Here is a 95315-nt window from a genome sequence, read left to right as displayed (position 1 = left end):
CGAAATAAGCGCCTATTGTAGCCGGACGGGCCGGACTTATCCACATGCCGATGCGCTGAGGCCCCAAGCAAATCAAGACCTTAATAAAAGCAGGCAGGCCGACGGACGGTCGTCCTGGACTTTGTGGATAACCCTTGCTTTGAAGGGGGTACATCCCTGCGCACAGCCGTGTGGAAAAAACCGCTGTGGATAACCATCTCGTTCATCCCCAGGCTTCGCTCAGGAAGGAAACAGCCTCGACACCGGTTCTCGACAACCTTTTGCCTGCCGGAGAAACACGCAATTGCTGGGCTTCATCGAGTTATGCACAGAAAAGCGCCGTCCCAAGAGCATTAACCGTTTCTATCCTTTAAAAGAAAAATGACTTCCTTGTATCTATCTATTACGTCATCGCTGGTTGGAAATTGACCTGCCCGTTCGATTTCACTAGAATCGCCGGTCTCTTTAAACGGGGTCACTGCGACCTCAAGTCGTCAACCCAGGTACCGAATCATGAAACGTACTTTCCAACCCAGCACCCTCAAGCGCGCTCGCGTCCACGGTTTCCGCGCCCGTATGGCCACCAAGAACGGCCGTCAGGTTCTGTCGCGTCGTCGCGCCAAAGGCCGTAAGCGTCTGACCGTCTGATTTATCCGGTACGGGTGGTGAGTCGGGACTTCGACCGGGACAAGCGTCTACTGACAGCCCGGCAATTCAGCGCAGTCTTCGACTCTCCGACCGGCAAGGTCCCCGGCAAGCACGTCCTGCTGCTGGCGCGCGAGAACGGTCTCGATCACCCCCGCCTGGGCCTGGTGATCGGCAAGAAGAACGTCAAGCTCGCCGTCCAGCGCAATCGCCTCAAACGCCTGATCCGCGAATCGTTCCGCCATAACCAGGAAACCCTGGCTGGCTGGGATATCGTGGTGATCGCGCGCAAAGGCCTGGGCGAACTGGAAAATCCGGAGCTGCACCAGCAGTTCGGCAAGCTCTGGAAACGCCTGTTGCGCAATCGACCTCGCACGGAAAGCCCTGCTGACGCCCCTGGCGTGGCCGACGGTACTCATGCATAGGTCGATGCCCGCGCATCCCGATCCCTGTAGTGTCATCCCCCCTTCGATGACCCGGCACCGTCGTTCCCAGCCAAGTTGTACTTCCCTAGCGTACGAGGCTATCGCGCAGCATGGCCCGCGACGCAATGGTCGCCCGAGTGCGGTTTCCTCCACTCGGCTCCATCACTGGCAATCCCGTAGCCGCGATCTGCTACTGTCAGTTTCCTTCAAGCACCGCCCTTTCTCGATGGCCGAGTAACCATGGACATTCAACGCTCGATTCTCATCGTCGCCCTTGCAGTCGTGTCCTACCTGCTGGTTCTCCAGTGGAACAAGGATTACGGTCAGCCTGAGCTGCCCGCCGCCAGCGCTTCGATGAACACCACGCAAGGCCTGCCGGACACTCCGTCCGCCTCGGGCACCAGCAGTGACGTTCCCACTGCCCAGAGCAGCGCGGCCGGCAGCGAAGCCGCCGACAAGCCGGTTGCGGTCAGCGACAAGCTGATCCAGGTGAAGACCGACGTCCTCGACCTGGCCATCGATCCCCGTGGCGGCGATATCGTCCAGCTCGGCCTGTTGCAGTATCCGCGCCGCCTGGACCGTCCGGACGTGCCGTTCCCGCTCTTCGACAACGGTCGCGAACGTACCTACCTGGCGCAGAGCGGTCTCACCGGTGCCGACGGCCCGGACGCCAGCAGCGCCGGCCGCCCACTGTTCCGCAGTGCGCAGAGCAGCTACCAGTTGGCCGACGGCCAGAACGAACTGGTCGTGGACCTGAGCTTCAGCCACGACGGTGTCAACTACATCAAGCGCTTCACCTTCCACCGTGGCCTGAAAGCCGATTGCTCGGACAAGGAAAAGGCCCAGAAGAAGATCGAGTGCATCAATGAAAACGCCTATCAGGTCGGCGTCAGCTACCTGATCGACAACCAGAGCGGCAAGACCTGGAGCGGCAACCTGTTCGCCCAGCTCAAGCGCGACGGCAGCGCCGACCCGTCCTCGACCACCGCCACCGGGGTGTCCACCTACCTCGGCGCCGCGGTCTGGACCCCGGATTCGCCGTACAAGAAGATTTCCACCAAGGACATGGACAAGGAACAGTTCAAGGAGTCCGTGCAGGGTGGCTGGGTCGCCTGGCTGCAACACTACTTCGTGACCGCCTGGGTTCCGACCAAGGGCGAGCAGCACCAGGTCATGACCCGCAAGGACGGCCAGGGCAACTACATCGTCGGTTTCACCGGCCCGACCCTGAGCGTTCCGGCGGGTAGCAAGGTGGAAACCGACCTGACCCTGTATGCCGGCCCGAAACTCCAGAAGCACCTGAAGGAACTCTCCCCGGGCCTGGAACTGACCGTCGACTACGGTTTCCTCTGGTTCATCGCCCAGCCGATCTTCTGGCTGCTGCAACATATCCACAGCCTGATCGGCAACTGGGGCTGGTCGATCATCGCCCTGACCGTCCTGATCAAGCTGGCCTTCTTCCCGTTGTCCGCCGCCAGCTACCGTTCGATGGCGCGCATGCGCGCGGTGTCGCCGAAGATGCAGGCGATCAAGGAACAGCACGGCGACGATCGGCAGAAGATGTCCCAGGCGATGATGGAGCTGTACAAGAAGGAGAAGATCAATCCGCTGGGCGGCTGCCTGCCGATCCTGGTCCAGATGCCGGTCTTCCTCTCCCTCTACTGGGTACTCCTGGAAAGCGTGGAAATGCGCCAGGCGCCGTGGCTCGGCTGGATCACCGACCTGTCGGTGAAGGATCCGTTCTTCATCCTGCCGATCGTCATGGGCGGCACCATGCTGATCCAGCAGATGCTCAACCCGACCCCGCCGGACCCGATGCAGGCCAAGGTGATGAAACTGATGCCGATCATCTTCACCTTCTTCTTCCTCTGGTTCCCAGCCGGTCTGGTGCTGTACTGGGTAGTCAACAACTGCCTGTCGATCGCACAGCAGTGGTACATTACCCGCAAGATCGAGGCAGCCGCGAAGACCGCCTGACGTCTATCGCGAAAACTGTCCACAACAAGACGCCCCCTCGAGGGGCGTCTTGCTATCCGGAGATATCCACATGCAAGCCGCCACCGAAACCATCGTCGCGATCGCTACCGCCCAGGGCCGCGGCGGCGTGGGAATCGTCCGCGTCTCCGGACCTCTCGCCGGACAGATGGCCGTGGCCGTGAGCGGACGCCAGCTGAAAGCCCGGCATGCGCATTACGGACCGTTCCTCGATGCCGGTGGGCAGGTGATCGACGAAGGCCTGTCACTGTATTTCCCCGGCCCGAACTCGTTCACCGGCGAAGACGTACTCGAACTGCAGGGGCACGGCGGCCCCGTGGTACTCGACCTGCTGGTGCAGCGTTGTCTGGAACTGGGCGCCCGCCAGGCGCGACCGGGCGAGTTCAGCGAGCGCGCGTTCCTCAACGACAAGCTCGACCTGGCCCAGGCCGAAGCCATCGCCGATCTGATCGAGGCCAGCTCGGAGCAGGCCGCGCGCAATGCATTACGTTCCCTGCAAGGCGAATTCTCACGCCGGGTACATGCATTGACCGAGCAACTGATTTCCCTGCGCATCTATGTCGAAGCCGCCATCGACTTCCCCGAGGAAGAAATCGACTTCCTCGCCGATGGCCATGTACTGGGGCTTCTGGAAAAAGTACGCACAGAATTATCCACAGTGCAGCGCGAAGCTTCCCAAGGCGCCCTGCTGCGCGACGGCATGACCGTGGTCATCGCCGGACGACCGAATGCCGGCAAGTCCAGCCTGCTGAATGCCCTGGCCGGTCGCGAGGCGGCCATCGTCACGGACATAGCCGGCACCACCCGCGATGTACTGCGCGAACATATCCACATCGATGGCATGCCCCTGCATGTGGTGGACACCGCAGGCCTGCGGGATACCGAGGACCATGTGGAAAAGATCGGCGTGGAACGTGCGCTGAAAGCCATCGGCGAAGCCGATCGCGTGCTGCTGGTGGTGGACGCCACCGCCCCGGAAGCAGCGGACCCGTTTTCCCTATGGCCGGAGTTTCTCGACCAGCGACCGGAACCGGGCAAGGTCACCCTGATCCGCAACAAGGCGGATTTGTCCACAGAGTCCATTGGCCTCGAGGAAAGCGCGGACGGCCACGTCACGATCACCCTCTCGGCGCGCACCGGCGCCGGCCTGGAGCTGCTGCGCGAACACCTGAAGGCCTGCATGGGCTTCGAACAGACCGCGGAAAGCGGTTTCAGCGCCCGCCGGCGCCACTTGGAAGCGCTACGCCTGGCAGGGCAGGCGCTGGAGCATGGCCACAGCCAACTTATCCACAATGGCGCCGGCGAACTGCTGGCCGAGGATCTGCGCCAGGCCCAGCAGCACCTGGGCGAAATCACCGGCGCATTCACCCCCGACGACCTGCTGGGTCGCATCTTCTCGAGTTTCTGCATCGGCAAGTAATGGGGCTCGGCCCACGCCGAGTTGTGGATAACCAGGGCAAGGTTCGCTCCGGTTCTGCGTACTTTCCTTTCACTGTGCCCTTGCCGCCGGCACTCAACCACGCAGGCATGGATTGCCGGCGCGCCGCTTCGTCCCCGAGAAAACCATCTGCGCCGATGTCGGTCTGCATGGGATGGATATCCACCTGGGAGAGGTTTATGCACAGGCACCGCGCTCCGATCCGGCGTCCGCGAAGGCGCTGCGCTGTGGTCAATCTCTATCTGCTCGCCCCTCTCGAACGGCGTATCTATCCCGTTGTCTCGCCTGGCGCTATCGCCACGCGCCGGGACGTTCCGTGCACGCAAGTCAACCCGGTAAGCGGTTTATCCACAAGCCTGGAAGAGATTCTGCGAAAAGAGCTGTTGCAGACCCTGGACTCCGTCGATACCGGCCAGGCGGGGCCCTCGCCTTCGGCTCCCAAGGCGTCCCACGGCGAGCACTCGGACACTACAGCATGGAGATCGTAGCCAACCTGGCGGTGTGGCTCGGCGGCGAATGCCAGGCCGGACAGATGATCAGTTACGACCGCACTAGCGGGCTCAGTGCTCGGCTACCGCTGCGCAAACCCGCTAACGAGGGCTCCGAGCGGGATTTCCAGGTCTCCGCCAAGCGCCGCTTCGAGCGCCTGTCGTCATCTATCGATACGCTGGAAAGCGGCAACGACTGAGCCTTTCCCACGCCTTTCCATCTCCTTCTTCCTACCTGGCTGCGGTCCTGCCGCGGCCCGGATACGCTCGCCTGAAACCTGTGGAAAACCCCAGGGACAGGAGGGTAGATAAACCCGCCGAAGCTCTGTGCATAACTCCACATGTTGATAACGAGCCATTCCATCCACAGCTAAAAAACGCTTATCAACAGGGCCCAGATAGGGTTTGGGACAGCCTTATCATTCGCTACAGGCTATGTCTTTACTGGGCTCGAAGTACTTATCAACAGAAAAGCCGCTGCTAAGTAATAAACACAAGTTCTAAAAAGATATAAACATTCCTTTCCTTTTATTTTTTGTAAGCCCGCCGAGCCGTTTTGCTCCCTCGATCTGGATTGGCTATTTTTTGTCCAGGAGTCTTCATTCAGGTTCGCTAAATCCTTATACTGTCCGGCTTTCCTGAATTCCTGCTTCTGAACAGGCCGAGGTGCGTGGTGGATTTCCCTACCCGTTTTGACGTAATCGTGATCGGCGGTGGCCATGCAGGCACCGAAGCCGCACTCGCGGCTGCGCGCATGGGTGTGAAAACCCTGCTGTTGACCCACAATGTGGAAACCCTGGGGCAGATGAGCTGCAACCCCGCCATCGGCGGCATCGGCAAGAGCCATCTGGTCAAGGAAATCGACGCCCTTGGCGGCGCCATGGCCGAAGCCACCGACAAGGGCGGTATCCAGTTCCGCATCCTTAACAGCCGCAAGGGGCCGGCAGTGCGCGCCACTCGTGCACAAGCCGATCGCGTGCTCTATAAGGCCGCTATCCGCCATACACTGGAAAACCAGCCGAACCTGTGGATATTCCAGCAGGCCTGCGACGACCTGATCGTCGAGCAGGATCAGGTCCGCGGCGTAGTGACCCAGATGGGACTGCGCTTCCATGCCGACAACGTGGTCCTGACTACCGGCACCTTCCTCGGCGGACTTATCCACATCGGCCTGGAGAACTACTCCGGCGGACGCGCCGGCGACCCGCCGTCCATCGCACTGGCGCGTCGTCTGCGTGAATTGCCGCTGCGGGTCGGCCGGCTGAAGACCGGTACGCCGCCGCGGATCGACGGGCGCAGTGTGGACTTCTCGGTGATGACCGAGCAGCCGGGCGACACGCCGATCCCGGTGATGTCCTTCCTCGGTTCGAAGGAACAGCATCCCGAGCAGGTCAGTTGCTGGATCACCCATACCAACGCCCGGACCCACGAGATCATCGCCGCCAATCTCGATCGTTCGCCGATGTATTCCGGTGTGATCGAAGGCATCGGCCCGCGCTACTGCCCTTCGATCGAAGACAAGATCCATCGCTTCGCCGACAAGGAAAGCCACCAGGTCTTCCTCGAGCCGGAAGGCCTGACGACCCACGAGCTGTATCCCAACGGCATTTCCACGTCCCTGCCGTTCGACGTGCAACTGCAGATCGTGCGTTCCATCCGTGGCATGGAAAACGCCCACATCGTGCGGCCGGGCTATGCGATCGAGTACGACTTCTTCGATCCTCGCGATCTCAGGTACAGCCTGGAGACCAAGGTCATCGGCGGCCTGTTCTTCGCCGGCCAGATCAACGGCACCACCGGCTACGAGGAAGCTGGCGCCCAGGGCCTGCTGGCCGGCGCCAATGCTGCGTTGCGTTCGCAAGGCAAGGACAGCTGGTGCCCGCGCCGCGACGAGGCCTACATCGGCGTGCTGGTGGACGACCTGATCACGCTCGGCACCCAGGAGCCGTACCGCATGTTCACCTCGCGGGCGGAATACCGCCTGATCCTCCGCGAGGACAACGCCGACCTGCGTCTCACCGAGAAGGGACGCGAGCTGGGCCTTGTCGACGATCGGCGCTGGGCTGCCTTCGAAGCCAAGCGCGAAGGTATCGAACGCGAGGAACAGCGGCTGAAGAGCACCTGGGTGCGGCCGAATACCCCGCAGGGCGACGCCATCGCCGAGCGCTTCGGTACGCCGCTGACCCATGAATACAACCTGCTCAACCTGCTGAGCCGCCCCGAGATCGATTACGCCGGCCTGGTGGAGATCACCGGCGACGCTGTGGATAACCCCCAGGTGGCCGAGCAGGTGGAGATTCGCACCAAGTACGCCGGCTACATCGACCGCCAGCAGGAGGAAATCGCCCGGCTGCGCGCCAGCGAAGATACCCGCCTGCCTGTGGATATCGATTACCTGGGGATTTCCGGCCTGTCGAAGGAAATCCAGAACAAGCTGAACCAGGCCCGTCCGGAAACCCTCGGACAGGCTTCGCGAATCCCCGGCGTCACGCCGGCTGCGATTTCGCTGTTGTTGATCCACCTGAAGAAGCGTGCCTCTGGCCGCCAACTGGAGCAGAGCGCTTGATGTCTGCGGTAACCCAACACCACGCCGACGAACTCGCGCGCGGTGCTGACGAGCTAGGCGTCGCCCTCGACGCCGACAAGCAACGCCAGCTGCTGGCCTACTTGGCCCTGCTGATCAAATGGAACAAGGCCTACAACCTGACCGCCGTACGCGACCCGGACGAGATGGTTTCGCGCCACCTGCTCGACAGCCTGAGCATCGTGCCTTACGCCGAGGCTGGGGATAACTGGCTGGATGTCGGCAGCGGCGGCGGCATGCCCGGCGTGCCGCTGGCCATCCTGTTCCCGGAAAAGCGCCTGACCCTGCTCGACAGCAACGGCAAGAAAACCCGCTTCCTGACCCAGGTGAAGCTCGAGCTGAAGCTGGCCAACCTCGAAGTCGTGCACAGCCGGGTGGAAGCCTTCCGTCCCGAGAGCCCCTTCGATGGCATCGTTTCCCGCGCTTTCAGCAGCCTGGAGGACTTCGCCAACTGGACCCGCCACCTCGGTGGCCAGGAAACCCGCTGGCTGGCGATGAAGGGCGTGCATCCGAACGAAGAGCTGGCGGCACTCCCGGAGGATTTCCGGGTCGAAGCCGAGCACGCGCTGGCGGTACCCGGTTGCCAAGGTCAGCGGCATCTGCTGATACTGCGGCGCACAGCATGAGGGGGAACAGGGATAACCATGGCTAAGGTATTCGCGATCGCCAACCAGAAAGGCGGTGTCGGCAAGACCACGACCTGTATCAACCTCGCGGCCTCCCTCGTGGCGACCAAGCGCCGCGTCCTCCTGCTGGACCTGGATCCCCAGGGCAACGCCACCACCGGCAGCGGCATCGACAAGCACAACCTGGAGCACTCCATCTACGACGTGCTCACCGGCGAGTGCAACCTCGCCGAGGCCATGCAGTTCTCCGAACACGGCGGCTACCAGTTGTTGCCGGCCAACCGCGACCTGACCGCCGCGGAAGTGGTGCTGCTGGAAATGGACATGAAGGAAAATCGCCTGCGCAACGCGCTGGCGCCGATCCGCGAGAACTACGACTACATCCTCATCGACTGCCCGCCGTCGCTGTCGATGCTCACCGTCAACGCGCTGACCGCCGCCGACGGCGTGATCATCCCCATGCAGTGCGAGTACTACGCGCTGGAGGGGCTGACCGACCTGATGAACAGCATCCAGCGCATCGGCCAGTTGCTCAACCCGACGCTGAAGATCGAGGGCCTGTTGCGGACCATGTACGATCCGCGCATCAGCCTGACCAACGATGTCTCCGCGCAGTTGCAGGAGCATTTCGGCGACACCCTCTACAGCACCGTCATCCCGCGTAACGTGCGCCTCGCCGAAGCCCCCAGCTTCGGCATGCCGGCGCTGGTTTACGACAAGCAATCCCGCGGCGCCATCGCCTACCTGGCGCTGGCCGGCGAGCTGGTCCGCCGCCAGCGCGCCAAAGGCCGCGCCGCAACCGCATAAGGAACCCGCATGGCAGCCAAGAAACGTGGACTGGGACGCGGGCTCGATGCCCTGCTGGGCGGCTCGAGTCCCGCCAAACTGCAGGAAGAAGCCGTACAGGCCGACCGCCGCGAGCTGCAGCAGATCCCCCTCGACCTGATGCAGCGCGGCAAGTACCAGCCGCGTCGCGACATGGACCCTCAGGCGCTGGAGGAACTGGCGCAGTCGATCAAGGCCCAGGGCGTGATGCAGCCCATCGTGGTGCGGCCGATCGCCAATGGCCGCTACGAGATCATCGCCGGCGAGCGGCGCTGGCGGGCCAGCCAGCAGGCCGGACTGGAAAAGATCCCGGCGCTGGTGCGCGACGTGCCGGACGAAGCGGCCATCGCCATGGCGCTGATCGAGAACATCCAGCGCGAGGACCTCAACCCGATCGAGGAAGCCGCTGCCCTGCAGCGCTTGCAGCAGGAGTTCCAGCTGACCCAGCAGCAGGTCGCGGAAGCGGTCGGCAAGTCGCGCGCGACCATTACCAACCTGCTGCGCCTGATCGGCCTGCCGGAAGAGATCAAGACCCTGCTTTCCCATGGCGACCTGGAGATGGGCCACGCCCGTGCGCTCCTCGGTCTGCCGGCAGAACGGCAGGTGGAAGGGGCGCGACATGTTGTCGCACATGGGCTGACCGTACGTCAGACCGAAGCCCTGGTTCGGCAGTGGACGCATGCCCCGGGCAAGCCTGCGGGACCGGTCAAGAGCGACCCGGACATCGCCCGCCTGGAACAGCGCCTGGCCGAGCGCCTGGGCGCTTCGGTGCAGATCCGGCATGGTCAGAAGGGCAAGGGACAGTTGGTCATCCGCTACAGCTCCCTGGATGAACTGCAGGGCGTTCTCGCCCACATCCGTTGACACACTTTGGGTTGTAGCGGGTAGTCGGAAATCACTACCAGCCAGTTGAACAGGGGGGACTCCCCCCCTATACTCTGCGCGCTATTTTGTGGGCACTTTTTATGCCAAGTCGTTGATTTGGCAGTGCCGACACCAGAAGACTGAGAGCGCGATGGAGTCCCGCATGCCAAGTCGCCTGCCGGCATTCAGATTGCTGCTCGTCCAACTGGTAGTAGTGCTTGTTGCTGCGATCTCCCTGTGGATTTCTTGGGGACCGGTAGCCGGATATTCCGGACTGCTGGGAGGGATGATCGCCTGGTTGCCGAATTGTTATTTCGCCTACAAGGCGTTCCGTTTCAGCGGAGCGCGGGCTGCCCGGGAAATCGTTCGCTCTTTCTATGCGGGCGAAGCCGGGAAACTGATTCTGACGGCGGTGCTCTTCGCACTGACGTTCGCAGGCGTGAAGCCACTGATGGCGCCGGCTCTGTTCGGTGTCTATCTGCTGACCCTGATGGTCAGCTGGTGCGCACCCCTGCTGATGGGAAAAACATTTACAAGACCTTAGAGCGATTGAGGCAAACATGGCAGCAGAAACCGCTTCGGGTTACATCCAGCACCACTTGCAGAACCTGACCTTCGGGCGTCTGCCTAATGGTGATTGGGGGTTCGCCCACACCGCCGAGCAAGCCAAGGAAATGGGCTTCTGGGCATTCCACGTAGACACCCTGGGCTGGTCGGTACTGCTCGGCGTGGTGTTCCTGTTCATCTTCCGCCTGGCGGCCAAGAAGGCCACCAGCGGCCAGCCGGGTGGACTGCAGAACTTCGTCGAGGTGATGGTCGAGTTCGTCGACACCAGCGTCAAGGACACCTTCCACGGGCGTAACCCGTTGATCGCGCCCCTGGCCCTGACCGTGTTCGTCTGGATCTTCCTGCTCAACCTGATCGACCTGGTACCGGTGGACTACCTGCCGATGCTGGCCGCGAAGATCACCGGCGACGAGCACCTGTTCTTCCGCGCGGTGGCCACCACCGACCCGAACGCCACCCTCGGCCTGTCGATCTCGGTGTTCGCCCTGATCGTCTTTTACAGCATCAAGGTCAAGGGCATCGGCGGCTTCCTCGGTGAACTGACCCTGCACCCCTTCAGCAGCAAGAACATCGTCGTTCAGATCCTGCTGATTCCGGTGAACTTCCTGCTCGAGTTCGTGACCCTGATCGCCAAGCCGGTTTCGCTGGCGCTGCGTCTGTTCGGCAACATGTATGCCGGCGAACTGATCTTCATTCTGATCGCCGTCATGTTCGGTAGCGGAATGTTCCTGCTGAGTGCCCTGGGCGTAGCCCTGAACTGGGCGTGGGCTGTGTTCCACATCCTGATCATCACCCTGCAGGCCTTCATCTTCATGATGCTGACCATCGTCTACCTGTCGATGGCGCACGAAGACAACCATTAATCGATTCGCTTCAACCTTTAACCAACACGACAAAAAGTCGGGAGGAAAAATGGAAACTGTAGTTGGACTGACTGCTATCGCCGTTGCTCTGCTGATTGGCCTGGGTGCCCTGGGTACCGCCATCGGTTTCGGTCTGCTGGGTGGCAAGTTCCTGGAAGGCGCAGCTCGTCAGCCTGAAATGGTTCCGATGCTGCAGGTGAAAATGTTCATCGTCGCCGGCCTGCTGGACGCCGTGACCATGATCGGTGTGGGTATCGCCCTGTTCTTCACCTTCGCGAATCCCTTCGTTGGTCAAATCGCCGGCTAATCACTCGAATCATTCGATTTGAGTGTTTGACGGACAACGAACGAGCGAGGTGTTGGCGTGAACATTAATGCAACCCTGATTGGCCAGTCCGTTGCGTTCTTCATCTTTGTGCTGTTCTGCATGAAGTTCGTGTGGCCTCCGGTCATCGCGGCTCTGCAAGAGCGTCAGAAGAAGATCGCTGACGGCCTGGACGCTGCCAACCGCGCGGCTCGTGATCTGGAGCTGGCTCATGAGAAAGCGGGCCAGCAACTGCGCGAAGCCAAGGCTCAGGCAGCCGAAATCGTCGAACAGGCGAAGAAACGCGCTAACCAGATCGTCGATGAAGCCCGCGACCAGGCCCGTACCGAAGGCGAACGCCTGAAGGCCCAGGCCCAAGCGGAAATCGAACAGGAACTGAACAGCGTCAAGGACGCCCTGCGTGCCCAAGTGGGTGCCCTGGCCGTCACCGGCGCAGAGAAGATCCTGGGTGCTTCGATCGACGCAAACGCGCACGAGCAGCTGGTTTCCAAACTGGCAGCCGAGATCTAAGCGAGGGCGCTATGGCAGAACTGACCACGTTGGCTCGTCCCTACGCAAAGGCGGCTTTCGAGTACGCCCAGGCTCATCAGCAACTGGCCGATTGGTCGGCTGCGCTGGGTGTGCTGGCCGCAGTGTCGCAGGACGACACCGTGCGCCAGCTGCTCAAAGAGCCTCAGCTGACCTCTTCGGCCAAGGCCCAGAGCCTGATCGATGTGTGCGGCGACAAGCTGAATGCACCAGCCCAGAACTTCGTCCGGACTGTGGCTGAGAACAAGCGGCTCGAACTGCTGCCGACCATCGCTGAGATGTACGAGCAGTTGAAGGCCGAGCAGGAAAAGTCGGTCGAGGTAGAAGTCACCAGTGCCTTCACCTTGAGCAAAGAACAGCAGGACAAACTCGCCAAGGCTCTCAGCGCCCGGCTCAGTCGCGAAGTGCGGCTACATGCGTCGGAAGACGCGAGCCTGATCGGCGGCGTGATCATTCGCGCCGGTGACTTGGTAATCGATGGCTCGGTGCGCGGCAAGCTCGCGAAACTGGCCGAAGCGTTGAAATCTTGAGTTTGAAGGGGCAGCGGCATGCAGCAACTCAATCCTTCCGAAATTAGTGAAATCATCAAGGGGCGCATCGAGAAACTCGACGTCGCCTCCCAAGCACGAAACGAAGGCACCATCGTCAGCGTGTCCGACGGTATCGTGCGCATCTACGGTCTGGCCGACGTCATGTACGGCGAGATGATCGAGTTCCCGGGCGGCGTCTACGGTATGGCGCTGAACCTGGAGCAGGATTCCGTGGGTGCCGTGGTCCTGGGTGAATACCAGGGCCTCGCCGAAGGCATGAACGCCAAGTGCACCGGGCGCATCCTGGAGGTTCCGGTCGGTCCGGAACTGCTGGGTCGCGTAGTCGACGCACTGGGCAATCCGATCGACGGCAAGGGTCCGATCGACGCCAAGGCCACCGACGCGGTCGAGAAGGTCGCTCCGGGCGTGATCTGGCGTAAGTCGGTAGACCAGCCGGTACAGACCGGCTACAAGTCGGTCGACGCCATGATCCCGGTAGGCCGTGGCCAGCGCGAGCTGATCATCGGCGACCGCCAGATCGGCAAGACCGCCCTCGCGGTCGACGCCATCATCAACCAGAAAGACAGCGGTATTAAGTGCGTCTACGTGGCCATCGGCCAGAAGCAGTCCACTATCGCCAACGTCGTACGCAAGCTGGAAGAGAACGGTGCCCTGGCCAACACCATCGTGGTCGCCGCCAGCGCTTCCGAGTCCGCCGCCCTGCAATACCTGGCGCCGTACTCCGGTTGCACCATGGGCGAATACTTCCGCGATCGCGGTGAAGACGCCCTGATCGTCTACGACGACCTGTCCAAGCAGGCCGTGGCTTATCGCCAGATCTCCCTGCTGCTGCGCCGTCCGCCGGGCCGCGAAGCCTACCCGGGCGACGTGTTCTATCTCCACAGCCGTCTGCTGGAGCGCGCTTCCCGCGTTTCCGAAGAGTATGTCGAGAAGTTCACCAACGGTGCCGTGACCGGCAAGACCGGCTCGCTGACCGCGCTGCCGATCATCGAGACCCAGGCCGGCGACGTTTCCGCGTTCGTTCCGACCAACGTGATCTCGATCACCGACGGCCAGATCTTCCTGGAATCCGCCATGTTCAACTCGGGTATCCGTCCGGCCGTCAACGCCGGTATCTCGGTATCCCGCGTAGGTGGCGCGGCCCAGACCAAGATCATCAAGAAGCTGTCCGGCGGCATCCGTACCGCTCTGGCCCAGTACCGTGAACTGGCGGCCTTCGCCCAGTTCGCCTCGGACCTGGACGAAGCGACCCGCAAGCAGCTGGAGCATGGTCAGCGCGTTACCGAGCTGATGAAGCAGAAGCAGTACGCGCCGATGTCGATCGCCGAGATGTCGCTGTCCCTGTATGCCGCCGAGCGTGGCTTCCTGCAGGACGTCGAAATCGCCAAGGTCGGTAGCTTCGAGCAGGCGTTGATCTCCTACTTCCAGCGCGAGCATGCCGCTCTGCTGGCGAAGATCAACGAGAAAGGTGACTTCAACGACGAAATCGACGCGGGCATCAAGGCCGGCATCGAGAAGTTCAAGGCCACCCAAACCTGGTAAGCCGCAGCGGGAGCCGCGAGGCTCCCGCCTGCTAACCCGATAGGTGTCAAATGGCAGGCGCAAAAGAGATTCGCAGCAAGATTGCGAGCATCAAAAGCACGCAAAAGATCACCAATGCCATGGAAAAAGTGGCGGTGAGCAAGATGCGCAAGGCACAAATGCGCATGGCGGCCGGCCGTCCCTACGCGGAGCGTATTCGCCAGGTGATCGGCCATCTGGCCAACGCCAACCCGGAATACCGTCACCCGTTCATGGTCGAGCGTGAAGTCAAGCGCGTCGGCTACATCGTGGTGAGCAGTGACCGTGGTCTGTGCGGCGGTCTGAACATCAACCTGTTCAAGTCCCTCGTCAAGGACATGAGCGGCTACCGCGAGCAAGGGGCGGAAATCGACCTTTGCGTGATCGGTAGCAAGGGCGCTTCGTTCTTCCGCAGTTTCGGCGGCAACGTCGTGGCAGCTATCAGCCACCTCGGCGAAGAGCCTTCGATCAACGACCTGATCGGCAGTGTCAAGGTGATGCTCGACGCATACCTCGAAGGCCGTATCGATCGCCTGTTCGTGGTCTCCAACAAGTTCGTCAACACCATGACCCAGAAGCCGACCGTGGAACAGCTGATTCCGCTGGTGGCCGATGACGATCAGGAGCTGAAGCACCACTGGGACTATCTCTACGAACCCGACGCCAAGTCGCTCCTCGACGGGCTGCTGGTGCGTTACGTGGAATCCCAGGTGTACCAGGCCGTGGTTGAGAACAACGCCTGTGAGCAGGCGGCCCGGATGATTGCAATGAAGAACGCTACCGACAACGCCGGCGAGCTGATCAGCGATTTGCAGCTGATCTACAACAAGGCGCGTCAGGCGGCGATCACCCAGGAAATCTCGGAAATCGTCGGCGGCGCTGCCGCGGTGTAAGAACAGGTTCAAAATTCAGAGGAACCAGACATGAGTAGCGGACGTATCGTTCAAATCATCGGCGCCGTGATCGACGTGGAATTCCCGCGCGATGCCGTGCCGAGCATCTATGAAGCCCTGAAGGTTCAGGGCGTTGAAACCACCCTGGAAGTCCAGCAGCAGCTGGGCGACGGCGTGGTTCGTTCCATTGCGATGGGTTCCACCGAAGGCCTCAAGCGTGGCCTGAACGTGGACAGCACTGGTGCTGCCATCTCCGTGCCGGTCGGTAAAGCGACCCTGGGCCGGATCATGGACGTACTGGGCAACCCGATCGACGAAGCCGGTCCCATCGGCGAAGAAGAGCGCTGGGGCATCCACCGCGAAGCTCCGTCCTATGCCGACCAGGCTGGCGGCAACGAGCTGCTGGAAACCGGCATCAAGGTGATCGACCTGGTCTGCCCGTTCGCCAAGGGCGGCAAGGTAGGCCTGTTCGGCGGCGCCGGCGTGGGCAAGACCGTCAACATGATGGAACTGATCCGTAACATCGCCATCGAGCACAGCGGTTATTCCGTGTTCGCGGGTGTGGGCGAGCGTACTCGTGAGGGTAACGACTTCTACCACGAGATGAAGGACTCCAACGTACTGGACAAGGTAGCCCTGGTATACGGCCAGATGAACGAGCCGCCGGGCAACCGTCTGCGCGTCGCACTGACCGGCCTGACCATGGCCGAGAAGTTCCGTGACGAAGGCCGTGACGTTCTGTTGTTCATCGACAACATCTACCGTTACACCCTCGCCGGTACCGAAGTATCCGCACTGCTGGGCCGTATGCCGTCCGCGGTGGGCTATCAGCCGACCCTGGCCGAAGAGATGGGCGTTCTGCAGGAGCGCATCACCTCCACCAAGAAAGGCTCGATCACCTCGATCCAGGCCGTATACGTTCCCGCGGACGACCTCACCGACCCGTCCCCGGCGACCACCTTCGCCCACCTGGACGCGACCGTCGTACTGTCCCGTGACATCGCCTCGCTGGGTATCTACCCCGCGGTCGACCCGCTGGACTCCACCTCTCGCCAGCTCGATCCGCTGGTGATCGGCCAGGATCACTACGACACCGCTCGCGGCGTCCAGTATGTTCTGCAGCGCTACAAGGAGCTGAAGGACATCATCGCGATCCTGGGCATGGACGAACTGTCCGAAGCCGACAAGCTGCTGGTGGCGCGCGCTCGTAAGATCCAGCGCTTCCTGTCCCAGCCGTTCTTCGTAGCGGAAGTCTTCACCGGTTCGCCGGGCAAGTACGTTTCCCTGAAGGACACCATCGCTGGCTTCAAGGGCATTCTCAACGGCGACTACGATCACCTGCCGGAGCAGGCGTTCTACATGGTCGGCGGTATCGAAGAAGCGGTCGAGAAAGCCAAAAAACTGTAATCCTGTGCGCCCGGCGACGGGCGCTCATGTGAGGCAAGCGTATGGCCATAACAGTCCATTGCGACATCGTCAGCGCCGAGGCGGAGATCTTCTCCGGCCTGGTCGAGATGGTTATCGCGCACGGCGCTCTGGGTGACCTGGGTATCGCCCCGGGCCACGCGCCGCTGATCACCGACCTGAAACCGGGCCCCATCCGCCTGGTCAAGCAGGGCGGCGAGCAGGAGGTGTACTACATCTCCGGCGGTTTCCTCGAAGTCCAGCCGAACATGGTCAAGGTCCTCGCCGACACCGTGGTTCGTGCCGGCGACCTCGACGAAGCGGCCGCCCAGGAAGCCCTGAAGGCTGCCGAAAAGGCGCTGCAGGGCAAGGGCGCCGAGTTCGACTACAGCGCCGCTGCCGCGCGTCTGGCCGAAGCCGCAGCCCAGCTGCGCACCGTCCAGCAACTGCGCAAGAAGTTCGGCGGCTGATTTCCAGCCGGTACTTCTAGCGGTGTCAGGGAAAAGGGTAGCCTGTGGGCTACCCTTTTTTCGTTTTGCATCTTCACTCACAGGTTTTGCCTGTGACCACCAGGAACGGTAGTCCAGTCCATGTCCCTTGAAATCGTGATTCTCGCCGCCGGCCAGGGCACCCGCATGCGTTCGGCCCTGCCCAAGGTCCTCCATCCCATTGCCGGCAAGCCGATGCTCGGCCACGTCATCGACTGCGCGCGCCAGTTGCAGCCGGAACGGATCCACGTGGTGATCGGCCACGGCGCGGATCTGGTGCGTGAGCGGATGGCCGCCGACGACCTGAATTTCGTGCTCCAGGCCGAACAGCTCGGTACGGGCCATGCGGTGGCCCAGGCCCTACCGTTCCTCAGTGCAGACCAGGTGCTGATCCTCTACGGCGACGTGCCGCTGATCCAGCTGGACACCTTGCAGCGCCTGCTGGCGCAAGTCACCCCGGACCAGTTGTCGTTGCTCACCGTCGACATGCTCGACCCCACCGGCTACGGCCGCATCGTCCGTGACGACCAGGGCGCGGTGCAGGCCATCGTCGAGCACAAGGACGCGACCCCGGCGCAGCGCCAGATCGGCGAGATCAACACCGGCATCCTCGCGGTGCCGGGCAAGCGCCTTGCCGACTGGCTCGGCCGCCTGTCCAACGACAACGCCCAGGGCGAGTACTACCTGACCGACGTGATCGCCATGGCGGTCGGCGACGGCCTGGTGGTGGCCAGCGCCCAACCGCTGGACGCGATGGAAGTGCAGGGCGTCAATGACCGCATGCAACAGGCCCAGCTGGAGCGTCACTACCAGCGCCTGCGCGCAGAGGAGCTGATGCGCCAGGGCGTGACCCTGCTCGATCCGCAGCGCCTGGATGTCCGTGGCGAAATCTCGGTCGGCCGCGACGTGCTGATCGACGTCAATGTGGTGCTGGAAGGCCGCGTGGTGATCGAGGACGACGTGCGCATCGGACCGAACTGCGTGATTCGCGACAGCGTCCTGCGGCGTGGCGCGGTGATCAAGGCCAACAGCCACCTGGAAGGCGCGGAGCTGGGCGAGGGTAGCGATGCCGGTCCGTTCGCCCGCCTGCGTCCGGGCAGCGTGCTCGGCGCTCGGGCCCATGTCGGCAACTTCGTCGAACTGAAGAATGCCCGCCTGGGCGAGGGCAGCAAGGCCGGCCACCTGAGCTACCTGGGCGATGCCGAGTTGGGCGCCAACTGCAACATCGGCGCCGGCACCATCACCTGCAACTACGATGGCGCGAACAAGTTCCGCACCGAGCTGGGCGACGATGTGTTCATCGGCTCGAACAACTCGCTGGTGGCGCCGCTGAAGATCGGCGATGGCGCGACGACCGCGGCCGGCTCCACCATCACCCATGAGGTTCCGGCGAAGAACCTGGCCTTCGGCCGCGCCCGGCAGAAGAACCTGGAAAACTGGAAGCGCCCGGAAAAAATCAAGAAGTAACGGAGCGGCACGGATGCCGAAGCCTGCGAAACGGATCGTGCTGGGGCTGCTCATAGCCTGGGCGGTGCTGCCCGAATGGCCGCGGATACCCGTCGAAGGCGCCAGTGCCCGCGACTGGAATCCGCGAACCTTCTGGTTCGAGCCCTGGGGGCGCTCCGGAGTGCACAAGGGCATCGACATCTTCGCCCGCAGCGGCACCCCCGTACGCTCCGCCAGCTACGGCCTGGTGCTCTATCGCGGGGAGATCGCCCTCGGCGGCAAGGTCGTCCTGGTGCTGGCGCCCAAGTGGCGCCTGCATTACTACGCCCATCTCGATAGCCTCGACGCCTATCCGGGCCAGCCGGTCCTTGCCGGTTCCCGCCTGGGTACGGTCGGCACCACCGGCAACGCGCGCGGCAAGCCGGCCCACCTGCACTACGCGATCATCACCTTGCTGCCCTATCCCTGGCTGGCCGACGACAGCACCCAGGGTTGGAAGAAGATGTTCTACCTCGATCCCGATACGGTGCTGCCGAGCCGATGAAAAGTCATTGACGGGAAGCGCCGGATAAGTTTTGATTCGCACACTTTTCTTTCGAAACGAAACTTAAGTGATCTCGAAACGTAATACGCCGCAACGTCGCCATGCCATCCTCGCGCTGCTTTCCGAGCAGGGCGAGGTCAGCGTGGACGCACTCGCCAAGCGCTTTTCCACCTCGGAAGTGACCATCCGCAAGGACCTCGCCGCCATGGAAAGCCACGGCCTGCTGTTGCGTCGCTACGGCGGTGCGGTGCCGATGCCGCAGGAACTGATCGGTGAAGCTGCGCAGCCCGTCTCGCCCTACAAGCAGGCTATCGGTCGCGCCGCCGCGGCGCGCATCCGCGAGCATGCGCGGATCATCATCGACAGTGGCAGCACCACCGCGGCGATGATCCCCGAACTCGGGCACAAGCCGGGCCTGGTGGTGATGACCAACTCGCTGAACGTGGTCAACGCCCTGCGCGAACTGGAGCACGAGCCGGTGCTGCTGATGACCGGGGGGACCTGGGATCCGCATTCCGAGTCGTTCCAGGGGCAGGTTGCCGAGCAGGTGCTGCGTTCCTATGACTTCGACCAACTATTCATCGGTGCCGACGGCATCGATCTCGAACGCGGGACGACCACGTTCAACGAATTGCTGGGCCTGAGCCGGGTGATGGCCGAGGTCGCCCGCGAGGTGATCGTCATGGCCGAGGCCGACAAGGTCGGTCGGCGCATTCCCAACCAGGAATTGCCCTGGAGCAGCATCCATACCCTGATTACCGACGAGCGCCTGGAACCTTCCGCGCGCGAACAGATAACCGCCCGGGGCGTCACGCTGATCTGCGCCCCGGTCGAGGCCTGAAAGGAGAAAGACCCCATGTGTGGAATCGTAGGCGCGATCGCCGAGCGCAACATCACCCCCATCCTCATCGAAGGCCTCAAGCGCCTCGAGTATCGCGGCTACGACAGCGCCGGCGTGGCGGTCTTCGATAACGAAGGCAGGCTGCAGCGCTGCCGCCGGGTCGGCAAGGTCGCCAGCCTGGAGGAAGGCCTGGCCGGTACGCCGCTGCTCGGCCGCCTGGGCATCGCCCATACCCGCTGGGCGACCCACGGCGCGCCAACCGAAGGCAATGCCCACCCGCATTTCTCCAGCGACGAACTGGCGGTGGTGCACAACGGCATCATCGAGAACCACGAACCTCTCCGTGAGCGGCTCAAGGGCCTGGGCTACGTGTTCACCTCGCAAACCGACACCGAGGTCATCGTCCACCTGCTGCATCACAAGCTGCAGTCCATCGGCGACCTGACCCTGGCGCTGAAGGACGCGGTCAAGGAATTGCACGGGGCCTATGGCCTGGCAGTGATCAGCGCGGCGCAGCCGGACCGCATCGTCGCCGCCCGCAGCGGCAGCCCGCTGGTGATCGGCCTCGGGCTTGGCGAGAACTTCCTCGCTTCCGACCAACTGGCGCTGCGCCAGGTGACCGACCGCTTCATCTACCTGGAAGAAGGCGATATCGCCGAGATCCGTCGCGACAGCGTGCGCCTGTGGGATGTCCAGGGCAACGACGTGCAGCGCGAGACCGTGCAGTACCACGAAGGCGCCGAAGCCGCCGACAAGGGCGAGTACCGGCACTTCATGCTCAAGGAAATCCACGAGCAGCCCAGCGTCGTGCAGCGCACCCTGGAAGGCCGCCTCGGGCAGAACCAGGTAATGGTGGAAAGCTTCGGCCCGCAGGCGGCGGAGCTGTTCGCCAAGGTTCGCAACGTGCAGATCGTCGCCTGCGGCACCAGTTACCACGCCGGCATGGTCGCCCGTTACTGGCTGGAAAGCCTGACCGGGATTCCCTGCCAGGTGGAGGTCGCCAGCGAGTTCCGCTACCGCAAGGTCGCGGTGCAGCCGGATTGCCTGTTCGTCACCATCTCCCAGTCCGGTGAGACCGCCGACACCCTGGCTGCCCTGCGCAACGCCAAGGAGCTGGGCTTCCTCTCCAGCGTGGCGATCTGCAACGTTGCCACCAGTTCGCTGGTGCGCGAATCCGACCTGACCCTGCTGACCCAGGCCGGCCCGGAAATCGGCGTGGCCTCGACCAAGGCCTTCACCACCCAGTTGGTCGCCCTGCTGCTGCTGACCCTGGGCATCGGCCAGGTGCAGAAGCGCCTGGCCGATGGCGTCGAAGCCGAGCTGGTGGACGAACTGCGTCGCCTGCCGACCCGGCTGGGCGAGGCGCTGGCGATGAACCGGACGGTGGAGAAGGTTTCCGAGCTGTTCGCCGAGAAGCACCACACCCTGTTCCTCGGCCGTGGCGCGCAGTTCCCGGTGGCCCTGGAAGGCGCGCTGAAGCTCAAGGAAATTTCCTATATCCATGCCGAAGCCTACCCGGCCGGCGAACTCAAGCATGGCCCGCTGGCGCTGGTGGACAGCGACATGCCGGTGGTTACCGTGGCGCCGAACAACGAGCTGGTGGAGAAGCTCAAGTCGAACCTGCAGGAAGTCCGCGCCCGCGGCGGCGAACTGGTGGTGTTCGCCGACGAAGGCGCGGGCATCGAGGCTGGCGAGGGCACCCATGTGGTGGGCATGCCGCACATCGGCGACGTGCTCTCGCCGATCCTCTACACCATCCCGTTGCAATTGCTCTCGTACCATGTCGCCGTGCTCAAGGGCACCGACGTCGACCAGCCGCGCAACCTGGCCAAGTCGGTCACCGTCGAGTAACGCCGGCCGCGTGCCCGAGAAGCCGGGGCAGGCATGCGGCCCCGGCGCTCGCCGTCAATCGCGCAACGGCAGCGCCTCGTCGCTCCTGCGGCTGGCGAACCAGTCCAGCACGGTGAGCCAGGCGCCGATCCCCAGGCCGATGCCCAATACCCACAGGGTGGCGGGCGGCCCCTTCAGCTCCAGCAGTCGCACAGCCAGGGGCACGCTGGCGAGAATGGCGATGTTGTTGAACGTCTCGGCGAACGACAGCACCATGCCCTTGTCCGGCCCGGAGCGCGAGGCGAGTACCACCGTGCCCGCCGGCGCGCCCAGGCCCAGCGCGGCGCCCCAGGCGCCCAGGCAGCAGAGCGCCACGGGCAACGGTAGCGGCAGGAGCATGAAGGTCGACATCGATAGCACCAGGAGCGCCAGCACCAGCAGGAGCATGTCTTCGTCGCGCTTCAGATAACGTCGCAGGTAACCCGCGGCGAGGTTGCCCACGGCCAGGCCCACGCCGAAGGCGGCGATGCTGACGCCTATCTGCGCGGTGCTGAAGCCGTAGCGCTGGCGCAGCACCTCTCCCGAGAGAAGCAGGCCGGCGACCCCGGTGCCGTTCCAGGCACCCTTGGCGATCAGTGGCCTGAGGATGCTCCATTGCCTGCACCAGCCCAGCGCATGGCCCTCGGCGCGCGGTGCCACGGCTTGCACGGGAAGGCGCTGGCGCGCCATCAGGAAGACCAGCACGCAACCGCACGAGACCAACAGGAAGGGCGCCGCCCAGCCGAAGAAGTCCGAGAGGAGGCCGGCCAGTGCCGGGCCGGCGGCAATGCCGAGGGTCATGCCGAGCATCACCTGGCCCATGGCACCGGCCTGTCTTTGCGGGGCGACCACCTCCGCGACCAGGGCGAAGGTGGTCGGGATGATGATTGCCGAGGCGATGCCCCCGATCACCCGCAGGACGACGGCAATTTCCAGGGTCGGGGCGATGACGATGGCCAGAGTATCGACCGCGAAGAGGACCAGGGCGAGCAGCAGCAGCTTCCTGCGTTGCATGCGGTCGGAGAAGTAGCCCAGCAACGGCGCGGCGATCGCATAGGAGAACGCGTAGCTGGAGATCAGCCAAGCGGCGCCGCTGGTAGTGGTGTGGAACGCCTGCGCCAGCGGCCCGAGCATGGAGGACAGCATGAACTCGGTCACGCCGACGAAGAATACGGCCATCGACAGGGCCAGCAGGAACAGGCCGTCGAGCTTCTGTGAAGGCGGGGAAATTTTCTGGTTCATGATGTTCTCTTTGGCTGAATGAGCGGACGAACGCCAAGGGGGCGCCGGCTCGTGGAGCCGGCGCCAGGGTCAGGGATGAGTTGATCTGCCGAGGACTGGGGAAGGAAAGCCGACTTTGCGGCGGCTCTCCGGGGAATGCAGGTACTGCGGGGAGGAGGGTCAATATAGACCCTGGGTATTCTCTTGGTAAGTATTGTGCAGAATTTCGTTGAGGAACATTTCGAAATCTGCTTCCAGCACCAGGCCGTGGCCTGGAAGATAGCGAAACAGGCCAGGGCATGTCCGTGGGTCCAGGCTGCTATCCACGAACAGGGCATAGGAGAAGCGATCGGCTTGGCCTGGCAATTGTTCCTGCACTCGGTGAGCGACGGCGGCGACAGGAGTGGCCGAGTGACGGGTCAGTATCTCCATCGCGCAGCCGAAGTTGACGATGAATTCGCCGGGACGGGGCGAGACCGGCAGCCAGTCTCCCTCGCGAAGAACCTCAAGTCCAGGCTCCAGCGAGCGCAGGATGGTCACCCAACCCGAGTCCTTGTGCACATTCAGCCCGCGGGCCCGGACGTGGCTGCGGAAATGGTTAAAGGTCAGGTGATAGGTGCCTTGCATGGAGAGGCAGCGTCCCGTGGCCTCGTCCCACAGCTCTACCGGCAGGTCCAGTTCCGCGAGTACGGCCCGCAGCACCTCGAGACTGAAACTCCGCATCCGTTCGGCCTGCCGCAGCAAAGGGCCTGGGAACACTGTCTGCCAGAATCGGCTCTCGAGGAAGAACTGCTCGACCTGGTCGACGTCGCGGGAGAAATATCCTTCCCGGCGCGCCAGCCGATCTTCGGTCCACTGCGAGAAACCCTGGTAGGGCGCGCCGAGGCCCTCCTGGCGAGGCAGGTAGAAGTTGCGGGCGAAGGTATCGCCGGCTGCCAGGTCCAGGCTCGGTGACTTGACGAAGAAGAACCCGTCGGCGATGGCGCGGGCGAAGCCATCGCTGCTGTCGAAGCGTAGCTTTCCGTCGATCAGTTCGGCCGAAGCCAGAGCATAGGTGGCGTTTGGGTTCATCGTTTGTCATCCCCGGGACCGGTTGGGTGAACTCCTATGGCATGGGGTCAGAGGAGGATGTCGTCGTTGTAGGTCCGGCTGACCTCCTGTTCGGCGAATTCGAGGACCGTCTGTACCTTCTGGGCTCCGGCCGGACCGTATCGGTAGATGTCGCCGCCCAGATCGCTATCCAGGAAAACGACATAGGAGTAGCGTTCGTCCGGGCTCGCGCGCTCGGTGCGGGCTACCCCGTGGACATTAGCGTGGACCTTTCTCGACAGGTGTTCGGAAAGCACTTCCATGGAACTGCCGAAGTTGATGATGAGATGGCCAGGCAGTGGGTTGATCGAGCGGAGCTGGCCGTCGATATAGGCGATCAGTCCGGGTTCGGTGGAGCGCAGGACGGTGACCCAGCCCGAGTCTCGATGGAACTTGGAACCACGGATCGGCTTGCTGGCGCGGAAATGATTGAAGCCGAACATCTGGTGGCCCTGTCCTTCGGACAGGCCGCTGGTCAGGCGTGCCCATTCCGCGCGGGGGATGTCTAGCTCCGCGAGCACCGCGCGCAGGACGCCAATACCCAGCTCCGCCATTTGTACGCCCAGTGCAGCCACGGCCTCAGGTATAAGAGACCAGTTGCCTCGTTCGATGTAGACGTTCTCCCACTGATCGTGCTCCCTGTCGAAATAGCCTTGGTAGGCCCCTGGTATCTGGCATTCCTTGAACCCCGTATAGGTGGACAAGGCGCCCTCTGCTCGGGGAAGGAAGCAATTGCGGACGAATAGGTCGCCAGGGCAGAAGTCCATCCGAGCTGGAACTTCCAGCAGGAAGAAGCCGTGCCTGCGCGCCTGTTCGAAGCCGTCTGGATGATCGAAGACGAGTCTGCTTTCCAGCAGGCGCGATCGCGCCATCTCGATGGGTGGGTATTGGTGGACCTGGCTCTCCAGTGGCATTGCCGGAAGGTTGACCGGAGCGCGTAGCGTCGGAGAGCTGGCGGTTTTCGGTTTCGTGTTCACTGGCGCCTCCTGAAGGATGTATGGGCTCAGCGATGAGCCGTCTCCACCTTGGGATGGAATTCGTAACCCATTTCCGCGGCTTTGCGTTTCTGAAACTCGAGGAAGGATTGCACCGGCTTAACGGTCTCGCCGCTGATCTGGTACAGGTCCTGGTCCCAGCGCGGACCGATGTAGGAACCGAAGGTGAACCTGTCCGCTTTTCGCTCTTGCGGTTCCATTCTGCGGACGCGGTGATAGCTGGCCTGGACAGGGGTGGCGGACTTCTCGGTTAGGAGTTCGAAGGAGTGTCCAAGTACCAGGGTGAAATGGCCGGGCATGGGATCGAAAGGAATCCAGGAGCCATTTTCCAGCGACTCCAGCCCAGGCTCCGTGGTGTAGAGCAGGGTGGTAAAACCGCTGTCCTTGTGGGCGGTGAGACCCACCGGGTGGGCGCTGTCAGCGCGGAAATGATTGAAGATGCAGTACTGCAGCGCCTGGTTGGAAGACATGCCGCCGGCTATCAGGTCGAAATGTCTTTCCTCGATGCCGACCAGCGCGAACAGTTGCGAGAGAACACTGCGGTTCAGGTCGTTCATTGCCCAAAGCAGGTCGGCGGCGGGGGCGGGAAGATATTCCCGCCACAGGCCGCATTCGATCTGCAGCAGTTCGTCCTGGTCGGCACCTGTGCGGGAATAGCCCAGCAGGGACTTGCCGAGATCCTTGCGATGGAACCCCCGGAAGGCGTTGTCGGCGTCTACCTCGGGTTCCAGATAATAGCTCTGGGCCAGGGCGATGCCGGCCGAAAAGTCCCAGCCCCGTGGGTGCTCGAGGTGGAAGGCACCTAGCTTGCGCGCGCGACTGAAACCGTCTTCTTCCTTGAAGTGCAGCATGCCGTCGAGCATCCGGGCGGATGGAAGGATATTGCTCATCAAGCGTTCTCCATGACGTACAGGTTCACAGGGCGGCGGCCCTGGCAGTGAGGATGATGTTTCCCGAACGTCGGGGCCGCGGCATGGAACTGTGAGGTGCCAGCGTGGAGTCGGCTTCTGTCACGCAGACCTTGTAGAGGCGGTACAGCTCCGTCAGGATCAGCGCCTGTTCCCTGACGGAGAACAGGCGGCCTGGGCATTTGCGCGGGCTTCTATGGGTGTTGACCATGTTGAAGGAGTTGATTTCGTAGCGGTTCCTGGCCAGCAGCGACACGGCCTGGCCGTGGCTGGTCTGGTTGCGGATGAGCTGCCGGATGTTGTCCGTATCGAACCGCTCGGCGTGGGGGAACAGCGACGCGTCGCGATTGGCCCGCCGTCGATCGAGCCAGAGCATCGTATTGGCGGGAATCGTAACCTCGGTGCCGCGATGGCGGATGCGTATCGGCCGGTTGGTCCGGCGCCACAATGCAGTGGGGTTGCTGCCACCCAGGCGGATCGCTTCAAGCACCAGTAGGTAGGCCTCGTCCAGCGCTTGTTCCGGGTTGTCTACTACACCCAGCAGACGTTCTTTCTCGGCTGGATTGTCCTCCAGGTAGGTGAGCGTCCAGAGCAGACTGAGGGCCGTGGTGTCATAGGTCGCGACGATGATCGTACCCAGTTCCTTGAGTGATGCGGCATCCAGCGTTCGTATGGTTTCGCGTGTGAAGGGCCGGGAGAAGCAGTCGAACTGGGCGAGGATCATGTTCGTTGGAGGAGCCCGGACAATCGATTCGTAGTTCGAATCCAGCATGTCGCGCGTCATCTCGACGATCATGTCGGCGTTCTCGATCGATTCCGGATTCATCTTGCTGATGACCTCCGAGGCGATCTCGAAGAAGTCCCTGGCGATCACTCCGTATTCGGTGCTTTGCAGGTAGTGGGTCAGGGGCTTCTGATGAAAATCCAGGACGCCGGGCAACCCGCTGTCGATGCGCGCTACCATGTGCAGGCAGAAGTCCTGCAAGGGCAGCGAGCGACCTGCCACCTCTCGCAGGTAGTGTTGGGCCATTTCGCGTACATGCGGGTCCAGACTGGTAACGAACCGGTTGCTGCCGAGCACGCGTTCGACCACGGCGCGCTTGGCCTTGCGTCGCTCGTCCTGCGCGGGCAGGGAACCGAGGAAGGAACCGAAGAGCTCGGCGTTCGCATTGATCGAGGGCGCCAGATCCTCGTCGTCGACGAGGGGCGCGTTGGTCGTCTGGTAGAGCGCCAGGTCGTCTCCGAGCCAGAAGGTACAGAGTCCTTCGTTGTTCTCCGCCAGTTCCGCGATGCCGGAACGGGCGAAGTAGGTGGAGGCGTCCAGGCCCTGGCACACCGTGGCATGGTGGAAAGCCTCGGCGTGTCCGGTAGCCGGACAAGAGCCGGAATGATGGGCGATGAGGCCGGGGAAGGGAGCGCTATTCTCTTTGCTGTTCATGGGCGCAGGTACCGGTTTGCGTGGTCGTCGGCTGGGGCGGCGGCCCCAGGCCCTTCGGCGATGCCGAAATCGGTATAGCTGTCCTTCCAGGTCTGCTCGTTGAATTCGCGAAGGAAGGTCTCTACCGGAATGACCGGCTCGGCGCGCTGGCCGTCGGCGGTGAGGCTGTAGAGCGCGCCGGTCGCAGGTGGATTGAGGAATGCCGCGAAGGAGTAGCGATCGCCCCGCTCCACCGTCGATGAACTCTGTCGGACCTGGTGGAGAACCGCGGCGGCCGGGATTGGCAACCTGGCGGTGAGAAGTTCCAGGCTGCCCCCGAAATTGATCAGGAAATGCCCTTCCATGGGGGGGACCTCGACCCATCCTTCCTCGAGTCGCGCCTGCAGGCCTGGCTGGTCGCAGTACAAGACGGTGACGAAGCCGGTGTCCTTGTGCGCTGGAGCGCCCTGCATGTTGCGCTCGGGTCGGTAGTGGCTGACGGCGAACCAGGTGACGCCCTTCCCTTCGCTGGTCCCGCCGGTGACGTCGGGCCACAACCGTGGCGCTACGCCGAGGCTGCCGAGGATCTCACGCAGGATGAGCCGGGCGATCTCGTGCATCCGTTCGCACAGTCGGTTCACTTCGTCTGGAAACGACGCCTGGCGTTGTCTGGCGTCGGCAAGGATATGTTCGGTCTGGAAGTTCTCCCGGTCGAAATAGATGTCGGGAAGGTTCCTGAAACCCCGGTAACGGGCGTCTGCATGGGGCTCTTCCACGGCAGGTTGGTAGAACTCTTGGGCGAAGCGGATACCTGGTGCGAGATCCAGTTCTTCTGGAATACGCAGGGCGAAGAAGCCGTCGCGTAGCGCCCGCGCAAAGCCATCCGCCTGGTTGAAGACCAGGTGCCTGGAATCATCCAGATAGGCCTTGCAGGGATGGAACTGGGGAAGCCCGCTCATGGATTGTCCGTCTCCCTGATGACCGTACCCTGGTAGATCTCCTCGTCGTTCGCGTCGATGATGTCGCGCGAACTGCAGACTCTCCTGAGTCCCTCTCCCGTTGCATAGCTGTAGATGCCTGCCTCGGTGCCGGGAGTGCAGTGACTGGAGGTGAAATGAGCGAAGCTGCAGCGGTCGTGGGTCTGATGCCTGACCCTGTGCATGATGGCCCTGACGGGTGTGGAGGAGCCGCGAGTAAGCACTTCCATGGAGAGACCAAAGTTGACCACGAAATGATCGGGTGAGGGCTCCAGCGCCTCCCAGCGATCATTGCGGTTGACTTCCAGCCCCGGTTCGGTGGTGCGTAACAGCGTCAGGAACCCATCGTCCTTGTGGGAAGCCAGCCCGACACCCGCGAAGCGCGGGCGATAGTGATTGAAGGTTAAATGGTAGGAACCCTGGGCGTCCGAGGCACCGCCGGTAGCCAGGCTCCAGAATTCCGGATCGATGTCGGTGAGCGACAGGATGGCACGCAGCAACTGCCGACTGTAAGCGGTCAGCTGTTCGCCGGCCTGGAGGATTTCCTCTGGGTAGTGGGTTTTCCAGAAGCGTCGTTCCAGCAGGAATTGCTCAATCTGGTTGATTCGTTCGTGAAAACCCAGCAGGGGATCGTCGAAGGTTTCCGCTGTGAGTTCGCGAAATGCACCGTAGGGGGCGATGGCCGGGCCCTTGAAGAAATTGCTGGCGAACAGGTCGCAGTCGCGGACCTGGAAATCGTCCGGTATCCGCAACAGGAAAACGCCATCTCTCAACGCCGCCACGCGGGTTTGTTCGGAGGGGAAGACCAGATGCTCGTCCTCCAGATAGGCCTCTTGCAGTTTTGCCAGGGTATCTACAGGACGTTTATCGATTCTCTTCTCGTAGACATCCTGGTAGATCGAACCTCGGTTCAATTGCCAGGCCACCGGCTTGGGAGAGGAACTCATTCCTATCTCCTTTTCAATTGCAGGGAAACCACGGTAAGTTTCTGCAATTCATCGAGCATTCCTGGAAAGTCACCCGCTGCTATTTCTGCCAACGTACTGAAAGCACCGGGATAGGCCATGACTTTGAAGCCTTTTCTTACTAGGCAGGCGAATACGGAAAACTCTTCGAGAAAATATCGCGAGGAAAAGTCGAGGCGATGCCTCTGCTGTTCTTCACTCAACTTCTCCCAATTATGCCGGTGGTAGTTTCTTCCAAACTTTTCCACCGAATCTCGGAATCCAGAGTGCTCCAGGAAATAGTTACGCAAACTTGAATAGAAGTCCTTGCATTCTGTACTGGCCTGGATCTCCGAACAGGTTATGTACTGGAAGTCCGTGGCGTGTCGGTAGGCATCGACGATGAGCCGGCTTTCCTCCATGAACGCGTCGCCCAGTCTGACGGCCTCGCGGCGGGCATCTTCCTCGGGCATGTCCCGCGTGGACTGCAAGGTAATCCGGTGAATATGGTCGCCTATCAAAATACTGCATTTCTCAAAGCGCCGAGCCGCCCACTCGACCATGGAGTGGAAGCGGTTGGGAGTGAAATTTCTATTTTCCAGGCTGACGCCCAGAAAGCACTTTGGCTCGTCCTCAAAACTGTTACGCCTGGTGTGTGGTGAAACGAAAGCGATCTTCGCTTTATACCGCTCACCCGCTAGAAGGCTTCGTGTGCTGAAATCTTCCGCTATCAGGTTCATTGGCTAATTCCAGAAATAATGAATTGTTCGAATTATTTGCGTAAATTGGTTTTCGCAACTTCTGGGCGTTGTGAGGGTAAGCGCTGTAGAATATCGAACAACTATTAATTTTAATGGGCGGAGAAGAAATCCAGATTTCCGGATATTGCCGGAAGCCCTATAGGGCAAATAGCCACCAATAGCCCTAAGTCCAAGCCAGACCGAGAATTTTCTTTTTCGCTGACTGCCGCTTCGAGATGACCGAAGAGGTTTCCGGCAGACCAGATTCCTCTTGCCGGTTCCGACCAAACGTCGATCTGGTTTTGGCCATCGGTTGATGGCGAAAGGCTATTTTTCTGCGGGCATCGGCTTTTTCGCAGGCGATGGTTTCAGGCCAGCCAGCTTTCTTCGGCTCCGAAGGGGGAGCGCTACCAGCAGTCCCGTTTCAAGTGGGTTACGGTGCCTTGAGGCGAACCGGTCAGCGGAACGGTTTCCAGAAGCGCTCCAGCGCCGCCGCCAGCAGTTCCGTATCGCCGCGCGAGTCGCCCCAGGCGCGCAGGGAGTATTGGGTCAGCGGACCGTAGTGCCGCTCCAGGCGGCAGACTTTCTCGTCGCGCCGGCAGTTGCGGCCGACGATCCTGCCGGTCAGTACGCCGTCTACCACTTCCAGCTCGGTGGCGATCAGGTGCACGCCGAGCTTCTCGGCGAACGGCCTGAGTAGCAGCGAAGGGGAGGCGGAACAGATGGTCACGGTGCTGCCGCTGCTGACCTGGTCGGCCACCGCGGTCAATGCGTGGGGACGCATCAGTGTTTCCCAGAAGCGGTTCTGGTAGGCCAGCGCCCGCTCTTCCAGCACATGTACGGGCACATCGGTGAGGAAGGTGGCGATCAGGCGCGCCTTCAGGTCGTCGCGGTCGATACGCCGGCAGAGATAGGCCAGGCTGGGTCCTGCCATGCGCAGCATGCGGCGGACGAACACCCGGTTGCCGAAGGCGAAACGCAGGAAGGGCACGAAGCTGTCTCGGTATGTCAGGGTACCGTCGAAGTCGAACACGGAGAGAAAGCGTACTTCGCGTGTTTCGAGGGATACGGTCTCGTTCATCGGCATTCCTTATGTCGCTTCCGCTTCCTTTGACAGGGTGTATGCGTCATTCCGTTATTGCAGCAAGGGAAAGTTTGTATATCAGAACTGTCAACTATCCATGGGCAGACTGGCTGCTAACCTGAATCGGAGTGCTCAGGGGTTTTGCATCGATAGATAGGAGGCTAAGTAGTCGATAGCAAAACTCTATCAGGTACTGGACTATAGTGTTCCCGTCTTGTGACCAGGAGGTTTGGCATGATTGCACAGCTCCCCTCTGAGTTGCTGTCCCTGCAACTGCCGTTGCGGATCCGCATCGGCGATGCTCAGGCGTTCGATCTGGGGCCGGATCCACAGGTAACCATGGTCATTCGCGACCCCTCGCTGCTAACCGAGATCACCCATCCCAGCCTCGATGCGCTGGGCAAGGCCTACGTCGAGAAGCGTCTCGACATCGAAGGACCGATCAGCCAGGTCATCGGTATCGGCGATGCCCTCAGCGAAGCGCTCGGCGAACCCGATGGCGGCGCGCCGCCGGTTCGCGAAAGCCATGACAAGGACACCGACGCCGAAGCCATCCATTACCACTACGACCTGTCCAACGACTTCTACCAGCTCTGGCTGGATCCGGAAATGGTCTATTCCTGCGCTTATTTCGAGACCGGCAAGGAAGACCTCGCCACCGCGCAACTGGCCAAGCTCCGTCACCTGTGCCGCAAGCTGCGTTTGCAGCCGGGCGAGAAGCTGCTCGATGTCGGTTGCGGTTGGGGGGGGCTGGCGCGCCTGGCCGCTCGCGAGTTCGGCGTCGAGGTCACCGGCATCACATTGAGCAAGGAGCAGCTGGCGCTCGGCCGGGAGCGAGTCAAGGCCGAAGGCCTGGAGGACCGAGTCACCCTCAAGCTGCTGGATTACCGCGACCTGCCGCGCGATGGCCGCTTCGACAAGGTGGTCAGCGTCGGCATGTTCGAGCACGTCGGGCACGCCAACCTGGGGCTGTACTTCCAGCAACTGTACGATGCGGTGCGTCCCGGCGGCCTGGTGATGAACCACGGCATCACCTCGCGCTACACCGACGGCCGCCCGGTTGGCAAGGGGGCCGGCGACTTCATCGATCGCTACGTGTTTCCCCACGGCGAGCTGCCGCACCTGTCGCTGGCGGTGGCGCGGATGAGCGAAGCCGGGCTGGAAGTAGTCGACGTGGAAAGCCTGCGTCTGCACTACGCCCGGACCCTGGATTTCTGGAGCGCCAACCTGGAAGCCAGGCTGAAGGAGGCGGCTCGCCTGGTGCCCGAGGAAACCCTGCGGATCTGGCGGCTGTACCTGGCCGGATGCGCCTACGGCTTCAAGCGCGGCTGGATCAACCTGCACCAGATCCTCGCCATTCGCCCCCACGAGGATGGCTCCCACGAGCTGCCCTGGTCGCGGCGCGACCTGTACGCCTGAACGCCGGCGACCGGCTCCCTTGCGGAGCCGGTCGCGCAATCGGTCCTTGCTGATTGTCCTGCGTGGCGGGGCGGTCTAGTCTGCACGAAGTCCTGCGCGGTCGAAGGAAGCCGGGACGCTTCCGCGACAGCGCGACAACAACGATAAGAACAGGAGACTTCCCATGTCGCTGAGCAGACGCTTCGGTCTTTTCACGCTTGCCGCAACGGTGACCTTCAGTACCGCGGTCTTTGCCGCGCCGACCTTCATCAATATCCTCACCGGCGGCACCAGCGGGGTCTATTACCCCATAGGGGTCGGCCTCTCGCAGATCTACGGGCACGATATCCAGGGCGCGAAAACCTCGGTGCAGGCCACCAAGGCTTCGGTCGAGAACCTCAACCTGTTGCAGGCCGGGCGTGGAGAACTGGCGCTGGCGCTGGGCGACTCGGTCGCCGACGCCTGGAACGGGGTCGCCGACGCCGGCTTCAAGGCGCCGTTGAAGAAGCTGCGGGCTATCGGCAATACCTATCCGAACTATATCCAGGTAGTGGCCAGCCAAGCCTCGGGCATCAAGACCCTGGCCGACCTGAAAGGCAAGCGCATTTCGGTGGGCGCGCCCAAGAGCGGTACCGAGCTGAACGCCCGGGCGATCTTCAAGGCCGCCGGCCTGAGCTACGAGGACATGGGCAAGGTGGAGTACCTGCCCTACGCCGAGTCGGTGGAGCTGATCAAGAACCGCCAGCTCGACGCTACGCTGCAATCCTCCGGCCTGGGCATGGCGGCCATCCGCGACCTGGCCTCGACCATGCCGATCACCTTCGTCGCGATCCCGGCGGACGTGGTGGCGAAGATCGACAGCCCGGCCTATCACGCCGCGAGCATTCCCGCCGGCACCTACGACGGCCAGGAGCAGGACGTGCCGACGGTGGCGATCGACAATATCCTGGTCAGCCACTCCGGGGTCAGCGACGAGCTGGCCTACCAGATGACCAAGCTGATGTTCGACAACCTGCCGCGCCTGGTCACCGCCCATGCTGCCGCCAAGGACATCGCCCTGGACAAGGCGGCGAAGAACCTGCCGATTCCGCTGCATCCCGGCGCCGAGCGCTTCTACAAGGAGAAGGGCGTACTGCCCGAGTGAGGCCCGTTTCTCCGTAGCCCCGGTCCGTGCGGCGGACCGGGTTCCCCGCGTTTCCGGCTGTAGGGAGTCGATGCATGAGCGATCATCAGAACGGGCTGCATCTTGAGGCGGAAAACTGGCCGCGCGCGTTGTTCGCCGTGGCCCTGGCCTTTTCCGTGTTCCAGGTCGTCACCGCGGCCTTTCCCCTGATTTCCACCCAGGTCCTGCGGGCAATGCACGTCGGACTGCTGTTGCTGGTGGTGTACATCAGCTATCCCGCCTTCGGCATAGGTCGCCCCTGGCAGCCGCTGGCCTGGTTGCTGGGCATGGCCGGCCTGGGCACGGCGGTCTACCAGTGGGTTTTCGAGGGCGACCTGATCCAGCGCTCCGGAGAGCTGACCCAGGCCGACATGGTCGTCGGCGTGGTGCTGATCGTTCTGGTCTTCGAGGCGGCGCGACGGGTGATGGGCATCGCCTTGCCGATCATCTGCGCGCTGTTTCTTGCCTATGGCCTGTTCGGCGAACACCTGCCGGGCGACCTGGCCCACCGCGGCTACGGCTTCGACCAGATCGTCAACCAGCTGTCGTTCGGTACCGAAGGTCTCTACGGCACGCCGACCTACGTATCGGCCACCTACATCTATCTGTTCATCCTGTTCGGCGCCTTCCTCGAGCAGGCCGGCATGATCCGCCTGTTCACCGATTTCGCCATGGGCCTGTTCGGTCACCGGGTCGGCGGGCCGGCCAAGGTCTCGGTATTCTCCTCGGCGCTGATGGGCACCATCACCGGCTCCGGCGTGGCCAACGTGGTCACCACCGGACAGTTCACCATCCCGCTGATGAAGCGTTTCGGCTACAAGCCGGCGTTCGCCGGCGGCGTCGAGGCGACCGCGAGCATGGGCAGCCAACTGATGCCGCCGGTGATGGGGGCGGTGGCGTTCATCATGGCCGAGACCATCAACGTCCCCTACGTGGAGATCGCCAAGGCGGCGCTGATCCCGGCCCTGCTGTATTTCGGCTCGGTGTACTGGATGGTCCACCTCGAGGCCCGCCGGGCCGATCTAAAGGGCCTGCCGCGCGATCAGTGTCCGAGCGCCTGGGGTGCCGTCCGCGAGCGCTGGTTCCTGCTGATTCCGTTGCTGGTGCTGATCGCGCTGCTGTTCTCCGGGCGCACGCCGCTGTTCTCCGGAACCATCGGCCTGGCGCTGACCGCCATCGTCATCCTCGGTTCGGCGATCATCCTGCGGGTGTCCTCGCTCGGCCTGCGCATCGCCTTCTGGGTGGCGCTGGGGCTGCTCTGCGCGGGGTTCTTCCGCCTCGGCATCGGGGTGATCTTCGTCGTGATCGCGGCCCTGGCCCTGGCCTGCTGGTTCGTCCGTGGCGGCCGGGAAACCCTGCGCATCTGCGTCCGCGCCCTCGCCGAAGGTGCGCGACATGCGATCCCGGTGGGCATCGCCTGCACCCTGGTGGGAGTCATCATCGGGGTGATTTCGCTGACCGGCATCGCCACCACCTTCGCCAGCTACGTGCTCGACCTGGGACGGGAGAACCTGCTGCTGTCGCTGGTCCTGACCATGGTCACCTGCCTGGTCCTGGGAATGGGCATCCCGACCATCCCCAACTACATCATCACCAGCTCCATCGCCGCGCCGGCGCTGCTGGAACTGGGGGTGCCGCTGATCGTCTCGCACATGTTCGTCTTCTACTTCGGCATCCTCGCCGACCTCACCCCTCCGGTGGCGCTGGCCTGTTTCGCGGCCGCGCCGATCGCCAAGGAAAGGGGATTGAAGATCAGCTTCTGGGCGGTGCGCATCGCCCTGGCGGGTTTCGTGGTGCCGTTCATGGCGGTGTATTCCCCGGCGCTGATGCTGCAGGAAGGCGGTTGGGGGGCGACGCTCTATGTCACCTGCAAGGCGGTGCTGGCCATCGGCCTGTGGGGCATGGCTTCCATCGGCTACCTGCAGGGGCCGCTGGCCTGGTGGGAGCGCCTGGTGGCGTTCGCCGCCGGGGCCAGCCTGGTCCTGGCCTTGCCGATCAGCGACGAGCTGGGCTTCGTCCTCGGCGCGCTGGTGATCGGCTGGCACCTCTGGCGCCAGCGTGCGCGCGAGGCGGTGGCGTGATCGCGCTGTGTCTGGGCATGGCCGGCAGCGTCTGGGCGACGCTGCCGCTGCAGTCGTTCACCCTGGCCTGGCAACACACGGTCGAGAAGGTGCTCTGGGAAGAAGACTATCGCCTGAGTGAGCGCGGCCTGCTGCTGGAAGAGGCCCGGGTGCGGGGCAGCGGGGCGGGGATGGAGATTCCCGAGGGCGCCGTGCTGCGTGACGGCGCCTGGCATTACCACCGTGGGGTGCCGCCGTTGCAACCGTTGCGGCTGGGGCGCACACCGGAGGCCGGCGACTACCGGATCTGCCGTCAGGGGCGCTGCGATGCGCTGGCGCGCTGGATCGGTCCGCCGGACCGTGAGCGCCCGGCGGTCGAACTCTGGGCGTGTCCGATACGGGACCCGAGCGACTGAACGTCCTGTGGATAACCCTGAGACGCCAGTCCACATCCATAAAAACGACGAAGCCGGAGCTGCTTCCGGTCATAAGGAAAACGTCCATGCGTAGCTGTATATCAGTCTTCCGGCCGGCCCTGCTGGCACTGTTCGTCTCGGCAAGCGGCTCGGCCGGCGCCGACGCGGCTGTGGAAAACCCGCGGATCGGCCGTGCCGCCGATCTCTATGAACTGATCCCGGAATACCAGCCGGACACCTACCGGAACATGGACAAGGTCTATCCGACCCGGGTTATCCACAAGGGGACCAAGGTCCGTCCGCTGCCGGCGGGTGTGGCCATCGCGCCGCGCTACCGGATCGGCGGCGAGGAATACGGCGTCGACGATTTCATGCGGCGCAACCGCGTTGGCGGGGTGCTGGTCCTCAAGGATGGCAAGGTCGCCCTGGAGCGCTACGGCCTGGGCAACGACGAACGCACGCGCTGGACCTCGTTCTCGGTGGTCAAGTCGATCTCCTCGACCCTGGTGGGCGCCGCCGTGCAGCAGGGCCTGCTGGCTCTCGACCAGCCTGTGGACAAGTACCTGCCGAGCCTGGCCGGCTCCGCCTACCAGGGGGTGACGGTGGAGCAGGTCCTGCAGATGAGTTCCGGGGTCCGCTGGAACGAGACCTATCGCGATCCGAAGTCCGACCGCCGGCAGATGTTCGACGCCCAGCTCGCCGAACGTCCCGGTGGCATCCTGCGGCTGCTGGCGAGCCTGCCGCGGCAGTACCCGAGCGGTACCCACTTCACCTACAGCACCGGCGAGTCGCACCTGCAGAGCGAGCTGCTGCACGCGGCGACCCGCATTCCGGTGAGCGACTACCTGTCCGAGCGGATCTGGGCGCGAATGGGCATGGAGAGCGACGGCTTCTGGCAACTGGAATCGCCGGCCGGGCAAGAGATCGGCAGCAGCGGCTTGAGCGCGACCCTGCGCGACTATGGCCGCTTCGGCCAGTTCGTCCTCGAGGACGGGGTGATCGATGGCGAACGTATCCTCCCCGAAGGTTGGGTCGATCGTGCCAGTCGCGTCGAGGCTACTTCCCACCTGGCCCCGGGCAAGCTCTACGATGGCGAATACGCGCTCGGCTACGGCTACCAGTGGTGGACCTTCCCGGTGGGCGCCAAGGCCCTGCCCGAGCATGACGGCGGGGCCTTCGAAGCCCAGGGCATCTTCGGCCAGTACCTCTACATCAACCGCAAGGAGAAGATCGTGGCGGTGGTCTGGAGCGCCTGGCCGAAGCCGGAGATGGACGATCGCGAGGAGGAGACCTATGCCTTCCTTGGCGCGGCGGTGAAAGCCCTGCGCTAGGGCCGTGGGCTAACGGATATCCACAGCAGGCTGTGGACAAGACTTCAGCGGGAAAACCGCAGGGGCAGTCCCTGGCAATCGTCGGACAGGCGTCCCGCGTGCCAGGCGAGTTGCCCGGAGACGATGGTGGTATCGATCCGATGGTGGAATGCCCGGTGGCGGAACGGCGTCCAGTTGCAGCGCGACAGCAGCGGCATGGCGCTGGCCAGCGCCGGGTGCTCCAGTTCGCTGACCAGCACCAGGTCGGCCCAGTAACCTTCGCGGAGGAAACCGCGATCGGCGATGGCGAACAGTTCGGCGACCCGGTGGCTGGTCTTCGCCACCAGGGTGGCCAGCGACAGCCAGCCTTCGCGGACCAGCTCCAGGAGTGCCGGCAACGCATGCTGGACCAGTGGCAGGCCGGCCGGCGCCTGTGGATAAGCCTGCTGCTTCTCGGCCCAGGCGTGCGGCGCGTGGTCGGTGCCGATCACGTCCAGGCGGTTGCCGGCCAGCGCCCTGCGCAGGGCGTCGCGGTCCTCGCGGCTCTTGATCGCCGGGTTGCACTTGAGCAGATGGCCGAGGCGGGCGTAGTCGCTGTCGTCGAACAGCAGATGGTGGACGCAGACTTCCGCGGTGATGCGTTTCTGGCACAGCGGCTTGTCCTCGAACAGGGCCAGTTCACGCGCTGTGGATAAGTGCAGGACATGCAGCAGCGTGCCATGTCGTTGCGCCAGTTCCACCGCCAGGGCGGTGGAACGGTAGCAAGCCTCGGCGTCGCGAATGCGCGGGTGGGCGGCTGCCGGAATACGTTCACCGAAGCGTTGTCGCCAGCGCGCCAGGTTGGCTTCGATCCGCGGCGTGTCTTCGCAATGGCTCAGCAGCAGGGTCGGAACGCTGGCGAACAGGCGCTCCAGGGTCGGCAGGTCGTCCACCAGCATGTCGCCGGTGGAGGCGCCCATGAACACCTTCACCGCGGCGACCTCGCGTGGATCGAGGGCGGCCACGGTGTCGAGGTTGTCGCGGCTGACGCCGAAGTGGAAACCGAAGTTGGCCACGCTATGGGCGGCGGCGAGGCGCTTCTTTTCCGCCAGCGCTTCGAGGCTCAGCGTCGCCGGGCGGGTATTGGGCATGTCCATGAAACTGGTGATGCCGCCCGCCACGGCGGCGCGGGATTCGCTGGCGATCGAGCCCTTCTGTGGATAACCCGGCTCGCGGAAGTGCACCTGGTCGTCGATCATTCCCGGCAGCAGGTAGCGTCCGGCGGCATCGATCTCCCGGCTGGCGCCGCAGTTTTCCAGGCAGCCGGCGATGCGTTCGATGCGACCGTGGCGGACCAGCAGATCGCCTTCGCGTACCTGCCCCTCGTTGACCATCCGGGCATTGCGGATCAGCAGGCTTTGCATGTTCAGAACTCGTTCTGCAGCGACTTGTAGCCGCGTACCAGGTCGACGTTGGTGCGCGCCACGTCTTCCGAGAACTCGCTGGCGGAAACGCTGACCCGCGGCATGCTCGCCAGGTCGGTGCGCGGACCGATGCGCTCGGTGGACGGTACGTAGAAACCCGCTGGCAGGTCGCAGCCGTCGACCACCGCGTTGTGGCGGACCACGCAGCCATCGCCGACCCGGCAGTTGAACAGCACGCTGTTGAAGCCGATGAAGACCCGGTCGCCGACTTCGCAAGGACCGTGGACGATGGAGCGGTGGGCGATGGAGCTGTGCTCGCCGATGGTCACCGCGGCACCCGACTTGGAATGGATCACCACGCCGTCCTGGATGTTCGAGTTGGCGCCGATCACGATCGGTTGCATGCCGCCGTCGGCGTCGACTTCGTCGGCACGGATCACTGCGTAGGGACCGACGAAGACGTTGGCCTGGATGATCACCTTGCCGCAGATGATCGCGGTCTTGTCCACATAGGCCGATTCGTCGATCACCGGCAGGTCGCCGGAGGGATTCTTGCGGATCATGCTGCACCTCGCTGCCAATGGCTTTCGGCGACGGCGTCATGGGCATGCAGGCTTTCCGCATGGACGACCCGTATGGAGAACCGGCTCGCCTGTGGATAACCCTGCAGGGCGCGGTGCAGCCGGCGCACCGCGTCCTCGCAGAACATCAGGTTCTGCCCGTTGGCGAGGGCGAAGGCCTGCTCGTCGGCGCGTTTCACCGCAGTCTGCACCGCGGTGCCGAGGGCGCTTTCGCCGAGATCCGCCAGCTCTTCCAGGGGCAGTCCGATGCAGTCTTCCGCCAGGCCGATGCGCAGGTGCGCGCTGCTGCGCTGGCTGTGCGGGGTGGCGACGATGCCGGCGCTGCTGCCGAGCCAGGCGAGCACGCTGGCATGATCGAGCGGCTGTCCGGCGAAGTCCTGGTCGAAGCGCTCCTGGATCAATTGCCGGGCCAGTGCCGCCGAACAGGGGCAGGTCGAGGAGTAGGTCAGCTCGAGATGGACTTCGGCCTGGAAGTCATCGCCTTCCAGGCGCGTGTCCAGCACCAGTGGATAACGTTTCCAGCCGCTCAGCGGGCTGACCAGCGCCGGACGCCGCAGCAGCGGCGCGAGGCGTAGGCGCAGGTAGGCGCGACGCGACAGGCCGGCGTGGCTGTCGAGGAAGCGTTGCAGGACGGCGCGCAGGCAGGAAAGGTCCAGCTCGCCCTGTTCCAGTTCGGCCAGCGCCAGGTAGAGGCGCGACATATGGATGCCGCGGGCCTGCGGGTCGTCCAGGCTGACACCGGCATCGGCTTCGGCGGCGACCCTCTGCCCGCCGATCTGCACGGGAAGGGCGATGCCCTGCATGCCGACCCAGTCCAGGGGAAGATCGGCGGTGGTGGTCTGGCGGGCGATATCGGGAAGCGTCAAGGCATTCATGGAGAACTCGAAGAAGGGTAGGCAAGGCCTGGAAATGGCTTGAATGTTATAATATAACGTATTAGCTAATGCCGACCCTTGCAATCGGGTATTTCGTCGATGAAGCGCCGTCGTCTCCTGCAAAGCCTGCTCGCCGGCCTGGCCCTCCAGCCGTTCCTGGCCGCCAGCGCCAATTTACGAATCCGCCAGGCCCGGGCCTGGAATTCCTCGGAAAGCTGGCGCCTGGTGCTGGAACTGGACGGCCCGCCGCGTTATCGAACCTTTTCCCTGCAGGCCCCCGAGCGGTTGATCCTCGACCTGCCCGACGCGCAATTGCTCGCAACGCTCTCCGAGCTACCGCTGGACGGCCCCGTGCGCGCCATACGCAGTGGCCAACTGGGTGGCGGCGGGACGCGCATCGTCCTCGATCTGCGCCAAGCGGTCAGGCCGCGCAGCTTCGCCCTGGAACCGCAGGCGGGAAAGGGCCATCGCCTGGTCCTGGACCTATATCCACAGGCGCTGGCGGCGCCCCCCGAGCCAATGCTGGCGCTGGCCCGCCCGCTACCCTCGACGGGCCGCGACATCCTCGTGGTGGTCGATGCCGGCCATGGCGGCAAGGACCCCGGCGCGGTCGGTAGCAAGGGCGAGCGCGAAAAGGACGTGGCGCTGGCCATCGCCCGCCTGCTGGCGCGGCGGATCGACCGTGAGAAAGGCTTCAAGGCGCGCCTGGTGCGCAACGGCGATGTGTTCGTCCCGCTGCGCAAGCGGCCGGAAGTGGCCCGGCGCTACAACGCCGACATGTTCGTTTCGGTGCACGCCGACGCGGCGCCGCGACTGACCGCCTCCGGCGCGTCGGTATATGCCCTCTCCGAGCATGGCGCCAGCTCGACCATGTCGCGCTGGATGGCCGAGCGCGAGAACGGCGCCGACCTGATCGGCAACAGCGGCAACCTGCCGCTACAGGGCCGCGACAAGGTACTCGCCGGGGTGATCCTCGACATGGCCCTGAGTTCGACCATCGCCAGCAGCCTGGACCTCGGCCACAGCGTTCTCGGCCAGTTGTCGGACGTCACCGCGCTGCACCAGAAGCGTGTCGAGCAGGCCGGCTTCGCCGTGCTCAAGTCGCCGGACATCCCTTCGATCCTGGTGGAGACCGGCTTCATCTCGAATCGCGGCGATTGTCGCCGGTTGATGGACGAACGCCATCGCCAGCGCCTGGCCGAGGCGATCTTCGCTGGCGTGCAGGGCTACTTCCGGCAACGCCCTCCCGCCGGCAGCTACCTGGCGGCGCTCAGCGCGCAGCCTCCCGGCTAGGGCCTTCGCTGCAGCCGCTGACCCGCCCGCAGGTCAGGCGTTGGCGCTGGCCCGATGAACTGCTCAGGCGGCTGATGCTGGTCCACCCGATGTTGCGGCTGAGGCCGACCCAGATTTCCCCATCGCTGGCGATGCCGCTGAAGAAGGTCAGGCGCCCGTAGCGCGTATTGGTCTGGGCCCAGCGTCGTCCGCTCGCCGCGTCGTAGCCGCGCAGCCAGGTGTCGTTGCCGCCGGTGGCGACGCTGTAGTGGTTGCCCAGCCGATCCATGCAGGCCAGAACGGTACGTAGGTAGGCGCATTCCGCCGGGCGGGTGCCGGGAAGAAAGCCCTGCGCCTGTGCCGCCGGAGCGAGCAGCAGGAGGGCCAGGCAGTAAAGGCGGAGGACGCGGCGCATCGGTGGATCCCGGGATGACGTGGGCCCAGGGTAGCCGGAAGGCGATTGGCGGGCCATCGATTGTGGTGTTAATTGTTATAGTATAACGTTTTAAATTTCCCAGGTTCAGCCCATGACCGAACAGGAACTGCTTGCCCAGCCCGACGCTGCCTACATGGACGAAGCCCAGCAGGACTTCTTCCGCGACCTGCTGCTGCGTCAGCGCCAGGAACTTCAGGCGCGCATCGAAGGCGAATTCGGCGAGTTGCGCGATCTCGAACGCCCCAGCGACGAGGCCGACCTGGCTTCCCGCGAGGAACAACGGCAATGGCAACTTCGCCTGCTGGAGCGGGAGAAGAAGCTGCTCGACAAGATCGACGAAGCGCTGGAGCGCCTGGCCCGCGGCGACTACGGCTGGTGCCAGGAAACCGGCGAGCCGATCGGCCTGCGCCGCCTGCTGTTGCGTCCCACCGCCACCCTCTGCATCGAGGCGAAAGAGCGCCAGGAGAAGCGCGAACGCCACGTGCGGCACAACTGAAGAGGTTACCAACCGTGAACCAACGCCTACCTGTCACCGTGCTGTCCGGCTTTCTCGGCGCCGGCAAGAGCACGCTGCTCAACCATGTGCTGAAGAACCGCGAGAACCGACGGGTTGCGGTGATCGTCAACGATATGAGCGAAATCAATATCGATGGCAGCGAGGTCCAGCGCGATGTCAGCCTGAACCGCGCTGAAGAACGCCTGGTGGAGATGAGCAACGGCTGTATCTGCTGCACCCTGCGCGAAGACCTGCTGGAAGAGGTCGGCCGTCTCGCCCGGGAAGGCCGCTTCGACTACCTGCTGATTGAGTCCACCGGGATTTCCGAACCGATGCCGGTGGCCGAGACCTTCACCTTCCGCGACGAGCTGGACCGCAGCCTGTCCGACGTGGCGCGACTGGATACCATGGTCACGGTGGTCGACGGGATGAATTTTCTCCGCGACTACCAGGAGGCCGCCAGCCTGGCCAGTCGTGGCGAAACCCTCGGTGAGGAGGATCAGCGCTCGATCACCGACCTGCTGATCGACCAGGTCGAATTCGCCGACGTGATCCTGGTCAGCAAGATCGACCTGATCTCCAGCGAGCAGCGCGAGGAACTGCTGGCGATCCTGCGCCAGCTCAATGCCGAGGCGGAGATCCTGCCGATGGTGATGGGTCAGGTGCCGCTGGCGAAGATCCTCGATACCGGTCGCTTCGATTTCGATCGCGCGGCGTCCGCGCCGGGCTGGCTGAAGGAACTGCGCGGCGAGCACCTGCCGGAAACCGAGGAATATGGCATCGCCTCCATGGCCTACCGGGCGCGCCGGCCGTTCCACCCCGCGCGCTTCCACGCCTTCCTGCACAATCCGCTGAAGCAGGGGCGGCTGCTGCGCTCCAAGGGCTTCTTCTGGCTCGCCAGCCGGCCCCGCGAGGCCGGCAGCTGGTCGCAGGCCGGCGGCCTGATGCGCTACGGCCTGGCGGGCCGCTGGTGGCGCTTCGTGCCGACCGGACAGTGGCCACAGGACGAAGAGGGCCTGCGGGCGATCATGCGGCACTGGGAGGAAGGCGTCGGCGACTGTCGCCAGGAGCTGGTTTTCATCGGTCAGAACCTGAACTTCGCGGCCCTGCGCGCAGCCCTGGACGCCTGCCTGCTGGATGACGCCGAGATGAACCTGGGCATCCCCGGCTGGCAGGGCCTGGACGACCCCTTCGAGGACTGGGGGCATGCCGCATGAGCGCACTGCCGCAGGAAAAACCGTTGCCGTGCCAGGCGTTCGATGACGACCCCCAGGTGCTGGCCGAGGTGCTTCGCGAGGGCGTCAACCTGGCGGTCTGGACACGCCGGTTGAGCCCGGCGCTGCGCGACTTCGCCGCCGCCCTGGTGCGCAACCGGCCGGGACTGGCGCTGAGCCAGACGCTGGAGATGGAAGAGGAACGGCTACCCGTCTTGGACGGCCTGCTCGACGCGCAGCAACTGCCGGGACAAACCGATTTCCTCGACGACCTGGGCTGGCTGGTCGAGGCCTTCTCCTGCCTGACCGGGGCGCGGCGTATCGGCCTGCGCCTGCGCGTTCTGGATAAACCGATGTGCCCGCGTTTCCACGTCGACCACGTGCCGCTGCGGCTGGTCACCACCTACCAGGGCGCCGCCAGCGAATGGCTGGACGAGTCCGGCCTGGACCGTCGGCTGCTTGGCGGAGCGCAGGCCGAAGTTGTCGACGAACAGCTTATCCACAGCTTGTCCACGGGCGACGTGGCGCTGCTCAAGGGCGAACGCTGGGAGGGTAACGAAGGTGCCGGGCTGGTGCATCGCTCGCCGCGAGCGGAGCCTGGGCTGGCGCGCCTGCTGTTGACCCTGGACTGGCTTGCCTGAGCCTGTGGACAAGTGTCTTTCGAGGAATAAAAAAAGGCCATCCGCAGATGGCCTATCACCAAAAAGTCGTCCTACCTTGGGGATGGGGACGAAGGGTGCTGAGGTACCCGACTCCCATTTAGCCCTGACGCTGTGACAGGCTGATGACGCGCTCAGGGCTTTTTCGCGGCGCTAGGCTCTTCCCAGCGACCTTGGCTCTGGCTGGCGCAGAACGGCTCCAGGTAGCGTGCGTCGGTCGCGATGCCGTAGTAGAAGATGTCCTGCCGATAGGGCGCGTTGGGTACCCTGGCGTCGCGGCAGACACCGAAGGCGCCCGTCGGACATTCCTCGGCGAACGTCACCTCGACCTTCTGGCCCTGCAGTTGTGGCTGGCAGAAGCCTTCGCGGAACAGCTTGGCCGGGATGCTGCGGTTCTGCTGGCAGACCTTCACGTCGAGATTCTTCGCCTGGCTATGGACGATGCAGGCTTCGGCCAGGGCCAGGCCCGGCAGGCAGGACAGGAAGAACAGGAACGGACGCATGCGAGGACTCCATTGCAGACGGGCGCGACTCTAGCACGGGGCCGGGCTCCCCGCAGGCAAGGACCGCATTGATCCACAGGCTTTCACATTCCGGTTGCGCAGATGCTTCGAGAGATACCCACACACCTGATCGGCGGCCCCCTGGGGGCCGGCAAGACCAGCCTGATCCGCTCGCTGCTGGCGCAGAAGCCGGCGGGCGAGCGCTGGGCGGTTCTGGTCAACGAGTTCGGCGAGATCGGCCTGGATGCCGCGCTGCTGGCCACGGACGTCGACGGCGTGGCCATCGGCGAGGTGGCGGGCGGGTGCCTCTGCTGCGTCAATGGCGTGCCGTTCCAGGTGGGGCTCGGTCGCTTGTTGCGTCGGGCACGGCCGGACCGGCTGTTCATCGAACCCTCCGGGTTGGGACATCCGCTGGCGCTGTGGAAACAGCTGCAGGCTCCTCCCTGGTCCGGCGTCCTGGCCCTGCAACCCCTGGTAGTGGTGCTGGATGCCGCGGCGCTGGCCTCCGGCCAACCGCTGCCGGAGGCACAGGAACAGGCGCTGGAAGCGGCCGGCATGTTGCTGCTGAACAAATCCGAAACGCTCGACGCGACGCAGCGCTGCGCTGTGCGCGCGCGCCTGCCGGTCCTGCCGTTGCGCTGGAGCGTGCGCGGTCACCTGGCATTGCGCGATCTGCCGACCAGCGTTGCCGGGGAAGGTAGCGCGACGACCTGGGCGGCCCTGCCGGAGGCGCCTGCTCAGTTGGGAACGGTGCTGCCTGCCGAGCGACCGCTGCGCGCCGTGCGCGAGCAGGACGGCCAGTTCGCCATCGGCTGGCGGCTGGCGCCGTCGGTGCGTTTCGATCGGGCCGCAGTGGACGCCTGGCTGAACCGTCTGTCCGGACTGCGGCGAGCCAAGGCGGTGCTGCATTGCGCGGACGGTTGGTATGCAGCGAATGCCGCGCCGTTTGTGGATAACTGGGGCAAGTCCTCGTGGCGGCGGGATAATCGGCTGGAACTGATCCTCGCCGCAGGCGCGGATGAAAAGGCGCTCGAAGAGGCGTTCCTGGCGTGTCGGATGGTCGCGGAATGATCCGCCAAGGTTGCCCTGAGGACGCGACTGAATGATAATAATTATCAGAAGACTCTACTTCCTTACCTTTCACTTCTCCGCAGGTCGCCCTCATGTCGCCACAGCCTTCACGGTCGCCTGACCGTTTTTCGCTGGCCGCGCTCGCCGAAGACCACCCCACCGCTCCCGCCCAGGGAGACGAAAGCGAGTCCCTGCCATGCGTGAATGCCCAGCGCGGAGAACCCAACCTGCGCGTGGTGGACTGCTCCGGCGCGCGCCGCGACGAGGAAGTGGCGGTCGAGGAAGTGCTGATCCCCTACGCCCATGGCAGCGATCCCGAAGACGTCCCCGGCGAGCCGCCCAAGTCGCGCTGGTGGTTGTCCTCCGGCGCGGCGGTGGCGATGCATGTGGCGATCATCGGTGCGCTGGTGTGGGTGATGCCGACCCCGGCCGAACTCAACCTTGGCCACGGCGAACTGCCGAAGACCATGCAGGTGAATTTCGTCCAGCTCGAGAAGAAGGCCGAGCCGACCCCGCAGCCGCCGGCTGCCGCGCCGGAGCCGACGCCGCCGAAGATCGAGGAACCCAAGCCGGAGCCGCCGAAGCCGAAGCCGGTGGAAAAACCCAAGCCCAAGCCGAAACCCAAGCCCAAACCGGTGGAAAACGCCATTCCCAAGGCCAAGCCGAAGCCGGAACCCAAACCCAAGCCGGAACCCGAGCCGAGCACAGAGGCATCCAGCCAGCCCAGCCCGTCCAGCGCCGCCCCGCCGCCGCCCGCACCTACCGTCGGGCAGAGCACGCCCGGCGCGCAGACCGCGCCCAGCGGCTCGCAAGGTCCGGCCGGCCTGCCCAGCGGCAGCCTCAACGACAGTGACATCAAGCCGTTGCGCATGGATCCTCCGGTCTATCCCCGAATGGCCCAGGCCCGGGGTATCGAAGGCCGGGTGAAGGTGCTGTTCACCATCACCAGCGATGGCCGCATTGACGACATCCAGGTGCTGGAGTCGGTGCCGTCGCGCATGTTCGACCGTGAAGTGCGCCAGGCCATGGCCAAGTGGCGTTTCGAGCCGCGTGTCAGTGGTGGCAAGATCGTCGCCCGCCAGGCGACCAAGATGTTCTTCTTCAAGATCGAGAAGCGCCGCTGAGGCGGTTTTCTGACAACGAAAAGAGCCGCGCCTTCGAGCGCGGTTTTTTTATTCCCGGTAGGTCTCGCAGACGGGGCTTCGCTGCCTGGGGACGGCAGGCCCCTTGCGCTGTTCCACCGTGGGAACGCGAGGAGATCGGCGTTTGCGCGCCAAGGTTCCAGCCCCGCCGGAATGACGAGCCGCAGGGCGAATAACCGCTTGCGGTTATCCGCCGTGGAACGCAGGGACACCGGATGATTACGCCGCCGGCGTTGCGCGCCCTAGGACTCCGGTCGGGATGCCGTGCCGTAGACCAACAGTCGGCGGGTGTGGGGGAGTCGGTTGCCGCGCCAAAAAGCAGGACGGCGACCCGAAGGTCGCCGTCCTGTGGATAAAAAGGCCCGGAGTGTGTCGGGGCCATGAGCACGAGGCTCAATCAATCGGTCGTGATCTTCGAGTGCTTCTGGGTGTCCTTCATGAACACATAGACCAGCAGCGAGCAGGCGATACAGGCGGTGACGTACCAGTAGAAGCCGCTCTCCAGGCCGACGCTCTTGAACCACAAGGCAACGTATTCGGCGGTGCCGCCGAAGATCGACACGGTCAGGGCATACGGCAGGCCGACGCCCAGGGCGCGGATCTCGGTGGGGAACAGTTCGGCCTTCACCACCGCGTTGATCGAGGTGTAGCCGCTGACGATCACCAGCGCCGCCATGATCAGGAAGAACGCTCCCCACCAGCTGTCGACGCTGTGCAGTGTGCTGAGGATCGGGTAGGTGAAGACGGTGCCGAGTACGCCGAAGGCGATCAGGATCGGCCGCCGACCGATCTTGTCGGAGAGGGCGCCGACGATGGGCTGCAGCAGCATGAAGAGGAACAGGGTGGCAGCCGAGATCATGGTCGAATCGGTCTTGCTCATGCCTACCGTGTTCACCAGGTACTTCTGCATGTAGGTGGTGTAGGTGTAGAAGGCCAGGGTGCCGCCCATGGTCAGGCCGACCACGGTCAGCACTTCCTTCGGGTGGCGCAGCAGGGTGCGCAGCAGGCTTTCCTTCGGCTCTTCCTTCTTCTTCGAGAAGGACTCGGTCTCTTCCATGCCGCGACGCAGGAACATCGCCACCACTGCGCACAGCGCGCCGATGAAGAAGGGTACGCGCCAGCCCCAGCTTTCCAGTTGTTCTACGGTCAGGGTCTGTTGCAGGACGATCAGCACCGCCAGGGCGATGAGCTGGCCGGAAATCAGGGTCACGTACTGGAAGCTGGAGAAGAACCCGCGCTGTTCCTTGTTCGCCATCTCGCTCAGGTAGGTGGCGGAGGTACCGTATTCGCCGCCGACCGACAGGCCCTGGAGCAGGCGCGCGACCACCAGCAGGATCGGCGCGGCGACGCCGATGGTTTCATAGCTGGGGGTCAGGGCGATGATCAGCGAGCCAAAGCACATCAGCAGCACCGAGGCCAGCAACGCCGCCTTGCGGCCCTTGCGGTCGGCATAGATACCCATCAGCCAGCCACCGATCGGGCGCATCAGGAAGCCCACAGCGAAGATAGCTGCGGTGTTCAGCAGTTGGGCGGTCATGTCGCCCTGGGGGAAGAATGCCTTTGCGAAGTACAGCGAGAAGGCGGCGTAGACGTACCAGTCGTACCACTCGACCAGGTTGCCGACGGAACCGCTGAAGATCGACTTGATGCGTTGCGAAGTGGTGCGGGGCTGGGCAGACGCGGAAATGGCGTTGGCGCTTTCCATCGTGTTTCCTCTTTTCGTTGTTGTCTTGGATGTGCTGATCAGGGCGCAGCACACCGGCACATCGCGAGGGCGACGTATTGGATGGCTCGATAGCAGGTGCCGTGCCAACGCGGGAAAGCCGCGTGGGGACTGGGTTGGAAGAGGAGCGGGGTGGTCTTGGCCGAGCGGGAGTCCGCCGACCGGGAGAGTGGATAAGCGGAAATCCGCCGATCCTTCAGGGCAAAGGGTCCGATAGCGACACCAGATGCAGGCGAGGGCGAATAACCGCAGCGTGGTTATCCGCCGATTCGACGGCAGGCCGGGATCGCTTGGCTCTCAGTGGCTGCCCTTTTCCTGGTCGAGGGTTTCCATCAGCGCGATCTGCATCCGCGAATGCACGCGGATCAGCCAGCGCCAGAGCACTGCGATCACCAGGCCGGCGACCAGCACCACTACGACCAGCAACTCGCCCGGCGGCAGGATGCTCGAGCTGAGCGCCGCCAGCAGCACCATCATGCCGGCCAGCGACAGCAGCGGGATGATCTCGGAGATCACCCGACGTACCCGCGCCGTATGGCGTCCGGCTTTCTCCGGCTTGACCCCGAGTTCGGCCAGCAGCATCGACAGGGCCTTGAGCTTGCGGTACGCGGCGATCAGGAAGGCCAGCGAGACCAGCAGCGCGCCGCCCCAGATCAATGCCTTGTGTAGCCCGTCGTAGGCGACCCACTGGCTCATCCAGGCGGAAAGCGTATCGGCGAAATAACCGCCGGCGAGGAAGATCGCGATCACCAGCGCCAGGTTCACCCCGACCTGCAGCAAGATGCGCCGGATCATCGCCGCCAGCACCGCACGGTCGCCCTGCGGCTGGATGCTGCGCAGCCAGTCGCCGTAGTGGCCGAAGATCCTCGCCATGCGCTGCGGCATGGCGTTGGCCAGGTGCTGCGAGAGCGGGTCGGCGGCGCGGATCAGGTACGGGGTGAGCAGGGTGGTGATGGCCGAGACCGCTACCGCCACCGGGTAGAGGAAGTCGCTGGTGACTTTCAGAGTCATGCCCAGGGCGGCGATGATGAAGGAGAACTCGCCGATCTGCGACAGGCCCATGCCGACCCGCAGCGAAGTGCGTCCGTCGTTGCCGGCGATGAACGCACCCATGCCGCAGGAGAACATCTTGCCGAGCACTACCGCGACGGTGATCAGGGCGATCGGCCAGGCGTACTCGACGAGGATCTTCGGGTCGATCAGCAGGCCGATGGCGACGAAGAAGATCGCACTGAACATGTCACGGACCGGCTCGATCAATCGTTCGATCTGCACCAACTGGCGCGACTCGGCCATGATCGCGCCGATCAGGAAGGCGCCGAGCACCATGCTGTATTCCAGCTTCACCACCAGCAGGCAGAAGCCGAAGCACAGGCCGAGCACGGTGACCAGCAGCATCTCGTTGCTCTCGAACTTCGCCACGTAGGCCAGCAGGCGTGGCACCAGGAGGATGCCGACGACCAGCGCGACGATCATGAACAGGCTGAGCTTGCCGACCGTGGAGAACACCTCGCCGGTTTCCACCGAACCGCTCACGGCGATTCCCGACAGCAGGGCGATGATGCCTATGCCGAGGATGTCCTCGACGATCAGCACGCCGAAGATCAGTTGGGCGAAGCGCTCGTTCTTCATCTTCAGGTCGCCGAGCGCCTTGACGATGATGGTGGTGGAGGATATCGCCAGGATCGCGCCGAGGAACAGCGAGTCCATGGTGCTCCACTCGAAGAAGCGACCGATCTCGAAGCCGATCCAGATCATCAGGACGATTTCCAGGAACGCCGCGATGAACGCCGTGGCGCCGACCTGGAAGAGCTTGCGCAGGCTGAACTCCAGGCCGAGGCAGAACATCAGGAAGATCACCCCGAGTTCGGCCAGGGTCTTGATCGTGTCTTCGTCGTGGATCAGTCCGAAGGGCGGGGTGTGCGGGCCGATGATGAAGCCGGCGACGATGTAGCCGAGGACCACCGGTTGGCGCAGGCGGTGGAAGAGGATAGTGACCACACCCGCCACCAGCATGATCACGGCGAGGTCCTGGATGAAATCGACGGCATGCATGGCGGCGGTCCTCGCTCGGGGAATGGGTCGGCAGACGCGGCGACCGGGCGGCCTCGCAGACCCGCAGACTAGCATCCGCAAGTGCTTGATCGGTGGGCTGAAAAAAACTGTAACAGACGTTTCGGCGAGGCTCTGCGTTGTGCTTCCCGGGTCGCCGGGCGGATCTTCGCGCGCCGATCCGCGTGCATGCCTGTCGTCCCCGGCAACGAAGGTGTACCCTGGCGCCGACCCGCGAGCCAGACGCGGCGGGCGAAAAAACGGCGGCCGGGGAGCAATAGCCCGAAACAAAATCCGGCTGGTCCTGTCGCCCGTACCGCCGCAACATGGCGCGCGTCGATTCCCCCAAGAGAGAAAGACTACAATGCAGCGTGTTCTCAGCATCGCCCTCGCCTTCTGCCTGGCGCTGACCGTCAGCCTGGATGCCAATGCCAAGCGCTTCGGCGGCGGCAAGAGCCTCGGCTCGGCACCCAGCCACCAGACCCGCCAGGCGCAGCCGGCCACTGCGCCGAACGCCACTGCTGCCGCCTCCAACGCCGCTCGTCCCGCCGCTGCCGCCAGCGGTGCTTCGCGCTGGCTCGGCCCGCTGGCCGGTATCGCCGCGGGCGGCCTGCTCGCTTCCATGTTCATGGGCGACGGCTTCGAGGGCATCCAGATGCTCGACATCCTGTTGATCGCCCTGGTGGCCTTCATCGCCTTCCGCTTCATCGCCGCTCGCCGGCGCCAGCAGAACCAGGGCCAGCCTGCAATGGCCGGGCACGCGCCGATGCAGCGCGAAATGCCGGCCCAGGCGCCGATCTTCGGTGGCGCCGCCGCTGCTGCCGCTGCGCCGAGCCCGGTGATCAACGCGCCGAGCTGGTTTAACGAGGAGCGCTTCGTCGGTGCCGCTCGCGAACACTTCATGTCCCTGCAGCAGCATTGGGATGCCAACGAGATGGACAAGATCGCCGAGTTCGTCACCCCGCAGATGTTGCAATGGCTGAAGCAGGAGCGCGCCGAGATCGGCGACGCCTACCAGTCCACCTACATCGACAACCTGGTCGTGCAACTGGACGGCGTCGACGACCAGGCCGACAAGACCATCGCCACCCTGACCTTCAGCGGTGTGTCGAAGACCTCGCGCTTCGACCAGGGCGAAGCCTTCAGCGAAAGCTGGCGGATGGAGCGCGCCCAGGGCGAGAACCAGCCATGGCTGGTGGCCGGTATCCGGCAGAACTGATCCCGAGTGGTTGCGGTCCCTTCGGGGGCCGCCGAAACCCCCGCTTCCGCCAGGGAACGGGGGTTTTTTCATCTCCGTTGGCGGGTTGACCGACCATTCGTCCGGCGCCATGGCCGAAGGCCAGCCGCGACACTTGTCTTGCGCTCGGTGCGGCTACTGTATAAAAAGCGCGCCACCCGTTGCGAGAGAGCCTGTCGTGGAAGACGTCATCGAAAAACTGCGTGAACTCAACGAACCGGTTCCGGTGCCCCTGGAACTGCCGGAAGAAGAACTGCTGGTGGAAATCGAGGAAGAGCTGCTGATCGGCATTCCCGCCGAGTTCCGCGAATTCCTCCTGCTGGTCAGCGATGTGGTCTACGGCCGCCTGGAGCCGGTGACCGTGACCGATCCGCACTCGCACACCTACCTGCCCGAAGTGGCGGCCACTGCCTGGGACCTGGGCGTTCCGCGCGAGCTGATCCCGCTTTGCGAGGACGACGGCAGCTACTACTGCGTGGCGGAGGACGGCGAGGTGGTGCTCTGGGCCGATGGCGACCTCACCGATGAAAGCTGGGATTCGGTGTGGGTCTGGGCTCGCGACGTCTGGCTGGAGAGCTGAGCCTGAACCGCCGCAAAGGCTCTGCAACGCGCCTTTGCCGCTGACTTCCCGACGTCGCGCGAGGCTGCCTGGAGGCCCTGCGCGTCGCCGTCGGCGCTTCGTCTCCGACAAAGCGCCGCTGCGCTAAGGAATTTCCCTCGATTGCGACGGTCACAAGGGCAATTCCGCACTTGTCGCTCCGGATGTAGGCAAGTGCGCTGCCCCGTGTGGAGATTCTATGAAGTTCAAAGCTCTGTTCGCTGCATTGCTGCTGACCAGCCTGGCGGGTTGCGCCAACCAGGCGGTGGTCACTTTGCAAGATGGCAGCGAGGTCCTGGTCAAGGATCAGTCGGATTACGACAAATACAATGACTACTACGAGTTCGAACAGCTGAATGGCGACACCATCCTGATCAAGAAGGACAATGTGCGCACCATTCGCCCGCAGTAGCGGCGCTTATCTCCCGTCAGGCGTGCTCGCCGGAACGGTGTCGCTTTCGTGGCCGGGCCTCCAGCTCCAGGAGGTTCAGCAGGTACTGGCCGAAGTAGGCCAGGTCCTGTTCGATCGCCGCGCGCGCGGCCGGGCCGTCGCCGCGGCGTAGCGCGTCCAGGGCGTCCTCGTGGAAATCGTTCAGACGTAGGGAGAGGTCGGCCTCGGTGAACAGCCGGTTGAAGAACGGCCCGACCTGTAGCCAGAGCGTCTCGATGAGACGCAGCAGCACCGGGTTGCCGCAGGCGCGGTAGAGCGTCAGGTGGAATTCGCTGTTGGCTTCCAGGTAGGCCTGTACCTCGCGTCGGCGCAAGGCGTCCTCCATTCGCCGCAGACAACCTTCGAGTCCTTCCAGTGCCTGCTCGTCCAGCCGGCCGCTGGCGCTTTCGGCCGCCAGCCCTTCGAGGGACAGGCGCACCTGGAGGATCTGCAGGAAACGCTCGCGGGTCATCAGCGGCACCCTGAGCGAGCGTTGTGCCTCGCCCTCCAGCGCCCCTTCCGCCACCAGCCGTTGCAGGGCGGCGCGAACCGGCATCGGGCTGGTGCCCCACTGGTTCGCCAGGTCGCGGATCTTCAGTCGCTCGCCGGGCTGGAAACGTCCGGCCAGCAAGTCTTCCCGCAGTCGTTGGTAGAGTCGTTCCTGGAGATTCTCGGCCATGGTCAGCTCCGGGTCGCCGGTGGCGCCGGAAGCTGGGAAAGCGTCAGGCTGCAGTTGCGCATGTTCAGCTCCGTTTGTTTTCGATCAGGCAGTTGCCGCCATCCACCACCAGCAGTTCGCCGTTGACGAAGCTGGCTTCGGGCGAGGCGAGGAAGGCCACCGCGGCGGCCACCTCTTCGGGCCGGCCGGCACGTCCGCTGGGGCTGGCCAGGGCGGCCTGGCGTTCTTCGGCGGTGCTCGAGCCGGTGGCGATCCAGCCCGGCGCGACGCTGTTCACCGTGATGCCGCTCTTCGCCACCTCCAGCGCCAGGCCCATGCTCCAGCCGACCAGACCGGCCTTGGCCGCGCTATACGCGGCTTCGCCCGGGTTGCTGCCGCGGGTTCCGGTGGTGGAGGCGACGTTGACGATCCGCCCGTAGCCGCGCTCGCGCATGCCCGGCAGCAGGCCGCGGGTGAGCAGGAAAGCGCTGGTCAGGTTGCGCGACAGGGACAGTTGCCAATCCCGCAGCGAGGTCGCTTCCACTGCGCTGAAGGGCTCCGCGCTGTCCAACTGGGCCATGCCGGCATTGTTCACCAGGATGTCGACCCGTCCCCACTGGGCTTCGGCCCAGTCCAGCAGGCCCTGCACCTGGGCTTCGTCGGTCAGGTCGGCGCTCGCGGCGCGCACGTCGTGACCACATGCGCTCAGTTCCTCCGCTCGTTGCCTAATCCGCTCGCTGCTGGCGGTGATCAGCAGGCGCACGCCTTCGCGGGCCAGCCGCCGGGCAATGGCGAAACCGATGCCGAGTTCGCTGCCGGCGCCGCTGATGAGCGCGACCTGGCCTGTCCACTTCGAAAAGTCATTCATTTTTGTGATCACAAAATTGACATGGAAAACAGATTATCAGTGCTTTCAAATACTGTATTGACTTTTTTGTGATCACAAATGAAAGTTGTGCGAAATAAAAAACGAGGTGTTCGAAATGACCGCCAGTGGCATCGCCGAAGCCGCCGTGGAAACCTTCATGGCCCGCGAGCAGCAACGTTTCCTTGCGCAGAATCCACAGTCCGTCGCGCTCGCCGAGCGAGCCCGGCGCGCCTTGTTCGACGGCGTACCGATGCACTGGATGAGCGATTGGTCAACACCCTGTCCGCTGTTCGTGGCGCGTGCCCACGGCGCGCGTTTCCATGATGTGGACGGCCACGCCTACGTGGACTTCTGCCTGGGCGATACCGGCAGCATGTTCGGCCATTCTCCGGCGCCGATCGCCCGGGCGCTCGCCGAGCAGGGCGCGAACGGCCTGACCACCATGCTTCCGGGGGAGGATGCCATCGTCGCAGGCGAGCTGCTGGCGCAGCGCTTCGGCCTGCCGTTCTGGCAGGTAGCGACCACCGCCACCGACGCCAACCGCTTCGTCCTGCGCTGGGCGCGTGCGATCACCGGTCGCAAGGTGGTGCTGGTATTCGACGGTTGCTACCACGGCACGGTCGACGACACCCTGGTTCGCTGCCGCGACGGCCGCACCGTGCATCGCTCCGGCCTGCTCGGCCAGGCCCACGACCTCACCCAGTTCAGCCGCGCGGTGCCGTTCAACGACCTCCAGGCCCTGGAGCGGGCGCTGGCCGGCGAAGACGTGGCCGCCGTGCTCTGCGAGCCGGCGATGACCAACATCGGCATGGTCCTGCCGCAACCCGGCTTCCACCAGAAGCTGCGCGAGCTGACCCGTCGTCACGGCACGCTGCTGATCATCGACGAGACCCACACCATCTCCACAGGTCCTGGCGGCTGTACCCGCGCCTGGAAGCTCGAGCCGGACTTCATCACCCTCGGCAAGCCGATCGCCGGCGGCGTACCGTGCTCGGTGTATGGTTGCAGCGCGGCGATGGCCAGCGCCATGCAACTGGCCAGGGCACGTGCCAGCGAGCAGAGCGAAGGCCACGGCCACAGCGGCATGGGTACCACGCTGTCGGCCAACGCCCTGGCGATGCGCTGTATGCGCGCCAACCTGGAAGAGGTGATGACCGATACCGCCTACGCCCACATGCTGCCCCTGGCGGCGCGTCTGGCCGAGGGCTTCCGCAGGATTATCCACAAGCACGGCCTGGCCTGGTCGGTGACCGAGCTCGGCGCGCGCAGCGAGTTCCAGTTCTGCCCGCAACCCCCACGCGACGGCGCGGCCGCCGAGGCGGCGTTCCACGACAGCCTGCAGATGGCCTTGCACCTGTATCTGATCAACCGCGGCATCCTCATCACGCCGTTCCACAACATGACCCTGTGTTGCCCGGACACTCGCGAAGAAGATGTCGACCGCCTGCTCTCCAGCCTCGACGAGGCGCTCGGCGAGCTGCTCGCCATACCCGGCGCGCGGGAGGCCTGAGATGCATTTCGCCGATCCGCGGGAAGCCCGCGAGTTCCTCGCCGCACACCCCGAGGTGCGCAGCATCGAGCTGTTCCTGATCGACGCCAACGGCGTGCCGCGCGGCAAGCTGCTGCATCGCGACGAGCTGCTGGCGGTCTACGAAAGCGGGCGGCCGCTGCCGAGCACCATCCTCGGCCTGACCATCAATGGCGATGACGTCGAGGAGACCGGCCTGGTCTGGGACGTCGGCGATGCCGATTGCTGGACCTTCCCGCTGCCCGGCAGCCTGACCCTGCAACCCTGGCGGCAGTCACCGACCGGCCAGGTGCAGGTCAGCATGCATCCCGAACTCGGGCTACCGGCCGCGGCGGGCGATCCCCGGCATGTGTTGCAGCGTGTTATCCACAGCCTGCAGGCGGAGGATTTCCACCCGGTGATGGCGGTGGAACTGGAGTTCTACCTGCTCGACCGCGAACGCGACAGCGACGGCCGGCCGTTGCCGGCGTTGCAGATGAATGGCCAGCGGCCGCGGGCGACCCAGGTCTATGGCGTCTACGAGCTGGAGCAGTTGCAGCCATTCCTCGATGACTTGTATGCCGCCTGCGAGGCCCAGGGCCTGCCGGCGCGCACGGCGATTTCGGAGTACGCGCCGGGGCAGGTGGAAATTACCCTGCAGCATCGCTTCGACACGCTCCAGGCGATCGACGAAGGCGTGCGCTACAAGCGCCTGGTCAAGGGCGTGGCGAATCGCCATGGGTTGCAGGCCTGCTTCATGGCCAAGCCGTTCGCCGATCTTTCCGGCAGCGGCCTGCACCTGCACGTCAGCCTGGCCGACGCCGCTGGCAACAATCTGTTCGCCAGCGAGGACCCGGCCGGGACCCCGCTGCTGCGCCAGGCCATCGGTGGAATGAAGGCGTGCCTGCTGGAGTCTTTGGCGCTGTTCTGTCCGAACGCCAACTCGTTCCGCCGCTTCCAGGCGAACAGCTACGCGCCGCTGGCGCCGACCTGGGGAATCAACAACCGCACCGTGTCGCTGCGGGTTCCCGGCGGCCCGGCGTCCAGCCGGCACATCGAGCACCGCATCTGCGGCGCCGACGCCAATCCCTACCTGGCGGCGGCGGCGTTGCTCGCGGCGGTGCGCCTGGGGATTCGCGAGCGACTCGACCCCGGTGCGCCGATCACCGGCAACGGCTACGCTCAAGCCACCCAGGCGTTGCCGAGCGACTGGCTGACCGCGCTGCGCGCGCTGGAGGGCTCGGCCTGGGCGCGCGAGGCGCTCGGCGAGGATTTCCTGAAGATCTACCTGGCGATCAAGCAGGCCGAATACCGTGCCTTCATGGGCGAGGTCGGCGAGCAGGACTGGCGCTGGTATCTCAACCAGGCCTGAATGAACGGCTGCCGGCGTTGCCGGTCAGTCATTGAAGCGGGCGGCCGATTGGCCGTCGGTGTTTTCCACGCGGCACAGGAGTAAGGAAAAGCAGATGAGCACGCCCGTCGTTCTTATCACTGGTGCAGCCGGCGGCTTGGGCCGGGCAATCGCCAAGCGTTTCGCCCAGAGTCATTGGCGCATCGCCGCCACGGATGTGGATAAGGAGGGCCTGCACGCGCTGAACGCGCAGGTGCCGTTGGACGCCAGCGGGGTCGCCGACCTGCGCAGCGCGGATAACTGCCATACCCTGATGTCGAAGATTCTCGCCCGTACCGGACGTCTCGACGCCCTGGTGAATGCCGCGGGCGTCTGGCGCGAGGGGCCTGTGGAAAATTTCACCGAGGAGGATTTCGACCTGGTCCTGGGAGTCAACCTCAAGGCCTCCTTCTACATGTGCCAGGCCGCGATTCCCTACCTGAAGGAAAACCAGGGCAGCATCGTCAACATCTCCAGCGACTCCGGACGCCAGGCCTACCGGGGTTCGGCGGCGTATTGCGCGAGCAAGGCGGCGCTGACCATGCTGAGCAAGACCCTGGCGCTGGAACTGGCCGAGCAGGGCGTGCGGGTCAACGCCGTGTCGCCGGCGGATATCGCCACGCCGATGCTCGACTACCAGGCCGAACGCTATGGGATGGGCAATCCGGATGGCTACAAGCGCGCGCTGCTGAAGGATTATCCACAGGGCAAGGCGGCACGCTTCATCCGCCCGGAAGAAGTCGCCGAGCTGGTCTGGTATCTCTGCGGCCCTCAGGCCGAAGCGATCACGGGCGCTGACCTGGCGGTGGACTTCGGCCTGTCCGCTGGCCGCTGAGTGGATTTTCCACGGGTCGCTCCGCTGGAGCGGCCTGTGGAAAAGTTTCAGTCGTCCCTGGCCCGACTGGATATCTTCACCCAGTTACCGGCGGCGGCGATGCCCATGCCGCCGTAACCCTGGCAGTTCCCGCCAAGGCTCTCCACCACTCGCAGGTCGATGCCTTCCTGCCATACCAGCAGGCTGCAGCCGGCGCCCAGGCCTTCGCTGCGCAGCCGGTAGAGCGCGCCTTGCCCCTCCAGCCGACCGGACAGTTCGCCGACCGCCGCGGGCCCATATTCCATCAGTTTCTCCGGATTGCCGATGCGCATCAGGGCGAAGCTCGCCTGGTAGCCGCCCTTCACCGGTTCGATCTGCAGGCTTTCCCATTCGGCCTGCCCGGCGTAGCGCAGGTAGTGCCCGGCGAGGCCCTGGAGAGACGGATAGTCGACTTTCAGGGCAACCTGTTCCAGGTTGTAGCGCGTGGCCTTGCCGCTGTAGCCGCGATCCAGCGCCAGGTTCATCCAGGCGCGGGCGCGTCCCGGTTGCCCGGCCTTGAGGCTGGTCAGCGCGAGATTGTTCAGCGCCTGTTCCGAGTCGGCTCCGCCCTGTTCCTGGCGCTCGGCCAGGCGCAATTGCCAGGCGAAGGCGTCCAGCGCCTGTGGATAACTCCCCTGTCGATAAGCCTGGGTGCCGCGCGTGTTGCATTCCGCGGCGGTGGCGCAGGGCGTATCCTCGGCCTGGATGGCAGCGGCACCGATGCCGGCAAGCACGGCCAGGGCCAGGAGAAGGATGCGAATGGCGACAGGCATTGGAGCGATTCCCGGTGGAAAAGGGCCAGTCTAGAAAAGCCCGCGGATGTCTGCACGACCCGGCGCGATTTCGATCATGACGATTGAAAATTTGTGGCCGCTGCCGTCTTCGTTTGCGTCTATGGTGTCCCCCGCCCGTCCTGATGAGAGAAAAAGCGCTATGCAACCCGGAAACAACCAACTGTCGATGACCGTGCTGATGACCCCGGACATGGCCAATTTCTCCGGTAATGTCCATGGCGGCACCCTCCTGAAGTATCTCGACGAAGTCGCCTATGCATGCGCCAGTCGCTATGCCGGTCGCTACGTGGTGACCCTGTCGGTGGATCAGGTGATCTTCCGCGAGCCGGTGCATGTCGGCGAACTGGTGACCTTCCTCGCTTCGGTCAACTACACCGGGCGGACTTCCATGGAAATCGGCGTCAAGGTCATCACCGAGAACATCCGCGAGCAGTCCGTGCGTCATACCAACAGCTGTTTCTTCACCATGGTGGCCCTGGATGACGAGCGCAAGCCGGTGGCCGTCCGCCCGCTGGAGCTGGAAACCGCCGAGCAGAAGCGCCGCTTCGCCCAGGCCCAACAACGCCGCCAGCTGCGCGCGGAGCTGGAGGCCCGCTACCAGGCGATTCGCGAAGACGGATGAGGAAGGCTGCCGGTGTCCGGTCGAGCCCGCTTCGGACCTGCTGCCGTTTCGCGAATTTTCGCAGCTTTTCATAAGAAAACGCAGAGGTTTGCCTCTGCTGGCGTCCATTCCTGACATTTCTTGATAAGAAACCGGCGTGCCTGTTAAAACTCCAGCAACGTCAACGGGTTAACCTGTCGGTATCGCGCCGGGTTTCGCCAGGAACCATAGCCGCCGTCGGGTCGCTCGAATGCCATGGGCCGGTCGCTCTGCCCGGCTCCGTTGGCGGAAAGCCTTTCCGCCTTGCCGTCACGGGCGCGGGTCCGTGATCCATTTCGAACGTCGTCGTCCGCCGGCCAGGCCGCGGAGGACGCGTTCCCCGTGTTGCCGGGAGTCCTGATGCACCATACGCCGTTACTCACTACACTCGCCGCGGGGTTCGTCCTCGCCTTCCTCTTCGGGGCCCTGGCCAATCGCCTGCGCATTTCGCCGCTGGTCGGCTACTTGCTCGCGGGCGTCCTGGCCGGGCCGTTCACTCCCGGTTATGTCGCCGACCAGGCGCTGTCGCAGGAAATCGCCGAACTCGGCGTGATCCTGCTGATGTTCGGCGTCGGCCTGCACTTCTCGCTCAAGGACCTGCTCTCGGTGAAGGCCATTGCCATTCCCGGGGCGCTGGTGCAGATCGGCGTCGCCACGCTGCTTGGCATCGGCCTGGCCAAGCTGCTCGGCTGGAGCTTCGGCGGCGGCCTGGTATTCGGCCTGAGCCTGTCGGTGGCCAGTACCGTGGTGCTGTTGCGCGCCCTGGAGCAGCGCCAGTTGCTGGACACCAAGCGTGGCAGGATCGCCATCGGCTGGCTGATCGTCGAGGACCTGGCGATGGTCCTGACCCTGGTGCTCCTGCCGGCGCTCGCCGGCACCCTCGGCGGCAAGACCGACGGCGGCGACGCCGGTCTGCTCTGGCCGCTGCTGATTACCCTGGGCAAGGTCGCCGCCTTCGTCGCCCTGATGATCTTCGGCGGTCGCCGGGTGGTGCCCTGGGTGCTGGAGAGGATCGCCGCCAGCGGTTCGCGGGAACTCTTCACCCTGGCCGTGCTGGCCATCGCCCTGGGCATCGCCTATGGCTCGGCGGTGCTGTTCGGGGTGTCCTTCGCGCTAGGCGCCTTCTTCGCCGGGATGATCCTCAACGAGTCCGAACTCAGCCACGAGGCGGCGGAGAACTCGTTGCCGCTGCGCGACGCTTTCGCGGTGTTGTTCTTCGTCTCGGTGGGGATGCTGTTCAATCCGATGATCCTGTTGCAGGAGCCGCTGACGGTCCTGGCCACCTTCTTGGTCATCGTCTTCGGCAAGTCGGTGGCCGCCTACCTGATCGTCCGCGCTTTCGGCCATCCGAACAGCACCGCACTGGTGATCGCCGCCAGCCTGGCGCAGATCGGCGAGTTTTCCTTCATTCTCATCGGCCTGGGCATTGGCCTCGAACTGGTGCCGGAGCAGAGCCGCGACCTGGTGCTGGCCGGGGCGATCCTGTCGATCCTGGTCAATCCGCTGCTGTTCATCGCCATCGATCGCCTGCAGCAACGCAAGGAGCAGCGCCTGGCGGAGGCCGCTGGCGGGGTTCGCGAGATGCCGGCGCAGGACCTGCCGCCGCCGATCCTGGAGCGCGAGCATGCGGTGCTGATCGGTCATGGCCGGGTTGGCGGGTTGGTCAGCGCTCGCCTGCGCGCCGCCGGGACGCCCTTCGTGGTGGTGGTGGACAAGCGTGATAAGGCCGACGAACTGCGCGAACAGGGCTACAGCGTGGTCCTCGGCAACGCCGCCAGTCCCGGCGTGCTGGAACTGGCCAACATCGCCGAGGCGCGCTGGTTGCTGATCGCCATTCCCAACGGCTTCGAGGCCGGGCAGATCGCCAGCCACGCCCGCGCGGTGAACCCGCCGCTGGACATCGTCGCCCGGGCGCATTTCGACGCCGAGGTGGACTACCTGGAGCAGAACGGCGCCAACCTGGTGATCATGGGCGAGCGCGAGATCGCCTGCGGCATGGTCCATCGCCTGGGACTCGACCGTGACGAGCGCGGCGCCGACGCACCGCTGCCGCAGTCGGCCTGACATGTTGCGCCGTCTCTACGACTGGACCCTGCGCCTGGCCGGCCATCCCCGCGCGGAGCTGGCCCTGGGCGGGGTGACCTTCGCCGAAAGCTCGTTCTTCCCGATTCCGCCGGACGCCTTGCTGGTGCCGATGGTCCTGGCCAACCGGGCCAAGGCCTGGCGCTACGCGACGATCTGCGCGATCAGCTCGGTGCTGGGCGGCATCGCCGGCTATTTCATCGGCTTGCTGCTGTTCGAGAGCGTGGCCATGCCGATCCTGGCGTTCTACGGCTTGCTGGAGAACTTCGAACAGGTCGCCGAACGCTACAACGAACTGGGCTGGCTGATGGTGCTGCTGGGCGGCGGCTTCACGCCGCTGCCGTACAAGGTGATCACCATTACCAGCGGAGTGACCCAGCTCGACCTCTGGCTGTTCGTCGGCCTCAGCCTTGTCGCCCGCAGCCTGCGCTTCGCCGCTACCTGCGCTTTGCTGTTCTGGGCTGGCCCACGCCTGAAGACCCTGATCGAGCGGCGTCTGGGCATGGCTTTCGTGCTGATGGCGGTGATGGTGGTCGGTGGGTTGATGTTGGGGAAATACGTTCTTTAGCCAGCAGTCGGGTGACGGCCCAGGCGCTTGAGCGCCAGCATCGGTTTGCCCAGCAGAGCGCTGAGTTGTCTGGAGCGTTGCATGGCCGGACTTTCTATGAAACGGAAGGATAGATACGACGCGAGCACTACCAGGGGAGTGATCGCACCTATGACCAGCCAGTGTTCCAGAGCGGAAAACGCCTTGGCGTTGTCCCTGCCGATCAGCAGTTCGAAGCTGATGAATAGGATGCACCCGTGCAGCAGATACATGCTGTAGGTCATTTCGCCGAGGAAGCGGGACAGTGCTTGAGTCAGCAGGCCGAATAGGCTCGAACCCGCCGCAATCAGCAGGAAAGCCAGGCCGAGAATGAGGATCGCCGTTTCCTGATAGGCGCTGGGAAAGAGCACTCCGGGTAGGAGCAGGAGCGCCAGGCATAGGAGATTGCCGGGGATACTCGCGGCGAATCGCTGCAGGTGCGTCGAGCGTACCGCGAGCGCTGACAACCCACCAGCGACGAACATATAGGCGAGCGTCCAGTTCGGCTGCCAGGCTTTCAGTACCAGCCAGATCATGCCTGCCATGATGGCCATGGCTACTGGGGAAGGACGGTTCCCGAGCAGGACGCCGAGGAATGGCAGGCAGAAGTAGAACAACCACTCATAGGGCAGCGTCCAGGTCACCCCTGCCACGATGCGGAATGTCCCGATGAAACCGTTCATGTCAGGCTTGCTCGGTATCGAGAAGAGCAACCAGTCGAGCATCTTGCCAAGCAGGGCCGAGGGCGCCTCGCGTAGGGAAAAGCCGGTGGCCGTGAACACCAAAAGGAATAGCAGTGCCATTGCCAGGAGATAGGCTGGGAGCAGCCGGGCAATCCTCGATGCATAGACATCCAGCCATCTGATCGGCGTGCCGCGGCTGTGCAGGAGCTTGTGAGCGAAGAGGAAGCCGGTGACCATGAAGAACAGCGCGACGCTGGTCTGGCCGAAATGGGCGTAGAGCCGGGACGGCGGTAGTTGCCAGAGACCATCCTTCAGGTAGTAGTACCAGATGGACGAGTGATGGAGAAAAACGAAGAACGCCAGGTAACCGCGCAGGCCGTCGATGGTGACGAACCGGGAAGCGGGCAGGCGCGCGCTGCCAAGGCGACGAATGAACTCACAGGTGGCGAGCGCAACAGCCAGGCAGGCTAGGGCAGGTAGGGCGCTGGTGGGGCTCATTCGTCGGTCTATCTCTGTCGGAAGACCGAGAATGATATGTCAGATTCCTACATTGCGAGTGAGCGAGCTTCGAATTTGAGACGTGGATGTGCGATCCGATCCTGCGCCCGCACCAGCTCCAGCTCGTAGCTGCCGCAGGCCTGGGTTTCCAGCAGCACTTCATGGACCGCGGCGCCGGTGAATTCGAAGGCGTTACGCAAGTCGTCGCCGAGCAGCAGGCGAGAGAGGAACAGCCCCGAGGCCAGGTCGCCGACTCCGACCGGTTGCCGCGGGAAGGCCAGCAGCGGGCGTTGCAGGTGCCAGGCCTGATCGGCGGCCACCAGCAGCATCTCGAAGGTGTCGCCGGCCTTGCCCGGATAGTTCAGGTGCTTTACCAGGATTGCCCTGGGACCGCGTGCCAGCAGGCTCCGTGCCATTTCCACGCAGTCGGCGAGGGAGTCCGGCTGGCGGTCGCAGAAGCTGTCCAGCTCCAACTGGTTGGGACACAGGTAGTCGGCGACCGCGGCGGCTTCTTCCAGCAGGAAGTCGCTGACCTCCGGGGCCACGATGCAGCCTTTTTCCGGGTGGCCCATGACCGGGTCGCAGAGGTACAACGCCCGAGGGTTGGCCTGTTTGATCCGTGCCACCACATCGAGAATGGCGCGGCCCTGGGCGGCGCTGCCGAGATAGCCGGACAGCACCGCGTCGCAGTTGCCCAGTTCGCCGATGCCGGCAATACCGTCCACCAGCGCCGGGATCTGCTCCGGCGGCAGCACCTGCCCGGTCCATCGACCGTACTGGGTGTGGTTGGAGAATTGCACCGTGTTCAACGGCCAGACGTTGATTCCGATGCGCTGCATCGGGAACACCGCCGCGGCATTGCCGGCGTGGCCGAAGACCACATGGGACTGGATGGCGAGCAGGTGGGGCGTGCGTGGCATGAGACGACTTCCTACAGCTGAGTCGGCGCAGTATGGGGGCTAATTCACATGGCGAAAACACCCCCCACTCGCTGCCTGCCGGGAGAACGGGTAAGCTGGCCGTCCCCCTACACCGGATTCCGCTCGTGACCCTGGGTAACCTTTTCGTCATGCTCCTGTTGGGCGCCGCCGCAGCCTGGTGGTGGCGCGCCCATGGCGTGCGCGAGCGGGCGTTGCTGCTGGCCAAGCAGCATTGCGCCAAGCAGGGCGTGGAACTGCTCGACGAGAATGTCGCGCGCCGGCGCCTGCGCCTGGCCCGTGACCACCGTGGTCAGTGGCGGCTGAGCCGCGAGTTCGGTTTCGAATTCACCGTCAGCGGCGAGGAACGCTACGCCGGGCGCATCGTCATGTATGGCTATCACCTCGGCGCCATCGAATTGGCCCCGCATCGCTTCGAGGCGGCCGCCGAGGTCGACAACCCGCCGGTGCATAGCGCCGAGGTGATTCGCCTCGACGAGTGGCGGCAGTCCCGGCAGAAAAAGGTCGGCGACTGAGGCGGCAGAGCGTCAGGGCAGTATCCCGAGAGCCTTGAGACTGGCCTTGCCCAGTTCGACGCGCTTGCCGATGTCGGCCTCGCCGCCGGGCATGTCGATGTTCAGGGCGAAGCCGTAGAGCCGCTCGTTGCGCTTCACCCAGCCCACCCACCAGCCGAGTTCCGGCGTGCAGTCGAAGCACCAGCCTGTCTTGCCGTGCAGCTCCCAGCCCGGGCCGCTTTCCAGCAGGGTCATGGCGCGCACGGTGGACTGCACCGGGGCGGGGAATGGCAATTCTCCCTGCGCCAGTCGGAGCAGAAAGCGGGTCTGTTCCATCGCGCTGATCTTCAGCGGTCCCACCAACCAGAAGTTATCCACAACCTGGCCGATTTCCGCGTTGCCGTAACCCAGGCGCGAGACATTGGCGCGCATCCGCTCCAGGCCGATGCGCCGCGCCAGTTCCTGGTAGACCGGTACGTTCGATGCCTTGATCGCCTCGCGCAGGCTCATGTCGTGCTCCCAGGCCTTGAAGCGCTGGGGCTTGCCGCCATAGGGAAGAACCTCGTCGGCGGATCTAACCGCCCCTGTGGATAAGCCGATCAGGCTGTTCGCCACCTTGTAGGTGGAAGCGGGAACGAAGCGGGTTTCCGCGCGCTCCCGGTCATGGCCGACATAGCACTGCCGCTGCACATCGTAGAGGACGAAGGTGCCTTTCACCCCGGCCGCGCCGAATAGCTTGTCCACGGCCTGGCTGTCGTTCCATTCGCTGGCCTGGGTATGCCCGGAAAGCAGGAGAAGGGCACTGAAGAGGAGAGGGCGCATGGCTCGGTCCTGTGGAGTCATCCTCCCTGGGACCGATGGATGAGCGCCGGATTCCCCACGGAAGGAGCGTTCATGGATTGGGCAGGAGAAAGTCGCGTACGCGTTCGGCGGCATCGGCCGGGTCTTCCTGCATGAAGCAGTGGCCGCCGACCACCACGTGGGCGCTGACCTGGGGGTTGAGCGAGCACCAGCGCGCCACCGACTTGGCGACGAAAGGGTAGGTGCGGTCACCGTAGAGCACGCGGGTCGGCGTGGTGATCTTGCCCAGCGACGGCCACAGCCGCCTGGGGAAGGAGCTGAAGATCTCCGCTTCGCGGCTTGGCCGGCACTTCAGCTCGACTCCGCCGTCGCTCTCCTTCAGCGCATATTCCACGTAGGCCCACAGCGCCTCGTCGGTCCAGCCCTTGAAGATACCGCGGCCGCGCAAGCCGGCGTAGGCGGCTGCGCGATCGGGCCACTGGCTGCGGCGCAGGCGCGCCTTCTTCGCCAGGCTGCCGCGCAATTGCAGGCCGAGGGTCTCGGAAAGTGCCATCACGCCGATCATCGCCGGGGTGAACAGTACCGGGTCGAGCAGCACGGCGCGGGCGAACAGGGTGGGATGGCGGGCCAGGACGAGGCTGCTGAGGACGCCGCCGAAGCTGTGCCCGCAGGCCAGTCGCTGGACATCTCCATAGGGACCGCGCCCGGCCTCGAAGGCCTCCACCGCCATCTCGGCGTTGCGGTTCCAGCCGTGGAAGCGGCCGCCGTGGTCGCTTTCGCCGTGGCCCTGGATGTCGCACAGCCAGAGGTCGAAATCCTCCGCCAACAGACGCAGCATCGGTTCGTAGGTGCGGCCGCAGAAGCCGTTGCCATGGAGGAAATGCAGCAACGGCTTGCCGCTCGGTTCGCTGCGCCAGCCGCGCAGGGTGAAACCGGCCGAGCAGGAATGGGACCAGGGGGATAGCGACATGGGCGGACTCCTCGTACGGCGCGCAGTGTAACCGGGCGCCGTGCTATCGTCGCCGCTTCCCGCCGCCGTTTCGATCCGCCGATGTCCTTGTCCCGTCCGCTGCGCCTGTTCCTGCTGTTGCTGCCGCTGCTCGGCGGCCTGCTGCTGTCCATGGACTGGGCGGGTCGCCAGGCGCGGCAGCAGGCGCTACGCGCCGAGGGCGAACAGGTGCGCAAGCAGCTGGACCTCTACGCCGGCTCGCTGCAGACCCTGATCGAACGCTTCCGCAGCCTGCCGGCGGTACTGGCGCTGGATCCGGACCTGCGCGCGGCGCTGGCCGGGCCGATCGACGGCGAGTTGCAGCAGCGCCTCAACCTCAAGCTGGAAAGCATCAACCTGGCCGCCCGCTCCTCCACCCTGGAGCTGCTCGACCGTACCGGGCTGGCCGTGGCGGCGAGCAACTGGAACCTGCCGACCAGCTACGTGGGCCACAACTACGGTTTCCGTCCCTATTTCCGCCAGACCATCGCCCAAGGCTCCGGACGTTTCTATGCGGTCGGGGTGATCAGCGGGATTCCCGGTTATTTCCTGTCCCACGCGGTGCGCGCCGAGGACGGCAGCTTCCTGGGCGCAATCGTGGTCAAGCTGGAGTTTCCCGATCTGGAACGGCAGTGGAACCAGACCCCCGACCTGGTCCTGGCCAGCGACGCCAAGGGCATCGTGTTCCTCGCCAACCACGCCGGTTGGCGCTACCGCGAACTGGAACCGCTGGATACCGTGGACCGCTTCGAACTGGCGGAGACCCGGCAATACGATCGCCAGCCCCTGACACCCCTGCGCCACCAGACCTTGCGCAGCTACGGCGAAGACCGCCGTCTGGCGCGGGTGGAAAGCGCCGACGGCGAGAAGGACTACCTCTGGCAATCGCTGGACCTGCCCAACGACGGCTGGACCCTCCACTTGCTGCGCGACACCGCGAGCATCCAGGACGACGTCGCCACCGCGCGCCTGGCCGCCGCCGGCACCTGGCTGGCGCTGGTCTTCCTCGGCTTGTTCCTGCACCAGCGCTGGCGTATCGCCCGCCTGCGGCAACGTAGCCGGGAGGAGCTGGAGCGCCTGGTCGAGCAGCGCACCGCCGACCTGCGTACCGCGCAGGACGGCCTGGTGCAGGCGGCCAAGCTGGCCGCCCTGGGGCAGATGTCGGCGGCCCTGGCCCATGAGATCAACCAGCCGCTCACCGCCCAGCGCATGCAACTGGCCAGCCTGCGCCTGCTGCTCGACGCCGGACGCCACGACGAGGCGCGCCAGGCGTTGCCGCGCATCGACCAGATGCTCGAACGCATGGCCGCGCTCACCGGCCACCTGAAGACCTTCGCGCGCAAGAGCGCCGGCGGCCTGCGCGAGCGTATCGAGTTGGGTCACGTGGTCGAACAGGCGCAGCAGTTGTTGCTGCCGCGAATCCGCGCCGAACGGGTGGAGATCGAGCAGGCGCTGCTCTGGCCGGCCTGGGTGATGGGTGACGCGATCCGCCTGGAACAGGTGCTGGTCAACCTGCTGCGCAACGCCCTGGATGCCGTTGCCGGCCAGGAGCGGCCATGGATCCGCCTGGCCCTGCAACGGCTTGGCGGCGACTGGGTGCTGAGCGTCGCCGACAACGGCGGCGGGATTCCCGCCGAGCACCTGGGCAGCGTCTTCGATCCGTTCTTCACCACCAAGCCGGTGGGAGAGGGACTCGGCCTCGGCCTGGCGGTATCCTATGGGATCGTCCACGAACTCGGCGGCCGCCTGCAGGTCGCCAATGCCGAGGCGGGAGCGGTGTTCAGCCTGATCCTGCCGGCGGCCCCCGATGACACGAGCGTAACGACATGAGCGACCAGGTGATCTTCGTCGACGACGAAGCGACGATCCGCGAAGCGGTGCAGCAATGGCTGGAGCTGTCCGGCTTCGAGGTGCGCCTGTGCCTGCGCGCCGAGGAATGCCTGGGAGCATTGGACAAGTCCTTCGCCGGGGTGGTCATCAGCGATGTGCGCATGCCCGGCATGGACGGCCTGCAACTGCTCGCCAACCTGCAGGCGGTCGATCGCGACCTGCCGGTGATCATGGTCACCGGGCACGGCGACGTGCCGATGGCGGTGGAGGCCATGCGCCAGGGTGCCTACGACTTCATCGAGAAACCCTTCACGCCCGAGCGCCTGCTCGGCAGTTTGCGGCGCGCGCTGGAAAAGCGCCGCCTGGTGCTGGAGAACCGGCGCCTGAAGGAGCAGGCCAGTCTCAAGGACCAGGTCGATGCGCGTCTGCTCGGCGTGTCCAAGCCGATGGAAGCGTTGCGCCGGCAGGTTCTGGCCCTGGCGCCGACCCCGGTGAACGTCCTGATCCGTGGCGAGACCGGCAGCGGCAAGGAACTGGTTGCCCGCTGCCTGCACGACTTCGGGCCGCGCGCCGACAAGCCGTTCGTGGCGCTGAACTGCGCGGCGATTCCCGAGCAATTGTTCGAGAGCGAGCTGTTCGGTCATGAGAGCGGTGCGTTCACCGGCGCGCAGGGCAAGCGCATCGGCAAGCTCGAGCATGCCCATGGCGGCACCCTGTTCCTCGACGAGATCGAAAGCATGCCGTTGGCGCAGCAGGTCAAGCTGCTGCGCGTCCTGCAGGAGCAGCAACTGGAGCGGCTTGGCTCGAACCAGAGTATCCACGTCGACCTGCGGGTGATTGCCGCGACCAAGCCCGACCTGCTGGCCGAAGCACGTGCCGGACGCTTCCGCGAGGACCTGGTGTATCGCCTGAACGTCGCCGAGCTGCGCCTGCCGCCGATCCGCGAGCGTCGCGAGGACATCCCGCTGCTCTTCGAACATTTCGCCAGCGTTGCCAGCCAGCGCCTCGGCCGCGAGCCGCAGCCCGCCGCGCCGGCGGAACTGGCGCGGCTGATGGCCCACGACTGGCCGGGCAATGTACGCGAGCTGGCCAACGCCGCCGAGCGCCATGTCCTCGGCCTGGAGCGTGGGGACGCGGAGGAAGGCGGCGGCCTCACCTCGGGGCTGGCGGAACGCATGGAAGCCTTCGAGGCGGAGTGCCTGCGCCAGGCGCTCGGCCAGTGCCGCGGGGATATCAAGGCGGTGATGGAGTTGCTGCAACTGCCGCGCCGGACACTCAACGAAAAGATGCTGCGGCATGGCCTCAGCCGCAGCGATTTCGTCGGCGAAGAGCCGGCCTGAACCAGCCCTCGCGAGGCGTCAGAGATCCTTCGCCAACTCCGTTGGCGCCTGGCGCCCGCCGCGTTGCAGCAACGCCAGGTAGACCAGCCCCACCGCGATCCAGGCCAGTCCGAGCAACTGTGCGTCGAGGCTCATGCTGTACAGCACGTAGGCGATGATCGCCAGGCCCACCAGCGGGAACAGTAGATGCCGCAACCACTGGCCGGAGCGCTGGCGGCGGTAGTAGTGGTTGATCACGCTCAGGTGCAGCAGGCAGAAGCCGGTGAGGGCACCGAAGTTCACCAGTGAGGTGAGCACGTCCGGTGCGTCGAGGAAGGCCCAGCCGATTCCCAGCGACAGCACCGCCACCAGGTACAGGCTGACGTGCGGCGTCTGGTAGCGCGGATGGACCCTGGCCAGCGCGCGCGGCAGCCTGCCGTCGCGGGCCATCGAGTAGAGCAGGCGCGAGACCGCTGCCTGCGAGGTGATCGACACCGTGACACCCCAGGCCAGCGCGGTGGCTACCGCGGTCAGCATCGACAGCCACTGGCCACCGGCCGCTTCGGCGATCTCGTAGAAGGCGGTGTCCGCCGACTTGAAGTTCATCCCGGCGGCGAGGTCGGTGGCCAGCCAGGTCTGCGCGATGAAGATGCCGCCCATGATGAACAGCGCGATCAGCGCGGCGCGGCCGATCTGCCGGGCGGGATCGCCCTTGACCTCCTCGGCGAGGGTGGAGATGGCGTCGAAGCCGAGGAACGACAGTACGGCGATCGAGGCGGCCTTCATTACCAGGCCGAGATCGAAGGCTTCCGGGCGATACAGCGGTTCGAGGGTCAGCCGGCCGTTGCCCAGGCCGCCTTCCAGCGCCTGGTAGCCGACCACCAGGAAGATCGCCAGCACCACCAGCTCTCCGATCAGGAACAACAGGTTGGCGCGGGCGGCGAAGGTGATGCCGCGCAGGTTGACCAGGGTCGCCGAGACCAGGAACAGCAGCATCCAGGCCAGCTTGGGGATCGCCGGGAACAAGTGGTTCAGCGCCAGCGCGCTGAACACGTAGAGCAGCGGCGGGATCAGCAGGTAGTCGAGCAGCAGCACCCAGCCGGCGATGAAGCCGACATGGGGGTGGATGCCGCGCTGGGCGTAGGAATACACCGAGCCGGCAATCGGAAAGGCCTTGGCCATGGCTCCGTAGCTGAGGGCGGTGAAGAGCATCGCCAGCATGCCCACCAGGTAGGCCATCGGCACCATGCCGTGGGCGTCGGCATGGACCCAGCCGTAGACCCCGAACGGGGCGATGGGGATCATGAAGATCATCCCGTAGATGATCAGGTCGCTCAGGGACAGGCTGCGGCGCAGCTGTTGCCGGTATCCGAACTGTTCGATGGCCATGACGGGCTCCTCGGGAAAAGGCAGCGTATTGTCGTTATCGGCGCCGCACGCGAAGCGGGCCTCTTTCTCGTTGTTGGCGACCGGCGGCGCCGGTCATCGCATCAGAGCCAGGGATACAGACGCTCGGCCCAGGCGTACACCGCATCCGGCGTGCGCAATCCATCGTTGCGGATCTCCAGCAGCACCGCTTCCAGACCGCGTGCGTCGCCATGCACCGGAACGGTAGTGTCTTCCGCCGGGTCGATCGCATAGGGCTGGTTGCCGGCGACTTCCAGGCCGTGCCGGCGCAAACCGTCGAGGATGCGCCTGGCGTAGGCGCCGGCGTTGCGATAAAGCACCCCGGCAACCAGCGGGCGGGGTCTGCCGTGGTACACCGGGGTAAAACTGTGCACGCCGACCACACGGGTCGGCACGCCGGCGGCCTGGCGCTCGTCGAGCAGTTGCGTCAGGCGCTGGTGGAACGGATGGAACAGGCAATCCTGGCGATAGCGGCGCACCGTCTCGGACAGCTCGCGGTTGCCGGGAACGGGGTAGACCTCGCTGTGCGGCGGAATGCTGTCGGGCGCCTCCAGCGGTCGGTTCAGGTCGATCAGCAGACGCGAGTAGCCGGCCGCCAGCAATGGCGCGTCGAGTCGCCGGGAAAGCTCTTCGGCCAGCGCCAGGGCGCCGATATCCCAGGCGATGTGTTCTTCCGCCGCGGCCTGGTCCAGGCCGAGGCGCTGCAACTCCAGCGGAATGTGCCGGCTGGCATGCTCGCAGACCAGGACCACCGGGCTGCGCCCTTGGGGATTGAGCAGGTGGTAGGGCGGCAGCTGGTAGATGCCGAGTTCGGGGTTGTCAGTAGAGCTCGGCATAGTGGCGGCACAGGTCGTCGTCGGAAAGGCCCGCCGTCAGCGCCAGTTCGTGGCGCTTCATGGCGAGGTAGGTGTCCAGCAGCGGCTTTGGCAGCTCGGCACAGAGCGCCTCGTCGCGTTGCAGGCAGTCGAGCGCATCGCCGAGGGTCGCCGGCAGGGCCTGGATGCCGCGGGCCTGGCGCTCTTCGTCGCTGAGGCCGTGCGGATCGATATCGGCCAGGGCGCGCAGCGGCAGGCGTCGTTCGATGCCCAGGCGGCCGGCGATCAGCACCGCGGCCATCGCCAGGTGCGGACAGGCGGTGGCGTCCATCGGCCGGAATTCCAGGTTGTACTGCTTGCCCAGCGGCTTGCCGCCGACGCTCACCACCGGGCAGATGCGCAGCGCCGCTTCGCGGTTGCGCAGTCCCAGGCAGGCGTAGGCGGCGCTCCAGTGGTGGGGTTTCAGGCGCAGGTAGGAGGCGGCGGTAGGCGCGGTCAGCGCGCACAGCGCTGGCAGGTGCGCGAGCACGCCGGCGGCCCAGTGCTCGCCGAGTTCGGAGAGATCGTTGGGTCGACCGGGCTCGTACAGCAGCGGGCTGCCGTCGGCATGTTGCAGGCTCAGGTGCAGGTGCACCCCGTTGGTCACCGCGCCGGGTGCCGGCAGCGGTGCGAAGCAGGTACGCAGGCCCATCTGTCGCGCCACTTCGCGAGTGACCTCGCGGACGTTCACCGCGCGGTCGGCGGCGGCCACGCCCTGCGCCGGGCGGCAGGTGACCTCGTACTGGCGCTGGCCGTATTCGGGGAGGAACATCTCCGGCTCGGTGCCAGCCTGGGCCAGGGCGCTGACCAGCCAGCCGGGGAACTGCCCGGCGGCACGCTGGGCCTGCAGCGAAAACGCCGCGGCCGGACGCTCGCCGGGCAGGCCGAGCAGGCTGAATTCGTGTTCGAACGCCGCGATGACCTGCAGGCCGCTGTCGCGATAGCGTTCCACCTCGGCCCGCAGCAGGCTGCGCGGGCAGGCCGGCCACGGCGTGCCGTCGGTTTCCACCAGGTTGCCGTGCAGGTAGTCGAGCGCCGGCGCAGCGGCGTCGGGACCCTGCTCGACGCGCACCCGGCTGTTCGGGTCGGGCAGCAGGCGCAGGTCGCCGTGGCTGCCCCAGGGGCTGCTCTCGTCGATCAGGTCCTGCGGGGTCAGCGAGCTGTTCGCCGGTACCCAGCCGCAACCGCTGGCCAATTGCTCCTCCAGGGTCGCCAGGGGCAGCGAACGCCCGCGGGTGATGCCGGCCAGGTCGGTGGTGACGAAGCTGACCAGGCGTACCGGCTGCAGGCGGTTCACAGGTTGCTCCGGCCGAGGGCGGCGATGCGTTGCAGGACGGTCTCGGTGTCGCTGATCCAGCAGTAGCCCTTGATCGCTTCCAGGCAGGCCTGGTGGCGTTCCGGGGTATGGGTGGCGCAGGCATCCTCGACCAGGGTGACCAGGTAACCGCGGTCGGCGGCATCGCGCACGGCCATGTCCACGCACTGGTCGGTGACCACCCCGCAGACGATCAGGTGGCGGGTGCCGAGGTTGCGCAGTACGTAGTCGATGGCGGTGGAGTTGAAAACGCCGGAAGAAGTCTTCGGCAGCACGATCTCGTTGGCGGTCGGCTCCAGGGCGTCGATCACCCTGGCGTCCGGGCTGCCCTTGGGCAGGTGCATCTCCGACAGCTTGTGATCCAGCGAGCGGTCGCGACCGTCGGCGGTGAGGCTCTCGATGACGGTGTGCAGGACGTTCTCGTCCACTGCGCGCATGGCCCTGAGCAGGCGCTGCTGGTTGGGGATCACCTGGTTCTGCACGCGCTCGTAGAAGTAACCGGCTGCCTGCGGATCGACGTGCGGGTCGCGCCCCGGCTCGACCCAGGCACGCTGCATGTCGACGAACAGGATGGCGGTCTGCCGGCGGCCGAATGGCAGGTCGCGCGGCGAGTGGTGGGGCAGGCTGAACATCGGGTCATTCCTCCAGAATATGACTGCTGAACGCGTTGCGGAGCTGGTCGATGCCCTCCAGGCGTTCGTCGAGCGGCGCGCCCATGCGCGCCACCAGGGTCGCTACCAGTGCCTCGACCTGGGCCATGGCCGGCACCAGCGAGTCGAAGGGCGAGGCGGATTCCACTGGCGAACTGACGATCAGGTCGGCGTGTTCGCGCAGCGGCGAGGCGTAGATGTCGGTGAACAGCACCAGCCGTGTGCCGCGTGCCTTGGCGGCCTGGGCCACGTGCTGGGCCTGGCTCTGGTAGCGGCGATAGTCGAACAGGACCAGCAGGTCCTGGCGGCCGAGGTCGTAGAGCTGGTCGGGGAGCAGGGCGCCGTCGTCGAGCAATCGGCACTGCGGGCGCAGCAGGCGCAGATGGGTGACCAGGTAGCCGGCGAGGAAACGGCTGAAGCGTCCGCCGTGGCAGTGCACGCGCAGGCGGCTGTCGAGCAGCCAGTCGGCGAGGCGCTGGATGTCATCGGGGCGGGTCAGGCCGAGGGTCTGTTGCAGGCTCTGGCCAGCCTGGTCGAGGTAGCGCGCCCAGGTGTCGTCGCGGCCCATCCGCTCGCGGCGTTCGGCGAGCAGGGTGCGCGGCGAGCGCAGGCGGTCGTCGACGTCGGCCAGCAGCGCTTCCTGGAAGTCGCCGTAGCCGGCGAAGCCGAGCTTTTTCACCAGGCGCATGATCGTCGGGTCGCTGACTCCGGCGTGCCGGGCCAGGCGCGTCATCGGACCGAGGCCGAGGCGCGGGTAGTCATCGAGCAGGGCACGCACCACCTTGCGCTCCGCGGGCGTCAGTTCGGCGGGCGGGGAGGCCAGGCGTTGTTTTAGTTCTTGCATGGGGCATCCTCGAAGGTGGGTCGATTGTGTAGTGAATTTTTCAGATTGTTCAATATGTGACGGAATGTTTTTTTCACTACATTTCCCGCAAACGGCCGAATGACCTCTGTCGTGGCACGGCAGGCAGACGTACGGCCGGGACGGAAACGAAAAAGCCCGGTCGAAGACCGGGCTTTTTCCAGGGGCGGTTACGCGGCTTGGCTCAGAACGCCGGTACCACCGCGCCTTTGTATTTCTCCTGGATGAACTGCTTGACCTCGGCGCTGTGCAGGGCCTTGGCCAGCTTCTGCATGGCGTCGCTGTCCTTGTTGTCCGGCCGCGCGACGAGGATGTTCACGTAGGGCGAGTCGCTGCCTTCGATGGCCAGCGCATCCTTGGTCGGGTTCAGCTTGGCTTCCAGGGCGTAGTTGGTATTGATCAGCGCCATGTCGACCTGGGTCAGCACGCGCGGCAGGGTCGCGGCTTCCAGTTCGCGGATCTTGATGTTCTTCGGATTGTCGACGATGTCCTTCGGCGTGGCGGTGATGCTCTTGTTGTCCTTGAGCTTGATCACCCCGGCCTTGTCCAGCAGGAGCAGGGCGCGGCCGCCGTTGGTGGCGTCGTTGGGGATCACCACGGTAGCGCCGGAAGGCAGTTCGTCGAGCTTCTTGTACTTGCTCGAGTAGGCGCCCAGCGGCTCGATGTGTACGCCGGTCACGGCGACCAGGTCGGTGCCCTTGGCCTTGTTGAACTCATCGAGGTACGGCTGGTGCTGGAAGAAGTTGGCGTCCAGGCGCTTTTCCGAGACCTGCACGTTCGGCTGCACGTAGTCGGTGAACTCCTTGATCTTCAGGTCCACGCCTTCCTTGGCCAGCAGCGGCTTGACCACGTTGAGGATCTCCGCGTGCGGCACCGGGGTGGCCGCGACGGTGAGGGACTCGGCGGCCTGGGCGGCGGTGAGGCCGAGCGCCGCGACAGCGGAGAAAGCAGCAAGCAGTTTTTTCATCTTCAACTCCTTTCGAGGTGTTCCTGGCGGCTGTGGATAACCGCGGCGCTCAGGGTTTTGGGCTTGGCCGGCAAGCTTACTTGCGCGAGAAGTGCACCACCAGCTTGTCGCCCACGGTTTGCAGAATCTGGACGAGGATCAGCAGCATCACCACCGTGACCACCATCACGTCGGTCTGGAAGCGCTGATAGCCGAAGCGGATCGCCAGGTCGCCCAGCCCGCCGGCGCCGACCACTCCGGCCATCGCGGTGTACGAGACCAGGGTGATGGCGGTGACGGTGATGGCGGCGATGATGCCCGGCCGGGCTTCCGGCAGCAGGGCGTTCCAGATGATCTGCCGGGTGCTGGCGCCCATCGCCTGGGTTGCCTCGATGATGCCCTTGTCGACCTCGCGCAGCGCGGTTTCCACCAGGCGCGCGAAGAACGGCGTGGCGCCCACCACCAGCGGCGGGATGGCCCCGGCGACGCCCAGCGAGGTACCGGTGATCAGTACGGTCAGCGGGATCATCACGATCAGCAGGATGATGAACGGCAACGAACGGAGGATGTTCACCACTAGCGAGAGCAGGGTGTAGACCGCCTTCTGCTCGAACATCTGCCGTGGCCCGGTAAGGAACAGCAGGACGCCGAGGGGCAGGCCGAGGACCACCGTGAACAGCAGCGAACCGCCGAGCATCCAGAAGGTGTCGACGCTGGCCAGCCAGATTTCGTACCAGTCGATGTTGGCGAAGCTCATGGTTTCGAAGAAGTCCATCAGCGCAGTACCTCCACATGTACGTCAGCGGCGTTCAACTGGCTCATGGCGGCTTCCAGGTCACCGCCGACCAGGGCCAGGGTCAACTGGCCGTAGGGCGTGTCCTTGATGCGGTCGATGCGTCCGGAAAGGATGCTGTAGTCGACCCCGGTCTGCCGAGCCACGGTGCCCAGCAGTGGCGCATAGGTGGCTTCGCCGCGGAAGGTCAGGCGCAGGATGAGACCCGGCACGTGGGCGAAATCGTCGTGGCGCTCGTCTTCGTCGACCCGTTCGGCCTCGAACACGAAGCGGCGTGTGGTCGGGTGCTGCGGATGGAGGAAGACATCGGCGACATCGCCCTGCTCGACGATGGCGCCGCCGTCCATGACCGCGACCTGGTCGCAGACACGGCGGATCACGTCCATCTCGTGGGTGATGAGGACGATGGTCAGCTTCAGCTCGCGATTGATTTCCGCCAGCAGTTGCAGGACCGAGGCGGTGGTCTGCGGATCGAGGGCGCTGGTGGCCTCGTCGCAGAGCAGGATGCTCGGCCGGCAGGCCAGGGCGCGAGCGATGCCGACGCGCTGTTTCTGTCCGCCGGAGAGCTGGGCCGGATACTTGCGCGCGTGGTCGGACAGGCCGACCCGCGCGAGCAGCTCGGAGACCCGCGCATCGACTTCGGCACGGCTGAAGCCGCCGGCCAGGCGCAGGGGCATGGCGATGTTGTCGGCGACGGTCTTCGAGGACAGCAGGTTGAAGTGCTGGAAGATCATCCCGACGCGCTGGCGGAAACGGCGCAGGCCTTCGGCGTCGAGGGCGGTGACGTCTTCGCCCTCGACCAGGATGCGGCCGCCGCTGGGCTCCTCGAGGCGGTTGATCAGGCGCAGCAGGGTGCTCTTGCCGGCACCGGAATGGCCGATCAGGCCGAAAATCTGCCCGGCCTGGATGTTCAGGCGGGTCGGTTGCAAGGCGGGGATTTCCCGACCGGCAACTCGATAGGTCTTGTGGACGTCGTGGAATTCGATCACTGGGCGAACCTTGTGGGTGCGGCGATGCTGTTACGGCTGGAGCACGGGCTTGGCGGGAAGCATGGGCGGTCAGCTAAACCGAGCATTTTACCTTGCTTTCTTATGCATTATTAATATTTATTGGTGATGAAAAATCATTGAAATGGAATAAGCGTCTGGTGCGCTCCCGACAAGCGCTTTCTGCTGCGGCCGGGGCAGGACCGGTCTCAATTCCGGGGGGTAAGTATCAATCGGGTTGGCTTGTCGGCCTGTACGACATGGCTGAGATGCAGGTCGAAATCGGGTGAGAGCTTCTTCACCCGCGCCAGGAGCTGGTCGGAAACCAGCGGATAGTCGCTGTCCCGGCGCACTTCGATATGCACCCTGCAACGGTAGGCGACGACATCCGCGGCCACCGCGTCGAGCACCGCACCGAGGCCGCCCTGGCCGGTGCCGTCGAGCATCGGCAGGGGCACGGCGCTGCTGGCCGCTTGCGGATCGATCAGGTGGGGAGCGCCGGGCAGCGGCTTCAGCTCGCCGCCGGGCGGCGTCTGGATGATCTGCTGCATCTGCTGCTGGGCCGCCTGCTGCATGCGTCGGGCCTGCTCGGCGCGGGCGGGATCGACCTTGGCGCGGTTGATCGCACCGTCCAGCCCGGCGGTCAGCGCCGGCGCTTTGGGCATCAGTCCGCGGGCATGGCCGAGGGCGCTGGTGGCGGTGTTGAGGTCTCCTTGACGCAGCGCGGTTTCCCCGCGCTGCATGTAGGCCTCGGCCAACTGGCGGCGGAACGCTTCGACGCGCTCGTCGCCGGCGGCTGCGCTGCGCAGGGCCAGCCATTGTTGCTCGGCCTGTTCGAGCTTGCCGGCGGCCAGGGTTTGCTGCAGTTCGGCATAGGGATCGGCGGGCTGCGCCTGGGGCGCGACCACCGGCGTCGGTTGCGACGACGCATTGCCCTGGCAGGCGCTGACCAGCAGCGCCGCCGCCAGGACGGACAGCAGGCGAAAGAAGGACGACATCATTCCTGCGGGTTCTCGTTTGGTCAAAAAATCGCCAGATTCTACACCGTGCGGCGGGGCAGGACAAAACTCAGCAGGAACAGGCCGGCGGCGCTGACCACGATCGAGGGGCCGGCGGGGGTATCCTTGAACCAGGACAGGGCCAGGCCGGCGCACACCGCGACCAGTCCCAGCAGGCTGGCGCCGACCGCCATCTGCTCGGGACTGCGGGCATGGCGCTGGGCGGCGGCGGCGGGAATGATCAGCAGCGAGGTGATCAGCAGTACGCCGACGATCTTCATCGCCACGGCGATGACGATGGCGATCAGCAACATCAGCGCCAGGCGGATCGCTCCGACCGGCAGGCCTTCCACCTTCGCCAGTTCCTCGTGCACGGTGATCGCCAGCAGCGGCCGCCAGAGGAAGCAGATCAGTGCCAGGACCAGCGCGCTGCCGGCGATTATCCACAGCAGGTCGCTGGCGCTTACCGCCAGCAGATCGCCGAACAGGTAAGCCATCAGGTCGACCCGCACTTCCTTCATGAAGCTCAGGGTGACCAGGCCCAGCGACAGGGTGCTGTGGGCGAGGATGCCCAGCAGGGTGTCGGCGGCCAGCGGCTGGCGCTGCTGCAGGGTCACCAGCAGCACTGCGAGCAGCACGCAGCCGACGGTCACAGCCAGGGTCGGGCTGACATCGAGGAGGAAACCCAGGGCTACCCCGAGCAGTGCGGCGTGGGACAGGGTATCGCCGAAATAGGCCATCCGCCGCCAGACCACGAAGGAGCCCAGGGGGCCAGCCACCAGGGCCAGGGCGAGGCCGGCGAGGAGGGCGTTGAGCAGGAAGTCAGCCATGGTTGCAGTCGGGGCCGTGCTTGTGGACAGGAGTGAAGCGGGTGCCTGGAGGCAAGGCGCCGGGACCGGCCTTGACCACCTCGCCGTGGAGGTCGTGGGCGTGGTCGTGATGGTGGTGGTAGATCGCCAGGCTGCGAGCGTCCTGGCCGAACAGCTCGACGAAGGCCGGGTCGCCGCTGACCTGCTCGGGGTGCCCTGAGCAGCAGACATGGCGGTTCAGGCAGACCACCTGGTCGGTGGCGCTCATCACCAGGTGCAGGTCGTGGGAGACCATCAGCACACCGCAGCCGTAGCGGTCGCGCAGTTTGCCGATGAGGCGGTAGAGTTCGGCCTGGCCGGCGACGTCGACGCCCTGCACCGGCTCGTCGAGCACCAGTAGCTCGGGCTTGCGCAGCAGAGCGCGGGCCAGCAGCACGCGTTGCAGTTCGCCACCGGAAATGCTTTGCAGCGGGCGCTCCAGCACGTGCGCCGCGCCGACCTCGCGCAACGCCGCCAGCGCCTGCTCGCGCCTGACCCCGGGTACCAGGCGGAGGAAGCGCAGTACGCTGAGCGGCAGGGTGGCGTCGACGTGGAGTTTCTGCGGCATGTAGCCGATGGTCAGCCGCGGCCGTCGCCAGACCTCGCCGACGTGCGGCTTGAGCAGGCCGAGCACGCTGCGTACCAGGGTGGTCTTGCCGGCGCCGTTGGGGCCGATCAGGGTGACGATCTGGCCGGGCTCGATGGCCAGGTCGACATCGCTCAGCACCGCCTGGCCGTTGAAGGACACGCCGACCTGGGTCAGCCGCACCAGCGCGTTGTCCATCAGGCGTCCTTCTGGTCCCGGCAGGTGCCGCAGAGGCCGACCACCTCGACGGTCTGGCTTTCAACGGCGAAGCCGACGCTGTTCGCTCCGGCGACGATGGCCCGGCTGATATCCGGCTGTTCCAGCTCGATCGCGGTGTGGCAGGTGCGGCAGATGAGGAACTGGCCCTGGTGGCTGTGCTCCGGGTTGTTGCAGCCGACGAACGCGTTGAGCGAGGCGATGCGGTGCACCAGGCCGTTCTCCTGGAGGAAGTCCAGCGCGCGGTAGACGGTCGGCGGCGCGGCGCGGCGGCCGTCGGTTTCGCTGAGCACCGCGAGGATATCGTAGGCCCCCAGCGGCTTGTGGCTCTGCCAGACCAGCTCCAGCACGCGCCGCCGCAATTCGGTCAGGCGTACGCCCTGGCGCGCGCACAGCGCATCGGCCTCGGCCAGCGCGGTGCTGACGCACTGGCTGTGGTCATGGGGCTGGCAGGCCAGCGGGGTCTTGGGCGCAATCTTGTACATGGGCTGCGACGCTCGAGGGTAGAGACGTTATTATATTACCCGCTAACCACCTTTCATGTGAGTGCCGCCGTGACCCTGCGTCCCTTTGCCCTGCTGTCCGCCTGCTTCGCCCTGTTCCTGCTGGCTTCGCCGGCGCGCGCCGAGGTCAGCGTGCTGACCAGCATCAAACCGCTGCAACTGGTCGCCGCGGCCATCCAGGACGGCGTCGGCCAGCCGGACGTACTGCTGCCGCCGGGCGCCTCGCCGCACCAGTACGCCCTGCGTCCTTCCGACGTACGGCGGCTGCGCGAGGTGCAATTGTTCTACTGGATCGGCCCGGACCTGGAGAACTTCCTGCCCAAGGTGCTCGCCGGCCGCCAGGGCGCCAGCGTCGCGGTGCAGGACCTGCCGGGCATGCACCTGCGCAAGTTCGTCAATTTCGAGGAAGAGGAGCATGCCGGGCACGACGAGCACGACCATGACCATCGTCCCGGCATGCTCGACGCCCACCTCTGGCTGTTGCCGGCCAACGCCCGCACCATCGCCGCGCGGATGGCCGAGGACCTGGCCCAGGTCGACCCGGCCAACGCCGGGCGCTACCGGGCCAACCTGAAGGCCTTCGAGGAGCGCCTCGGCGGGCTCGACGGCAAACTCCGCGAACGCCTGGGCAAGCTTGCCGGCAAGCCTTTCTTCGTCTTCCATGAAGCCTTCGACTATTTCGAGGAAGCCTACGGATTGCGCCATACCGGCGTGTTCGCGGTATCCGCGGAGGTCCAGCCGGGAGCACGCCATGTCGCCGCCATGCGCGCCCAGCTGAAGGCCGCCGGTCCGGCCTGCATCTTCAGCGAGCCGCCGCTTCGACCGCGGCTGGCCGACACCCTCAGCGAAGGCCTGCCGGTGCGCCTGGCCGAACTGGACGACCTGGGCGTGAACGTGAGCGTGGACGCCAACGGCTATGAGAATCTTCTGAACAACCTGGCAGGCGAATTTGCCGGCTGTCTGGAAAAGCTCTGAAAACCCGTGACCGATGGCCGCGCCCTCTTGCGCGCGGCGTCCCGATGACTAAGGTTGTCTGTTGCTGCCTGACACAAGATATTGATTCCCGTCAGGTACGGATAACTAGATGTTGCGTACGGTGGCCGGCTTCGGACGCCCCAACAACCATCGGGAGGTTAATCAGCGGATGGCCAAGACAGACGCACGCAGTCCCCGCACCGAACGCGGGACCATCGCCCTGCAGGACGCGTCGCAGGATATCTGGGACAAGAAGTACCGGCTCAAGAGCAAGGACGGTACGCCGGTGGATGCCAGCGTCGACGGTACCTGGCAACGCGTCGCCCGCGCCCTTGCCGATGTCGAGGAAAAGGCCTCCCGCGAACACTGGTACGGGCGCTTCCTCTGGGCCCTGCGCAACGGTGCCATCCCGGCCGGCCGGATCATCTCCAACGCCGGCGCCCTGGGGCACAAGCCGGCCACCTCGACCATCAACTGCACGGTGTCCGGGACCATCCAGGACTCCATGGACAACATCCTCGAGAAAGTCCACGAGGCCGGGCTGACGCTCAAGGCCGGCTGCGGCATCGGCTATGAGTTCAGCACCCTGCGCCCGCGCGGCGCCTACGTTTCCGGTGCCGGTGCCTACACCAGCGGGCCGCTGTCGTTCATGGACATCTACGACAAGATGTGCTTCACCGTCAGCTCCGCAGGCGGCCGCCGCGGCGCGCAGATGGGCACCTTCGATGTCAGCCACCCGGACGTCCGCGAATTCATCCGCGCCAAGCGCGAGGACGGGCGCTTGCGCCAGTTCAACCTGAGCCTGCTGATCACCGACCAGTTCATGCAGGCGGTGGAACAGGACGCCGACTGGCCGCTGGTATTCCCGGTGCACGTGAAGGAGCGCGACGAGATCGACCTCGACGACCCCAACGCGGTGGTCTGGCGCGAATGGCCGATCCAGGACGACTACGTTCAGCGCGCCGACGGGCTGGTCGCCTGCAAGGTCTACGGCCAGGTCCGCGCCCGCCACCTGTGGGACATGATCATGGTCTCCACCTACGACTATGCGGAGCCGGGCTTCATCCTCATCGACCGGGTCAACGAACTGAACAACAACTGGTGGTGCGAGGCGATCCGCGCCACCAACCCCTGCGGCGAGCAGCCTCTGCCGCCGTACGGCTCGTGTCTGCTCGGCTCGGTCAACCTCACCTGCTTCGTCGAGCAGCCATTTGGCGACGAGGCGCGCTTCGACTGGGACCGTTTCCGCGAAGTGGTGCGGGTGTTTACCCGGATGCTCGACAACGTGGTGGAAATCAACGGCCTGCCGCTGGAACAGCAACGCCAGGAAATCCTTGGCAAGCGCCGGCATGGCATGGGCTTCCTCGGCCTGGGCTCGACCCTGACCCTGCTCAAGCTGCGCTACGGCAGTCCCGAGGCCTGCGTATTCACCGAGGAAGTGGCGCGGGAAATGGCCCTGGTGGGCTGGGAAGTGGCCCTGGAGCTGGCCAGGGAGAAGGGCCCGGCGCCGATCCTGGCGCAGGACTACGAAGTCACTGCGGAAATGCTTCGCAAGCGTCCGGAAATGGCCGCCGATGGCTATAAGGCCGGCGACCGCATCCGCGGCAGCGTGCTTCACGCCAAGTATTCCCGCTACATGCAGCGGGTCGCCGAACATGCTCCGGAACTGATCGAGGCGTTGGCTGAAACCGGCGCGCGCTTCACCCACCACAGCTCCATCGCGCCGACCGGGACCATCAGCCTGAGCCTGGCCAACAATGCCTCCAACGGTATCGAGCCGAGCTTCGCCCACCATTATTCGCGCAACCTGATCCGCGAAGGCCGCAAGACCAAGGAAAAGGTCGAGGTCTACAGCTACGAGCTGCTGGCATACCGGACCCTGGTCAACGCCCAGGCCCTGCCGGACAGCGACGACCCGGCGCGACGCCTGCCGGACTACTTCATCACCGCCGACAGCGTCACCCCGGCGCAGCACGTGGACATCCAGGCGGCGGCGCAGAAGTGGGTCGATTCGTCGATCTCCAAGACCGCCAACGTGCCCACCGACTACCCGTTCGAGGACTTCAAGGACATCTATCGCTACGCCTGGCACCAGGGACTCAAGGGCTGCACCACCTTCCGCTTCAATCCCGAGGCGTTCCAGGGCGTGCTGGTCAAGGAGTCCGACCTGGAGAAGACCCGCTACCGCTTCGAACTGGAGGACGGCAGCGTGGTGGAGTTCAAGGGCAACGAGCAGGTCGAGTACGACGGTGAGATCCATACCGCCGCCAACCTCTTCGACGCCTTGAAAGAAGGCTATTACGGCAAGTACTGAGGCCGGGGGAATCGATATGTCAGCAGTCAAGATCACGCAGAAGATCAAGGGCTTCAAGGTCGTCAACGAAGCCGAGGAGCAGGCCCTTGCCGCCGCCGCGGAAGCCGCGTCGGTGGTGCAGATGGACGAGACCCTGGAGCGCCCGGATACCCTGATCGGCGCCACCTACAAGATCAAGTCGCCGCTGTTCGAGCACGCGCTCTACGTGACCATCAACGACATGGTCCTCAATGCGGGCACGGCGCACGAGCAGCGGCGTCCCTTCGAGATCTTCATCAACTCGAAGAACATGGATCATTTCCAGTGGATCGTCGCACTTACCCGCATCATGTCCGCGGTTTTCCGCAAGGGCGGCGACTGTACCTTCCTTGTCGAGGAGCTCAAGGCGGTATTCGACCCGCGCGGGGGCTACCTGAAGAAAGGCGGCATCTACATGCCTTCCATCGTCGCCGAGATCGGCGGCGTGCTGGAGCGCCACCTGACGGCCATCGGCTTGTTGCGTGGCCCTGAACTGGACGAGGAACAGCGCCTTTTCCTCGCGGAAAAACGCGCCGCCTACGAGGCCGCCCAGGGCACCAGCAAGGTCGAGCCGGGCGAAGGCTTCCCCGCCGGCGCGCAACTGTGCGGCAAGTGCAACAGCATGGCGGTGGTACAGATGGACGGCTGCGCCACCTGCCTCAACTGCGGACACTCGAAATGTGGGTGAGCACTTGAAAAACGCATGCGTTTTTCAATGCGAACGACCGGCCAGGATGGCCGGGCTGGGGGTGGGCTGAACGACGAAGCCTCGACAGGATGTCAGCTCGGCCTTACCCAAGACGCCGAACCGCATGCGTTTTTCAATGCGAACGACCGGCCAGGATGGCCGGGCCGGGGGTGGGCTGAACGACGAGGCCTCGACAGGATGTCGGCTCGGCCTCACCCCAAGACGCCGAACCGCATGCGTTTTTCAATGCGAACGACCGGCCAGGATGGCCGGGCCGGGGGTGGGCTGAACGACGAGGCCTCGACAGGATGTCAGCTCGGCCTTACCCAAGACGCCGAACCGCATGCGTTTTTCAATGCGAACGACCGGCCAGGATGGCCGGGCCGGGGGTGGGCTGAACGACGAAGCCTCGACAGGATGTCGGCTCGGCCTCACTCCAAGACGCCGAACCGCATGGTTTTTGAAGGGCGAACGGCCGCAGGACGGCCGTGCTCCTGTGGTTCCTGCCTACAACGCAAACGGCAAATGAATCTCCACGTTCTGCCGTTGCGCCAGGCGCATCTCGAACTCCGCCGGATCATGGATCAGCACGTCCTGTCCGGCGAACGCCTCGGCGGCGATCAGTCGCGACAGCCAGAAGCGCACGCAGGCGACCCGCAGCATGCTCGGCCAGTGCTCGGCTTCCAGCGCGGTGAACGGCCGGCGGTTGGCGTAGGCGGCGAGCAGGGCGCGGGCGCGGGCCGGGTCCAGGCTGCCGTCGGTATTGGAGCACCAGTCGTTCAGGGTGATCGCCAGGTCGTAGAGCATCCAGCCGGAGCAGGCGTTGTAGAAGTCGATCAGGCCGGCCAGGTGCGGGCCGTCGAACAGCACGTTGTCGCGGAACAGGTCGGCATGCAGGTTGGCGCGCGGCAGCGCTGGACGCTCGGCATCCAGCGCGGCGATCTCCGCCAGGGCCGGGGCGAGCAGGGCGCGGGCCTGTTCCGGTAGTCGCGGGGCGAGGTTGGCACCTTGTTCCAGCATCCAGGGCAGGCCACGGTCGCTCGGGCGTTCGAGGATGCGCCCGCGGGTGGCGGCGTGAAGGTGGCCGAGCAGATCGCCCACTTCCTGGCAGTGGTGGGCGTTCGGCTGCCGCTCGTGGCGGCCGGCCAGGCGCGGTTGCAGCAGCGCCGGCTTGCCTTCGAGACGGCGCAGGGCCTCGCCGTCGCGGGTGCGCAGGGCGTAGGGCACCGGCAGGCCGTCCTCGTGGAGCACGTCGAGCAGTTCGATGAAGAACGGCAGGTCCTGCACCGGGCCGCGCTCGACCAGGGTCAGGACGAACTCGCCGTGTTCCAGGCTGACGAAGAAGTTGCTGTTCTCGGAGCCTTCGGCGATGCCACGGAAATCCCGCAGGCGGCCCAGGTCGTAGGGGGCGAGGAAGGCTTCCAGGGTCGAGCGTTCGAGTGGGGTGAACACCGACATGTCAGCGCGGCCTCGCCCGGTTGGAAATGCACATCACCAGCTGAAGATCTCCCATTGTGGAATCAGCTTGTCCGGCTGGTCGGAGCGAATGAAGTTGCCATCGCTGCCGTCGGCGCGGACCAGGAAATAGGGTTTGCCATGCTTGGGAACCACCTTGATGGCGTAGAGGAAGCCATTCACGCGGTATTCCTGGATGGTCTTGTCGCCCTCCTGGCGGATGGTTACGTCGGGCTCGCCGGAGGGCGCGTCGTCGTCCGCCGCCATCGCGACGAGCGGGGCGAACGCCAGCAGTCCGGCGAGCATCAAGCGGTTCAGCGTACGCATGGTAACCTTGCTCCTTTATCGAATCGTCCAGGGTTCATTCTACACGCCCTGGTCTCCGGAAAAGGTTGATTCCCCTCATGAGCCAAGCGCCCCTCGTCCTGGTGGACGGTTCCTCGTACCTGTACCGCGCCTTCCATGCCCTGCCGCCGCTGACCACCTCGACCGGCAAGCCCACCGGTGCGGTGAAGGGCGTGCTGAACATGCTCCTGAGCCTGCGCAAGCAGTACCCGGACAGCCCGTTCGCGGTGGTCTTCGACGCCAAGGGCCCGACCTTCCGCGACGAGCTGTTCGCCGAGTACAAGGCCAACCGGCCGTCGATGCCCGACGACCTGCGGGTCCAGGTCGAGCCGCTGCATGCCAGCGTCCGCGCCCTCGGCCTGCCGCTGCTGTGCGTGGAGGGGGTCGAGGCCGACGACGTGATCGGCACCCTGGCGCGCAGCAGCGCCGCGGCTGACCGCCCGGTGGTGATTTCCACCGGCGACAAGGACATGGCGCAACTGGTCGACGGGCACATTACGCTGGTCAACACCATGACCGGTAGCCGCCTCGACGTGGATGGCGTGAAAGAGAAATTCGGCGTCGGTCCTGAGCTGATCATCGATTTCCTCGCCCTGATGGGCGACAAGGTCGACAACATCCCCGGCGTTCCGGGTGTCGGCGAGAAAACCGCGCTGGGCCTGCTGACCGGCGTCGGTGGCGGCCTGGAGGTGCTCTACGCCAGCCTGGACAAGGTGCCCGAGCTACCGATCCGCGGCGCCAAGGGTTTGCCGGCGAAGCTCGAGGAAAATCGCGAGCAGGCGTTCCTGTCCTATCAGTTGGCGACCATCAAGACCGACGTCGAACTGGACGTGGAGATCGACAAGCTGTATCCCGGCGAGCCGCAGCGCGAAGCGCTGATCGCCCTGTACCGCGAGCTGGAGTTCAAGAACTGGCTGGACGACCTCCTGCGCGAGGCCAAGGAGGCCGGCGAGAACGGCGAGGCGGAAACGCCTATCCAGGCCGAGGTCGACTACGACGTGGTGCTCGACCAGGCCGGATTCGACGCCTGGCTGAAGAAGCTGGAGGAGGCCGAGCTGATCGCCTTCGATACCGAGACCACCAGCATCGACGCCCAGCAGGCGCAGGTGGTGGGGGTGTCCTTCGCCGTGAAGGAGGGCGAGGCCGCCTACGTGCCGCTGGCCCACAGCTACATGGGCGTTCCGGAGCAACTGGACCGTGACGCGGTGCTGCGTGCGTTGAAACCGCTGCTGGAGGATCCGAAGAAGCTCAAGGTCGGCCAGCATGCCAAGTACGACATCAATGTCCTGGCCAATGCCAGCACCCCCATCGCGCTGCGGGGCGTAGCCTACGACACCATGCTCGAGTCCTATGTGCTGGACTCCACCGCCACTCGCCACGACATGGACAGCCTGGCCCTGAAGTACCTCGGCCACAGCACCATCCGTTTCGAGGACATCGCCGGCAAGGGCGCCAAGCAACTGACCTTCGACCAGATCGCCATCGAACAGGCCGGGCCCTATGCGGCGGAGGACGCCGACGTGGCCCTGCGCCTGCACCAGGCCCTGTGGCAGAAGCTGGAGGCGATCCCGTCCCTGGCCAGGGTCCTGACCGACATCGAGATGCCGCTGGTACCGGTGCTGGCGCGGATCGAGCGCAACGGCGCGCTGGTCGACGCCAACCTGCTGGGCATCCAGAGCCACGAACTGGGCGAGAAGATGGTCGCCCTGGAGCGCCAGGCATACGACCTGGCTGGGCAGGAATTCAACCTCGGTTCGCCCAAGCAGCTCGGCGCGATCCTCTACGACAAGCTCGGCCTGCCGGTTCTGAGCAAGACCGCGACCGGCCAGCCGTCCACCGCCGAGGCAGTGCTCGCCGAACTGGCCGAGCAGGACTTCGAGCTGCCCAAGGTGATCATGCAGTACCGCTCCATGAGCAAGCTCAAGAGCACCTACACCGACCGCCTGCCCGAGCAGATCAACCCGCGTACCGGACGCATCCATACCTCATACCACCAGGCGGTGGCGGCTACCGGGCGGCTGTCGTCGAGCGACCCGAACCTGCAGAACATCCCGATCCGTACCGCGGAGGGCCGGCGCATCCGCCAGGCGTTCGTCGCGCCGCAGGGCTACAAGCTATTGGCCGCGGACTACTCGCAGATCGAGCTGCGGATCATGGCCCACCTGGCCAAGGACGATGGCCTGCTGGATGCCTTCCGCCACGACCTGGACGTACACCGCGCCACCGCGGCGGAAGTCTTCGGCGTGCCGCTGGAAGACGTCAGCGGCGACCAGCGACGCAGCGCCAAGGCGATCAACTTCGGATTGATCTACGGCATGAGCGCCTTCGGCCTGGCCAAGCAGATCGGCGTCGAGCGCAAGGAGGCCCAGGCCTACATCGACCGTTACTTCGCCCGCTACCCCGGCGTCCTGGCGTACATGGAACGGACCCGCGCCCAGGCCGCGGAGCAGGGCTTCGTCGAAACCCTGTTCGGCCGTCGCCTGTACCTGCCGGAGATCCATTCGAAGAACGGCGCCATGCGCAAGGCCGCCGAGCGCACCGCGATCAACGCGCCGATGCAGGGCACCGCGGCGGACATCATGAAGCGCGCCATGGTCGCTGTGGATAACTGGCTGCAGGAAAGCGGCCTCGATGCCCGGGTGATCCTCCAGGTGCACGACGAACTGGTGCTGGAAGTGCGCGAGGAGCTGGTCGAGCAGGTGTGCGAGGGAATCCGCCCGCTGATGAGCGGAGCGGCGACCCTGGACGTACCGCTGGTGGTCGAGGCGGGTGTCGGTTCGAACTGGGACGAAGCCCACTGATGAACGGTTGCGAGGCCCGTGTGGCGGGCCTTGCGAGCAGGTCCGGAGGGCCCGGGGAGGGTGCCGTGGAAAAGTTTTTCGCGGCGCGCTGAACTTTCCCGTTTTGCCGACAGTCAGAACACACGAATGGCTTCTTGAGCCCTTCGATGCTCCTTTGCAGTGTTTAGTGTTGGCAGATTCCTGGACCCCGCCCTAGCGGTCCGGACTTGAACCCCGAACTTCCCCCTCCCCATACGAAGCTCGGGGTTTTTTTTGCCTGGAATTCAGGCTTCCTCGAACGCCTCTTGTTCCTCGTCCAGCAGGCCCAGCCATTGCGCCAGGACCATTTGCGCCTCGTCGACGCCCTGGCGCTTGGGCGCGGAGAACAGTTGCAGAGTGGCGACGTCGCCCCAGCCTTGCTGGACTTCCCGGCGTACCTTGAGCAGGGCGTTCTTGGCCGCGCCGAAGGCCAGCTTGTCGGCCTTGGTCATCAGTACATGGATCGGTAGCTGGCTGGCCTGGGCCCAATCCAGCATCAGTCGGTCGAAGTCGGTGAGCGGGTGGCGGATGTCCATCATCAGGAACACCCCGGCCAGGCTTGCGCGGCTGCTCAGGTAGGCTTCCAGGTGGCGCTGCCAGTGCTGCTTCAGGGGGATCGGCACCTTCGCGTAGCCGTAGCCGGGCAGGTCCACCAGGCGCCGCGAGTCGTCCAGGGCGAAGAAATTGAGCAGTTGGGTACGTCCCGGGGTTTTCGAGGTGCGCGCCAGGTTGGCGTGGGTGAGGGTGTTCAGCGCGCTCGACTTGCCGGCATTGGAGCGCCCGGCGAAAGCGACTTCCAGGCCTTCGTCGGGGGGGCACTGGTCGACCTGGGCGGCACTGATGAGAAAGCTGGCCTTCTGGCACAGGCCGACGATGGGGTTCTTCTCTGACATGGGTTATCCACAGGGGTGCGACTCGGTGTCGCGGGGGGCTGTTTCGTTTCCGTTTCGGTATCGGAAGTATATAATGCCGCGGATTTTGTGTGCGCTTTATCCCCCAGGGTCGAGCGCGCGCGGGAACGGACAGAGCATTTTCCGCGCGGTAGAACGCGGGCGTTCCCCCTGATGAGGACGATCATGAAGAAACTGCTGCTCGCAGCGACAGTCGTTGCGGTGGCCGTTACGGCGCAGGCGGCGCAGGACCCGGAAGCAGTGTTCAACCGGACCTGTGGCGCGTGTCACGACGGCCAGCTGCCGATGGCGCCGAAAAAGGGCGACCATGCCGCCTGGGAGCCGCGGCTGGCCAAGGGCATGCCGACCCTGGTCCAGCATGTGACCAACGGATTCAACGCCATGCCGCCCCGCGGCCTGTGCACCGACTGCAGTGCCGAAGACTACCAGGCAACCATCCAGTGGATGGTGAAGAAGTAGCCGAAGCCCACTATCTTTCACCCTTAGCCGTAATTGGATTAGCTGATGAACAAACTTCTCGTGAGTCTGCTGTTGACCCTGGGTCTGACCGGCCTTGCCCATGCCGCTGGCGATGCCGCCGCGGGCCAGGCGAAAGCCGCGGTGTGCGGCGCCTGTCACGGTGCGGATGGCAACAGCCCGGCGCCGAACTTCCCGAAACTGGCCGGCCAGGGCGAGCGTTACCTGCTCAAGCAGATGCATGACATCAAGGACGGCAAGCGTACCGTGCTGGAAATGACCGGGCTGCTGACCAACCTCAGCGACCAGGACCTGGCCGACATCGCCGCCTACTTCGCCAGCCAGAAGATGAGCGTCGGCATGGCCGATCCGAACCTGGTGGCCCAGGGCGAAGCGCTGTTCCGCGGCGGCAAGATCGCCGAAGGCATGCCGGCCTGCACCGGTTGCCATTCCCCGAGCGGCGTCGGCATCGCAACCGCCGGTTTCCCGCACCTGGGCGGCCAGCACGCGACCTACGTGGCCAAGCAGCTGACCGACTTCCGCGAAGGCACCCGCACCAACGACGGCGACACCAAGATCATGCAGTCCATCGCCGCCAAGCTGTCGAACAAGGACATCGCCGCGATTTCCAGCTACATCCAGGGGCTGCACTGATCGCTGCGTAGCACGGCAAAAAAGATGTATGAAAAAGGGTGGCCTCGGCTGCCCTTTTTTGCGTCCGCCATCGCTACAATGCTGGAACCCGTGACCGCTCCCCCCGGTCGAACTGACCGGGCCGAACCCGGCCGGAGAGCGGCACTGACCTCGCCTAGGAGTGAACGATGCGTAACCTGATTCTCACCGCCATGCTGGCCATGGCCAGCCTGTTCGGCATGGCCGCCCAGGCCGACGACTATACCGCCGGCAAGGAATACGTCGAGCTGAGCAGCCCGGTGCCGGTGTCCCAGCCGGGCAAGATCGAAGTGGTGGAACTGTTCTGGTATGGCTGCCCGCATTGCTACGCGTTCGAGCCGACCATCGTGCCGTGGAGCGAGAAGCTGCCGGCAGATGTCCATTTCGTGCGCCTGCCTGCCCTGTTCGGCGGTATCTGGAACGTCCATGGGCAGATGTTCCTGACCCTGGAAAGCATGGGCGTCGAGCATGACGTACACAACGCCGTGTTCGAGGCGATCCACAAGGAGCACAAGAAGCTCGCCACTCCGGAAGAAATGGCCGATTTCCTCGCCGGCAAGGGCGTGGACAAGGAAAAATTCCTGAGCACCTATAATTCCTTTGCCATCAAGGGCCAGATGGAAAAGGCCAAGAAGCTGGCAATGGCCTACCAGGTCACCGGCGTACCGACCATGGTGGTCAATGGCAAATACCGCTTCGACATCGGCTCCGCCGGTGGTCCGGAGGAAACCCTCAAGCTGGCCGACTACCTGATCGAGAAAGAGCGCGCAGCGGCCAAGAAGTAGGCAAGGTGATTCGGCATGTTGCGCCGCTGGCAGCGTGAACCTCGGGTCGCAGGTAGCTGCGACCCGCGAGTGAACCCCTCCTGTGACGATTCGCGGGAGTTGCCCGACGACGGCCGCCTGCGCCTTCTCAGCTTCAACATCCAGGTCGGTATCAGCACCGAGCGCTACCGCCACTACCTGACCCGCGGTTGGCAGCACCTGCTGCCCCACGCGGGGCGGGCGACCAACCTGAAGCGGATCGGCGAACTGCTCGCCGACTACGACCTCGTCGCCCTCCAGGAAGCCGACGGCGGCAGCCTGCGTTCCGGCTACGTCAATCAGGTCGAGCACTTGGCCCAGTTGGGGGCGTTCCCCTACTGGTACCAGCAGCTCAACCGCAACCTCGGGCGTATCGCCCAGCACAGCAACGGCCTGCTCAGCCGCTGGCGGCCGACCCTGCTGGAAGATCATCCGTTGCCCGGTCCGCCGGGACGCGGCGCGATCTTCGTGCGCTTTGGCGAAGGCGCCGACGCGCTGGTGGTAGTGATGATGCATCTCGCTCTCGGCGCTCGCACCCGCACCCGCCAGCTCGCCTATATCCGCGAGCTGATCGGCGACTACCGCCACCAGGTGCTGATGGGCGACATGAACACCCACGCCGTCGATCTTCTGGAAAACTCGCCCCTGCGCGACCTCGGCCTGATGGCGCCGCAGGTCGAGGCGACGTTTCCCAGCTGGCGGCCGCAGCGCAATCTCGATCACATCCTGCTCAGTTCCGATCTCGCTCTCGAGCGGGTCGACGTACTCGACCAGCCGATCTCCGACCATCTGCCGGTATCGGTGGAGATTCGCCTGCCGGACAACCTGCGCGACAAGGCCTTGGTCGTGCGCGGGGATGCCGGGAGTCCGCCATGAGTCGCGACGACGTCCAGCGCTGGAAAGACAAGTACCTGGAGAACATCGAGCAGCAGGAGCGCCTGCAACGGCGCTGGGATGCCCGGATCGACCTGCTGCGTCGCGGCCTGGTGCGTAGCAGTCTGGCGGCCGAAGGCAGCGACAAGGCGGTCGACCAGTGCATGAAGGAGCTGCGCGAGATCCTCCGTCGCGACGACATGGACGCCGGCCTGTCGGGCCTGATTCCGCGCCTGGAAAAGGCCGTGCTCGACTCCGAACAGCGCCGCCAGCAACGCACCCAGCAGAACATCGATGCTCTCGGCGAACTGGCCCAGCAGTTGCTGGCCCTGGACCTGCCGCGGGAACTGCGCAAGCCGCTGAAGCAGTTCGCCCGCGATATCGAGGAGCGCGCCCGGCAGTCGCGCGAGATTCCGATCCTGCTCAGCGAGCTGAGCAGGCTGCAACGCCAGGCGCTGGCCGAGCGCAAGGGCGGCGATGCCGAAGACGGTCGCCCGAGCCTGTTGCAACGCCTGTTCGGCGGCAAGGAGTCGGAAACCACCGCGGAGCCGAGCGCATCGGTGCCGTCCGTTGTGGCGGCAAGCAATACACCGATCCAACCGGCGGCGGCCGCGCCGTCCCTGCCGGTCGCCGAGCACGACGAGGCGCCAGGCGGTCCGCCGCAGCCGTTGCCCGCCCGCACGGTCGCCGCCATCGAAAGCGCGCCAGCGGGTTGGGTCGGGGTCGCCGAGCGTGGCGAGCCGAACCAGATCCTGCTGGATGAGCCCCGGGAAATCTGGCTCGACAGCCTGCCGCTACCGGCCGGCCTGAGCTTTAGCGAGACGCTGGAAGAAGCGGGTGCGGAGCCGTCGCCCGCAATGCCGGCGGACGTAGAAAGCGCGCCCGAAGCTCCGGCCACCCCTGTGGATAACCTCGACGGGCAGGCGGTAGACGAGGCCTATGAACTGCCGCCGCCGATACCGGAGCCCGGCTACAGCGCGGTGGCGCCGCACATCGAGGCCAGCCTGCTGCGGCTGCTCGACGGCCTGTCCCTGCCGAGCAGCCACCAGCCCCAGGCCGAGGCGCTGCGGGAGCGGATCGATGGCAGCCTGAACTGGTATGAGCTGGTGCCGGTACTCGACGACCTGGCGGTGCTGGTGCTGTCCCTGGCGGACAGTGGCCAGCGCGACTTCGAGGAATACCTGCGGCAACTCAACGAGCGCCTGGAAAGCTTCCTCGGCCACCTGGGCGACGCCCACGCCGGCTATACCGACGTGCTGGACAACGCGCGCGGCTTCGACCAATCGCTGCGTGAGCAGGTCAGTGGCCTGCAGGCCAGCGTGCAGCAGGCGACCGACCTGAACAGCCTCAAGCTGGCGGTGGACAGCCGGCTGAACGGCCTGCTTGCCTCCATGGACGAACACCAGCGCGAACAGGCCGAGCACGAACAGGAGGTGTCCGGCCGCCTGCAGGCGCTGATGGAGCGGGTCAACAGCATGGAGCAGGATGCCAAGGCGTTCCACAGCCACCTGGAGGACCAGCGACAGAAAGCCCTGACCGATCCGCTGACCGGCCTGCCCAACCGCGCGGCGCTCAGCGAGCGCCTGGAAAAGGAAGTGGCGCGCCGGCACCGGGACGGCGGCGATCTGCTGCTGGCGGTGCTGGACATCGACCACTTCAAGCGGATCAACGACGACTTCGGCCACCTGGCCGGGGACAAGGTGCTGAAGATCATTGCCGGCGAATTGCGCAAACGGTTGCGCCAGGCCGATTTCATCGCCCGTTTCGGCGGCGAGGAGTTCGTCGTCCTGCTCCCGGCCACGTCCCTGGAAGCCGGCCGGCAACTGCTCGAACGGCTGCGCGCGGCGATCGCCGCCTGTCCGTTCCATTTCAAGGGCGAGCCCCTGAGCATCACCTGTTCCGCCGGCATCACCGCGTTCGAAGGCAACGAGG

The 95315-nt window shown here is 64.9% G+C and carries 92 protein-coding genes (1 of these 92 cut by a window edge); 54 read left to right on the top strand and 38 right to left on the bottom strand.

The annotated features are described in order from the left end of the window. Positions 1–492 precede the first annotated feature (492 nt). From rpmH to glmS, 22 genes are all read left to right on the top strand, one after another. Positions 493–627: a 50S ribosomal protein L34 gene (gene rpmH / locus AC1RB9_RS29210; protein WP_003100258.1), complete on the top strand. Its 135-nt coding sequence runs from the start codon at positions 493–495 to the stop codon at positions 625–627. 14 nt (positions 628–641) lie between these two features. After that, the gene (gene rnpA / locus AC1RB9_RS29205) at positions 642–1049 is read left to right on the top strand and encodes a ribonuclease P protein component (RefSeq protein WP_003100251.1); all 408 of its coding nucleotides are present in this window, start codon (positions 642–644) and stop codon (positions 1047–1049) included. Positions 1050–1289: 240 nt separating this feature from the next. Beyond that, positions 1290–3026, top strand: a complete 1737-nt coding sequence (gene yidC / locus AC1RB9_RS29200; RefSeq protein WP_003114648.1) for a membrane protein insertase YidC — start codon at positions 1290–1292, stop codon at positions 3024–3026. A gap of 70 nt (positions 3027–3096) precedes the next feature. Continuing rightward, positions 3097–4464: a tRNA uridine-5-carboxymethylaminomethyl(34) synthesis GTPase MnmE gene (gene mnmE, locus AC1RB9_RS29195; RefSeq protein ID WP_003100248.1), complete on the top strand. Its 1368-nt coding sequence runs from the start codon at positions 3097–3099 to the stop codon at positions 4462–4464. A gap of 493 nt (positions 4465–4957) precedes the next feature. Beyond that, positions 4958–5170 (top strand): hypothetical protein, encoded by a 213-nt coding sequence (locus AC1RB9_RS29190; RefSeq protein WP_003458395.1) that lies wholly within the window; start codon positions 4958–4960, stop codon positions 5168–5170. Positions 5171–5643: 473 nt separating this feature from the next. Continuing rightward, positions 5644–7536 carry a tRNA uridine-5-carboxymethylaminomethyl(34) synthesis enzyme MnmG gene (mnmG, locus tag AC1RB9_RS29185; RefSeq protein ID WP_003100244.1) on the top strand — a complete coding sequence of 631 codons (1893 nt, stop codon included), beginning with the start codon at positions 5644–5646 and terminating at the stop codon, positions 7534–7536. Further along, complete coding sequence (rsmG, locus tag AC1RB9_RS29180) at positions 7536–8180, top strand: 16S rRNA (guanine(527)-N(7))-methyltransferase RsmG (protein WP_003100242.1); 645 nt, start codon at positions 7536–7538, stop codon at positions 8178–8180. The genes mnmG and rsmG overlap by 1 nt, the downstream gene beginning before the upstream one ends. A gap of 18 nt (positions 8181–8198) precedes the next feature. After that, on the top strand, positions 8199–8987 hold the full coding sequence (gene soj, locus AC1RB9_RS29175) for a chromosome partitioning protein Soj (protein WP_003097243.1): 789 nt from the start codon (positions 8199–8201) through the stop codon (positions 8985–8987). 9 nt (positions 8988–8996) lie between these two features. Continuing rightward, positions 8997–9869: a ParB/RepB/Spo0J family partition protein gene (locus tag AC1RB9_RS29170; RefSeq protein WP_003100240.1), complete on the top strand. Its 873-nt coding sequence runs from the start codon at positions 8997–8999 to the stop codon at positions 9867–9869. A gap of 163 nt (positions 9870–10032) precedes the next feature. After that, positions 10033–10413 (top strand): F0F1 ATP synthase subunit I, encoded by a 381-nt coding sequence (locus tag AC1RB9_RS29165; protein WP_003118473.1) that lies wholly within the window; start codon positions 10033–10035, stop codon positions 10411–10413. A gap of 16 nt (positions 10414–10429) precedes the next feature. Continuing rightward, positions 10430–11299: a F0F1 ATP synthase subunit A gene (atpB, locus tag AC1RB9_RS29160; protein ID WP_003100237.1), complete on the top strand. Its 870-nt coding sequence runs from the start codon at positions 10430–10432 to the stop codon at positions 11297–11299. Between the two features lie 49 nt (positions 11300–11348). After that, positions 11349–11606: a F0F1 ATP synthase subunit C gene (atpE, locus tag AC1RB9_RS29155; RefSeq protein WP_003097235.1), complete on the top strand. Its 258-nt coding sequence runs from the start codon at positions 11349–11351 to the stop codon at positions 11604–11606. Positions 11607–11663: 57 nt separating this feature from the next. Beyond that, a complete protein-coding gene (locus tag AC1RB9_RS29150; protein ID WP_003100235.1) occupies positions 11664–12134 on the top strand; it encodes a F0F1 ATP synthase subunit B in 471 nt (156 codons plus the stop codon). A gap of 11 nt (positions 12135–12145) precedes the next feature. After that, positions 12146–12682, top strand: a complete 537-nt coding sequence (locus tag AC1RB9_RS29145) for a F0F1 ATP synthase subunit delta (protein WP_003097135.1) — start codon at positions 12146–12148, stop codon at positions 12680–12682. A gap of 18 nt (positions 12683–12700) precedes the next feature. After that, positions 12701–14245, top strand: a complete 1545-nt coding sequence (gene atpA, locus AC1RB9_RS29140; protein ID WP_003097134.1) for a F0F1 ATP synthase subunit alpha — start codon at positions 12701–12703, stop codon at positions 14243–14245. 50 nt (positions 14246–14295) lie between these two features. Beyond that, on the top strand, positions 14296–15156 hold the full coding sequence (gene atpG / locus AC1RB9_RS29135; protein ID WP_003097132.1) for a F0F1 ATP synthase subunit gamma: 861 nt from the start codon (positions 14296–14298) through the stop codon (positions 15154–15156). A 30-nt stretch (positions 15157–15186) separates the two neighbouring features. After that, positions 15187–16563, top strand: coding sequence for a F0F1 ATP synthase subunit beta (gene atpD / locus AC1RB9_RS29130; protein ID WP_003097130.1), 1377 nt, complete (start codon positions 15187–15189; stop codon positions 16561–16563). A 41-nt stretch (positions 16564–16604) separates the two neighbouring features. Beyond that, positions 16605–17030 carry a F0F1 ATP synthase subunit epsilon gene (locus tag AC1RB9_RS29125; RefSeq protein ID WP_003097128.1) on the top strand — a complete coding sequence of 142 codons (426 nt, stop codon included), beginning with the start codon at positions 16605–16607 and terminating at the stop codon, positions 17028–17030. A gap of 120 nt (positions 17031–17150) precedes the next feature. Further along, positions 17151–18515: a bifunctional UDP-N-acetylglucosamine diphosphorylase/glucosamine-1-phosphate N-acetyltransferase GlmU gene (gene glmU / locus AC1RB9_RS29120; RefSeq protein WP_003114651.1), complete on the top strand. Its 1365-nt coding sequence runs from the start codon at positions 17151–17153 to the stop codon at positions 18513–18515. A 13-nt stretch (positions 18516–18528) separates the two neighbouring features. Continuing rightward, a complete protein-coding gene (locus AC1RB9_RS29115; protein ID WP_003114652.1) occupies positions 18529–19038 on the top strand; it encodes a M23 family metallopeptidase in 510 nt (169 codons plus the stop codon). Between the two features lie 67 nt (positions 19039–19105). Beyond that, positions 19106–19879, top strand: coding sequence for a DeoR/GlpR family DNA-binding transcription regulator (locus tag AC1RB9_RS29110; protein ID WP_003458389.1), 774 nt, complete (start codon positions 19106–19108; stop codon positions 19877–19879). Positions 19880–19894: 15 nt separating this feature from the next. Further along, the gene (gene glmS, locus AC1RB9_RS29105) at positions 19895–21730 is read left to right on the top strand and encodes a glutamine--fructose-6-phosphate transaminase (isomerizing) (protein ID WP_003097120.1); all 1836 of its coding nucleotides are present in this window, start codon (positions 19895–19897) and stop codon (positions 21728–21730) included. A gap of 54 nt (positions 21731–21784) precedes the next feature. On the opposite strand, the gene AC1RB9_RS29100 is transcribed toward glmS, so the two are convergent. The 9 genes from AC1RB9_RS29100 to AC1RB9_RS29060 form a co-directional block, all read right to left on the bottom strand. Next, positions 21785–22990, bottom strand: a complete 1206-nt coding sequence (locus tag AC1RB9_RS29100) for an MFS transporter (RefSeq protein ID WP_003118437.1) — start codon at positions 22988–22990, stop codon at positions 21785–21787. Between the two features lie 159 nt (positions 22991–23149). Then, entirely contained in the window at positions 23150–24040 is an 891-nt protein-coding gene (locus tag AC1RB9_RS29095) for a 2OG-Fe(II) oxygenase family protein (protein ID WP_003100219.1), read from the bottom strand. 47 nt (positions 24041–24087) lie between these two features. Then, entirely contained in the window at positions 24088–25035 is a 948-nt protein-coding gene (locus AC1RB9_RS29090; RefSeq protein ID WP_014603451.1) for a 2OG-Fe(II) oxygenase family protein, read from the bottom strand. 26 nt (positions 25036–25061) lie between these two features. Then, the gene (locus AC1RB9_RS29085; RefSeq protein WP_003100213.1) at positions 25062–25943 is read right to left on the bottom strand and encodes a 2OG-Fe(II) oxygenase family protein; all 882 of its coding nucleotides are present in this window, start codon (positions 25941–25943) and stop codon (positions 25062–25064) included. 25 nt (positions 25944–25968) lie between these two features. After that, positions 25969–27399: a cytochrome P450 gene (locus tag AC1RB9_RS29080; RefSeq protein ID WP_003100210.1), complete on the bottom strand. Its 1431-nt coding sequence runs from the start codon at positions 27397–27399 to the stop codon at positions 25969–25971. Beyond that, on the bottom strand, positions 27396–28337 hold the full coding sequence (locus AC1RB9_RS29075; protein WP_003100208.1) for a 2OG-Fe(II) oxygenase family protein: 942 nt from the start codon (positions 28335–28337) through the stop codon (positions 27396–27398). Before AC1RB9_RS29075 ends, AC1RB9_RS29080 begins: the two co-directional genes overlap by 4 nt. After that, entirely contained in the window at positions 28334–29302 is a 969-nt protein-coding gene (locus AC1RB9_RS29070; protein ID WP_003100204.1) for a 2OG-Fe(II) oxygenase family protein, read from the bottom strand. The genes AC1RB9_RS29075 and AC1RB9_RS29070 overlap by 4 nt, the downstream gene beginning before the upstream one ends. Positions 29303–29304: 2 nt before the next feature. Then, positions 29305–30039 carry a tRNA-dependent cyclodipeptide synthase gene (locus AC1RB9_RS29065; RefSeq protein WP_003158562.1) on the bottom strand — a complete coding sequence of 245 codons (735 nt, stop codon included), beginning with the start codon at positions 30037–30039 and terminating at the stop codon, positions 29305–29307. A 457-nt stretch (positions 30040–30496) separates the two neighbouring features. Further along, a complete protein-coding gene (locus AC1RB9_RS29060; RefSeq protein WP_003099642.1) occupies positions 30497–31120 on the bottom strand; it encodes an HAD-IB family phosphatase in 624 nt (207 codons plus the stop codon). 237 nt (positions 31121–31357) lie between these two features. Between AC1RB9_RS29060 and cfaB the strand changes: the two genes are divergently transcribed. The 5 genes from cfaB to AC1RB9_RS29035 all read left to right on the top strand — a co-directional run bounded on the left by cfaB (position 31358) and on the right by AC1RB9_RS29035 (position 37490). Then, positions 31358–32542, top strand: coding sequence for a C17 cyclopropane fatty acid synthase CfaB (cfaB, locus tag AC1RB9_RS29055; RefSeq protein WP_003099645.1), 1185 nt, complete (start codon positions 31358–31360; stop codon positions 32540–32542). A gap of 163 nt (positions 32543–32705) precedes the next feature. Further along, a complete protein-coding gene (locus AC1RB9_RS29050; protein ID WP_003097103.1) occupies positions 32706–33665 on the top strand; it encodes a TAXI family TRAP transporter solute-binding subunit in 960 nt (319 codons plus the stop codon). A 74-nt stretch (positions 33666–33739) separates the two neighbouring features. Next, positions 33740–35764, top strand: a complete 2025-nt coding sequence (locus AC1RB9_RS29045) for a TRAP transporter permease (protein ID WP_003099653.1) — start codon at positions 33740–33742, stop codon at positions 35762–35764. Continuing rightward, on the top strand, positions 35761–36159 hold the full coding sequence (locus AC1RB9_RS29040) for a DUF1850 domain-containing protein (protein ID WP_003458383.1): 399 nt from the start codon (positions 35761–35763) through the stop codon (positions 36157–36159). Before AC1RB9_RS29045 ends, AC1RB9_RS29040 begins: the two co-directional genes overlap by 4 nt. A gap of 86 nt (positions 36160–36245) precedes the next feature. Further along, entirely contained in the window at positions 36246–37490 is a 1245-nt protein-coding gene (locus tag AC1RB9_RS29035; RefSeq protein WP_003458380.1) for a serine hydrolase domain-containing protein, read from the top strand. Positions 37491–37534: 44 nt separating this feature from the next. Here AC1RB9_RS29035 and AC1RB9_RS29030 read toward each other — a convergent pair whose 3' ends face one another. From AC1RB9_RS29030 to folE2, 3 genes are read right to left on the bottom strand one after another with little or no spacing between them, the layout of a single operon-like run. Then, entirely contained in the window at positions 37535–38872 is a 1338-nt protein-coding gene (locus AC1RB9_RS29030) for a dihydroorotase (RefSeq protein ID WP_003099660.1), read from the bottom strand. 2 nt (positions 38873–38874) lie between these two features. Beyond that, a complete protein-coding gene (locus AC1RB9_RS29025) occupies positions 38875–39435 on the bottom strand; it encodes a gamma carbonic anhydrase family protein (RefSeq protein WP_003099663.1) in 561 nt (186 codons plus the stop codon). Beyond that, positions 39432–40328, bottom strand: coding sequence for a GTP cyclohydrolase FolE2 (folE2, locus tag AC1RB9_RS29020; RefSeq protein WP_003099665.1), 897 nt, complete (start codon positions 40326–40328; stop codon positions 39432–39434). The genes AC1RB9_RS29025 and folE2 overlap by 4 nt, the downstream gene beginning before the upstream one ends. A gap of 99 nt (positions 40329–40427) precedes the next feature. Here folE2 and AC1RB9_RS29015 point away from each other — a divergent pair, with 99 nt between their 5' ends. Continuing rightward, positions 40428–41621 carry an N-acetylmuramoyl-L-alanine amidase gene (locus AC1RB9_RS29015; protein ID WP_481864878.1) on the top strand — a complete coding sequence of 398 codons (1194 nt, stop codon included), beginning with the start codon at positions 40428–40430 and terminating at the stop codon, positions 41619–41621. Here AC1RB9_RS29015 and AC1RB9_RS29010 read toward each other — a convergent pair. Beyond that, positions 41599–42015, bottom strand: a complete 417-nt coding sequence (locus AC1RB9_RS29010; protein ID WP_003099671.1) for a hypothetical protein — start codon at positions 42013–42015, stop codon at positions 41599–41601. The two genes, AC1RB9_RS29015 and AC1RB9_RS29010, sit on opposite strands and share 23 nt — an antisense overlap. Positions 42016–42127: 112 nt before the next feature. Between AC1RB9_RS29010 and dksA the strand changes: the two genes are divergently transcribed. Genes dksA through AC1RB9_RS28995 form a run of 3 tightly spaced genes read left to right on the top strand, consistent with a single transcriptional unit; the run spans position 42128 to position 44387 of the window. Beyond that, positions 42128–42532, top strand: coding sequence for an RNA polymerase-binding protein DksA (gene dksA, locus AC1RB9_RS29005; RefSeq protein ID WP_003097086.1), 405 nt, complete (start codon positions 42128–42130; stop codon positions 42530–42532). Between the two features lie 14 nt (positions 42533–42546). Then, positions 42547–43749, top strand: coding sequence for a zinc metallochaperone GTPase ZigA (zigA, locus tag AC1RB9_RS29000; RefSeq protein WP_003458379.1), 1203 nt, complete (start codon positions 42547–42549; stop codon positions 43747–43749). Then, a complete protein-coding gene (locus AC1RB9_RS28995) occupies positions 43746–44387 on the top strand; it encodes a DUF1826 domain-containing protein (RefSeq protein WP_003099676.1) in 642 nt (213 codons plus the stop codon). The genes zigA and AC1RB9_RS28995 overlap by 4 nt, the downstream gene beginning before the upstream one ends. 152 nt (positions 44388–44539) lie before the next feature. Here the strand turns inward: AC1RB9_RS28995 and AC1RB9_RS28990 are convergent, their stop codons facing one another. Further along, entirely contained in the window at positions 44540–44908 is a 369-nt protein-coding gene (locus AC1RB9_RS28990; protein WP_003099679.1) for a hypothetical protein, read from the bottom strand. 102 nt (positions 44909–45010) lie between these two features. Here AC1RB9_RS28990 and AC1RB9_RS28985 point away from each other — a divergent pair, with 102 nt between their 5' ends. Both AC1RB9_RS28985 and tonB1 read left to right on the top strand, forming a co-directional pair. Then, positions 45011–45979 (top strand): CobW family GTP-binding protein, encoded by a 969-nt coding sequence (locus tag AC1RB9_RS28985; RefSeq protein ID WP_003121400.1) that lies wholly within the window; start codon positions 45011–45013, stop codon positions 45977–45979. Positions 45980–46071: 92 nt separating this feature from the next. Next, positions 46072–47103 carry an energy transducer TonB1 gene (gene tonB1 / locus AC1RB9_RS28980; RefSeq protein ID WP_003121399.1) on the top strand — a complete coding sequence of 344 codons (1032 nt, stop codon included), beginning with the start codon at positions 46072–46074 and terminating at the stop codon, positions 47101–47103. A 415-nt stretch (positions 47104–47518) separates the two neighbouring features. On the opposite strand, the gene AC1RB9_RS28975 is transcribed toward tonB1, so the two are convergent. Both AC1RB9_RS28975 and AC1RB9_RS28970 read right to left on the bottom strand, forming a co-directional pair. Then, on the bottom strand, positions 47519–48826 hold the full coding sequence (locus tag AC1RB9_RS28975; RefSeq protein ID WP_003097074.1) for an MFS transporter: 1308 nt from the start codon (positions 48824–48826) through the stop codon (positions 47519–47521). Positions 48827–49141: 315 nt separating this feature from the next. Then, positions 49142–50899, bottom strand: a complete 1758-nt coding sequence (locus AC1RB9_RS28970; protein WP_003099684.1) for a cation:proton antiporter — start codon at positions 50897–50899, stop codon at positions 49142–49144. 361 nt (positions 50900–51260) lie between these two features. Here AC1RB9_RS28970 and AC1RB9_RS28965 point away from each other — a divergent pair, with 361 nt between their 5' ends. The 3 genes from AC1RB9_RS28965 (at position 51261) to AC1RB9_RS28955 (ending at position 53143) form a co-directional block, all read left to right on the top strand. Further along, on the top strand, positions 51261–52115 hold the full coding sequence (locus tag AC1RB9_RS28965) for a Tim44 domain-containing protein (protein WP_003458378.1): 855 nt from the start codon (positions 51261–51263) through the stop codon (positions 52113–52115). 196 nt (positions 52116–52311) lie between these two features. Then, on the top strand, positions 52312–52713 hold the full coding sequence (locus tag AC1RB9_RS28960) for an SMI1/KNR4 family protein (RefSeq protein ID WP_003099687.1): 402 nt from the start codon (positions 52312–52314) through the stop codon (positions 52711–52713). 217 nt (positions 52714–52930) lie between these two features. Further along, on the top strand, positions 52931–53143 hold the full coding sequence (locus tag AC1RB9_RS28955; RefSeq protein ID WP_003097061.1) for a YgdI/YgdR family lipoprotein: 213 nt from the start codon (positions 52931–52933) through the stop codon (positions 53141–53143). 16 nt (positions 53144–53159) lie between these two features. Here the strand turns inward: AC1RB9_RS28955 and AC1RB9_RS28950 are convergent, their stop codons facing one another. Continuing rightward, positions 53160–53840: a GntR family transcriptional regulator gene (locus AC1RB9_RS28950; RefSeq protein ID WP_003097059.1), complete on the bottom strand. Its 681-nt coding sequence runs from the start codon at positions 53838–53840 to the stop codon at positions 53160–53162. 64 nt (positions 53841–53904) lie between these two features. Continuing rightward, positions 53905–54687, bottom strand: coding sequence for an SDR family NAD(P)-dependent oxidoreductase (locus AC1RB9_RS28945; RefSeq protein WP_003118447.1), 783 nt, complete (start codon positions 54685–54687; stop codon positions 53905–53907). Between the two features lie 115 nt (positions 54688–54802). Here AC1RB9_RS28945 and AC1RB9_RS28940 point away from each other — a divergent pair, with 115 nt between their 5' ends. From AC1RB9_RS28940 to AC1RB9_RS28930, 3 genes are all read left to right on the top strand, one after another. Further along, a complete protein-coding gene (locus AC1RB9_RS28940) occupies positions 54803–56197 on the top strand; it encodes an aspartate aminotransferase family protein (RefSeq protein ID WP_003114139.1) in 1395 nt (464 codons plus the stop codon). A 1-nt stretch (position 56198) separates the two neighbouring features. Next, entirely contained in the window at positions 56199–57566 is a 1368-nt protein-coding gene (locus tag AC1RB9_RS28935; RefSeq protein ID WP_003458377.1) for a glutamine synthetase family protein, read from the top strand. Positions 57567–57660: 94 nt separating this feature from the next. Continuing rightward, positions 57661–58419, top strand: a complete 759-nt coding sequence (locus AC1RB9_RS28930) for an SDR family NAD(P)-dependent oxidoreductase (protein ID WP_003097046.1) — start codon at positions 57661–57663, stop codon at positions 58417–58419. 47 nt (positions 58420–58466) lie between these two features. Here the strand turns inward: AC1RB9_RS28930 and AC1RB9_RS28925 are convergent, their stop codons facing one another. Further along, positions 58467–59210 carry a hypothetical protein gene (locus AC1RB9_RS28925; protein ID WP_003458376.1) on the bottom strand — a complete coding sequence of 248 codons (744 nt, stop codon included), beginning with the start codon at positions 59208–59210 and terminating at the stop codon, positions 58467–58469. Between the two features lie 160 nt (positions 59211–59370). On the opposite strand from AC1RB9_RS28925, the gene AC1RB9_RS28920 reads away from it, so the two are divergent. The 3 genes from AC1RB9_RS28920 (at position 59371) to AC1RB9_RS28910 (ending at position 62521) form a co-directional block, all read left to right on the top strand. Beyond that, entirely contained in the window at positions 59371–59853 is a 483-nt protein-coding gene (locus AC1RB9_RS28920) for an acyl-CoA thioesterase (RefSeq protein ID WP_003097040.1), read from the top strand. A 378-nt stretch (positions 59854–60231) separates the two neighbouring features. Next, positions 60232–61935: a YbaL family putative K(+) efflux transporter gene (gene ybaL, locus AC1RB9_RS28915; RefSeq protein WP_003099695.1), complete on the top strand. Its 1704-nt coding sequence runs from the start codon at positions 60232–60234 to the stop codon at positions 61933–61935. Between the two features lies 1 nt (position 61936). After that, a complete protein-coding gene (locus AC1RB9_RS28910) occupies positions 61937–62521 on the top strand; it encodes a YqaA family protein (protein ID WP_003097034.1) in 585 nt (194 codons plus the stop codon). On the opposite strand, the gene AC1RB9_RS28905 is transcribed toward AC1RB9_RS28910, so the two are convergent. Together AC1RB9_RS28905 and pdxY are read right to left on the bottom strand one after the other, a co-directional pair. Then, a complete protein-coding gene (locus tag AC1RB9_RS28905) occupies positions 62518–63720 on the bottom strand; it encodes an acyltransferase family protein (RefSeq protein WP_003099701.1) in 1203 nt (400 codons plus the stop codon). The two genes, AC1RB9_RS28910 and AC1RB9_RS28905, sit on opposite strands and share 4 nt — an antisense overlap. A 47-nt stretch (positions 63721–63767) precedes the next feature. Further along, positions 63768–64640, bottom strand: coding sequence for a pyridoxal kinase PdxY (pdxY, locus tag AC1RB9_RS28900; RefSeq protein WP_003458375.1), 873 nt, complete (start codon positions 64638–64640; stop codon positions 63768–63770). Positions 64641–64672: 32 nt separating this feature from the next. Between pdxY and AC1RB9_RS28895 the strand changes: the two genes are divergently transcribed. Then, on the top strand, positions 64673–65173 hold the full coding sequence (locus AC1RB9_RS28895; protein ID WP_003121391.1) for a DUF3301 domain-containing protein: 501 nt from the start codon (positions 64673–64675) through the stop codon (positions 65171–65173). A gap of 12 nt (positions 65174–65185) precedes the next feature. On the opposite strand, the gene AC1RB9_RS28890 is transcribed toward AC1RB9_RS28895, so the two are convergent. After that, on the bottom strand, positions 65186–65974 hold the full coding sequence (locus tag AC1RB9_RS28890) for an OXA-50 family oxacillin-hydrolyzing class D beta-lactamase OXA-486 (protein WP_003161965.1): 789 nt from the start codon (positions 65972–65974) through the stop codon (positions 65186–65188). 70 nt (positions 65975–66044) lie between these two features. Next, positions 66045–66923 (bottom strand): alpha/beta hydrolase PoxA, encoded by an 879-nt coding sequence (gene poxA, locus AC1RB9_RS28885; protein ID WP_003099708.1) that lies wholly within the window; start codon positions 66921–66923, stop codon positions 66045–66047. 81 nt (positions 66924–67004) lie between these two features. Here poxA and AC1RB9_RS28880 point away from each other — a divergent pair, with 81 nt between their 5' ends. Together AC1RB9_RS28880 and AC1RB9_RS28875 are read left to right on the top strand one after the other, a co-directional pair. Continuing rightward, positions 67005–68771, top strand: a complete 1767-nt coding sequence (locus tag AC1RB9_RS28880; protein WP_003114131.1) for a sensor histidine kinase — start codon at positions 67005–67007, stop codon at positions 68769–68771. Continuing rightward, positions 68768–70111: a sigma-54-dependent transcriptional regulator gene (locus tag AC1RB9_RS28875; RefSeq protein ID WP_003099712.1), complete on the top strand. Its 1344-nt coding sequence runs from the start codon at positions 68768–68770 to the stop codon at positions 70109–70111. The genes AC1RB9_RS28880 and AC1RB9_RS28875 overlap by 4 nt, the downstream gene beginning before the upstream one ends. Positions 70112–70129: 18 nt before the next feature. Here AC1RB9_RS28875 and AC1RB9_RS28870 read toward each other — a convergent pair whose 3' ends face one another. The 12 genes from AC1RB9_RS28870 to zur all read right to left on the bottom strand — a co-directional run bounded on the left by AC1RB9_RS28870 (position 70130) and on the right by zur (position 81036). Next, positions 70130–71479, bottom strand: coding sequence for an APC family permease (locus AC1RB9_RS28870; protein ID WP_003099715.1), 1350 nt, complete (start codon positions 71477–71479; stop codon positions 70130–70132). Positions 71480–71580: 101 nt separating this feature from the next. Then, positions 71581–72249, bottom strand: a complete 669-nt coding sequence (locus tag AC1RB9_RS28865) for an N-formylglutamate amidohydrolase (RefSeq protein WP_003122323.1) — start codon at positions 72247–72249, stop codon at positions 71581–71583. 67 nt (positions 72250–72316) lie between these two features. Beyond that, entirely contained in the window at positions 72317–73648 is a 1332-nt protein-coding gene (locus tag AC1RB9_RS28860; RefSeq protein ID WP_003122324.1) for a glutamine synthetase family protein, read from the bottom strand. Then, positions 73645–74298, bottom strand: coding sequence for a cysteine hydrolase family protein (locus AC1RB9_RS28855; RefSeq protein WP_003099724.1), 654 nt, complete (start codon positions 74296–74298; stop codon positions 73645–73647). Before AC1RB9_RS28855 ends, AC1RB9_RS28860 begins: the two co-directional genes overlap by 4 nt. Positions 74299–74302: 4 nt before the next feature. Continuing rightward, complete coding sequence (qapR, locus tag AC1RB9_RS28850; protein WP_003099726.1) at positions 74303–75160, bottom strand: transcriptional repressor QapR; 858 nt, start codon at positions 75158–75160, stop codon at positions 74303–74305. Between the two features lie 202 nt (positions 75161–75362). Beyond that, the gene (locus tag AC1RB9_RS28845) at positions 75363–76145 is read right to left on the bottom strand and encodes a MetQ/NlpA family ABC transporter substrate-binding protein (RefSeq protein ID WP_003097007.1); all 783 of its coding nucleotides are present in this window, start codon (positions 76143–76145) and stop codon (positions 75363–75365) included. A gap of 76 nt (positions 76146–76221) precedes the next feature. After that, positions 76222–76899, bottom strand: coding sequence for a methionine ABC transporter permease (locus AC1RB9_RS28840; RefSeq protein WP_003097004.1), 678 nt, complete (start codon positions 76897–76899; stop codon positions 76222–76224). Beyond that, complete coding sequence (locus AC1RB9_RS28835; protein ID WP_003097002.1) at positions 76899–77906, bottom strand: methionine ABC transporter ATP-binding protein; 1008 nt, start codon at positions 77904–77906, stop codon at positions 76899–76901. Before AC1RB9_RS28835 ends, AC1RB9_RS28840 begins: the two co-directional genes overlap by 1 nt. A gap of 206 nt (positions 77907–78112) precedes the next feature. Beyond that, positions 78113–78901, bottom strand: a complete 789-nt coding sequence (locus AC1RB9_RS28830) for a PA5502 family lipoprotein (RefSeq protein WP_003122325.1) — start codon at positions 78899–78901, stop codon at positions 78113–78115. 41 nt (positions 78902–78942) lie between these two features. Beyond that, complete coding sequence (gene znuB / locus AC1RB9_RS28825; RefSeq protein ID WP_003096998.1) at positions 78943–79731, bottom strand: zinc ABC transporter permease subunit ZnuB; 789 nt, start codon at positions 79729–79731, stop codon at positions 78943–78945. After that, positions 79724–80533, bottom strand: coding sequence for a zinc ABC transporter ATP-binding protein ZnuC (gene znuC, locus AC1RB9_RS28820; RefSeq protein WP_003099732.1), 810 nt, complete (start codon positions 80531–80533; stop codon positions 79724–79726). The genes znuB and znuC overlap by 8 nt, the downstream gene beginning before the upstream one ends. Beyond that, the gene (gene zur / locus AC1RB9_RS28815) at positions 80533–81036 is read right to left on the bottom strand and encodes a zinc uptake transcriptional repressor Zur (RefSeq protein WP_003096992.1); all 504 of its coding nucleotides are present in this window, start codon (positions 81034–81036) and stop codon (positions 80533–80535) included. Before zur ends, znuC begins: the two co-directional genes overlap by 1 nt. Before the next feature lie 69 nt (positions 81037–81105). Here zur and AC1RB9_RS28810 point away from each other — a divergent pair, with 69 nt between their 5' ends. The 3 genes from AC1RB9_RS28810 to AC1RB9_RS28800 all read left to right on the top strand — a co-directional run bounded on the left by AC1RB9_RS28810 (position 81106) and on the right by AC1RB9_RS28800 (position 85049). Continuing rightward, a complete protein-coding gene (locus AC1RB9_RS28810) occupies positions 81106–82029 on the top strand; it encodes a zinc ABC transporter substrate-binding protein (protein WP_003099734.1) in 924 nt (307 codons plus the stop codon). Between the two features lie 109 nt (positions 82030–82138). Further along, positions 82139–84343: an adenosylcobalamin-dependent ribonucleoside-diphosphate reductase gene (locus AC1RB9_RS28805; protein ID WP_003146829.1), complete on the top strand. Its 2205-nt coding sequence runs from the start codon at positions 82139–82141 to the stop codon at positions 84341–84343. Positions 84344–84359: 16 nt separating this feature from the next. Continuing rightward, positions 84360–85049 carry a TSCPD domain-containing protein gene (locus AC1RB9_RS28800; protein WP_003096987.1) on the top strand — a complete coding sequence of 230 codons (690 nt, stop codon included), beginning with the start codon at positions 84360–84362 and terminating at the stop codon, positions 85047–85049. Positions 85050–85556: 507 nt separating this feature from the next. On the opposite strand, the gene AC1RB9_RS28795 is transcribed toward AC1RB9_RS28800, so the two are convergent. Next, a complete protein-coding gene (locus AC1RB9_RS28795; protein ID WP_003102827.1) occupies positions 85557–86507 on the bottom strand; it encodes a homoserine kinase in 951 nt (316 codons plus the stop codon). A gap of 33 nt (positions 86508–86540) precedes the next feature. Then, positions 86541–86831, bottom strand: coding sequence for a DUF2782 domain-containing protein (locus AC1RB9_RS28790; protein WP_003096984.1), 291 nt, complete (start codon positions 86829–86831; stop codon positions 86541–86543). 77 nt (positions 86832–86908) lie between these two features. On the opposite strand from AC1RB9_RS28790, the gene polA reads away from it, so the two are divergent. Further along, entirely contained in the window at positions 86909–89650 is a 2742-nt protein-coding gene (gene polA, locus AC1RB9_RS28785; RefSeq protein WP_003458308.1) for a DNA polymerase I, read from the top strand. Between the two features lie 263 nt (positions 89651–89913). Here the strand turns inward: polA and yihA are convergent, their stop codons facing one another. Further along, positions 89914–90561: a ribosome biogenesis GTP-binding protein YihA/YsxC gene (yihA, locus tag AC1RB9_RS28780; RefSeq protein WP_003096980.1), complete on the bottom strand. Its 648-nt coding sequence runs from the start codon at positions 90559–90561 to the stop codon at positions 89914–89916. Positions 90562–90744: 183 nt separating this feature from the next. On the opposite strand from yihA, the gene AC1RB9_RS28775 reads away from it, so the two are divergent. From AC1RB9_RS28775 to dgcP, 5 genes are all read left to right on the top strand, one after another. Beyond that, complete coding sequence (locus tag AC1RB9_RS28775; RefSeq protein ID WP_003096979.1) at positions 90745–91038, top strand: c-type cytochrome; 294 nt, start codon at positions 90745–90747, stop codon at positions 91036–91038. Between the two features lie 45 nt (positions 91039–91083). Beyond that, positions 91084–91689 carry a c-type cytochrome gene (locus tag AC1RB9_RS28770; RefSeq protein ID WP_003102831.1) on the top strand — a complete coding sequence of 202 codons (606 nt, stop codon included), beginning with the start codon at positions 91084–91086 and terminating at the stop codon, positions 91687–91689. Between the two features lie 167 nt (positions 91690–91856). Beyond that, entirely contained in the window at positions 91857–92492 is a 636-nt protein-coding gene (gene dsbA, locus AC1RB9_RS28765; protein ID WP_003096976.1) for a thiol:disulfide interchange protein DsbA, read from the top strand. Positions 92493–92507: 15 nt separating this feature from the next. Beyond that, on the top strand, positions 92508–93386 hold the full coding sequence (locus AC1RB9_RS28760; RefSeq protein ID WP_003096975.1) for an endonuclease/exonuclease/phosphatase family protein: 879 nt from the start codon (positions 92508–92510) through the stop codon (positions 93384–93386). Next, positions 93383–95315, top strand: partial view of a diguanylate cyclase DgcP gene (gene dgcP / locus AC1RB9_RS28755; protein WP_003458305.1) — the 5' portion only. Its footprint extends 83 nt past the window's final position; only the first 1933 of its 2016 coding nucleotides appear in the window; it begins with the start codon at positions 93383–93385; its stop codon lies beyond the right edge, outside the window. The genes AC1RB9_RS28760 and dgcP overlap by 4 nt, the downstream gene beginning before the upstream one ends.

The sequence above is a fragment of the Pseudomonas sp. 20-5 genome (genome assembly GCF_056782835.1).
This window is presented reverse-complemented; position numbering and strand designations above follow the sequence as displayed.

Bases quoted from the DNA above. Each gene is read 5' to 3' on its own strand.
- folE2 (WP_003099665.1), bottom strand. From the start codon at position 40,328: ATGAATGCCTTGACGCTTCCCGATATCGCCCGCCAGACCACCACCGCC.
- AC1RB9_RS28800 (WP_003096987.1), top strand. From the start codon at position 84,360: ATGTCAGCAGTCAAGATCACGCAGAAGATCAAGGGCTTCAAGGTCGTC.
- AC1RB9_RS29095 (WP_003100219.1), bottom strand. From the start codon at position 24,040: ATGAACCCAAACGCCACCTATGCTCTGGCTTCGGCCGAACTGATCGAC.
- AC1RB9_RS29050 (WP_003097103.1), top strand. From the start codon at position 32,706: ATGTCGCTGAGCAGACGCTTCGGTCTTTTCACGCTTGCCGCAACGGTG.
- qapR (WP_003099726.1), bottom strand. From the start codon at position 75,160: ATGCAAGAACTAAAACAACGCCTGGCCTCCCCGCCCGCCGAACTGACG.
- glmU (WP_003114651.1), top strand. From the start codon at position 17,151: ATGTCCCTTGAAATCGTGATTCTCGCCGCCGGCCAGGGCACCCGCATG.
- AC1RB9_RS29015 (WP_481864878.1), top strand. From the start codon at position 40,428: ATGAAGCGCCGTCGTCTCCTGCAAAGCCTGCTCGCCGGCCTGGCCCTC.
- AC1RB9_RS28805 (WP_003146829.1), top strand. From the start codon at position 82,139: ATGTTGCGTACGGTGGCCGGCTTCGGACGCCCCAACAACCATCGGGAG.
- AC1RB9_RS29100 (WP_003118437.1), bottom strand. From the start codon at position 22,990: ATGAACCAGAAAATTTCCCCGCCTTCACAGAAGCTCGACGGCCTGTTC.
- poxA (WP_003099708.1), bottom strand. From the start codon at position 66,923: ATGTCGCTATCCCCCTGGTCCCATTCCTGCTCGGCCGGTTTCACCCTG.
- zur (WP_003096992.1), bottom strand. From the start codon at position 81,036: ATGTACAAGATTGCGCCCAAGACCCCGCTGGCCTGCCAGCCCCATGAC.
- mnmE (WP_003100248.1), top strand. From the start codon at position 3,097: ATGCAAGCCGCCACCGAAACCATCGTCGCGATCGCTACCGCCCAGGGC.
- AC1RB9_RS28790 (WP_003096984.1), bottom strand. From the start codon at position 86,831: ATGCGTACGCTGAACCGCTTGATGCTCGCCGGACTGCTGGCGTTCGCC.
- AC1RB9_RS29075 (WP_003100208.1), bottom strand. From the start codon at position 28,337: ATGAGCGGGCTTCCCCAGTTCCATCCCTGCAAGGCCTATCTGGATGAT.
- AC1RB9_RS28760 (WP_003096975.1), top strand. From the start codon at position 92,508: ATGTTGCGCCGCTGGCAGCGTGAACCTCGGGTCGCAGGTAGCTGCGAC.
- AC1RB9_RS28795 (WP_003102827.1), bottom strand. From the start codon at position 86,507: ATGTCGGTGTTCACCCCACTCGAACGCTCGACCCTGGAAGCCTTCCTC.
- pdxY (WP_003458375.1), bottom strand. From the start codon at position 64,640: ATGCCACGCACGCCCCACCTGCTCGCCATCCAGTCCCATGTGGTCTTC.
- AC1RB9_RS28775 (WP_003096979.1), top strand. From the start codon at position 90,745: ATGAAGAAACTGCTGCTCGCAGCGACAGTCGTTGCGGTGGCCGTTACG.
- AC1RB9_RS29035 (WP_003458380.1), top strand. From the start codon at position 36,246: ATGCGTAGCTGTATATCAGTCTTCCGGCCGGCCCTGCTGGCACTGTTC.
- AC1RB9_RS28945 (WP_003118447.1), bottom strand. From the start codon at position 54,687: ATGAATGACTTTTCGAAGTGGACAGGCCAGGTCGCGCTCATCAGCGGC.
- AC1RB9_RS28845 (WP_003097007.1), bottom strand. From the start codon at position 76,145: ATGAAAAAACTGCTTGCTGCTTTCTCCGCTGTCGCGGCGCTCGGCCTC.
- znuB (WP_003096998.1), bottom strand. From the start codon at position 79,731: ATGGCTGACTTCCTGCTCAACGCCCTCCTCGCCGGCCTCGCCCTGGCC.
- AC1RB9_RS28970 (WP_003099684.1), bottom strand. From the start codon at position 50,899: ATGCATGCCGTCGATTTCATCCAGGACCTCGCCGTGATCATGCTGGTG.
- znuC (WP_003099732.1), bottom strand. From the start codon at position 80,533: ATGGACAACGCGCTGGTGCGGCTGACCCAGGTCGGCGTGTCCTTCAAC.
- AC1RB9_RS28935 (WP_003458377.1), top strand. From the start codon at position 56,199: ATGCATTTCGCCGATCCGCGGGAAGCCCGCGAGTTCCTCGCCGCACAC.
- AC1RB9_RS28855 (WP_003099724.1), bottom strand. From the start codon at position 74,298: ATGTTCAGCCTGCCCCACCACTCGCCGCGCGACCTGCCATTCGGCCGC.
- AC1RB9_RS28840 (WP_003097004.1), bottom strand. From the start codon at position 76,899: ATGGACTTCTTCGAAACCATGAGCTTCGCCAACATCGACTGGTACGAA.
- AC1RB9_RS28870 (WP_003099715.1), bottom strand. From the start codon at position 71,479: ATGGCCATCGAACAGTTCGGATACCGGCAACAGCTGCGCCGCAGCCTG.
- AC1RB9_RS28920 (WP_003097040.1), top strand. From the start codon at position 59,371: ATGCAACCCGGAAACAACCAACTGTCGATGACCGTGCTGATGACCCCG.
- AC1RB9_RS28985 (WP_003121400.1), top strand. From the start codon at position 45,011: ATGCTTCGAGAGATACCCACACACCTGATCGGCGGCCCCCTGGGGGCC.
- cfaB (WP_003099645.1), top strand. From the start codon at position 31,358: ATGATTGCACAGCTCCCCTCTGAGTTGCTGTCCCTGCAACTGCCGTTG.
- atpD (WP_003097130.1), top strand. From the start codon at position 15,187: ATGAGTAGCGGACGTATCGTTCAAATCATCGGCGCCGTGATCGACGTG.
- yidC (WP_003114648.1), top strand. From the start codon at position 1,290: ATGGACATTCAACGCTCGATTCTCATCGTCGCCCTTGCAGTCGTGTCC.
- AC1RB9_RS29170 (WP_003100240.1), top strand. From the start codon at position 8,997: ATGGCAGCCAAGAAACGTGGACTGGGACGCGGGCTCGATGCCCTGCTG.
- AC1RB9_RS28975 (WP_003097074.1), bottom strand. From the start codon at position 48,826: ATGGAAAGCGCCAACGCCATTTCCGCGTCTGCCCAGCCCCGCACCACT.
- AC1RB9_RS28925 (WP_003458376.1), bottom strand. From the start codon at position 59,210: ATGCCTGTCGCCATTCGCATCCTTCTCCTGGCCCTGGCCGTGCTTGCC.
- AC1RB9_RS29115 (WP_003114652.1), top strand. From the start codon at position 18,529: ATGCCGAAGCCTGCGAAACGGATCGTGCTGGGGCTGCTCATAGCCTGG.
- AC1RB9_RS29190 (WP_003458395.1), top strand. From the start codon at position 4,958: ATGGAGATCGTAGCCAACCTGGCGGTGTGGCTCGGCGGCGAATGCCAG.
- AC1RB9_RS29060 (WP_003099642.1), bottom strand. From the start codon at position 31,120: ATGAACGAGACCGTATCCCTCGAAACACGCGAAGTACGCTTTCTCTCC.
- AC1RB9_RS29045 (WP_003099653.1), top strand. From the start codon at position 33,740: ATGAGCGATCATCAGAACGGGCTGCATCTTGAGGCGGAAAACTGGCCG.
- rpmH (WP_003100258.1), top strand. From the start codon at position 493: ATGAAACGTACTTTCCAACCCAGCACCCTCAAGCGCGCTCGCGTCCAC.
- AC1RB9_RS29025 (WP_003099663.1), bottom strand. From the start codon at position 39,435: ATGATCCGCAAGAATCCCTCCGGCGACCTGCCGGTGATCGACGAATCG.
- AC1RB9_RS28955 (WP_003097061.1), top strand. From the start codon at position 52,931: ATGAAGTTCAAAGCTCTGTTCGCTGCATTGCTGCTGACCAGCCTGGCG.
- soj (WP_003097243.1), top strand. From the start codon at position 8,199: ATGGCTAAGGTATTCGCGATCGCCAACCAGAAAGGCGGTGTCGGCAAG.
- AC1RB9_RS28770 (WP_003102831.1), top strand. From the start codon at position 91,084: ATGAACAAACTTCTCGTGAGTCTGCTGTTGACCCTGGGTCTGACCGGC.
- yihA (WP_003096980.1), bottom strand. From the start codon at position 90,561: ATGTCAGAGAAGAACCCCATCGTCGGCCTGTGCCAGAAGGCCAGCTTT.
- AC1RB9_RS28880 (WP_003114131.1), top strand. From the start codon at position 67,005: ATGTCCTTGTCCCGTCCGCTGCGCCTGTTCCTGCTGTTGCTGCCGCTG.
- AC1RB9_RS29085 (WP_003100213.1), bottom strand. From the start codon at position 25,943: ATGAGCAATATCCTTCCATCCGCCCGGATGCTCGACGGCATGCTGCAC.
- AC1RB9_RS29165 (WP_003118473.1), top strand. From the start codon at position 10,033: ATGCCAAGTCGCCTGCCGGCATTCAGATTGCTGCTCGTCCAACTGGTA.
- glmS (WP_003097120.1), top strand. From the start codon at position 19,895: ATGTGTGGAATCGTAGGCGCGATCGCCGAGCGCAACATCACCCCCATC.
- atpE (WP_003097235.1), top strand. From the start codon at position 11,349: ATGGAAACTGTAGTTGGACTGACTGCTATCGCCGTTGCTCTGCTGATT.
- AC1RB9_RS29080 (WP_003100210.1), bottom strand. From the start codon at position 27,399: ATGAACAGCAAAGAGAATAGCGCTCCCTTCCCCGGCCTCATCGCCCAT.
- AC1RB9_RS28940 (WP_003114139.1), top strand. From the start codon at position 54,803: ATGACCGCCAGTGGCATCGCCGAAGCCGCCGTGGAAACCTTCATGGCC.
- AC1RB9_RS29145 (WP_003097135.1), top strand. From the start codon at position 12,146: ATGGCAGAACTGACCACGTTGGCTCGTCCCTACGCAAAGGCGGCTTTC.
- rsmG (WP_003100242.1), top strand. From the start codon at position 7,536: ATGTCTGCGGTAACCCAACACCACGCCGACGAACTCGCGCGCGGTGCT.
- AC1RB9_RS29125 (WP_003097128.1), top strand. From the start codon at position 16,605: ATGGCCATAACAGTCCATTGCGACATCGTCAGCGCCGAGGCGGAGATC.
- AC1RB9_RS29065 (WP_003158562.1), bottom strand. From the start codon at position 30,039: ATGAACCTGATAGCGGAAGATTTCAGCACACGAAGCCTTCTAGCGGGT.
- AC1RB9_RS28895 (WP_003121391.1), top strand. From the start codon at position 64,673: ATGGGGGCTAATTCACATGGCGAAAACACCCCCCACTCGCTGCCTGCC.
- AC1RB9_RS28875 (WP_003099712.1), top strand. From the start codon at position 68,768: ATGAGCGACCAGGTGATCTTCGTCGACGACGAAGCGACGATCCGCGAA.
- AC1RB9_RS29070 (WP_003100204.1), bottom strand. From the start codon at position 29,302: ATGAGTTCCTCTCCCAAGCCGGTGGCCTGGCAATTGAACCGAGGTTCG.
- AC1RB9_RS28890 (WP_003161965.1), bottom strand. From the start codon at position 65,974: ATGCGCCCTCTCCTCTTCAGTGCCCTTCTCCTGCTTTCCGGGCATACC.
- AC1RB9_RS28965 (WP_003458378.1), top strand. From the start codon at position 51,261: ATGCAGCGTGTTCTCAGCATCGCCCTCGCCTTCTGCCTGGCGCTGACC.
- AC1RB9_RS28905 (WP_003099701.1), bottom strand. From the start codon at position 63,720: ATGAGCCCCACCAGCGCCCTACCTGCCCTAGCCTGCCTGGCTGTTGCG.
- atpB (WP_003100237.1), top strand. From the start codon at position 10,430: ATGGCAGCAGAAACCGCTTCGGGTTACATCCAGCACCACTTGCAGAAC.
- AC1RB9_RS28995 (WP_003099676.1), top strand. From the start codon at position 43,746: ATGAGCGCACTGCCGCAGGAAAAACCGTTGCCGTGCCAGGCGTTCGAT.
- ybaL (WP_003099695.1), top strand. From the start codon at position 60,232: ATGCACCATACGCCGTTACTCACTACACTCGCCGCGGGGTTCGTCCTC.
- AC1RB9_RS28990 (WP_003099679.1), bottom strand. From the start codon at position 44,908: ATGCGTCCGTTCCTGTTCTTCCTGTCCTGCCTGCCGGGCCTGGCCCTG.
- dsbA (WP_003096976.1), top strand. From the start codon at position 91,857: ATGCGTAACCTGATTCTCACCGCCATGCTGGCCATGGCCAGCCTGTTC.
- AC1RB9_RS28930 (WP_003097046.1), top strand. From the start codon at position 57,661: ATGAGCACGCCCGTCGTTCTTATCACTGGTGCAGCCGGCGGCTTGGGC.
- tonB1 (WP_003121399.1), top strand. From the start codon at position 46,072: ATGTCGCCACAGCCTTCACGGTCGCCTGACCGTTTTTCGCTGGCCGCG.
- dksA (WP_003097086.1), top strand. From the start codon at position 42,128: ATGACCGAACAGGAACTGCTTGCCCAGCCCGACGCTGCCTACATGGAC.
- AC1RB9_RS28950 (WP_003097059.1), bottom strand. From the start codon at position 53,840: ATGGCCGAGAATCTCCAGGAACGACTCTACCAACGACTGCGGGAAGAC.
- atpA (WP_003097134.1), top strand. From the start codon at position 12,701: ATGCAGCAACTCAATCCTTCCGAAATTAGTGAAATCATCAAGGGGCGC.
- AC1RB9_RS29030 (WP_003099660.1), bottom strand. From the start codon at position 38,872: ATGCAAAGCCTGCTGATCCGCAATGCCCGGATGGTCAACGAGGGGCAG.
- AC1RB9_RS28910 (WP_003097034.1), top strand. From the start codon at position 61,937: ATGTTGCGCCGTCTCTACGACTGGACCCTGCGCCTGGCCGGCCATCCC.
- atpG (WP_003097132.1), top strand. From the start codon at position 14,296: ATGGCAGGCGCAAAAGAGATTCGCAGCAAGATTGCGAGCATCAAAAGC.
- polA (WP_003458308.1), top strand. From the start codon at position 86,909: ATGAGCCAAGCGCCCCTCGTCCTGGTGGACGGTTCCTCGTACCTGTAC.
- AC1RB9_RS28830 (WP_003122325.1), bottom strand. From the start codon at position 78,901: ATGTCGTCCTTCTTTCGCCTGCTGTCCGTCCTGGCGGCGGCGCTGCTG.
- AC1RB9_RS29010 (WP_003099671.1), bottom strand. From the start codon at position 42,015: ATGCGCCGCGTCCTCCGCCTTTACTGCCTGGCCCTCCTGCTGCTCGCT.